General features: G+C 74.5%; 99 protein-coding genes and 1 riboswitch (1 of these 100 only partly in view). Of the genes, 53 read left to right on the forward strand and 46 right to left on the reverse strand.

Annotated elements, in window-relative coordinates:
* Positions 1-286 precede the first annotated feature (286 nt).
* Complete coding sequence (locus AB0C99_RS08615; RefSeq protein ID WP_362471347.1) at positions 287-1,255, forward strand: LacI family DNA-binding transcriptional regulator; 969 nt, start codon at positions 287-289, stop codon at positions 1,253-1,255.
* A 333-nt stretch (positions 1,256-1,588) separates the two neighbouring features.
* On the opposite strand, the gene AB0C99_RS08620 is transcribed toward AB0C99_RS08615, so the two are convergent.
* Entirely contained in the window at positions 1,589-3,223 is a 1,635-nt protein-coding gene (locus tag AB0C99_RS08620) for an amidohydrolase (RefSeq protein ID WP_362471350.1), read from the reverse strand.
* A gap of 143 nt (positions 3,224-3,366) precedes the next feature.
* Between AB0C99_RS08620 and AB0C99_RS08625 the strand changes: the two genes are divergently transcribed.
* Together AB0C99_RS08625 and AB0C99_RS08630 are read left to right on the forward strand one after the other, a co-directional pair.
* Positions 3,367-4,080: a TetR/AcrR family transcriptional regulator gene (locus tag AB0C99_RS08625; RefSeq protein ID WP_362471353.1), complete on the forward strand. Its 714-nt coding sequence runs from the start codon at positions 3,367-3,369 to the stop codon at positions 4,078-4,080.
* Positions 4,081-4,208: 128 nt separating this feature from the next.
* The gene (locus tag AB0C99_RS08630) at positions 4,209-5,597 is read left to right on the forward strand and encodes an FAD-dependent oxidoreductase (protein ID WP_362471356.1); all 1,389 of its coding nucleotides are present in this window, start codon (positions 4,209-4,211) and stop codon (positions 5,595-5,597) included.
* A gap of 94 nt (positions 5,598-5,691) precedes the next feature.
* Here AB0C99_RS08630 and AB0C99_RS08635 read toward each other — a convergent pair whose 3' ends face one another.
* A complete protein-coding gene (locus AB0C99_RS08635) occupies positions 5,692-6,963 on the reverse strand; it encodes a glycoside hydrolase family 6 protein (protein ID WP_362471359.1) in 1,272 nt (423 codons plus the stop codon).
* 255 nt (positions 6,964-7,218) lie between these two features.
* Positions 7,219-8,088, reverse strand: a complete 870-nt coding sequence (locus AB0C99_RS08640) for a glycosyltransferase family A protein (RefSeq protein WP_362471362.1) — start codon at positions 8,086-8,088, stop codon at positions 7,219-7,221.
* Positions 8,089-8,691: 603 nt separating this feature from the next.
* Here AB0C99_RS08640 and AB0C99_RS08645 point away from each other — a divergent pair.
* The 8 genes from AB0C99_RS08645 (at position 8,692) to AB0C99_RS08680 (ending at position 20,252) form a co-directional block, all read left to right on the forward strand.
* A complete protein-coding gene (locus tag AB0C99_RS08645; protein WP_362471364.1) occupies positions 8,692-10,077 on the forward strand; it encodes a sugar transferase in 1,386 nt (461 codons plus the stop codon).
* A gap of 17 nt (positions 10,078-10,094) precedes the next feature.
* On the forward strand, positions 10,095-11,213 hold the full coding sequence (locus tag AB0C99_RS08650; RefSeq protein WP_362471367.1) for a Gfo/Idh/MocA family oxidoreductase: 1,119 nt from the start codon (positions 10,095-10,097) through the stop codon (positions 11,211-11,213).
* Positions 11,210-13,345 (forward strand): aminotransferase class I/II-fold pyridoxal phosphate-dependent enzyme, encoded by a 2,136-nt coding sequence (locus tag AB0C99_RS08655; protein WP_362471370.1) that lies wholly within the window; start codon positions 11,210-11,212, stop codon positions 13,343-13,345. Before AB0C99_RS08650 ends, AB0C99_RS08655 begins: the two co-directional genes overlap by 4 nt.
* Positions 13,342-14,058 carry an acetyltransferase gene (locus AB0C99_RS08660; protein ID WP_362471373.1) on the forward strand — a complete coding sequence of 239 codons (717 nt, stop codon included), beginning with the start codon at positions 13,342-13,344 and terminating at the stop codon, positions 14,056-14,058. Before AB0C99_RS08655 ends, AB0C99_RS08660 begins: the two co-directional genes overlap by 4 nt.
* Positions 14,055-15,170, forward strand: coding sequence for a DegT/DnrJ/EryC1/StrS family aminotransferase (locus tag AB0C99_RS08665; RefSeq protein WP_362471375.1), 1,116 nt, complete (start codon positions 14,055-14,057; stop codon positions 15,168-15,170). The genes AB0C99_RS08660 and AB0C99_RS08665 overlap by 4 nt, the downstream gene beginning before the upstream one ends.
* 164 nt (positions 15,171-15,334) lie before the next feature.
* Positions 15,335-18,517, forward strand: coding sequence for a DUF4082 domain-containing protein (locus AB0C99_RS08670; protein ID WP_362471377.1), 3,183 nt, complete (start codon positions 15,335-15,337; stop codon positions 18,515-18,517).
* 29 nt (positions 18,518-18,546) lie between these two features.
* Complete coding sequence (locus AB0C99_RS08675) at positions 18,547-19,593, forward strand: glycosyltransferase (RefSeq protein WP_362471380.1); 1,047 nt, start codon at positions 18,547-18,549, stop codon at positions 19,591-19,593.
* Positions 19,594-19,643: 50 nt separating this feature from the next.
* Entirely contained in the window at positions 19,644-20,252 is a 609-nt protein-coding gene (locus AB0C99_RS08680; RefSeq protein WP_362471383.1) for an acyltransferase, read from the forward strand.
* Here the strand turns inward: AB0C99_RS08680 and AB0C99_RS08685 are convergent.
* Positions 20,227-20,874 (reverse strand): hypothetical protein, encoded by a 648-nt coding sequence (locus AB0C99_RS08685; protein WP_362471386.1) that lies wholly within the window; start codon positions 20,872-20,874, stop codon positions 20,227-20,229. The two genes, AB0C99_RS08680 and AB0C99_RS08685, sit on opposite strands and share 26 nt — an antisense overlap.
* 56 nt (positions 20,875-20,930) lie before the next feature.
* Between AB0C99_RS08685 and AB0C99_RS08690 the strand changes: the two genes are divergently transcribed.
* On the forward strand, positions 20,931-22,955 hold the full coding sequence (locus AB0C99_RS08690) for an O-antigen ligase family protein (protein WP_362471388.1): 2,025 nt from the start codon (positions 20,931-20,933) through the stop codon (positions 22,953-22,955).
* Complete coding sequence (locus AB0C99_RS08695) at positions 22,955-23,905, forward strand: glycosyltransferase family 2 protein (protein ID WP_362471390.1); 951 nt, start codon at positions 22,955-22,957, stop codon at positions 23,903-23,905. The genes AB0C99_RS08690 and AB0C99_RS08695 overlap by 1 nt, the downstream gene beginning before the upstream one ends.
* Before the next feature lie 25 nt (positions 23,906-23,930).
* Here AB0C99_RS08695 and AB0C99_RS08700 read toward each other — a convergent pair whose 3' ends face one another.
* From AB0C99_RS08700 to AB0C99_RS08740, 9 genes are all read right to left on the reverse strand, one after another.
* Complete coding sequence (locus AB0C99_RS08700; protein WP_362471393.1) at positions 23,931-24,716, reverse strand: glycosyltransferase family 2 protein; 786 nt, start codon at positions 24,714-24,716, stop codon at positions 23,931-23,933.
* Positions 24,716-25,378 carry a class I SAM-dependent methyltransferase gene (locus AB0C99_RS08705; protein ID WP_362471395.1) on the reverse strand — a complete coding sequence of 221 codons (663 nt, stop codon included), beginning with the start codon at positions 25,376-25,378 and terminating at the stop codon, positions 24,716-24,718. The genes AB0C99_RS08700 and AB0C99_RS08705 overlap by 1 nt, the downstream gene beginning before the upstream one ends.
* Before the next feature lie 96 nt (positions 25,379-25,474).
* Positions 25,475-26,653, reverse strand: coding sequence for a hypothetical protein (locus tag AB0C99_RS08710; RefSeq protein ID WP_362471398.1), 1,179 nt, complete (start codon positions 26,651-26,653; stop codon positions 25,475-25,477).
* Positions 26,643-28,208 carry a lipopolysaccharide biosynthesis protein gene (locus tag AB0C99_RS08715; RefSeq protein WP_362471401.1) on the reverse strand — a complete coding sequence of 522 codons (1,566 nt, stop codon included), beginning with the start codon at positions 28,206-28,208 and terminating at the stop codon, positions 26,643-26,645. The genes AB0C99_RS08710 and AB0C99_RS08715 overlap by 11 nt, the downstream gene beginning before the upstream one ends.
* 16 nt (positions 28,209-28,224) lie before the next feature.
* On the reverse strand, positions 28,225-29,070 hold the full coding sequence (locus AB0C99_RS08720; RefSeq protein WP_362471404.1) for a chain length determinant protein: 846 nt from the start codon (positions 29,068-29,070) through the stop codon (positions 28,225-28,227).
* 111 nt (positions 29,071-29,181) lie between these two features.
* Positions 29,182-30,312 carry a UDP-N-acetylglucosamine 2-epimerase (non-hydrolyzing) gene (gene wecB, locus AB0C99_RS08725; protein WP_362471407.1) on the reverse strand — a complete coding sequence of 377 codons (1,131 nt, stop codon included), beginning with the start codon at positions 30,310-30,312 and terminating at the stop codon, positions 29,182-29,184.
* A 59-nt stretch (positions 30,313-30,371) separates the two neighbouring features.
* Positions 30,372-31,631, reverse strand: coding sequence for a nucleotide sugar dehydrogenase (locus AB0C99_RS08730; protein WP_362471792.1), 1,260 nt, complete (start codon positions 31,629-31,631; stop codon positions 30,372-30,374).
* Positions 31,631-32,428 (reverse strand): WecB/TagA/CpsF family glycosyltransferase, encoded by a 798-nt coding sequence (locus tag AB0C99_RS08735; protein WP_362471410.1) that lies wholly within the window; start codon positions 32,426-32,428, stop codon positions 31,631-31,633. The genes AB0C99_RS08730 and AB0C99_RS08735 overlap by 1 nt, the downstream gene beginning before the upstream one ends.
* Positions 32,425-33,573, reverse strand: a complete 1,149-nt coding sequence (locus AB0C99_RS08740) for a hypothetical protein (RefSeq protein ID WP_362471413.1) — start codon at positions 33,571-33,573, stop codon at positions 32,425-32,427. Before AB0C99_RS08740 ends, AB0C99_RS08735 begins: the two co-directional genes overlap by 4 nt.
* A gap of 548 nt (positions 33,574-34,121) precedes the next feature.
* Here AB0C99_RS08740 and AB0C99_RS08745 point away from each other — a divergent pair.
* Together AB0C99_RS08745 and AB0C99_RS08750 are read left to right on the forward strand one after the other, a co-directional pair.
* The gene (locus AB0C99_RS08745; protein ID WP_362471416.1) at positions 34,122-35,402 is read left to right on the forward strand and encodes an MFS transporter; all 1,281 of its coding nucleotides are present in this window, start codon (positions 34,122-34,124) and stop codon (positions 35,400-35,402) included.
* A complete protein-coding gene (locus AB0C99_RS08750) occupies positions 35,399-36,445 on the forward strand; it encodes a TolB-like translocation protein (RefSeq protein ID WP_362471419.1) in 1,047 nt (348 codons plus the stop codon). Before AB0C99_RS08745 ends, AB0C99_RS08750 begins: the two co-directional genes overlap by 4 nt.
* A 20-nt stretch (positions 36,446-36,465) precedes the next feature.
* Here AB0C99_RS08750 and AB0C99_RS08755 read toward each other — a convergent pair whose 3' ends face one another.
* Positions 36,466-36,927: an Rrf2 family transcriptional regulator gene (locus AB0C99_RS08755; protein ID WP_362471422.1), complete on the reverse strand. Its 462-nt coding sequence runs from the start codon at positions 36,925-36,927 to the stop codon at positions 36,466-36,468.
* Positions 36,928-37,086: 159 nt separating this feature from the next.
* Here AB0C99_RS08755 and AB0C99_RS08760 point away from each other — a divergent pair, with 159 nt between their 5' ends.
* The 4 genes from AB0C99_RS08760 (at position 37,087) to AB0C99_RS08775 (ending at position 42,957) form a co-directional block, all read left to right on the forward strand.
* A complete protein-coding gene (locus tag AB0C99_RS08760) occupies positions 37,087-39,825 on the forward strand; it encodes an FAD/NAD(P)-binding protein (RefSeq protein WP_362471795.1) in 2,739 nt (912 codons plus the stop codon).
* Between the two features lie 133 nt (positions 39,826-39,958).
* Entirely contained in the window at positions 39,959-40,783 is an 825-nt protein-coding gene (locus tag AB0C99_RS08765) for an SDR family oxidoreductase (RefSeq protein WP_362471424.1), read from the forward strand.
* A gap of 79 nt (positions 40,784-40,862) precedes the next feature.
* Entirely contained in the window at positions 40,863-41,903 is a 1,041-nt protein-coding gene (locus AB0C99_RS08770; RefSeq protein WP_362471798.1) for a bile acid:sodium symporter, read from the forward strand.
* A 61-nt stretch (positions 41,904-41,964) separates the two neighbouring features.
* Positions 41,965-42,957, forward strand: coding sequence for a MerR family transcriptional regulator (locus AB0C99_RS08775; RefSeq protein ID WP_362471427.1), 993 nt, complete (start codon positions 41,965-41,967; stop codon positions 42,955-42,957).
* Here AB0C99_RS08775 and AB0C99_RS08780 read toward each other — a convergent pair.
* The 6 genes from AB0C99_RS08780 to AB0C99_RS08805 form a co-directional block, all read right to left on the reverse strand.
* Entirely contained in the window at positions 42,954-43,772 is an 819-nt protein-coding gene (locus tag AB0C99_RS08780) for a DUF1295 domain-containing protein (protein ID WP_362471430.1), read from the reverse strand. The two genes, AB0C99_RS08775 and AB0C99_RS08780, sit on opposite strands and share 4 nt — an antisense overlap.
* Positions 43,769-45,097: a cyclopropane-fatty-acyl-phospholipid synthase family protein gene (locus tag AB0C99_RS08785; protein ID WP_362471433.1), complete on the reverse strand. Its 1,329-nt coding sequence runs from the start codon at positions 45,095-45,097 to the stop codon at positions 43,769-43,771. Before AB0C99_RS08785 ends, AB0C99_RS08780 begins: the two co-directional genes overlap by 4 nt.
* Entirely contained in the window at positions 45,094-45,891 is a 798-nt protein-coding gene (locus tag AB0C99_RS08790) for a DUF1365 domain-containing protein (RefSeq protein ID WP_362471801.1), read from the reverse strand. Before AB0C99_RS08790 ends, AB0C99_RS08785 begins: the two co-directional genes overlap by 4 nt.
* 110 nt (positions 45,892-46,001) lie before the next feature.
* Positions 46,002-47,273, reverse strand: a complete 1,272-nt coding sequence (locus AB0C99_RS08795; RefSeq protein WP_362471436.1) for an FAD-dependent oxidoreductase — start codon at positions 47,271-47,273, stop codon at positions 46,002-46,004.
* The gene (locus AB0C99_RS08800) at positions 47,270-47,965 is read right to left on the reverse strand and encodes a sigma-70 family RNA polymerase sigma factor (RefSeq protein ID WP_362471439.1); all 696 of its coding nucleotides are present in this window, start codon (positions 47,963-47,965) and stop codon (positions 47,270-47,272) included. Before AB0C99_RS08800 ends, AB0C99_RS08795 begins: the two co-directional genes overlap by 4 nt.
* A 147-nt stretch (positions 47,966-48,112) precedes the next feature.
* Positions 48,113-49,486, reverse strand: coding sequence for a deoxyribodipyrimidine photo-lyase (locus tag AB0C99_RS08805; protein WP_362471442.1), 1,374 nt, complete (start codon positions 49,484-49,486; stop codon positions 48,113-48,115).
* Positions 49,487-49,759: 273 nt separating this feature from the next.
* Between AB0C99_RS08805 and AB0C99_RS08810 the strand changes: the two genes are divergently transcribed.
* The gene (locus AB0C99_RS08810) at positions 49,760-51,760 is read left to right on the forward strand and encodes an AAA family ATPase (protein ID WP_362471445.1); all 2,001 of its coding nucleotides are present in this window, start codon (positions 49,760-49,762) and stop codon (positions 51,758-51,760) included.
* 29 nt (positions 51,761-51,789) lie between these two features.
* Here AB0C99_RS08810 and AB0C99_RS08815 read toward each other — a convergent pair whose 3' ends face one another.
* The 3 genes from AB0C99_RS08815 to AB0C99_RS08825 all read right to left on the reverse strand — a co-directional run bounded on the left by AB0C99_RS08815 (position 51,790) and on the right by AB0C99_RS08825 (position 54,632).
* A complete protein-coding gene (locus AB0C99_RS08815; protein WP_362471448.1) occupies positions 51,790-53,466 on the reverse strand; it encodes an SDR family oxidoreductase in 1,677 nt (558 codons plus the stop codon).
* A 137-nt stretch (positions 53,467-53,603) separates the two neighbouring features.
* The gene (locus AB0C99_RS08820; RefSeq protein ID WP_362471451.1) at positions 53,604-54,122 is read right to left on the reverse strand and encodes a HEAT repeat domain-containing protein; all 519 of its coding nucleotides are present in this window, start codon (positions 54,120-54,122) and stop codon (positions 53,604-53,606) included.
* 93 nt (positions 54,123-54,215) lie between these two features.
* Positions 54,216-54,632, reverse strand: coding sequence for a YjbQ family protein (locus AB0C99_RS08825; RefSeq protein WP_362471454.1), 417 nt, complete (start codon positions 54,630-54,632; stop codon positions 54,216-54,218).
* A 342-nt stretch (positions 54,633-54,974) separates the two neighbouring features.
* Between AB0C99_RS08825 and AB0C99_RS08830 the strand changes: the two genes are divergently transcribed.
* The 3 genes from AB0C99_RS08830 to AB0C99_RS08840 all read left to right on the forward strand — a co-directional run bounded on the left by AB0C99_RS08830 (position 54,975) and on the right by AB0C99_RS08840 (position 58,121).
* A complete protein-coding gene (locus tag AB0C99_RS08830; RefSeq protein WP_362471457.1) occupies positions 54,975-55,640 on the forward strand; it encodes an ATP-binding cassette domain-containing protein in 666 nt (221 codons plus the stop codon).
* A gap of 114 nt (positions 55,641-55,754) precedes the next feature.
* Entirely contained in the window at positions 55,755-56,969 is a 1,215-nt protein-coding gene (locus tag AB0C99_RS08835) for an LLM class flavin-dependent oxidoreductase (protein ID WP_362471460.1), read from the forward strand.
* Positions 56,970-57,029: 60 nt separating this feature from the next.
* Positions 57,030-58,121 (forward strand): NAD(P)-binding domain-containing protein, encoded by a 1,092-nt coding sequence (locus AB0C99_RS08840; RefSeq protein WP_362471463.1) that lies wholly within the window; start codon positions 57,030-57,032, stop codon positions 58,119-58,121.
* On the opposite strand, the gene mltG is transcribed toward AB0C99_RS08840, so the two are convergent.
* Both mltG and AB0C99_RS08850 read right to left on the reverse strand, forming a co-directional pair.
* On the reverse strand, positions 58,087-58,947 hold the full coding sequence (gene mltG, locus AB0C99_RS08845; RefSeq protein ID WP_362471466.1) for an endolytic transglycosylase MltG: 861 nt from the start codon (positions 58,945-58,947) through the stop codon (positions 58,087-58,089). The two genes, AB0C99_RS08840 and mltG, sit on opposite strands and share 35 nt — an antisense overlap.
* Before the next feature lie 297 nt (positions 58,948-59,244).
* A complete protein-coding gene (locus AB0C99_RS08850) occupies positions 59,245-61,080 on the reverse strand; it encodes an ABC transporter ATP-binding protein (protein WP_362471469.1) in 1,836 nt (611 codons plus the stop codon).
* A 155-nt stretch (positions 61,081-61,235) separates the two neighbouring features.
* Here AB0C99_RS08850 and AB0C99_RS08855 point away from each other — a divergent pair, with 155 nt between their 5' ends.
* Both AB0C99_RS08855 and AB0C99_RS08860 read left to right on the forward strand, forming a co-directional pair.
* Positions 61,236-61,715 (forward strand): MarR family transcriptional regulator, encoded by a 480-nt coding sequence (locus AB0C99_RS08855; protein ID WP_362471471.1) that lies wholly within the window; start codon positions 61,236-61,238, stop codon positions 61,713-61,715.
* Between the two features lie 37 nt (positions 61,716-61,752).
* Positions 61,753-64,677, forward strand: coding sequence for an FAD-binding and (Fe-S)-binding domain-containing protein (locus AB0C99_RS08860; RefSeq protein WP_362471474.1), 2,925 nt, complete (start codon positions 61,753-61,755; stop codon positions 64,675-64,677).
* A 69-nt stretch (positions 64,678-64,746) separates the two neighbouring features.
* Here the strand turns inward: AB0C99_RS08860 and AB0C99_RS08865 are convergent, their stop codons facing one another.
* Both AB0C99_RS08865 and AB0C99_RS08870 read right to left on the reverse strand, forming a co-directional pair.
* Positions 64,747-64,941: an antitoxin gene (locus AB0C99_RS08865; RefSeq protein WP_362471477.1), complete on the reverse strand. Its 195-nt coding sequence runs from the start codon at positions 64,939-64,941 to the stop codon at positions 64,747-64,749.
* Positions 64,942-65,006: 65 nt separating this feature from the next.
* Positions 65,007-66,608: a peptide-N4-asparagine amidase gene (locus AB0C99_RS08870; protein WP_362471480.1), complete on the reverse strand. Its 1,602-nt coding sequence runs from the start codon at positions 66,606-66,608 to the stop codon at positions 65,007-65,009.
* 180 nt (positions 66,609-66,788) lie between these two features.
* Between AB0C99_RS08870 and AB0C99_RS08875 the strand changes: the two genes are divergently transcribed.
* A complete protein-coding gene (locus tag AB0C99_RS08875; RefSeq protein WP_362471483.1) occupies positions 66,789-68,693 on the forward strand; it encodes an ABC transporter ATP-binding protein in 1,905 nt (634 codons plus the stop codon).
* On the forward strand, positions 68,690-70,471 hold the full coding sequence (locus tag AB0C99_RS08880) for an ABC transporter ATP-binding protein (protein WP_362471486.1): 1,782 nt from the start codon (positions 68,690-68,692) through the stop codon (positions 70,469-70,471). The genes AB0C99_RS08875 and AB0C99_RS08880 overlap by 4 nt, the downstream gene beginning before the upstream one ends.
* Before the next feature lie 107 nt (positions 70,472-70,578).
* On the opposite strand, the gene AB0C99_RS08885 is transcribed toward AB0C99_RS08880, so the two are convergent.
* Positions 70,579-71,370 (reverse strand): metal-dependent hydrolase, encoded by a 792-nt coding sequence (locus tag AB0C99_RS08885; RefSeq protein WP_362471489.1) that lies wholly within the window; start codon positions 71,368-71,370, stop codon positions 70,579-70,581.
* A 97-nt stretch (positions 71,371-71,467) separates the two neighbouring features.
* On the opposite strand from AB0C99_RS08885, the gene AB0C99_RS08890 reads away from it, so the two are divergent.
* Entirely contained in the window at positions 71,468-74,041 is a 2,574-nt protein-coding gene (locus AB0C99_RS08890) for a DUF3516 domain-containing protein (protein WP_362471492.1), read from the forward strand.
* A 79-nt stretch (positions 74,042-74,120) separates the two neighbouring features.
* Positions 74,121-74,984 carry an acyl-CoA thioesterase II gene (locus tag AB0C99_RS08895; protein WP_362471495.1) on the forward strand — a complete coding sequence of 288 codons (864 nt, stop codon included), beginning with the start codon at positions 74,121-74,123 and terminating at the stop codon, positions 74,982-74,984.
* A gap of 5 nt (positions 74,985-74,989) precedes the next feature.
* Here the strand turns inward: AB0C99_RS08895 and AB0C99_RS08900 are convergent, their stop codons facing one another.
* Positions 74,990-75,205 (reverse strand): DUF6011 domain-containing protein, encoded by a 216-nt coding sequence (locus AB0C99_RS08900; RefSeq protein ID WP_362471498.1) that lies wholly within the window; start codon positions 75,203-75,205, stop codon positions 74,990-74,992.
* Positions 75,206-75,273: 68 nt separating this feature from the next.
* On the opposite strand from AB0C99_RS08900, the gene AB0C99_RS08905 reads away from it, so the two are divergent.
* The gene (locus tag AB0C99_RS08905) at positions 75,274-75,756 is read left to right on the forward strand and encodes a glutathione peroxidase (protein WP_362471501.1); all 483 of its coding nucleotides are present in this window, start codon (positions 75,274-75,276) and stop codon (positions 75,754-75,756) included.
* Positions 75,749-76,525: a putative protein N(5)-glutamine methyltransferase gene (locus AB0C99_RS08910; protein WP_362471504.1), complete on the forward strand. Its 777-nt coding sequence runs from the start codon at positions 75,749-75,751 to the stop codon at positions 76,523-76,525. Before AB0C99_RS08905 ends, AB0C99_RS08910 begins: the two co-directional genes overlap by 8 nt.
* Here the strand turns inward: AB0C99_RS08910 and AB0C99_RS08915 are convergent.
* On the reverse strand, positions 76,522-77,952 hold the full coding sequence (locus AB0C99_RS08915; RefSeq protein ID WP_362471506.1) for a cytochrome P450: 1,431 nt from the start codon (positions 77,950-77,952) through the stop codon (positions 76,522-76,524). The genes AB0C99_RS08910 and AB0C99_RS08915 overlap by 4 nt on opposite strands.
* 139 nt (positions 77,953-78,091) lie before the next feature.
* On the opposite strand from AB0C99_RS08915, the gene AB0C99_RS08920 reads away from it, so the two are divergent.
* Positions 78,092-78,559 carry a VOC family protein gene (locus AB0C99_RS08920; protein WP_362471509.1) on the forward strand — a complete coding sequence of 156 codons (468 nt, stop codon included), beginning with the start codon at positions 78,092-78,094 and terminating at the stop codon, positions 78,557-78,559.
* A gap of 25 nt (positions 78,560-78,584) precedes the next feature.
* Here the strand turns inward: AB0C99_RS08920 and AB0C99_RS08925 are convergent, their stop codons facing one another.
* Entirely contained in the window at positions 78,585-79,814 is a 1,230-nt protein-coding gene (locus tag AB0C99_RS08925; RefSeq protein WP_362471511.1) for an acyl-CoA dehydrogenase family protein, read from the reverse strand.
* A gap of 163 nt (positions 79,815-79,977) precedes the next feature.
* Here AB0C99_RS08925 and AB0C99_RS08930 point away from each other — a divergent pair, with 163 nt between their 5' ends.
* The gene (locus tag AB0C99_RS08930; RefSeq protein WP_362471514.1) at positions 79,978-80,628 is read left to right on the forward strand and encodes a TetR family transcriptional regulator; all 651 of its coding nucleotides are present in this window, start codon (positions 79,978-79,980) and stop codon (positions 80,626-80,628) included.
* 29 nt (positions 80,629-80,657) lie between these two features.
* Here AB0C99_RS08930 and def read toward each other — a convergent pair whose 3' ends face one another.
* The gene (def, locus tag AB0C99_RS08935) at positions 80,658-81,212 is read right to left on the reverse strand and encodes a peptide deformylase (RefSeq protein WP_362471517.1); all 555 of its coding nucleotides are present in this window, start codon (positions 81,210-81,212) and stop codon (positions 80,658-80,660) included.
* A gap of 114 nt (positions 81,213-81,326) precedes the next feature.
* On the opposite strand from def, the gene AB0C99_RS08940 reads away from it, so the two are divergent.
* The 7 genes from AB0C99_RS08940 (at position 81,327) to AB0C99_RS08970 (ending at position 87,767) form a co-directional block, all read left to right on the forward strand.
* Entirely contained in the window at positions 81,327-82,568 is a 1,242-nt protein-coding gene (locus AB0C99_RS08940; RefSeq protein ID WP_362471520.1) for a MurT ligase domain-containing protein, read from the forward strand.
* A gap of 31 nt (positions 82,569-82,599) precedes the next feature.
* On the forward strand, positions 82,600-83,328 hold the full coding sequence (locus AB0C99_RS08945; RefSeq protein WP_362471522.1) for a glutamine amidotransferase: 729 nt from the start codon (positions 82,600-82,602) through the stop codon (positions 83,326-83,328).
* A gap of 161 nt (positions 83,329-83,489) precedes the next feature.
* Positions 83,490-84,515 (forward strand): 6-phosphofructokinase, encoded by a 1,026-nt coding sequence (locus AB0C99_RS08950; RefSeq protein ID WP_362471525.1) that lies wholly within the window; start codon positions 83,490-83,492, stop codon positions 84,513-84,515.
* A gap of 125 nt (positions 84,516-84,640) precedes the next feature.
* Entirely contained in the window at positions 84,641-85,594 is a 954-nt protein-coding gene (locus tag AB0C99_RS08955; RefSeq protein WP_362471527.1) for a cytochrome c oxidase assembly protein, read from the forward strand.
* Positions 85,595-85,684: 90 nt separating this feature from the next.
* Positions 85,685-85,891, forward strand: coding sequence for a hypothetical protein (locus AB0C99_RS08960; protein ID WP_362471831.1), 207 nt, complete (start codon positions 85,685-85,687; stop codon positions 85,889-85,891).
* A 45-nt stretch (positions 85,892-85,936) separates the two neighbouring features.
* Entirely contained in the window at positions 85,937-86,656 is a 720-nt protein-coding gene (locus tag AB0C99_RS08965; protein WP_362471529.1) for a lysophospholipid acyltransferase family protein, read from the forward strand.
* A gap of 70 nt (positions 86,657-86,726) precedes the next feature.
* Positions 86,727-87,767 (forward strand): NAD-dependent epimerase/dehydratase family protein, encoded by a 1,041-nt coding sequence (locus tag AB0C99_RS08970; protein WP_362471532.1) that lies wholly within the window; start codon positions 86,727-86,729, stop codon positions 87,765-87,767.
* A 62-nt stretch (positions 87,768-87,829) separates the two neighbouring features.
* On the opposite strand, the gene AB0C99_RS08975 is transcribed toward AB0C99_RS08970, so the two are convergent.
* From AB0C99_RS08975 to AB0C99_RS09020, 10 genes are all read right to left on the reverse strand, one after another.
* Entirely contained in the window at positions 87,830-89,368 is a 1,539-nt protein-coding gene (locus AB0C99_RS08975) for an alpha/beta hydrolase (RefSeq protein ID WP_362471804.1), read from the reverse strand.
* 204 nt (positions 89,369-89,572) lie between these two features.
* Positions 89,573-90,346: an urease accessory protein UreD gene (locus AB0C99_RS08980; RefSeq protein WP_362471807.1), complete on the reverse strand. Its 774-nt coding sequence runs from the start codon at positions 90,344-90,346 to the stop codon at positions 89,573-89,575.
* Entirely contained in the window at positions 90,343-91,020 is a 678-nt protein-coding gene (ureG, locus tag AB0C99_RS08985; RefSeq protein WP_362471535.1) for an urease accessory protein UreG, read from the reverse strand. The genes AB0C99_RS08980 and ureG overlap by 4 nt, the downstream gene beginning before the upstream one ends.
* Positions 91,021-91,161: 141 nt before the next feature.
* A complete protein-coding gene (locus AB0C99_RS08990) occupies positions 91,162-91,824 on the reverse strand; it encodes an urease accessory UreF family protein (RefSeq protein ID WP_362471537.1) in 663 nt (220 codons plus the stop codon).
* A 16-nt stretch (positions 91,825-91,840) separates the two neighbouring features.
* Positions 91,841-93,562 (reverse strand): urease subunit alpha, encoded by a 1,722-nt coding sequence (locus AB0C99_RS08995; RefSeq protein WP_362471540.1) that lies wholly within the window; start codon positions 93,560-93,562, stop codon positions 91,841-91,843.
* Positions 93,555-93,929, reverse strand: coding sequence for an urease subunit beta (locus AB0C99_RS09000; protein ID WP_362471543.1), 375 nt, complete (start codon positions 93,927-93,929; stop codon positions 93,555-93,557). Before AB0C99_RS09000 ends, AB0C99_RS08995 begins: the two co-directional genes overlap by 8 nt.
* Positions 93,930-93,941: 12 nt before the next feature.
* Positions 93,942-94,244 carry an urease subunit gamma gene (locus tag AB0C99_RS09005; protein ID WP_362471546.1) on the reverse strand — a complete coding sequence of 101 codons (303 nt, stop codon included), beginning with the start codon at positions 94,242-94,244 and terminating at the stop codon, positions 93,942-93,944.
* Between the two features lie 164 nt (positions 94,245-94,408).
* Positions 94,409-95,557, reverse strand: coding sequence for an NAD(P)/FAD-dependent oxidoreductase (locus tag AB0C99_RS09010; RefSeq protein ID WP_362471549.1), 1,149 nt, complete (start codon positions 95,555-95,557; stop codon positions 94,409-94,411).
* Positions 95,558-95,627: 70 nt separating this feature from the next.
* Positions 95,628-96,308 carry a helix-turn-helix domain-containing protein gene (locus tag AB0C99_RS09015; RefSeq protein ID WP_362471552.1) on the reverse strand — a complete coding sequence of 227 codons (681 nt, stop codon included), beginning with the start codon at positions 96,306-96,308 and terminating at the stop codon, positions 95,628-95,630.
* A gap of 150 nt (positions 96,309-96,458) precedes the next feature.
* Complete coding sequence (locus AB0C99_RS09020; RefSeq protein WP_362471556.1) at positions 96,459-96,749, reverse strand: type II toxin-antitoxin system Phd/YefM family antitoxin; 291 nt, start codon at positions 96,747-96,749, stop codon at positions 96,459-96,461.
* Positions 96,750-96,807: 58 nt separating this feature from the next.
* Here AB0C99_RS09020 and AB0C99_RS09025 point away from each other — a divergent pair, with 58 nt between their 5' ends.
* The 3 genes from AB0C99_RS09025 to AB0C99_RS09035 all read left to right on the forward strand — a co-directional run bounded on the left by AB0C99_RS09025 (position 96,808) and on the right by AB0C99_RS09035 (position 98,739).
* Entirely contained in the window at positions 96,808-97,434 is a 627-nt protein-coding gene (locus AB0C99_RS09025) for an ATP-dependent Clp protease proteolytic subunit (protein WP_362471559.1), read from the forward strand.
* 7 nt (positions 97,435-97,441) lie between these two features.
* Positions 97,442-97,744, forward strand: coding sequence for a hypothetical protein (locus AB0C99_RS09030; protein ID WP_362471562.1), 303 nt, complete (start codon positions 97,442-97,444; stop codon positions 97,742-97,744).
* Between the two features lie 315 nt (positions 97,745-98,059).
* Positions 98,060-98,259, forward strand: a riboswitch (cyclic di-AMP (ydaO/yuaA leader).
* Between the two features lie 3 nt (positions 98,260-98,262).
* Complete coding sequence (locus AB0C99_RS09035) at positions 98,263-98,739, forward strand: C40 family peptidase (protein WP_362471565.1); 477 nt, start codon at positions 98,263-98,265, stop codon at positions 98,737-98,739.
* A gap of 134 nt (positions 98,740-98,873) precedes the next feature.
* Here AB0C99_RS09035 and AB0C99_RS09040 read toward each other — a convergent pair whose 3' ends face one another.
* Both AB0C99_RS09040 and AB0C99_RS09045 read right to left on the reverse strand, forming a co-directional pair.
* On the reverse strand, positions 98,874-99,305 hold the full coding sequence (locus AB0C99_RS09040; protein ID WP_362471568.1) for an ATP-binding protein: 432 nt from the start codon (positions 99,303-99,305) through the stop codon (positions 98,874-98,876).
* 167 nt (positions 99,306-99,472) lie between these two features.
* Positions 99,473-100,693 carry an 8-amino-7-oxononanoate synthase gene (locus AB0C99_RS09045; protein WP_362471571.1) on the reverse strand — a complete coding sequence of 407 codons (1,221 nt, stop codon included), beginning with the start codon at positions 100,691-100,693 and terminating at the stop codon, positions 99,473-99,475.
* A gap of 142 nt (positions 100,694-100,835) precedes the next feature.
* On the opposite strand from AB0C99_RS09045, the gene bioB reads away from it, so the two are divergent.
* From bioB to AB0C99_RS09065, 4 genes are all read left to right on the forward strand, one after another.
* The gene (gene bioB / locus AB0C99_RS09050) at positions 100,836-102,065 is read left to right on the forward strand and encodes a biotin synthase BioB (RefSeq protein WP_362471574.1); all 1,230 of its coding nucleotides are present in this window, start codon (positions 100,836-100,838) and stop codon (positions 102,063-102,065) included.
* Positions 102,058-103,338, forward strand: a complete 1,281-nt coding sequence (locus AB0C99_RS09055; protein ID WP_362471577.1) for an adenosylmethionine--8-amino-7-oxononanoate transaminase — start codon at positions 102,058-102,060, stop codon at positions 103,336-103,338. Before bioB ends, AB0C99_RS09055 begins: the two co-directional genes overlap by 8 nt.
* A 121-nt stretch (positions 103,339-103,459) precedes the next feature.
* The gene (gene bioD, locus AB0C99_RS09060; protein WP_362471580.1) at positions 103,460-104,236 is read left to right on the forward strand and encodes a dethiobiotin synthase; all 777 of its coding nucleotides are present in this window, start codon (positions 103,460-103,462) and stop codon (positions 104,234-104,236) included.
* 81 nt (positions 104,237-104,317) lie between these two features.
* Entirely contained in the window at positions 104,318-104,662 is a 345-nt protein-coding gene (locus AB0C99_RS09065) for a VOC family protein (protein ID WP_362471583.1), read from the forward strand.
* A gap of 13 nt (positions 104,663-104,675) precedes the next feature.
* Here the strand turns inward: AB0C99_RS09065 and AB0C99_RS09070 are convergent, their stop codons facing one another.
* On the reverse strand, positions 104,676-105,686 hold the full coding sequence (locus AB0C99_RS09070) for a helix-turn-helix domain-containing protein (RefSeq protein WP_362471585.1): 1,011 nt from the start codon (positions 105,684-105,686) through the stop codon (positions 104,676-104,678).
* A gap of 71 nt (positions 105,687-105,757) precedes the next feature.
* Here AB0C99_RS09070 and AB0C99_RS09075 point away from each other — a divergent pair, with 71 nt between their 5' ends.
* The 4 genes from AB0C99_RS09075 to AB0C99_RS09090 all read left to right on the forward strand — a co-directional run bounded on the left by AB0C99_RS09075 (position 105,758) and on the right by AB0C99_RS09090 (position 110,157).
* Positions 105,758-107,032, forward strand: a complete 1,275-nt coding sequence (locus tag AB0C99_RS09075) for an MFS transporter (protein ID WP_362471588.1) — start codon at positions 105,758-105,760, stop codon at positions 107,030-107,032.
* A 91-nt stretch (positions 107,033-107,123) separates the two neighbouring features.
* The gene (locus AB0C99_RS09080) at positions 107,124-107,561 is read left to right on the forward strand and encodes a GNAT family N-acetyltransferase (protein ID WP_362471591.1); all 438 of its coding nucleotides are present in this window, start codon (positions 107,124-107,126) and stop codon (positions 107,559-107,561) included.
* A gap of 236 nt (positions 107,562-107,797) precedes the next feature.
* A complete protein-coding gene (locus tag AB0C99_RS09085; protein ID WP_362471594.1) occupies positions 107,798-109,141 on the forward strand; it encodes a hemolysin family protein in 1,344 nt (447 codons plus the stop codon).
* Positions 109,138-110,157: a hemolysin family protein gene (locus AB0C99_RS09090; RefSeq protein ID WP_362471596.1), complete on the forward strand. Its 1,020-nt coding sequence runs from the start codon at positions 109,138-109,140 to the stop codon at positions 110,155-110,157. The genes AB0C99_RS09085 and AB0C99_RS09090 overlap by 4 nt, the downstream gene beginning before the upstream one ends.
* A gap of 119 nt (positions 110,158-110,276) precedes the next feature.
* On the opposite strand, the gene AB0C99_RS09095 is transcribed toward AB0C99_RS09090, so the two are convergent.
* Positions 110,277-111,269 carry a maleylpyruvate isomerase family mycothiol-dependent enzyme gene (locus AB0C99_RS09095; RefSeq protein WP_362471599.1) on the reverse strand — a complete coding sequence of 331 codons (993 nt, stop codon included), beginning with the start codon at positions 111,267-111,269 and terminating at the stop codon, positions 110,277-110,279.
* A gap of 64 nt (positions 111,270-111,333) precedes the next feature.
* On the opposite strand from AB0C99_RS09095, the gene AB0C99_RS09100 reads away from it, so the two are divergent.
* Both AB0C99_RS09100 and purB read left to right on the forward strand, forming a co-directional pair.
* Complete coding sequence (locus AB0C99_RS09100) at positions 111,334-112,122, forward strand: SGNH/GDSL hydrolase family protein (RefSeq protein WP_362471602.1); 789 nt, start codon at positions 111,334-111,336, stop codon at positions 112,120-112,122.
* A gap of 73 nt (positions 112,123-112,195) precedes the next feature.
* Positions 112,196-112,897: the 5' portion of an adenylosuccinate lyase gene (gene purB, locus AB0C99_RS09105; protein WP_362471604.1), read on the forward strand. 741 nt of this gene lie beyond the right edge of the window; 702 of the gene's 1,443 nt are visible here — the first part of the coding sequence; it begins with the start codon at positions 112,196-112,198; its stop codon lies beyond the right edge, outside the window.

A 112,897-nucleotide genomic window follows, 5' to 3' on the forward strand; every position in this document is an offset into this window, starting at 1 on the left:
GGGGGAGCTGGGGGAGCTGGGGGAGCTGGGGGAGCTGGGGGAGCTGGGGGAGCTGGGGGAGCTGGGGGAGCTGGGGGAGCTGGGGGAGCTGGGGGGATGCAGCGAGTATTGATGCGGGAACGTTCCCGCACAAGACTTTGCGGGAACGGTTTTGCAGAGGTCAGGAAGGTGGCAGCATCGAATCGTGACCACTTCTGAACAGCCCGGAGGGCATGACGGGGACAGGCCCGGCGGACCCGTCCGGAGGCCGTCGGGACCGCCGGGACCCCGGGTCCGGCTCGTCGACGTGGCCCGTGAGGCCGGGCTCTCGAAGACGACCGTCTCCGCCGCGCTCAACGGCACCGGACGCCTCTCCCCCGCGGTGCGGGAGCGGGCCCGCGAGACCGCCCGGCGGATGGGCTACCGGCCCAACGCCACCGCCCGGCAGCTGCGCGCCGGGCGGGCCCGGCTGATCGGCTACGTCGTCGGGGAGTTCGCCGGCGCGCCCTGGACGTACCTGGACTCGCCGTACTTCGCCCAGCTGACGAGCGCCACCGCCGCGGCGGCCCTGCGGCACGGCTACGCGCTGGTGATGCTGCCCGCGGGGACGCTCCAGCGGGAGTGGGCCGACCTGCCCCTGGAGGCGGTGATCGTCGCCGACCCGGTCGAGGACGACCCCCTGGTGGAGGACTTCCTCGCCGCCCGGATCCCCGTCTTCAGCGACGCGTCGGTGGCGGACCGCCCCGGCGCGTACTGGGTCGACGTGGACACGGAGGCAGCGGTACGGGACTCCCTGGACCACCTGCGCGAGCGCGGGTCGCGGCGGACCGCGCTCGTCCTGCCCGACAGCACGACCCGCTTCCACCGCGAGGTCCACGCCGCCTACCGCGCCTGGTGCGCGCGGCACGGCGCCGAGGAACTGGTCACCCTGGTCCCGCTGCCCGGCAACGGACCGGTGGTCCGCGCCGTCGAGGAGGCCCTGGGCGCCGAGCCCCGGCCCGACGGGCTGTTCGTGGTGGCGGAGGCCAGCCCGCCGCTGGTCCTGGACGCCGCGCGGCGGCTCGGCCTCGCGGTGCCCGGGGAGCTGCGGGTGGTGTGCGTGAGCGAGGACGGCTCGGCCGCCCACGCGGACCCGCCGGTCACCACGCTGAGCCTGCGCCCGGCCGAGGTGGCGGAGGCCGGTGTCGGACTGCTCGTGTCGGCCCTGGAGGGCGGAGGCAGCACCCCCCCGGGCGTGCTGCTCTCCGCCCGGCTCAGGGTGCGGGCCTCGACCTGACGGCCGGGGTGGGGCGGGCGGGGCGGGCGGGGCGGGGCGCGGCGAGGCGGCCGACGTGACCGGGCGGGTGCTGCCGACGACGTCGGTCACGCCGGTCCCGCCAGTCGCACAGGCCGCACCAGCCACTCCGGCCGCTTCGGCCGCTTCGGCCACTCTGGTCGCACCGGCCACCCCGGTCGCACCGACCACGCCTGGCCGCGGGCGCACTCCCGCGTGCGGGCCCGCGCACGCGGTGCGCGGGGCGTCGGGAGCGGGCCTGGGCGGGTGCCCGGGTTCCGCTCGGCGTCCGTCCGGCGTGGTCGGCATTCCGTCCCCTCTCCCCTAGCGTCTCCCCTAGCCCGCGAAGACGCGGGTGCCGCCGACGAAGGTCTGTTCCACGCGCGCCTCGGCGATCTCCGCGGCCGGGGCCGTGAAGATGTCGCGGTCGAGGACGACGAGGTCGGCGAGGTGCCCGGCGCGCAGGCTGCCGGCCTCGTCGTGGCCGCCGACGTGGGCGGAGCCCGCCGTGTACGCGGCCAGCGCGGTCGCCAGGTCCAGGCGCTGCTCGGGCAGGAAGACCCGCCCGTCGGCGGCGCCCGGCTCGGCACGGTTGACGGCCACGTGCAGCCCGGCCAGCGGGTCGGGGCTGCTCACCGGCCAGTCGCTGCCCGCGACCAGGGTGGCGCCGGCCCGGACCAGGTCGCCGAACGGGTACTGCCAGGCGGCCCGTTCGGGGCCGAGGAACGGGATGGTCAGCTCGTCCATCTGCGGCTCGTGCGCGGCCCACAGCGGCTGGATGTTGGCGAGCGCGCCGAGCCGCGCGAAGCGGGCGATGTCGTCGGGGTGCACGACCTGGAGGTGGGCCAGGTGGTGCCGGTTGCCGCGCCGCCCGTTGGCCTCGACCGCCGCCTCGACCGCGTCCAGCGCCTCGCGGACGGCGCGGTCGCCGAGCGCGTGGAAGTGCACCTGGAAGTCGAGGGCGTCGAGCGCGGTCACATGGCCGCGCAGCGCCTCGGGGTCGACGAAGCTCAGCCCGCTGTTGGCCGTGGCGCAGCCGCACGCGTCGAGATAGGGGCTGGTCATGGCGGCGGTGAAGTTCTCGGCGACGCCGTCCTGCATGATCTTCACCGAGCCGGCCCGGAAGCGCCCGTGGTGCGAGACCGCCCGGCGCTCGACGAGTTCGGGGATCTGCTCGGCGCCGCGGGCCCGGTCCCACCACAGCGCGCCGCTGACCCGCGCGGTGAGGGTGCCGTCCTGAGCGGCCGTCAGATAGGCGTCGGCGGGGTCGGCCATCCCGTTGAAGGAGCCGAGCAGGGCGTCCTGCCAGCCGGTGATGCCGAGCGAGTGCAGCAGGTCCTGGGCGCGCAGCAGCCCGGCCAGCCGGTCGGCGGCGGTGGTCGGCGGCAGCAGCCGCTGGACCAGCGAGACCGCGCCCTCCTGGAGGACGCCGCTCGGGGTGCCGTCGGCCTCGCGCTCGATGCGCCCGTCGGCCGGGTCGGGGGTGCCGACGGTGATCCCGGCGAGCTCCAGGGCGCGGGAGTTGGCCCAGGCGCCGTGGTGGTCGCGGTTGACGAGGAGCACGGGCCGGTCGGCGACCACGCCGTCGAGCAGCCGCCGGGAGGGCAGTCCGCCCTCGAAGCTCTCCATGGACCAGCCGCCGCCGGTGATCCACGGGCGGTCGGGGTGCTCGGCGGCGTACGTGCCGATGATGCGCAGGTAGTCGTCGACGCCGGTGGTGCCGCTCAGGTCGCACTCGGCCATCTCCACGCCGCCGGAGACGGCGTGGATGTGGGCGTCCTGGAAGCCCGGGATCAGCAGCCGGCCCGCCAGGTCGACGACCTCGGTCCGCGGACCGATCAGGGCGCGGACCTCGTCGTGGCCGACGGCGATGATCCGCTCGCCGACGACGGCGAGGGAGGAGGCCCGGGTCCGGGCGGGATCGCCCGTGAAGACGGGGCCACCGGTGAAGACCAGGTCGGCCGTGCTCATGTACGTACTCCTGGAGGGTGAGGGGCCGGGGGCACTGCCGCCCGGGGCCCGCCGGACCGGTCCCGAGGGGGCCGGTGCGAGGGGCGTCATGCAACCGTCGCGGTGGTTTACACGTCAAGGGTGTTGTCATAAGGTCCGGCGGCATGGCCGAACGAGTGGTGCCGGAGAACCGGCGACAGCGCAGGCGCCCCACCAAGCAGGGCACCGTCCTTTCCGAGCGGGTCATCGTCGAGACGGCGCTGCGGCTGGTGGCCCAGCACGGCGCGGAGGCGCTCTCGGTGCGGCGGCTCGGGGCCGCGCTCGGCTCCGATCCCAGCGCGATCTACCGCTACTTCCGCAACACCGACGACCTGTTGCTGGCCCTCGCCGACGAGCTGATCGGGGTGGCCCAGCGGACCTGGCGGGCCACCGGGGACTGGCGGGCCGACCTGCGGGACATCGCGCTGCGCATCCACGCGGCCTATCTGGCGAACCCGCAGGCGGCGGCGCTGGCCGCGCACCGCACGACGGGCCGCGAGAACGAGACCCGGGCGGTGGAGGCGATCCTCTCGGTGCTGCGCGGGGCGGGCTTCCCGGACGCGGAGGCGGTGCGGATCTACCACGCGTTCGTGGACCAGGCGCTCGCCTTCGCGGCGCTGGACGCGGCGACGTTCGCGCTGCCGGAGCCGGCCCGGGCGGCCGACGAGCAGGTCTGGCACGAGGCGTACGGGAAGCTCTCGGCGACCACCCACCCGCATGTGGCGGCGACCTTCCCGCTGCTCGCGGCGGACATGCGGGACAGCGGGCACCCGTTCGCGCTGGAGCTGATGCTGGACGCGGTGGGGGCGCGCCTGGAGGCGCACCGGCGGCGCGGGTGACGGCGCCGGGGCGTCCGTCTCCCCGGTCGCCGCCTTACGACAACACCCTTGACGCAAAATCGCCTGGCCGGTTCTCATGGCGGCACTTCGGAGGCCCGTACCTCCGCGATCCGAAGGAGCCCCGCCCCATGGACCCCGTGCACGCGCTGCGCGACGCCTCGCCCACCCCCTTCTGGCTGGACACCCCGGACCGCCCGGAGGTCTCCCCCGCCCTCGTCGGCCCCACCGACTGCGATCTGCTGGTGGTCGGCGGCGGCTACACCGGGCTGTGGACGGCGCTCATCGCCAAGGAACGCGACCCCTCCGCCGACGTGGTCGTGATCGAGGCGGACCAGGCGGGCGGCGCCGCCTCCGGCCGCAACGGCGGCTTCTGCGAATCGAGCCTCACCCACGGCCTGGGCAACGGTCTGGCGCGCTGGCCGCACGAGATCGGGCGGCTGGAGCGGCTCGGCCGGGAGAACCTCCGGGCCATGGAGGACGCCCTCACCCGCTACGGCATCGACTGCGCCTGGGAGCGCACCGGTTCGCTCGTCGTGGCCACCGAGCCGTACCAGCTCGCCGGGCTCGCCGAGGAGGCCGAGACGGCCGCGCGGTACGGGGCGGAGGTCAGGCTGCTCGACGAGGCCGGGGTCCGCGCGGAGATCGACTCCCCCGCCTTCCTCGGCGGGCTCTGGAACACCTCCGACACCGCCATGGTCGACCCGGCCCGGCTGGCCTGGGGCCTGAAGCGGGCCTGCCAGGAGCTAGACGTCCGCGTCTACGAGCACACCCCCGGCACCGGGCTCGCCGAGGACGGCGCCCGGGTCGCCGTCACCACCCCGTACGGCCGGGTGCGCGCCCGGCGGGTCGCGCTCGCCACCAACGCCTATCCCTCGCTGCTGCGCCGGCACCGCCCTTACACCGTCCCGGTCTACGACTACGCCCTGATGACCGAGCCGCTGACGGAGGCCCAACTGGCCTCCGTGGGCTGGCGGAACCGGCAGGGCTGGGCCGACTGCGCCAACAGCTTCCACTATGTGCGGCTCTCCGCCGACAACCGGATCCTGTGGGGTGGTTACGACGCCGTGCACCGCCGGGCCGTGCGCGCCGAGCACGACCGGCGGCCCGCCTCCTTCGCCACCCTGGCCCGGCACTTCGCCGCGACGTTCCCGCAGCTCGCCGGGGTGCGCTTCAGCCACGCCTGGGGCGGCGCCATCGACACCAGCACGCGCTTCTGCGTCTTCTTCGACACCAGCCACCGCGGCAAGGTCGCCTACGCGGCGGGCTATACGGGGCTGGGGGTCGGCGCCACCCGCTTCGGCGCCGAGGTGATGCTGGACCTGCTGGCGGGCGAGCGCACCGAGCGCACCGCCCTGGACCTGGTGCGGCGCAAGCCGCTGCCGTTCCCGCCGGAGCCGGCGCGCTCGCTGGGCATCGGGATCACCCAGTGGTCGATGGCCCGCGCCGACGCGCACGAGGGCCGCCGCAACCTGTGGCTGCGGGCCCTGGACCGGGCAGGACTCGGCTTCGGCTCCTGACCGGCGCGCGGCTGAGGGGGCCAGGAGCCCAGGAGCCCAGGAGCTCATCGGGGCAGGGGGTCAGGAGGGCAGCGGGCTCAGGGAGTCAGCGAGCTCAGGGAGTCAGAGGCGGTACGGCCTCGCGGGCCAGCCCGTGGGCCAGTTCGGCCCACCAGGCGCCGGCGGGCGGGTCGACGGTCCCGTACACGGGGTCGGCCGGGCCGCCGGTGCCCCGGGTGCAGCTCCCGTCGGACTCGCCGACCGTCTTCACGTACAGGTACGCGTCGGCGAGCGGGACCCCGGTGTCGGCCGTGGGGCGGGGGCCGAGGCCCCGGCCGGGCGGGTTGCACCAGGTCTCCGGGTCGGGGTAGGCCCCGGCGGGCGGGGTCCAGGGGCCGCGGCCGTTGCGGCTGGTGTCCACGACGAAGTGGAGCAGCTCGGCGGCGGGCGCGCCGCCGGTGGTCTGGGCGTACCAGGTGTCGGTCCAGTGCCAGGTGGCCGGGTCGGCGGCCGAGACCGCGTTGCCGGGGGTGCCGTCGTTGGGGGCGGCGGGCGAGTAGTACTGGCTCGCGCACCAGTCGGTGTGGCCGCGCGCCCAGTCGGGGCCGCGGGTGGCGAACCAGACGCAGCGGGAGATCCAGCCGCCGTAGCGGGTGAGCTGGTCGGTGGGCTGGAAGTTGGAGACGTTCAGCGAGAAGCCGTCGGCCTTGGCCACGCCCGCGCTCACCAGTCGTCCCGCGATGTCGCCGACGGACTTCCACTGGCTGTTGCCCGCGTCCAGGTAAACGGCGGTGGCGGTGCTCCGCTTGAGGACGGTGACGGCGAAGTCCAGGTCGGCGAGGCGGGCGGCGGACAGCGCGCCGGTCGGGTCGGTGTTCCCCGCGCAGTCGCTGGGCAGCGCGGCCAGCCCGTCGGGCTCCAGGACCACGAGCGCGGGACCGGCGCCGATGCCCTCGGCGAGGGCGCCGATCCAGGCGCGGTAGGCGGCCGAGTCGGCGGCGCCGCCGCCGGAGTAGTGGCCGCAGTCGCGGCCGGGGACGTTGTACGCGACGAGGACCGGGAGCTGGTGCGCGGCGCGCGCCCGCGCGATCAGGGCGCTCGCTCCGGCGCGCGTGCTCTCCGGGGTGCCGCCGGTGAACCAGGCGGCCTGGGGCAGCGCGGCGAGCCGGCGCATGCGGTCCGCGTCCGCCGCGTTCCCGGCCGCCGCGTCGGCGACGGCCTGGCGGGCGGCGCCGCTGTCGGGGTCGACGTAGAAACGGGTGGCGGCGGTGAGCGGCCCGCCGGGCGCCTCGGCCGACGCCGCGGGGGCGAGGCCGGTCCAGGCGGCGCAGACGGCGAGCACCGCCGCGAGGACGGCGGTGCGCCGCCCGGACTTCCGGAACATCATGCGGACCCTTCCGTGGTGCGGTCACCGGCAGCCTAGGGCCTGTCGTCACACTCCCGTCTGCCTCGCGACGCCATGCACGCGCTCTCGGCGCACCGGGCACAAGCCCGAGTACTCCAAGTACGAGGGCGTGCGCCCGGCACGCCGAGAGCACGCGCCTGACGCCGCGGGGCCGCCCTCCGGGCGACGACGGGAGTGTGACGACAGGCCCTAGGCGGCCGATGATCACCGAGGGGCCCGAACGCTCCGATCGGGCGGTCAGCCGTCCTGGCGGCTGCTCTCGTCCCGGAGCCAGGTGTCGAAGTCGCGCGCCTTGACGGCCTTGCGCGCGCCCCTGCGCGCCGCGAGCGCGGCGGAGAGGAAGACGAGGACGGCGGGCAGCAGGGCGGGCTCGGCCCGGAGCATGGCCCGCAGGTCGGAGACGCCGGTACGGGCCGAGGGCGGCGCGGCGCGCTCGGCCTCCGCCGACGTCCGCTGGTGCTCCTCCAGTTGGGCGGTGGAGGTGGCGGCCCTGACCCGGCGGCGGATCAGGTCCCGCCAGGTGCGCGGCGGCCGGACGACCACGCGGGCGGTCCGGACCACCCCGCGCTCGGCGGGCCCGAAGGCGAGCGAGGCGGCGAGGTCGTCGGCCATCAGCGGCGGCAGCGCGGCGATCCGGGCGTGCCCCTCGCCGGACATGGCGATGACGCCGCGCCCGAACAGCCCCTCGCGGACGGCGGGCAGCCGCTGCCAGACCCGGTAGTACGCGCGCACCCGCCAGGAACAGCCGGCCATCGGCAACTCCCGCTCGGGCGCCGTCGCGAGCACGCCGCCGGGCCCGTCGAGCGCGGCGGCCAGGGCCCGCACGTCCCCGGCGCCGAGCACCACGTCGGCGTCCACGTAGATCCGGGGGAAGCCGCGGGCGTACTCGTCGCCGAGGCGCAGGGCCTCGTGCTTGGACGGCACGGGCGTCTCGACGACCCGGACCCCCGGACCGTGGCCCGCGGCGACGCGGGCGGTGTCGTCCGTACAGCCGTTGCACACCACGACGATGTCGAACTCGTCACTCCGGGCACCGTCCAGGAGGGCGTCCAGGAGCCGGCCGAGGGTGCGTTCCTCGTTGTGGGCGGGGATCACGATGCTGGGCACGGGGACAGTATGACCAAGACGGCCCGCCCGCACGGTTCCTTCACACATTTTCCCGGCACGGCCATGACCTGGGCCGATGGGCCGGCCCCGTCCCGGTCGCCGGGTCCGCCGCGGCACCGCCGCACCGGAGGCCGCCCCTCCGCGCCCACCGGGACGCGTACGGACCTGAACCGATGCGTCCCACTCTTACAGTTCCTTCAACTATCGGTAGGAGTTTCACACAACTCCTGGATGGCCTGCCCCAGTTGGTCTAGATTGAGCGCTGCCGGATCCGCTGGGGCACGAACACGACTCGTCCCGGGCGGATTCTGCGTCCTGTGCGGGCTCGGTGGTGGCTGGGGAGGCTCACCGTCGGTTCGCAGCGTTCAGTCAGGCGGAAGAGCCGCGCATCCTCGTCGCACCACCGCTGCCTTTCCCCTGCCCGCGAGCCGCTCTCGCAGGCGTCCCCGGGGGAAACGGCGCGCGTGGATCGGCGGGTTGCGCGGGAAGCGCCCTTGGGGGGAATGGATGACCGTCCTGCCGGTCACGCATGAGCGGCATCGAGTCGAATCCACACACTTCGATGTCCACCGCCTGTGGTGGCGGAGGAGACACCAGACCATATTGCTGGCCACGGACGCCGCCGCGGCCGTCGTCGCCGCGCTCAGCGTCCTCGGCGCGGTGGGCCACTGGACCGTGGTCCTCGGCCTGCCGCCGGCCTGGGCCGCCCTGATGTACGCCCACCGGGCCTACGAGCGCGCCGTGTTCGGCTCCGGCGGAGAGGTCTACCGCCGGGTGCTGCGCGGTGCCCTGGTGCTGCCGGCGCTCGCCGCGGTGGTCGGCTGGGGCGTGGTGGGCGACCTCGACCTGTTGCACGAGATGATCCTGGCGGCCCCGACCGTGGCCGCCCTCAGCCTGGCGGCCCGCTTCCTGCTCCGGCGCTGGCTGCGCCGGAACTGGGCGCAGGGCCGCAACCGCACCACGGCGATCCTCGTCGGCCCCTCGGCCGGCGTCGCCGAGCTGCTCTCGGCGCTGTGGAACGGCGGCCCGGAGCGCTCGCCGTCCCGGGTCGGCCTCCAGGGCATGGACATCGCCGGCGTCTGCCTCACCGACCCCGGCAACGCCCGGGGCCGCGCCCCGCTCGACAAGCTGGGCGTGCCGGTGCTCGGCGGCGTCGACGAAGTCCCCGGCGCGATACGCGGGTTCGGCGGCTCGACCACCGTCGTCGTGCTGCCGTCGCCGGAGATCGACGCGACCCTGCTGCGCGCTCTGTCCTGGAGCACCGCCGCCGCCGGCGGCGACTTCCTGCTGGCGCCCGCCTTCGGCGACGTGGCCGCCTCCCGCCTGGCCGTACGGCCGGTCGGCGGGGTCCCGCTGATCCACCTGCGGGCCCCGAAGCTGTCCCGCTGGGCCCGGCTCCCCAAGGAGCTCGCCGAGCGGCTGGTCGCCGCGGCGCTGCTGCTGGTGCTCGCCCCGCTGATGTGCGTGGTGGCCCTGGCCGTCCGCCTCGGCAGCCGCGGCCCGGCGCTGTTCCGGCAGGTCCGGGTGGGCCTGCACGGCAAGCAGTTCACCATGTTCAAGTTCCGCACGATGCGGCCGGACGCGGAGGCCGTCAGGGACGAGCTGGCGCACGCCAACCACAACAGCGACGGCCTGCTCTTCAAGGTCCGCGACGACCCCCGGGTCACCCGGGTCGGGGCCACCCTGCGGCGCTACTCGATCGACGAGCTGCCCCAGCTCCTGAACGTGCTGAACGGGCGCATGTCGCTGATCGGGCCGCGTCCGCCGCTGCCCGAGGAAGTCGCCGGCTACAGCCACGAGGTCCGGCGCCGGCTGCTCGTGAAACCGGGCCTCACCGGCCTGTGGCAGGTCAGCGGTCGCTCCGACCTGCCCTGGGACGAAGCCGTACGCCTCGACCTGGCGTACGTGGACAACTGGTCGCTCGGCCTGGACGCGCTGATCCTGCTGCGCACCGGCCCGGCCGTCCTGCGCGGGACGGGGGCCTACTGACGATGAAGGGAACACACGTGAGCGACGCGAACGACTCCGGGCGGCCGGACGAGCGCCTGGGGGTCGCCGTCATAGGCGCCGGCTACTGGGGTCCGAACCTGGTGCGCAACTTCCAGGCCAGCGACCGGTTCCGGCTGCGCTGGCTCTGCGACCTCGACGTCACGCGCGCCCAGCGGGTGCTCGGCGGGTACTCCACCGTCCAGGCCACCGACGACTACGCGGCGGTGCTCGCCGACCCGGAGGTGCGCGCGGTCGCCGTCGCCACCCCGGCCGGCACCCACCTGGACGTGGCGCTCGCGGCGCTGCGCGCGGGCAAGCACGTCCTGGTCGAGAAGCCGCTGGCCACCACCTACGCCGACGGGGCGCGGCTGGTCGCGGAGGCCGAGGAGCGCGGCCTGACCCTGATGTGCGACCACACCTACTGCTACACCCCGGCCGTGGCGAAGATCCGCGAGCTGGTGCGCGAGGGCGCGCTGGGCGAGATCCACTACGTGGACTCGGTGCGGATCAACCTGGGCCTGGTCCAGAAGGACATCGACGTGCTGTGGGACCTGGCCCCGCACGACCTGTCGATCCTGGACTTCATCCTGCCCGAGCACGTGGCGCCGGTCGCGGTCGCCGCGCACGGCGCCGACCCGATCGGGGCGGGCCAGGACTGCATCACGTATCTGACGCTCCAGCTGAACACGGGCGCCATCGCGCACGTGCACGTGAACTGGCTGTCCCCGACCAAGGTGCGCACCACCATGGTCGGCGGCTCCAAGCGCACCCTGGTCTGGGACGACCTCAACCCGGCCCAGCGGGTGGCCCTGTTCGACCGTGGTGTCGACCTGGCCACGCCCCAGGAGCTGGGCGCGGACGAGCGTCGCGAGGCCCTCATCTCGTACCGCAGCGGCGACATGGTCGCCCCGGCGATCGGCGAGAAGGAGGCGCTGCGCAGCATGGTCGACGAGTTCGCGGCGGCGATCGCCGAGGGGCGGCCGGCGCTGACCGACGGGCGGGCCGGGCTGCGGGTGCTGGACATCCTGGAGGCGGCCTCGCGGAGCCTGCAGTTCCGCGGCGCGGTGGTCGGGCTGCGGACCGGGTCCGAGCGGGCCCTCAAGAACGGTGACGAAGTGCGGGGAGAACGGCGTTGAGCGATATCGCGGGCAAGCGGGTCCTGGTCACCGGCGGTGCCGGCACCATCGGCTCCCATGTGACGGACCTCCTCGTGGAGGGGGGTGCGAGCCAGGTCGTCGTGCTCGACAACTTCGTGCGCGGCCGGCGGGCCAACCTCGCCAAGGCCCTGGCGAGCGGCCGGGTCGAGCTCGTCGAGGGCGACATCCGGGACGCGGCGACCGTGCACCGGGTGACCGAGGGCGCCGATCTCGTCTACCACCTGGCGGCGATCCGCATCACGCAGTGCGCGGAGGAGCCCCGGCTGGCCAACGAGGTCATGGTGAACGGCACGTTCAACGTGCTGGAGGCCGCCGCGGCGGCCGGGGTGGGCAAGGTCATCGCCTCCTCCTCGGCCTCGGTCTACGGCCTGGCCGAGTCCTTCCCGACCACCGAGCGCCACCACCCGTACAACAACGACACCTTCTACGGCGCCGCCAAGGCGTTCAACGAGGGGATGCTGCGCAGCTTCCACGCCATGTACGGCCTGGACTACGTGGCGCTGCGCTACTTCAACGTGTACGGGCCCCGGATGGACATCCACGGCCTGTACACGGAGGTCCTGATCCGCTGGATGGAGCGGATCGAGGCGGGCGAGCCGCCGCTGATCCTCGGCGACGGCACCCAGACGATGGACTTCGTCGACGTCCGGGACATCGCCCGCGCCAACATCCTGGCGGCCCGCGACGGGCTGACCGACGAGGTGTTCAACGTGGCGAGCGCCACCGAGACCTCGCTGCGGGAGCTGGCCGACGGGCTCCTTGAGGTGATGGGTTCGGACCTGGAGCCGGTGCACGGCCCGGCCCGCGCGGTCAACGGGGTGACCCGGCGGCTCGCGGACACCACGCGCGCCGAGGAGCGGCTCGGCTTCAAGGCCGAGATCGACCTGCGGACCGGCCTGAAGGACCTGGTCGACTGGTGGCGGGCCGAGAAGGGCGCCACCGGGACGGACGCCGACGTCGCCGCCGCGGAGGCTCCCGTGCGGATCCCCGTCATGGTGCCGTGGCTCGGCGAGGAGGAGGCCAAGGCGGCCTCCGACACCGTGCTGTCCGGCTGGGTCGCGCAGGGCCCGAAGGTCGCCGCGTTCGAGCGGGCCTTCGCGGAGCGGGTCGGCGCCGCGCACGGCGTCGCCGTCAGTTCCTGCACCACCGCCCTGCACCTGGCGCTGGTCGCGCTGGACCTCGGCCCCGGCGACGAGGTCGTGGTCCCCTCGCTGTCCTTCATCGCCACCGCCAACGCCGTACGGTACGTGGGCGCCGAACCGGTCTTCGCGGACGTGGACCTCGCCACCGGCAACCTGACCGCCGCCACCGTGGACGCCGTCCGCACCCCCCGTACCAAGGCCGTCCTCCTGGTCCACCAGGGCGGCGTGCCCGCCGACGTGTCCGCGCTGCGGGCGGCCTGCGAGGGCTGGGGGCTGCCGCTGGTCGAGGACGCGGCCTGCGCGATCGGCTCCACCGTCGACGGCGGCTCCGTCGGGCGCGGCGCGCTGCTCGCCGCCTGGTCCTTCCACCCGCGCAAGCTGCTCACCACCGGCGAGGGCGGCATGGTCACCACCGACGACGCCGACTGGGCGGCGCGGCTGCGGCGGCTGCGCGAGCACGGCATGAACGTGTCGGCGGCCGAGCGGCACGCGAGCGGCAAGCCCGTCCTGGAGAGCTATCTGGAGACCGGGTTCAACTACCGGATGACCGACATCCAGGCGGCGGTCGGCCTGGTCCAGCTCGGCAGGCTGGACGCGCTGGTGGCCCGCCGCCGGGAGCTCGCCGCCCGCTACGGGGCGCTGCTGCGCGAGGTGCCCGGCCTGACGCCGGTGACCGACCCGGCGCACGGCGCGTCCAACTTCCAGTCGTACTGGGTGCTGCTCGCCGAGGACTTCCCGGTCGGCCGGGACGCGCTGCTGGCCCGGCTCGCCGAGGCCGGGGTGTCCGCCCGCCGCGGCATCATGGCCAGCCACCTGGAGCCGGCCTACGCGGGGCACCCCGCCGGGCCGCTGCCGGCCACCGAGCGGATCGCCCGCGACTCGCTGATCCTGCCGCTGTTCCACACCCTGACCGAGGAGCAGCAGGACCACGTGGTCGCCGTGCTCGCGGAAGCGGCGGCGCGTCCGTGACCCGGCTCGTCCTCATCGGCGCCGGCGGCTTCGCGCGGGAGACCGCGCAGGCCGCCCGGGCCGCGGGCCTGCCGCTGGCGGGGCACCTCGACGACGATCCGGCGCTGCACGGCGTCGAGGTCGACGGGGTGCCCGTGCTCGGCGGCAGCGCCCTCGTCCACGAGCTGCCGGACGCGTCCTTCGTGGTCTGCGTCGGCAGCCCGCGCGACTACGCCTCCCGCGCCCGGGTGGTGGAGCGCCTCGGCCTGCCCGAGGAGCGCTACGCCACCGTGGTGCACCCGGCCGCGGTGGTCTCGGCGACCTCGGTCCTCGGCCCCGGCACCGTCCTCCTCGCCCACACGGTCCTGACGGCCGCGGTGCGGGTGGGGCGGCACGTGGCGGTGATGCCGCACACCGTGCTCACCCACGACGACGAGGTGGCCGACTTCGCCACCCTCGCCTCCGGGGTGCGCCTGGGCGGCACCGTCCGGGTCGGCCGGGGCGCCTACCTCGGCGCGGGCGCGCTGGTCCGCGAGGGCACCGCGATCGGCGCCTGGTCGCTGGTCGGCATGGGCAGCACGGTCCTGGCCGACGTCCCGGCGGGCGAGGTGTGGGCCGGTTCGCCGGCCCGGCGGCTGCGCGCCGCCGCGCCCCCGGCCCTGGCACAGCTCACGGCGGACGGCTCCGGCCCCGCCGCCGAACCCGTCCCCGCACGAGGAGAGAACGGCACATGAACCAGATCCCCCTGGTCGACCTGAAGGCGGCGCACGCCGAGGTCGCCGAGGAGATACGCGCCGGCTTCGACCGGGTCCTGGCCGGCACCGCCTTCATCGGCGGCGAGGAGGTCCGGGAGTTCGAGCGGGAGTACGCCGCGTTCGGCGGTGTCGGGCACGTCGTCGGCGTCGCCAACGGCACCGACGCCCTGGAGCTGGCGCTGCGCGCGAGCGGCGTCGGGGCCGGGGACGAGGTGGTCCTGCCCGCGAACACGTTCATCGCCACGGCGGGCGCGGTCGCGCGCGCCGGGGCCCGGCCGGTCCTGGTGGACTGCGAGCCGGAGACGCTGCTGATCGACCCCGAGGCGGCCGTGGCCGCCGTCGGTCCCGGCACCCGGGCCGTGGTGCCGGTGCATCTCTACGGGCAGAGCGCGGACGTGGCGGCGCTGGCCGCCGCGCTGCCCGAGCGCGTGCGGATCGTCGAGGACGCCGCCCAGAGCCAGGGCGCCAGCCGGGACGGGCGCACGCCGGGCAGCGGGGGCATCGCCGCCACCAGCTTCTACCCGGGCAAGAACCTCGGCGCGTACGGCGACGCGGGCGCGGTGCTGACCGACGACCCGGAGGCGGCGGCCCTGGTCCGGGCGATCGCCAACCACGGCGGCGTCGAGAAGTACCGGCACGACGTGCCCGGCTTCAACAGCCGGCTCGACGGCCTCCAGGCCGTGGTGCTCCGGGCCAAGCTGCGCCGCCTCGCGGCGGGCAACGCGGCCCGGCGGGCGGCGGCGGCCCGCTACGACGAGCTGCTGGCCCCGCTCGCCGGGGCCGGGCGGCTGCTGCTCCCGGCCACCGCCGAGGGCAACGAGCACGTCTGGCACCTGTACGTGGTGCGGGTGCCGGGCGCCGACCGGGACGCCGTGGTGGGCAAGCTGAACGCGAGCGGCATCGGCGCCGGGGTGCACTACCCGGACCCGGTGCACCTGACACCCGCCTACGCGCACCTCGGTTACGACCGCGGGGACTTCCCGCACGCCGAGCGGGCCGCCGGAGAGATCCTCTCCCTCCCGCTCTTCCCGCAGATCTCCGCCGACCAGCAGCAGCAGGTGGCGGACGCACTGGTGAACGCCCTCGACTAGGCCCGGTCCGACGGGATCCGTCGGACCGGCCCCAGGGCCCGCTCCCCCTCCCCGGCCGGAAGGCCAGGACTGTACTGCCCGTGAAAGGTACAGCGATGCAAAACCGATACCGCCGGGCCAGAGGCGCTCTGTTCGCCCTGGCCGCGGCGCTGACAGCGATATTCTTGCCGCCGGTCGGAGAGGCGAGCGCGCTCGCCGATCCATGCGGAACGGGCAGCAATCCCATCACCTGCGAGAACGCCAAGCCGGGCACGCCGATGTCCGACTGGTTCGCGGGCAGTTCCTGGGGCGACATCGCGGGATTCCCGACCAAGATGAGCCTCCAGGCCGGGGAGACCCTCCAGTTCAAGGTCCAGTCCCCGTCCTCGTACCGGGTCAAGATCTACCGGCTGGGCTGGTACGGGGGTGACGGCGCGCGCCAGATCTCCACCCAGGCGCAGGCCGACCAGCTCTACCCGGCCACCTATCTGACCCAGCGCCCGGCGTGCCTGAAGGACGCGCCGACGGGCCTGATGGACTGCGGCAACTGGCCCGCCACGGCGAGCTGGACGGTGCCCGCCGACGCGGTGTCCGGGCTGTACGTGGCCAACTTCGACCAGGCCGACGGCAACGGGCTGATGCCCTACCCGTTCGTGGTCCGCAACGACGCCAGCCGCTCCGAGATCCTCGTGCAGACCTCGGACCAGACCTGGCAGGCGTACAACGACTGGGGCGGCACCAACCTCTACGACGGGCAGGGCCCGGCGCCCGACGGGCGGGCGTACAAAGTCAGTTACAACCGTCCGATGGACATCGGCGGCGAGAACGGCATCTACGGCTCCGAGTTCGAGATGATCTCGTGGCTGGAGCGCAACGGCTACGACCTCAGCTACGTCTCGGGCCTGGACACGGCCACCCGGGGCGCCGCGCTCCTCGCGAACCACAAGATGTTCATGTCGCAGGGCCACGACGAGTACTGGACGCAGGAGCAGTTCACCAACGTCCTCAACGCGCGCAAGGCGGGCCAGCACCAGACGTACTTCTCGGGCAACGAGATCTTCTGGAAGACCCGCCTGGAGCCGAGCATCGACGGCAGCTCCACCGCCAACCGCACCCTGGTCTGCTACAAGGAGACCAAGCTCAAGTTCCCGACACCCAACGGCGTCCCGGACCCGAGCAACGTGTGGACGGGCACCTGGATGGACCCGGACAGCACCAAGGAGGGCGAGCCCTACCGGCCGCAGAACATCCTCACCGGCTCGCTGTTCCAGGTGAACGGCCCCCGCAACGACGCCATCACGGTCCCCGCCGCGTACGCGAAGATGCGGCTGTGGCGCAACACCTCGATCGCGGGCCTGACCGGCAACCAGGTCGCCACCTTCCCGCAGGGCACCCTCGGCTACGAGTGGGACTCCGACGTCGAGAACGCCTCCCGGCCGGCCGGCCAGATCCGGATGTCCTCCACCACGGTGGACGTCAACGACGGCAACTACCTGCTGGACTGGGGCAACTACTACGGGAACGGGACCGCCACCCACAGCCTGGTGGCCTTCCGCGACCAGACCTCCAACGCCCTGGTGTTCGGCACCGGGACCGTCCAGTGGTCCTGGGGCCTGACCAACGTGCCGACGGCCGACCCGAACGGCGGCGTGGTCACGGTGGACAAGCGGATGCAGCAGGCCACCGTGAACATCCTGGCCGACATGGGCATCCAGCCCAGGACCCGCCAGGACGACCTGGTCGCCGCCGAGGCGTCGAAGGACGTCACCGGCCCCACGGTCACCGTGTCCAGCCCGGCCGTCAACGCCTCCGTCCCGGCGCTGCGCCAGGTCACCGTCTCCGGCACCGCCGCCGACTCCGGCGGCGTGGTCGCCCGGGTGGAGGTGTCCACCGACGGCGGCACCACCTGGAAGGCGGCCGACGGCACCGGCACCTGGAGCTACAAGTGGACCCCCCTCACCGAGGGCCCGGTCCAGCTCAAGGTCCGCGCCGTCGACGACAGCGTCAACCTCGGCAACGTCACCACCGTCCCGCTGACCGTCACCCAGCAGCAGTGCCCGTGCACGGTCTGGCCGGCCACGGCCGCGCCGACCAAGGCGAACAGCGGCGACGGCAGCTCCGTCGAGCTCGGCGTGAAGGTCCGCAGCTCGGTCCCCGGCACCATCACCGGCGTCCGCTTCTACAAGTCGGCCGCCAACGTCGGCACCCACAAGGGCAGCCTGTGGTCCGCCTCCGGCCAGCTCCTGGCCACCGGCACCTTCACCAACGAGACCGCGTCCGGCTGGCAGGAGCTCAAGTTCGCCAACCCGGTCCCGGCCAAGGCCAACACCACGTACATCGCCTCGTACTTCGCCCCCAGCGGCGGCTACTCCTACGACGCGCACTACTTCACCGACAAGGGCTCCGGGCTCGCCCCGCTGACCGCGCTCCAGTCCGGCACCGACGGCGGCAACGGCGTCTACCGGTACGGGGCCGCCGGCGGCTTCCCGAACCAGCAGTCCGCGGGCAGCAACTACTGGGTGGACGCCATCCTGGAGACCGGCTCGGCCAGCACCGTGCCGCCCGTCGTCACCGCCCGCACCCCGGCCCCCGGGGCGACCGGCGTGTCCATCACGTCGCCGCTGACGGCCACCTTCAACCAGAGCGTCGACAGCGGCACCCTGGTGTTCAGCGTGCAGGGCCCCGGCGGCGCCGCCGTCCCGGGCCGGGCCACGCTGGACGGGGACGCCAAGACGGCCGCGTTCACGCTCAACAGCCAGCTCGCCCTGGGCACCACGTACACGGTCTCGGTCCAGGCCGCCGACCTGTGGGGCAACGCGATGACGGACCCGGTCACCTGGTCCTTCACCACCTCCTCGACCCCGCCGCCGGCCGCCTGCCCCTGCACCCTGTGGAGCGCGCAGACGGTCCCGTCGAAGACCGCGGAGACCAGCGACGCCAACTCCCTTGAGCTGGGCACCCGTTTCCAGTCCGCGCTGGGCGGCAAGGTCACCGGCATCACCTTCTACAAGGGGGCGACCAACACCGGCAGCCACACCGGCAGCCTGTGGGCCGCCGACGGCACCCTCCTCGCCACCGGCACCTTCACCGGCGAGACGGCCTCCGGCTGGCAGACGCTGACCTTCGCCACCCCGGTCGCCATCACGGCGAACACCGCCTACGTCGCCTCGTACCACGCGCCGAACGGCAACTACGCCTCCGACGCGGGCTTCTTCGGCGGCGCCCACCTCAACTACCCGCTGTCGGCACCCGCCGACGCGAGCGGAGCCGCCAACGGCCTCTACAAGTACGGGGCCACGACCGCCTTCCCGACCAACTCCTACAACTCGACCAACTACTGGGTCGGCCCGGTCTTCACGACCGGCTGAGCCACCGAAAAACCGGGGAACGCACCAACATGAGCTCAGTCAGCGTCGTCATCCCCTGCTACAAGTACGGCCACTTCCTGGCCGACTGCGTACGCAGCGTGCTCGACGAACAGCCCGGCCTCGACGTGCGGGTGCTCATCATCGACGACGCGTCCCCCGACGACTCGGCGGAGGCGGCCAGGAAGCTGGCCGCCTCCGACCCGAGGATCGAGGTGCGGGTCCACGCGACCAACAAGGGCCACATCGCCACCTACAACGAGGGCCTGCTGGAGTGGGCGGACGGCGACTACGTCGTGCTGCTCTCCGCCGACGACCGGCTCGTCCCCGGGGCGCTCGTGCGGGCCGTGGCCCTGCTCGACACCCACCCGGAGGCCGGCTTCGCCTACGGCAGGCCACTGCGCTTCCAGCACGGCGGGCCGCTCCCCGCGGCCCGCACCGCCACCACCGGATCCGTGGTCTACCCCGGCCACTGGTGGCTGGAGCGGCGCTTCCGCGAGGGCACCGGCTGCATCACCTCGCCCGAGGTGGTCGTCCGCACCAGCCTCCAGCGGAAGGTCGGCGGCTACGACCCCGAACTGCCGCACGCCGGGGACATCGAGATGTGGATGCGGCTCGCCGCCCACGCCGACGTGGGCTACGTCGCCGGCGCCGACCAGGCGTACTACCGGGTCCACGGCAACAACATGTCCACCACCGACTTCGGCGGCCAGCTCGACGACCTCCGGCAGCGCCGGGCCGCCTTCACCGCCGTCCTCGACAAGTGCGCCGACCGGCTGCCGCAGGCCGAACGGCTGGCCGGCCTCGTCGACACCCGGCTGGCCCGCCAGGCGCTGCGCCGGGCCTACCGGGCCTACGACCGGGGCCGCACCGACGTCGTCCCGGTCGAGGAGCTGGTCCGGCTCGCCAAGGAGTGGCGCCCGGACGCCGAGTCGCTGCCCGAGTACCGGGCGCTGCGGCTGCGCCGCCGGATCGGGGCGCGGGTCATGCCGTACCTCCAGCCGCTGGTGCTGTCGGCGGTCGTCGACCGGGGCCGCGAATGGCTCTGGTGGCGCTCCTGGAAGCGCCGGGGCATCTAGCCGCCCTCCCTCTCCTGTCGTCTCATCTCCACGGAACGAAAGGCACATCCGTGAACTACCGCGTCCAGCCCACCGCCCAGGTCGACGAGAAGGCCGTCGTCGGCGCGGGCAGCAGCGTGTGGGAGCTCGCGCAGATCCGCGAGGACGCCCGGCTCGGCGAGAACTGCGTGGTGGGGCGCGGCGCGTACGTCGGCCCCGGGGTGACCATGGGCGACAACTGCAAGCTGCAGAACTACGCCCTCGTCTACGAGCCGGCCGTGCTCGGCGACGGCGTCTTCATCGGCCCCTCGGTGGTCCTCACCAACGACCACAACCCGCGGGCCGTGGACCCGGACGGGCGGCTCAAGCGCGGCGGCGACTGGGAGCCCGTGGCGGTCGTGATCGGCGACGGCGCGGCCGTCGGCGCCCGCTCGGTGTGCGTGGCGCCGGTGACCATCGGGCGCTGGGCGCTGGTCGCGGCCGGTTCGGTGGTCACCGCCGACGTGCCCGACTTCGCGCTGGTGATGGGCGTCCCGGCGCGCCGGGCGGGCTGGGTCGGCAAGGCCGGCGTCCGGCTGGCCGAGGAGCCCGGCGCGCCGGGCCTGTGGCGCTGCCCGGAGACCGGGGAGCGCTACGAGGAGCGGGACGGGCGGCTCACGGAGTACGGTGCCGCTCACTGAGCCGCCGGCCCCGCCGCGCCGCCGCGAGCCGTTCCGTCCACAGCGCCGTCATCACCCCGGCGAGGGTGCCGAGCGCGCCCGCGCCGGCCACCGCGCGGGTGCGGTTGGGGGGCAGCGCGACGGTGCCGGGGCGGTTCAGCAGGTCGACGGTGAGCAGGGTCCCGGGCGCCACGTGCTGCCCGGCCTGGAGGGCGTTCAGGCGCCGGTCGTACACGCCGATGATCAACTGGACCTGCCGGTCGGCCTCTTCGGGCCGGGTCTGCTCGGACTCCACCTGGAGGGTGGGGATCGAGTAGTACGGGGTGGCGCTGGTGCCGCTGTTGCGGGGGGTGAGCCGGTAGGTGCCGTGCACCCCGGCCGCCTTCAGCTCGGCCTGCCCGTCGGGCGACTGGAGCTGCTGCACGACGGCGTAGGAGACCAGGGCCAGCGAGGGCCGCAGGTTGGTCAGCTGGTTGGGCTGGTTGCCGGTCCGCGGCGGCTTCACCACGAGCACCGCGGAGCTCTGGTAGCGCGGCGCGGGCCGCAGGGCCGGGTAGCAGGCGACGCCGGTGACGAGCACGGCGAGGACCAGGACGTACCAGCGGCGCAGCAGCACGCGGGCGAGTCCTTCGGGAGTCAGCACGTCTCTTTCCATCAGCACCGATACTGGCACCACGAAGAGGAACCGGGGGAGGGTTCGTGAGCATCGCCGAGATCTTCCGCGTCCTGGCCGGGCGTTGGTACGTCATGGTGCCGCTGACCCTGCTCAGTCTGCTGGCGGGCGGCTACCTGTACACGACCGTGCCGGTGACGTACGAGTCGCAGAGCCAGCTGGCGCTGCTGAACTCCCGCAAGGTGGCCAAGCCGGCGCCTAGTTACGGCAATCCGCTGGCGTACGCGAGCGGTTCGCTGATCGGCACGGCCGATGTGCTGATCCGGGCGCTCCAGTCGCCCGAGACGGCCCGTTTACTCCAAGGCCGTGGGATCACCGACGAGTACGGGGTGGACTTCGCCGCGCAGGCGGAGGGGCCGCTGCTGACGCTGACGGTGAAGGGCGAGGACAAGGACAGGGTCCTCGAAGAGACCCGGATGATCACCGACTACGCCTCCGAGCAGCTCCAACTGCTCCAGGAGCAGGCCCGGGTGCCGGAGGGCTACTACGTGGGGTCGGCGCGGATCGTGCCGCCGCAGAAGCCGGTCTCGCAGCCCAAGTCGCGCTACCAGAAGGTGGCGGCGGTGGTGGTCTTCGGCGTCACGGCCGCCTTCCTGCTGTCGTTCGTGATCGAGACGTGGGCGGCGGTCCGCCGCCGCACCCGCGGGCTGCCGGAGCCGCCCGCTCCGCCGCTGCCGGGGCCCGGCGCGGGGCGGCTGCGCAGGCTGCTGACCCGGCCGCTGGACGCCACCGCCGTCCTCACCGGCTATCTGGCGCTGGCCCTGTTCCTGCCGTCGAACCTGGCGCTGCCGGCGCTCGGCGGCGCGGGCACCCCGGCCAACGTCTTCGCGCTGCTGGGCCTCTTCTGGTACCTGGCGACCTGGTGCCGGGGGCGGATCGCGCCCGCGCCGGGGACCCGCACGATGCGGACGGTGATCCTGCTCCTCGCGGTCACGGTCCTCCTCTCGTACGTGGCCAACCAGGACCGGATCAGCTCGCAGAAGGAGATACTGGCCGCGGACCGGGGCCTGATCGTGCTCCTCGTGTGGGTGTCCCTGGTGGTGCTGACCTCGGCCGGGATCCAGGACCGGGCGCGGCTGGACGTGCTGATGCGGCGGCTCGTGGTGATGGGGTCGATCGTCGCGCTGCTGGGCCTGTACGACTTCTTCACCGGCACCAACATCGCCGACTCGCTGCGTATCCCGGGGCTCAACTCCAGCGTGGCGAACGTGGCCGTGCTCGACCGGGGCTCCTTCACCCGGCCGCGCTCGCTGACCGCCCACCCGCTGGAGTTCAGCGGGATGCTGGCGATCCTGCTGCCGTTCGCGATCGCCCAGGCGTTCGACCCGGCGCGGGCCCACCTGAAGAAGTGGCGGCTGTGGGCGCCGGTGGTGCTGCTCGGCGGCGGGCTGCCGCTGACGGTCTCCCGGACCTCGATCATCGGCCTGCTGGTCGTGGTGCTGATCATGGTGCCGCGCTGGAAGCCGGTGCGGCGCTGGACCGCGATCGGGATCCTGTTCGGCGCGGTCGCGGTGTTCAAGGTGCTGGTGCCGGGGCTCATCGGCACGATCACGACGCTGTTCTCCGGCAGCCTCAACAACGCGGACAGCAGCACCCAGGCCCGTACCATCAAGTACCCGAAGATCGCCGAGTACTTCATGCAGGACCCGGTGTTCGGCCGCGGCTTCGGCACCTTCACGCCGGAGCGCTACTTCTTCACCGACAACCAGTACCTGCTGACCCTGGCGGAGCTGGGCGCGCTCGGCGCCCTCATGCTGCTCGTGCTCGGCCTGACCGGCGTGCACAACGGCGGGGCGATCCGGCGGCTGGCCCGGCACGAGGCGGACCGGGAGCTCGGGCAGGCGTTCTTCGCCTCCGCGCTGGTCGCCCTGGTCATCAGCGCCACCTTCGACACCCTGAGCTTCCCCATGTTCGCCGGCGTCTTCTTCCTGCTCCTCGGCGCGGGAGGCTCCTGCCTCGGCTTCGTACGGCGCGAGGCCGAGGCCGCCCGCACCGCCGACCGGGTGCCGCCGCAGCGGACGCCCGACTCAACGCACCTCGTGGAGATCTGATGCCCGTACAGCAGCCGCGCCCCGGCCCGGTCGCCGTCCTCGTCGTCACCTGGAACAGCGCCGGGGTGCTGCCCGGCTTCCTGGAGTCGCTGCCGGCCGGGATGGCGGGCCTGGACTGGCGACTGGTCGTCGCGGACAACGACTCGTCCGACGACACGGTCGCCGTGGTCCGCAAGCACGCCCCGGACGCCGTCGTCGTGGAGACCGGACGCAACGGCGGCTACTCCTTCGGGATCAACGCGGGCCTGCGCGCCGCGGGTTCCTGGGCGGAGGGCTTCGGCGCGGTGCTGATCTGCAACCCCGACGTCCGGATGGCCGAGGGCTGCGCCGCGACCCTGGTGGAGGCGCTGGACACGCCGCTGCCGGACGGCGGCCGGGTCGGGATCAGCGTGCCGCTGCTGCACGAGGAGGACGGCCGGCTGATCCACTCGCTGCGCCGCGAGTCCAGCGTGACCCGAGCGCTCGGCGAGGCCGTGCTGGGCAACCGGAGGGCGGGCCGCTTCCCGCGCTGGAGCGAGCTGGTCACCGCCCCGTCCGCGTACGCCGGGCGGACGGCGGCCGACTGGGCGACGGGGGCGCTGCTGGCGCTGTCCCCGGAGTGCGTGGCGGCCTGCGGGGAGTGGGACGAGTCGTTCTTCCTCTACTCGGAGGAGACGGAGTACTGCCTGCGCGCCCGGGACCTCGGGCTGGTCACGCGGCTGGAGCCGGCGGCGCGCGCAACGCACCTGGGCGGGGACTCCCGGGTGTCCCCCGCGCTGTGGTCGCTGCTGGTGGTGAACCGGGTGCGGCTGTTCCGGCGCCGCCACGGGCTGCCGGCGACGGTGGCGTTCCGCGCGGCGGTGCTGCTGCGGGAGCTGTCCCGGGCGGCGCTCGGCCGGGAGCCGGCCCGGGCGGCCGTGCGCGCGCTGCTCGGCGGGCCCGGGGCGGCGCGCCCGGGGCACCGCGCGTAGCGGGTCCGGGGCGCCGCCCGGGGGCTCACCAGGAGGTGTAGAAGCTGCCCGGGTTGACGAGGTAGCGGACGGTGGGCCGGGCGAGGTGCGCGACCCGCCGGCCCCGGCTGTAGCGGCGGATCAGCTCCCAGTCCTCCCGGGGCAGCACCTCGGGGGTGCGGCGCAGCCGGCTGAAGCGCAGCGCCGGGGCCCGCCGGGCCACAAAGGCGTTTGTGTCCAGGAACGCCTGGTGCGCGGACCTGCGCCGGTCGAAGGGCACCGACAGGACGTCCATGTCGGTGCCGTCCGGCCGTACCCTGCGCAGCGCCGTGTAGACGCCGTCGGGCCCGCCGGGGGCGCTCAGGACGGCCAGCGCCTCCTGGAGGTGCTCGGGCTCCCACAGGTTGTCGTCGTCGAGGAAGGCCACGTACCGCGAGTGGGTGAGCCGGATCCCGACGTTGCGCACCACCCCGGCCACGCCGGTGTTCCGGCTCAGCGAGACGGCGAAGAGGCGCGGGTCGGCGGGGAGTTCGGGGAGTCCGGCGCCGTCGTCGACGACGATGACGACGTGCTCCTGGACGGTCTGCTCCAGGGCCGAGCGGACGGCCCGGAGCAGCGCCTCGGGCCGCTTGTGGGTGGCGATGACGGTGGCGACCCTGGCGGTGGGCCGCCGCCCGAGGACGCGGGTGAGACGGGCGGTCTCGGCGTCCTCGAAGCGGCGCAGGCGTACGGCGGTGGGGGCGAGCAGGACCTTGTTGCGGAGCTCGTACAGGACCAGCCAGCCGAAGGTCCGTTTCAGCAGCTCCCACGGCCCCCTGAGGACCCCGCCCATCAGACCCGGGTGCGGACGGCGGTCAGGGACTTGGTGAGCCCGGCCACCCGCTCGCTGAGGATCACGGAGCGGGGGAAGAGGTAGCTCATCTCGGCGCGGGTCAGCAGCTCGATGTTGATGACCGCGTCCATGCCCTCCTCGGGCGTGCCGGGGCGGCTGTGGGTGAGCGGCCAGTGCCGGACCAGCTTGGCCTGGGCGGCCAGCGGGAGGAACTGGAAGCCGGGGGCGAGGAAGTGCGGCTCCACCGGGAAGTAGCGGTAGGGCGTCTGCACCCAGTGCAGCGGGGCCAGTTGCTCGATGGCGGCGACGAAGCGGCGGCGCTGGCTGGGCCCGCCGACGTGCTCGATCGTCGAGTTGGAGACGACCAGGTCGAAGTCGCCGAGCTTGGCCGGGATCGCGGGGTCGGTGACGTCCGCGATCTCGGCGGTGATCCAGTCGGGCAGCTCGGCCGGGTGGGCCTCCAGGTTCACCAGGTGGACGTGGAGGGGCCGCAGCGGGGAGCGGGTCCAGTTGCTCGCGGTGCCGCCGAGGTCGACGACGCGCAGGTCCTCGATGTTCGGGAAGCAGTTGCGGAACCGCTCCCAACGGGCCGCGCGGAACCGTTCGCCGAGGGAGTCGGGCGCGTCGACGAAACGATTGCGGAGGGCTCGGAGGCCGGACATCGCATCAACCACCTGATGTTCGAGGTCGGGGTGGGGTCGGGTCCAACCCTATGCGGACAGTGGGTATTTATCTGCTGATCTGTTGATCTCGTCCGCTCACTGCGGGGTGGGTACGACGGGGGTGCCGTCGGCCATCCGGTTGCCGCGCCAGACGTTGCCCTGACCGGCGGCGTTCCAGTACGCGACGGGCCCGTACCGGCCGCCCGAGGGGTAGATCTCGGGCGAGAAGACGTTGTCGGTGACCTCGATGTGGGTGGAGCCCTCGCCGCCCGCGTACAGCGTGTAGGCGCCGCCGGCCAGCCAGTTGTCGTCGACGACGGTGTGGGCCACGGGGGCGGAGTCCGCGAACAGGCCGACGGCCGCCGAGGCGCCCTGGTCGACCGGGGTCGCGTTGATCAGGGTGTTGTGCCGGATGGTCAGCTTGCCCTTGCCGCCGCCGTTGCTGATGACGGCGTTGGTGTGCTGCCACTCGCCGTCGAGGTTCTTGAACGGCACGATGCCGTGCACGTAGTTGTCGTGCAGGTTGCCCTGGCCCATGGAGAGGGCGTCGCCGAAGCCGGAGATGTCGCAGTGCCCGACCTCGACGGAGCTGGTGCTCATGTTGGAGACGGCGTAGTCGGAGCCGCCGTTGTTGGGGCCCTTGCCGGGGACGGCGTTGATCTCGGTGTACAGGATCCGCAGCCCCGAGAAGCCCGGACGCAGGTTGACCCCCCACCAGTTGGTGGAGGTGATGCGGCTGTCGATGACGGTCACGTTGTTGGCGTACACGTCGAGCGAGCCGGTGATGTCCCAGCCGCGGATCACGGTGCCGTCGGTGCGGATGCTCGCGTTCCCGGTGCTCTGCGGGGTGAGCGTGGCGATCCGCGGCCCGGTGCTGCCCGCGTCGGGGTAGCCGCAGGCCCGGGGGTTGGCGCAGCCCTTCACGGCGGGCGGCTTGGCGTCCCGCCGCGGGTCCGGCGACCGGGACAGGCTCGCGGACGGCGCGGGGCCGCCGCTGCGGGTGGGGCTCGGGGCCGGGGCGGGGCTCGCGGAGGACGAGGGGCCGGGCGGCGGGGCCGGCGCGCCGGTGCCCGCGCCGGGGGCGGTGATCGCCCGGGGGTCGCAGAGCGCCGCGCCGCCCAGGCAGACCGAGCTGCCGCCGAGCCCGGTGAAGGTCAGCAGGGAGAAGAGCGTGACGGCGGCGAGCACCGCCGCGCCGAGGAGCTTGCGGCGGCCGGTGCGGGCCGGGTGCTTGTGACGGCCGGTGCGGGCCAGGGGACTCACCTCATCGTTCACGTGCCGGAGTGGCCGGCTGCTTCTGCGCCGGTACGGCGGGGGCGGCGCCCTCGCCCTCGCCCTGGGCCGCCGGGCGGCGCCCGGACCGCGCCCGCGCGACGCGCACCAGTGTGCGGCCGGGCAGCACGCACAGCGCGTACGCCACGAGCCCGGTGACACCCGTGGCGGACAGCGCGAGCGGGCCCTCCCCCAGCTCCCGGCGCAGCAGCAGGAGGACGGCGGCCATCAGCGCCCCGCCGAGGACCGGCCGGACGCAGACGCGGGCGACGGCCCGGGTGGCGATCCCGCCGCGCCGCAGGGCCAGCAGGAAGGCGGGGAGCACCACGACACCGGCGACCAGGACGTGGCCGGCGGCGACGGTCTCGATGCCCCCGGCGCGGGCGGCCAGGATCAGCACGGGCACGAGGGTGACCAGCCAGAGCCCCTGGATCAGCAGCAGCGAGCGGCGCCGCCCGATGGCCACCAGGCAGTCGTAGGTGAGCTCGGCGGCGATCCGGGCCAGGCCGAGCGCCATCAGCCAGGGCAGCGCCTGGGCGGCGGGGAGCCACTTGGCGCCGTAGACGAGCTCCACGGCCGGTCCGGCGAGCGCGGCGAGCAGGACGCAGGCGGGCACGGTGGCGGTCATCAGCAGCCGCAGGGCGCTGCCGAAGCCCTGGGAGAGGGCCTTGGGGTCGTCGGCCAGGCGGGAGAAGCCGGCGAAGGAGACCCGGCGGGCGGTCTCGGAGATGACCCGGACCGGCCAGCCCGCCATGTTGAAGGCGAGCATGTAGAAGCCGAGCGAGACGTTGCCGAGGACGGCGCCGACGATCATGGCGTCGGCGTTGACCACGGCGAGCGCGAGCATGCTGGCGCCCGCGAGCGGCAGCCCGAACCGCAGCAGCGCGCGGGCCTGGACCGGGTCCCAGCCGAAGCGGAGCATCCCGGGGGCGGCGAGGGCGCAGCCGGCGAGGGCGACGACGTTGCCCGCGACGGCGCCGCAGGCGAAGCTCATGGCGCCCCAGCCGTGCAGGGCGAGGGCGAGGGTGACGGAGGTGCTGACGACGAAGTTGAGCGCGTCGATGATCATCCGGCGGCCCTGGGCGAACTCCCGGGTGAGGACCCCGGCGGGGACCTGGGAGAGCCCGTCGAGCACCAGGCAGATACACATGACCCGCAGGACGGCGGTGGCCTCGTCGGAGCCGAGGAGTCCGGCGACGGCGGGCGCGGCGGCGAACAGCGACAGGTAGAGCAGCCCGCTGGAGACGGCGCTGAGGGTGAGGACGGTCGGCGCGAACCGCCGTACGTCCCCCTCCCAGCGCACGATGGCCAGCGAGACGCCGAGCTCGTTGGCGGAGAGCAGGACCATGAGGACGGTCTGGGCGACGCCGTAGACGCCCCAGGCGACCGGGTCGAGGACGTACCGGACGAGCACGATGCCGGTGGCGAAGTTGCCGAGCCTCATCACCATGGTGTTGACGAGGCTCCACCGGGTCGCCGAGCGGACCTTGGTCCCCAGGGACGCCTGGTCCCCGGGGGCGGCGGGCGCGGCGGCGGACCCGGCGGGGGCTGTTTCCATCGGAGAGGGCTCCTCGTCACTTCACCCAGGACGGTGGGCGCTTGGCCGAGCGGCGCTCGGCGGCGGGCAGCACGGGCAGCTGGACGGTGGGCTGGTCGAGGGGCTGGCCGCCGGGCTGGGCGGACGGCCCGGCCGACACCTCGGGATCCACGAGCGGGGCGCCCTGGCCGGGCTGGGCGGGGGCGGGCTGCACGGGACCGGGCCGGGCGGCCTGGCCGGGCTGGCCCGGACCCGCGGGCTCGGTATGGCGGTGCTTCGCCGGGGCGCTGTGCCGCCGTCGGGCCTCGACGAAGAAGGTGGCCACGAGGCTGAGCACGAAGCCGAGTCCGGCGGCCATGATCAGGTACTGGACCTTGGACTTCAGCTGGGCCTGGGGGTCCTGCGGCGGCACGATGGTGGTCAGCCGGATCATGGAGTCCGGCTGGACCTTCTGGTCCGCCTGCAGGTCCTTCAGGCGCTGCGCGGTGTAGGCCATGAGCGTCTTGTTGCCCTGGAGCACCGCGTCCGGGTCGTCACCGGTCACGGTGAGCCAGAGCAGCGGCCCCTGGGCGTTGTCCGCGATCTTCGCCTCGTACTTCCCGGTGAGGCCCTTCGCCTTGAGCTCGGCGACCGAGGCGTCGGAGTTCACGTTGCGGGCGAGGCTGTCGGCCATGCCCGTCAGCGAGGGCTCCATGCTCAGGAACGGGTTGCCGTCGGCCGCCGCCCCCTTGCGGGAGTTGAGCAGCGCGACGGTGCTCTGCGAGTCGTACGAGGTGGGGACGAGGATCCACGCCCCCACGGTGAGCCCGGCCGTGAGCAGCAGCCCGGGCACGAGGACGTACCACCGCCTGCACATGACCCGGAAGATCTCTGCGAGGTCCATGGCGTTCCCCCCTGCGCCCCCGATGTGGCGACTGCTCAACTGCCGTACCGCTGATGAGGATAGGTGGGATCGCGACAGGTTGTGAGCCCTTCGCGATCACCACGTGTGCGGTCAACGGAGGTCGGTGGGCCGCGGACGGGTGTCCGCGGTCCCGCCTTCCAGCAGGACCCGGGCGATCCGGTCCCCCGCGTGCCCGTCCCACAGGGCGGGGCGGCGGGGTGGCGGGGGTGTCTCCAGGAGACGCAGGGCGGTGGCCAGAATTCGCTGTGGATCGCGGCCGGCGAGGACGTTGGTGCCCTCCTCGACGGTGATGGGGCGCTCGGTGTTGTCCCGCAGGGTCACACAGGGCACGCCGAGCGCGGTGGTCTCCTCCTGGACCCCGCCGGAATCGGTCAGGACGATCCGGGCGCCGGCCTGGAGGGCGATGAAGTCGAGGTATCCGGCGGGCGGGACGAGCCGGATGCCGCCGGGCACGCCGAGGGCGGTCAGCCGGTCGGCCGCCCTGGGGTGGACGGGCAGCACCAGCGGGAGGTGCGCGGCGACCTCGCCGAGGCCCTTGAGGAGCCCGGCGAGCACCTCGGGGTCGTCGACGTTGGCCGGCCGGTGCAGGGTGACCAGGCCGTACGAGCCGGGGGTGACGCCGTGCCGGTCGAGGGCGTCGGAGGCGAGCGCCCGGTCGCGGTTGGCGAAGAGGGTGTCGATCATGACGTTGCCGACGACGTGGATCTGGTCCTCGTGGTAGCCCTCGGACCGCAGGTTTCCGGCCGCGTCGTGCGAGGGGGCGAGGAGGTAGTCGCTGAGCCGGTCGGTGGCGAGCCGGTTGACCTCCTCGGGCATCGACCAGTCGCGGCTGCGCAGCCCGGCCTCCACGTGGGCGAGCAGCGGGCCCGCCTTGGCGGTGACCAGGGAGCAGGCGAGGGTGGAGTTGACGTCGCCGACCACCACGACGACGTCCGGGGCGAGTTCGGCCACGAGCGGTTCGAAGGCGGCCATGACCTTGCCGGTCTGGACGGCGTGGCTGCCGGAGCCGACGCCGAGGAAGCGGTCGGGCGGGCGCAGGCCGAGGTCCCGGAAGAACACGTCGTTCATGGCCGGGTCGTAGTGCTGTCCGGTGTGGACGAGGAAGACCTCGGCGCCGCGGGCCTCCAGGGCGTCCATCACCGGCTTGATCTTCATGTAGTTGGGGCGCGCGCCGGCGACGCAGACGACCCTTCTGACGTGGCTGACGTGCGTGTCGTGCATTCCGCGCTTTCCCTGTGTTCCGTCCGTGCGGTCCGTGGCATCCCTGTCGGCCATGCGGTTCAGAGCACCTCGATCCTGGTCGAGCCGCTCAGCCGGCGCCGGCAGTCGAGGACGTAGTCGGCGTGGCTCTCGACGAGGCCGTAGTCGAAGGCGTCGTGGTCGGTGAGGAGGACGACGGCGTCGGCGGCCTCCAGCTCCTCCTTGGTGAGCTCGACCCGGACGAGCCGGTTGTCGACCCGGTGGCCCTCGACCACGTGCGGGTCGGCGGCCCGGACCTCGGCGCCCATGTCGAGCAGGAGCTGGGAGATGCGCAGGGCGGGCGATTCGCGGGCGTCGCCGGTGTTCTTCTTGTAGGCGAGGCCGAGCAGCAGGATCCGGGAGCCGTTGACGGCCCGCTTGCGCGCGTTGAAGGCGTTGACCAGGCGCCGGGTCACGTAGTCCGGCATGTGGTTGTTGATGTCGTTGGCGAGCTCCACGAAGCGGAAGCTCTGGCCGAGTTCGCGCTGCACGTGCCAGGAGAGGTACGAGGGGTCGATGGGCAGGCAGTGGCCGCCGACGCCGGGTCCCGGGGTGAAGCGCATGAAGCCGAAGGGCTTGCTGGAGGCGGCGTCGATGGCCTGCCACACGTCGATGTCGAGGTGGCGGGCGAACATCGCTATCTCGTTGACCAGCGCGATGTTGACGTGCCGGAAGGTGTTCTCCAGGAGCTTGGCGAGCTCGGCCTCCTTGGGCGAGCTCACCGGCACCGTGGTCTCGACGAGTCCGTCGTAGAACTTCCGGACGGCCTTGAGGGACGCCTTGTCGACGCCGGAGACCACCTTGGGGGTCTGCTCGAAGCCCCAGACCGGGTTGCCCGGGTCGATGCGCTCCGGGCTGTAGCCGAGGTGGAAGTCGGCCCCGGCGACGAGCCCGGAGCCCTCCTCCAGGAGCGGGCCGAACAGTTCCTGGGTGGTGCCGGGGTACGTGGTGGACTCCAGGATGACGGTGGCGCCCGGCCGCAGGTAGCGGGCGAGGTCGCGGGCCGACTCCTCGATGTAGCGCAGGTCGGGGGTGCCCTCGTGCAGCGGGGTCGGCACGGTGACGACGGCGACATCGAAGCCGCCGCAGTCCCGCACCGCGTCGCTGGCCCGGTAGCTGCCCGCCTCCAGGGCGGCGCGCAGCCGCTCGGAGGAGACGTCCTCCACGTACGACTCGCCCGCGGCGAGGCTCTTCACCCGCTCGGTGTCCACGTCGTAGCCGATCACCTCGTGACCGGTCTCGGCGGCCCGGATGGCGAGCGGCAGGCCGACATAGCCCTGTCCAACCACGACGACGCGCATCATGACTCCCTGCTGGCGGTGCTGACCTGGGGGACCTGGGTGGGGCGGAGCATCTCGCGGCCCGTCATCAGGGCGAAGGAGACGTTGGTGGTGAGGTAGCGGCGGCCGAGCCTGCGCGGCTCCTGGAGCGCGCGGTAGAGCCATTCGAGGCCGAGCCGCTGCCAGCGCACGGGGGCGCGGCGGGTGACACCCGCGAGGACGTCGAAGGAGCCGCCGACCCCGTGCACGAGCGCCACCTTGCTGCGCTCGCCGTAACCGGCGGTGAAGATCTCCTTCTTGGGGGAGGTCATGCCGAGGAACAGCATGTGCGCGCCGCTCTCGGCGATCGCGTCGGCGATGGCGGGCTGGTCGGCGTCGTCGAAGTAGCCGTGCCGGCTGCCGGCCACCCGCAGGCCGGGGTGGCGGACGGCGATCCGGCGGAGCATCTCGTCGAGGACGTGCTGCTTGGCGCCGAGGAGGTAGACGGAGTGCCCGGCGGCCTCGGCCTCGGCGAGCAGCCGGGTGAACAGGTCGATCCCGGCGACGCGTTCGGGCAGCGGGCGGCGCAGCAGGCGGCTGGCCCAGACGACGGCCTGGCCGTCGGCCACGATCAGGTCGCAGCCGGTGACGGCCCGCGCGAGGGCCGCGTCGCGGCGCATGTTGACGAGCTTGGCGGCGTTCACGACGCCTATCTCCAGGCGTTCGCCGGCGCGGACGGCGGCGAGGCAGCGGGCGACGGTCTCGTCCATGGTGAGCGCGTCGAGCGGGACCCCGAAGAGGGTCCGCCGCCCGGCGGGCGGGGTCGGAGGCGGCGTCATCGGGGCATCCCTCCCAGCCAGGCGTGCAGCATCCAGCCGAATTCGTACGGGCGGCACTCGCGGTCCACGGCGGTCGGCCGGAACACCCCGTCGAGCGCGCCGAGCCGGAGCCCGGGGGCGACGCGGGTGGTGAGGCCGCGGGCGGCGCGGACGGCCTTCTTGGGGTCGCCGCGGTAGACCTTGCGCCAGGTGACGCCGAGTTCGTCGAGGATCATCGGCTCGGCGGCCCCGGCGGCGGCGAGTTCGGGCACCTCGGTCATCCAGCGCAGGCCCTTGCGGATGGGCTCGCCGAAGTCGGTGCCGCCGGCCTCGGTGAGGTCGAGGAGGGCTGTGGGGGCCATGGCGTGCTGGTGGACGCTGTAGACCGGGTAGCCCTCGACGACGGTGCCGCGGCGGGCGTCGTAGTGCCACCACCACTGGCCGCCGTCGCCCTGGAGGGCGCAGATGCGGGTGGCGCAGGCGTCGGCGGCGGCGAGCGCCTCGGGGTCGTCGCCGCTCGCGTGGGCGCGGGCCAGCGCCTGGAGCGGGTAGGTCTGGTCGGCGAAGCAGCCGATGTGCGCGCGGTACCAGGGGTTGAGGCCGGGTCCGGTGGCGTGCGGGAAGAGCGGGCCGGCGCCGATCCTGGCATTCAGCAGCCGGTCGCGGGCGGCCTTGAGCCGGTCCTCCACGTCGAGGGTGCCGCGGGCGGCGGCGTACGCGGAGAGCACCCAGGCGGCCTCGACGGTGTACTGGGGGCGGCCGGGCTCGTCCAGGGCGGTGACCCGGTCGAGGGCGTCGGACAGCTTGGGGTGGCCGGTGTCGGCGGCGGCCCAGGCGATGAGGGCGGCGTCGCCGAGGTTGCGCACCCCGGGGAGCCGCTCGATCAGTTCGCCGGCGAACTCCTCGGCGGTGTGCCCGCCGAGGACCGCGCGCTGCCGGTCGAGGGGCAGGAAGCGGGCGCCGAGCACGGTGATCGCGGCGTAGCGGACGCTGGTGCCGCGCTGTTCCAGGCGGACGGTGCCGTCGTCGGCGCGGTGGCCGGCGCGGGTGAAGACGAAGCCGGTCCCCTCCGGCAGGAGCATGGCGGGCAGTCCCCGCTCGGCCACATCGAGCAGGCGGACGGCGAGGTCGTGGAGCGGCCGGTCCGCTCCGGCGAGCTCCGCCATCCGGGAACTGCGTGGACTGTCGGGTGTGTTGGCAGGACGATCGGACACACCCACCCCCCTCGGGTCGGTTCGGATCAGGGCGCTGATCCGGATCGGCTGACTGTTCGGTACCTTCTGCGACCTTGTGCACCCGCGTGCGCGCGTGCGGAGTCGGCGGCGGCGTGGATGCGGGCGTTCCGGCGCTCGCGCACGACGGATGCGCGGCATCCTGGTGGGATGCCGCGGCGCGTCGGCGCGTGAGACCTCTTATTCGGCGGCTCCCCAGCCGCGGCGAACATGACGATGAGGACAGGCGGCGGCGAAGCGACGGCGCTTCGGCCTCCTGCCGGTGGAACCCCCCACGACACCCCCCGGCGCACAGCGCGAACGTTGTGCTCAACTCGCAGCGTACAACGGGAAGATAGGCCCACAACACGGTGACCATGAGAGCTTTCGTGGAATTGGTGGCAAGCAGTCGCTAAGCCGCACCGATCCCGCCTAACTCCCGGGCGGGCAGCGGTTACAGTGGGCGCGCGATCACCCGCTCCCGGCAGTTGGGGTCCTTCACCGTGTATCTGGCCGACCGTTCCGCGCCCCAGGGGGCGAGCTCCGCGCAGGACCGTCTGCGCGGCACGGCCCGGGCGGTGTCCCCGACGGTGCTGGCGCTCGGCACGGTCAGCCTGATCACGGACGTCTCCACGGAAATGGTGACGGCGGTGCTGCCGTTGTACCTGGTCATGGGGCTGGGGCTGAGCCCGCTGGGCTTCGGGATGCTCGACGGGGTGCAGAACGGGGTGAGCGCCCTGGTCCAGCTGACCGGCGGGCACCTCGCCGACCGGGTGCGGAACCACAAGCTGATCGCGGGCATCGGGTACGGCCTGTCGGCGCTGGCGAAGCCGCTGCTGCTGGTGGGGAGCCTGGGCACGCTGGGGGTCGCGCTGGCGCTGGACCGCACCGGCAAGGGGCTGCGCACGGCGCCCCGGGACGCGCTGATCTCGCTGTCGGTGCCGCCGGAGCGCCAGGGCCGGGCCTTCGGGCTGCACCGGGCGATGGACACCACGGGGGCGCTGCTCGGCCCGATCCTCGCCTTCCTGATCCTGAGCGTGGCGGTGGGCGGCTACGACGCGGTGTTCGCGGTGAGCGGCTGCGTGGCGGCGCTGGGGGTGCTGGTGCTGCTTCTTTTCGTTCCGAGCGGAAAAAAGGCCGCCGCCGCGGCCACCACCCCCGCAGCCCCTGCCCCCGTCCCCGCCCCCGAACGGCCCGACCTGCGGGCCGCGTTCGGGCTGCTGCGCGGGCGGCGGCTGCGGGCTCTCTTCGGGTGCGCGGTGCTGCTGGGGCTGACGACGGTGAGCGACGCGTTCCTCTATCTGCTGCTGCAACGCCGTACGGGGGTGCCGGAGCAGTTGTTCCCGCTGCTGCCGCTCGGCACGGCGGCCGTCTTCCTGCTGCTCGCGCTGCCCGCCGGGCGCCTCGCGGACCGGATCGGGCGGCGCACGGTGTTCCTCGCCGGGCACGCGTGCCTGCTGCTCGGCTACGGGCTGCTGCTGTGGGCGCCGGACCTGCCGGCCCTGCCGTATCTGGTGCTCGCCCTGCACGGGGTGTTCTACGCCGCCACCGACGGCGTGCTGCCCGCCGCCGTCGCCGCCGTGGTGCCCGAGCGGCTGCGGGCCAGCGGCATCGCGCTGGTCGGCACCGGCCAGGCGCTGGCCCGCTTCTGCTGCTCCCTGCTCTTCGGCGCGGTCTGGGCCGCCTGGGGCGACGGCCCCGCGCTGGCCTCGGCCGCCGTCGGCCTCGCCTGCTGCGCGGCCGTCGCCGGAGCCGTACTGCGCCCGACAGGAGATCCACGATGACCCTCACCCCGCTGCGCCGTCTGCTGGTCCTCGCCGCCGGGGTGCTGGTCCTCGCCGGGGTCGGCGCCTGGTCGGTGCTGGCGGCGGCCGACCGGGCCGCCGAGGAGAACACGCCCCGGGCGGGCGGGCCGGCGTTCGCGGCCGGGAAGGTGAGCCTGACCCAGCCGGACCGGCTGGTCTTCCGCAACATGGCGGCGGGCCCGCAGCGCGACCGGCTCGTCTCGGTCCCGGCGTCCGGGGCGCCCGCCGGGGCGACCCGGACCGCCTCGGACGTCTCCTGCCTGCGCTTCCACTCCGCCGCCGGAACGGGCGTCTGCCTTCAGGCCACCACCGTCCTGGGCCGCCCCGCCTACCGGGCGCAGGTCCTCGACGCGGGCCTGAACACCCTGCGCAGCTACCCGCTGGCGGGCATCCCGAGCCGGGCCCGGGTCTCCCCCAGCGGCCGGCTGGCCGCCTGGACGGTGTTCGTGAAGGGCGAGTCGTACGGCAGCGCGTTCTTCTCCACCCGGACCTCGATCCTGGACACGCGTGGCTGGAAACTGGCCACGAATCTGGAGGAGTTCGCGATCACCCTCGACGGGAGCCCCTACCGGGCCGCGGACGTGAACTTCTGGGGCGTGACCTTCGCGACCGACGACGACACCTTCTACGCCACCCTCAGCACCCGCGACAAGACGTACCTCGTACGCGGTTCGGTCGCCGGGCGCAGCGTCACGACCCTGGCGGAGAACGTCGAGTGCCCCTCGCTCTCCCCGGACGGCACCCGGATCGCGTACAAGAAGCGGGTGCTGGGCACGGCGGCGCTCTGGCGCGAGCACGTGATGGACCTGAAGACCCTGAAGCCGACCGCGCTGGCCGAGCGGCGCAGCGTGGACGACCAGGCCGTCTGGCTCGACGACCGGACCCTCGCGTACGCGCTGCCCGCCACCGAGGGGCGCACGGGTGTCGAGGACGTCTGGACGGTGCCCGCCGACGGGTCGGGCGCCCCGAAGGTGCTCCTGACGGAGGCGCAGGCCCCGCCGCGCGCGACGCCGGGGCGTTAGGTCCCGCCGGGACGGCGGCCCTACGGGTAGGTGCGCACGTCGTCCGTGTACTCGCGGGCCCGTTCCCGTACGAGTTCGGGCAGGGTCCCGGCGGCCAGGTCGGCGAGGGTGGTGCCCTCCAGGACCTGGCGCAGGCTGGCCCGTACGGCCCGCCACACGTCCGGCATGGGCGCGGCGGCGCCCTGGTACTCCAGGCCCGTCAGCTTGAGGTCGCGGACGCTGACGAGCGGGCCGTCCATGGCCCGGATGACGTCCGCGACGGTGATCTCCTCGGGCGGTCTGGTCAGCGCGTAGCCGCCGTCGGGGCCCCGCACGCTGGAGACCAGCCGGGCCTGCCGCAGGTCGCTGAGGACGACGAAGAGGAACCGGACGGGGATGTCCTGGCGCCCCGCGATGTCCTCGGCCTTCAGCGGGCGGTCCCGACCGCCGGCCAGTTCCGCCATGGCACGGATGGCGTAGTCCGTTCGCGCTGAGATCCTCACCCCCTCAATGTCTCACGCCCGCCTCGCCCGCCCGTCTCGCACGCCCGGCGGTGTGGCCGGTTGTCCGGAAGCCGCATTGCCACTCCACTTTGTTCATCGACATAGTGAACTTCATCGCGCGGTGTCGCGCCCGACCCGGAGGTGTCCGAAGTGACCGTGGTGTCCGCTCCCTCGCCCGAGCCCCCCGCGCCCGCCGCCCCCGGGCGGGCGCGCCCCACCGTCGCGGTCGTCGGCGCGGGCGCGGCCGGCGCGCTCGTCGCCGTCCAGCTGTGCGAGGCGGCGGCCCGCCGGCGCACCCCGCTCGACCTGGTGCTGATCGACCCGGCGGCGGAGGCGGGACGCGGCGTCGCCTACTCCACGGAGGCCGCCGAGCACCGGCTGAACGTGCCCGTCGGCGGCATGAGCTGCTACCCGGACGACCCCGGCCACTTCCGCCGCTGGCTCTGCCGCCACGGCGAACCCACCGTCACCGCCGCGGACTTCGCCTCCCGCCACCGCTACGGCTCCTACCTCGCCGACACCCTCGGCCGCGCCATCATCACCGCGCACGGCACCGTCTCCGTACGGCGGCTGCGCACCCGGGCCACCGGCTGCGCCGAGGCCGCCGGGGGGCGGCTCGAACTGGGCCTGGCGGACGGCGGCACGGTCACGGCGGACAGCGTGGTGCTCGCCACCGGCCCGGCGCCCGGCCGTTCGGAGTGGGCCCCGGCGGAGCTGCGCGCCTCCGAACGCTTCGTCGCGCGCCCCTGGGCGCCCGGCGCGCTGGACCCGATCGGCGCCGCCGACGACGTCGTCCTCGTCGGCACCGGGCTCACCGCCGTGGACCTCGCGCTCGTCCTCGACCGGCCCGGCCGCACCGTGCACGCCGTCTCCCGCACCGGCCTGCTGCCGCAGCCGCACGCCCTCGCCCCGCTCCAGGCCGTGCTGCCGCCCCGCGACCTGGCCGTCCTCCCCTTCGCCCGGCTCCGCCGCGAGGTGCTGCGGTACGTCGCCGAGACCCGCCGCACGCACGGCGACTGGCGGCCCGCCTTCGACGGACTCCGGCCCTGGATCGGGCAGTTGTGGCAGGGGCTCACCGACGACGAGCGGGCGGAGTTCCTCGGCCGCGACGCCACCCCCTGGAACGTGCACCGGCACCGGATGGCCCCCTCCACCGCCGAGACGATCGCCCGCGCCCGCGCCGCCCGCCGGCTGCGGATCCACTCCGGCCGGATCGCCTCCGCCGCCGCCCGGGAGGACGGCGGGCTCACCGTCACCCTCGCCGACGGCCGGGCGCTGCGCGCCGCGTGGGTCGTGGACTGCACGGGCCCCGGGCTGCGCGCCGACGCCGGGGGCGACCCGCTGTGGGCCGGGCTGCTCGCCGACGGGCTCGCCGTGCCCGGACCGCTCGGCATCGGCGTCGCCACCGACGGCGGACGGCTCCTCGGCCCGGCGGGGCGCGCGGAGCGCCCGCTGTTCACGCTGGGCGCGCCCCGGCGCGGCGAGCTGTGGGAGACGACCGCGATCCCCGAGATCCGCACCCAGGCGAAGGAGATCGCCGAGGCCGTCCTCGCCCCGTTCGGCAGCGCCCCTCGGCGGCCGGTCCGGCGCAGGCCCGTCGACCAGTTCGGGCTCCCGCTGTCGACGCACGCCGCCGCCGCGGCCTCGTTCCGGGGCGGGCTCGGCCGGGTGATCACCGTACGGGCGAAGGCGGCGGACGCCTTCGCGCGCGCCACCGAGCTCGACCCGGGCTTCGCCCTCGGGCACGCGGCGCTCGCGCTGCTGGGCCACGAGTGCGGGGCCGACGTCGACGTGGCGCGGGAGCTCGCGGACGCGCAGCGGAGCGTGCGGGAGCGCGGGGACGAGCGGGAGCGCTCGTTCGTGGAGATGGTGACGCGCCGGATCGAGGCGCCCGCGCCGGGAGCCGCCGGAGCGGACGCGGGGGACGCGGCGCTCGTCGCGCACCTGGAGCGCTTCCCCGGCGACGCGTTCGCGCTGGCGGTCGCGGTGCCGACGATCGCCTTCTCCGGCGTAGGGGACCTGGACGGCTCGCTGGCCCGGCGCCTGGTGGAGGGCACCGCCGACACGTACGGGGGCCACTGGTTCCACACCTCGCTGCTGTCCTTCGTCCGGCAGGAGCAGGGCCGCGTCGAGGAGGCGGGCGAGCTGGCGCGCGCGGCGCTCGCCGCCGAACCCGCCTCCGGGCACGCCGTGCACGCCCTCGCCCACGTCCACTACGAGTCGGGCGACCACCGGGCCGGGCGCGACTGGCTCGACGGCTGGATCGGCGCGCAGGGGCGCGGGGCGGTGCACCGGGCGCACTTCTCCTGGCACGTGGCGCTGCACGAACTCGCCCTGGACGACGCCGCGGCGGTGCGCCGCCGCTGGTACGCGCAGCTCGCCCCGGGCCAGGTCGGCGGGGTGCGGGCGCTCGTCGACTCCGGCTCGCTGCTGTGGCGGGCCCGGATGGCGCGGACCTGGCCCGGGCGGGTGCCGGCCGACGGCGTGCTCGACGCGGTCGCCCGGGAGCTGGTCGAGCGCCCCGCGACCGCGTTCACCGCCCTGCACGGCGCGGTGGCCCTGACGGCGGCGGGCGACCTGCCCGCGCTGCGCCGGCTGCGGGCGCACGCGGCGGGCGCGGACCCGGTGCAGCGGGAGGTGGTCGCCCCGCTGTGCGGCGCCCTGGAGGCGGTCCTGGAGGAGGAGTGGCACACGGCGGTGCGCGGCCTGCGCGAGGTGCTGCCCTCGCTGCGCCGGGTGGGCGGCAGCGCGGCGCAGCGCGAGGTGATCGAGGAGACGCTGCTGTACGCCCTGGTGGAGAGCGGCGACCGGGACGACGCCCGCGACCTGCTGGAACGGCGCCTGGACCGCCGCGCCTCCCCGCTGGACCGGCGGCGACTGACGGGGCTGGGGGCGTAAGGGGCCAGGGACGGCCGGGGCCCTGGGCGCCGCCCGGCCGCCTGACGTCCCCTCAAGCCCGCCCCGTCCTCGTAGGATCGGCCCCGCCGCCGGGGCGACGGGTCCGGCGGGGACGGCTACGGAGGGCCACGGCATGGCTGACCAGCGGGTGTATCTGGTGACCGGCGGCGGGACGGGGATCGGCGCGGCCACCGCGCGGCTGCTGCGCGAGGCGGGGCACCACGTGGTGGTCTCCGGCCGCCGCCCCGAGCCCCTGCGGCTCGTGGCGGCGGAGTCGGGGGCGCTGCCCGTGGCGTCCGACATCACCGACCCGGCGGCCGTGGCGGCCCTGGTCGAGACGGCCGTGGATGCCTACGGGCGGCTGGACGGCCTGGTCCTCAACGCGGGCATCGGGCGCGGCGGGAGCGTCGGCACGGTGACGCTGGAGGACTGGGAGTCCGTCATGTCGACCAATCTCACCGGCCCGTTCCACCTGCTGCGCGCCGCCCTGCCGCACCTCTTGGAGGCGCGCGGCGCGGTCGTCGCGGTCGCCTCCGTGTCGGCGCTCCGGGCCGGTGCCGGGAGCGCCGCCTACGCGACCTCGAAGGCGGCGCTGCTCCAGCTCTGCCGCTCGCTGGCGATCGACTACGCGGGCCGGGGCCTGCGCGCCAACACGGTCTGCCCGAGCTGGGTGCGCACCGACATGGCGGACCGGCGGATGAGCCGCTTCGCGGAGGAGGCCGGGCTCGGGGCGGGCGCGGCCGGGACGGGCGGAGTCGAGGCGGCGTACGACGAGGTCACCCGGCCGCTGCCGGCGGGGCGTCCGGCCGAGCCGCGCGAGGTCGCCGAGGCGGTGGCCTGGCTGCTGTCCCCCGCCGCCTCCTTCGTGAACGGCGCGACCCTGACCGTCGACGGCGGCACGACGGCGCTGGACCCGGGCACGCTGGGCTTCGGCTTCCGCGTCGAACCGCGCGGCTGAGCCCCGCGCCCCGACCCGCCCGGCCCGACCTCGGGGCGGTCCGTCGTCACACTCCGCGTCGACTACGCTCCACCGTGTGATGTTCGCGCGGGTGCTCGCGGCTGCGCAGCGCAGGCTGCTGGCACTGATGCTGGGCTGCTACGGGCTGGCGGCCGTCCTCCCCGGACCCGGCGAGGCGCTGCGCCGGCTGGGGACCCCGCTGCCGGGCGGCGCGGGGCGGCTGACGCTCCCGATGGCGCTGCTGGCCCTGATGGTGTTCAACGCCGGGCTCGGCGTGCGGCTCGGCGAGCTGCGCGAGGTGGCCCGGCGCCCGCTGCGGGCGGGCCTCGGGGTCGCGGCGAACGCCCTGCTGCCGCTCGCGGTGCTGCCGCTCGCCGCGGCGGTGCTGTCGCTGTGGCCGGACGCGGCGGAGGCGGAGGGGCTGCTCGTCGGGCTGCTGCTGGTCCTGGCCATGCCGATCGCGGGCGGCGCCGCGTCCTGGGCGCAGAACGCGGGCGGCGACATGCCGCTGGCCGTCGCGACCGTCGTCGGCTCCACGCTGCTCAGCCCGCTCACCGTCCCGGCCACGATCTACCTGGCCGGGCGGGTCGTCGGCCCGGCGGGGCTCGGGACGCTGGACGACACGACGACCATCGACGGGATCGCCCGGACCGGCGCGGGCGTCTTCGCGGTCGTCGCCGTGGTGCTGCCGTGCCTGGCCGGGATGGGCGCGCGGGCCCTGCTCGGCGAGCGGGCCGTCCGCCGGACGCTGCCCGCCGTCAAGGCCGTGAACCTCCTGAACGTCCTGCTGCTCTGCTACGTCAACGCGACCGGCGCCCTGGGCCGGGCGCTGGCCCATCCCGACCCGGACCTCCTCGTCGTGGCGCCCCTCGCCGCCGCGGCGGTCTGCTTCCTCGGCTTCCGCTGCGGCCGGTGGACCTCCGCCTGGACCCGCTGCGACGGCCCGGCGGCGGTGTCGCTGTCGCTGGCCACCGGCATGAACAACAGCAGCGCGGCGGCGGCCCTCGCCGCCACCTGCTTCGCCCAGCGGCCCCAGGTGCTGCTGCCGATCCTGGCGTACAGCCTGGTCCAGAAGATCGCGGCCCAGACGGCGACCCGGGCCCCCCGACACCGCCGCTGAACGCCGTCGGGCCCCTCGGTGTCGGCTTGTCGCGTCGATCGTGCGTCGTATCGTGGAGGGCATGGCGACTCGACGGTCCGACGCGGCGCACGGGATCACGACGGGCGCCCTCGCGCGGCGCCTCGGTGTCTCCCCCACCACGGTGCGCTCCTGGGACCAGCGGTACGGGATCGGCCCCGCCGTCCGGGCCGACGGGCGGCACCGCCGGTGGAGCCCCGGGGACGTGGCGATGCTGGAGGAGATGTGCCGGCTGACGGCCTCCGGGGTCCCGCCCGCCGAGGCGGCGCGGGCCGTCCGGCGGGACCGGTCCGCGCCGGTGGCGCCCGGCCCCGAGGACCCGGCCCCGGCCCGGCGCGCGGGGCCCGGGGGCGGGCTGCCGCTGGGCGACGTACGGCAGGAGTGCCGGGGGCTCGCGCGGGCGGCCGTGCGGCTGGACGGTCCGGCGATGGACGCGCTGCTGCGGCAGGTGCTGGCGGAGTACGGCCTGGTGACCGCCTGGGAGGAGGTCATGGTCCCGACACTGCACGCGGTGGGCCGCAAGTGGGAGTCCTCGGAGGACCGTTACGTCGAGGTGGAGCACCTGCTCTCCTGGCACGTCTCCACCGCCCTGCGGCGCGCCGCCGCCGGTCCGGCCGGCGCGTCCCCGGCCGCCCCGGTGCTGCTGGCCTGCGTGCCCGGCGAGCAGCACAGCCTGCCGCTGGAGGCGCTGGCCGCCGGGCTCGCCGAACGCGGCCTGCCGATCCGGATGTTCGGCGCCGCCGTGCCCGCCGAGGCCCTGGACGCGGCCGTCCGCCGCTCGGGCCCCGCCGCCGTCGTCCTGTGGTCCCAGTCCCGCTCGACCGCGCACCACGCCCTGGCCCGGCACGTCGCCGCCACGGCGTTCGGGGTGCGCGGGGCCCGCACGGCACCGCTGGTGCTGCTCGCGGGCCCCGGCTGGCTGGGCCGGACCCCCGGCCCCGGCACGGTCCGCCCGACCGGGCTGCGGGAGGCGATCGGGGTGATCTCCCGGCTGTACGGGGAGGGGGACGGCCGCAGGGACGGGGACGCGTTCTAGGAGCCGGACACCGGGTCGCGGCGCGGCGGCCGGGGCAGGAAGCCGCTGGTGCGGGCCCGGTAGGCCGCGTACCCCGGCCGGTCGGCCATGTGGGCCTCCAGGAGGCGCTTGCCGCTCCCCCAGATCAGCAGGGCGCTCATGACCAGCGGCGACACCAGGGTCGCGAGGGCGGTGCGCCAGTCGGCGCAGGCCGTCAGATAGAGGCCCCACCAGACGAGGAAGTCGCCGAAGTAGTTGGGGTGGCGGGTCCAGGACCACAGCCCCCGGTCCATGATCCGGCCCCGGTGCGCCGGGTCGGCCTTGAAGCGGGCGAGCTGCCGGTCGCCGACCGCCTCGAAGCCGAGCCCCACCGCCCACACCGCGAGCCCCGCCGCGCCCGTGACGCCCAGCGGGCCGGGCAGCAGGACCGCGACCTGCACGGGCAGCGAGACCAGCCAGACGAGGGCGCCCTGGAGCACGTACACCTTCCGCAGCGCGTACAGGGTGGGGTTGCCGCGCGCGCGGGACAGCATCCGCGCGTAGCGGGGGTCCTCGCCGTGGCCGCGCCCGCGCCGGGCGATGTGGACGGCGAGCCGCAGCCCCCACAGGCAGGTGGCGAGGGCGACGGCGGTGCGGCGCACGTCGTCGCCGTGCCCGGCCGCGAGGCACCAGGCGACGACGGCAACGGCCGCGAAGGCGATCCCCCAGGCCACGTCGACGATCCGGTGCAGGCCCCGGGCGGTGCCGACGGCGAAGGCGACGAGCATCACGGCGAGCGCGGTGGCCGCCGAGGCGGCGAGGACGAGCGCGAGGGCGCCGCCGTCGATGCCGCTCATGGCGCCCCCGGGCCGTCGCCGTCGGCGGCGGTGAGCCGGAGCTGCCGCACGTCGAGGTAGCCGGAGCGGAACCCGGCCTCGGAGTAGGCGAGGTAGAACTCCCACATGCGCCGGAAGACCGGGTCGAAGCCGAGGGCGTCGACCGCCTCCCGCGCGCCGAGGAAGCGGCCGCGCCACTGGTGGAGCGTCTCGGCGTAGTGGGCCCCGTAGCCCGTGTCGTCGGTGACGCGCAGGCCCGCCCGCGCGCTCTCGCGGGCGATGGCCTCCGGGGAGGGGATCAGCCCGCCGGGGAACACGTACTTGCTGATCCAGGTGTGGGTGCGGGCGGTCGCCAGCATCCGCTCGTGCGGCATGGTGATCGCCTGGAGGGCGACCCGCCCGCCGGGGGCGAGCAGGCGGCGGAGCGAGGCGAAGTAGTCGGGCCAGAACTCGGCGCCGACCGCCTCGATCATCTCGACGCTCACGACGGCGTCGTACCGCCCCTCCACCTGCCGGTAGTCGAGGAGTTCGACGCTGACGCGGTCGGCGTACCCGGCGTCGGCGACCCGGCGCCGGGCGAGGGCGAGCTGTTCGGCGGAGAGGGTGACGGTGCGGACGCGGGCGCCTCGGGCGGCGGCGCGGACGGCGAGTTCGCCCCAGCCGGTGCCGATCTCCAGGAGCCGGGTGCCGGGGCCGGTCCCCGCGAGGTCGAGCAGCCGGTCGATCTTGCGGTGCTGGGCGGCGGTGAAGTCGGTGTCGGGGAGGAGCTCGGGACCGGTGGGCAGCGGGTCGAACAGCGCGCCGGAGTAGCTGAGTCCGGGGTCGAGGAAGAGGGCGAACAGCTCGTTGGAGAGGTCGTAGTGGCGGTGGATGTTCGCGCGGGCGCCGTCGGGGGTGTTGCGGTCGGCGGCGGGCCTGCGCCGGACCCAGGCGCCCCGGAGGCGGCGCAGCGGGGCGGGGACCAGGTCGTCGACGTGGCGCGCGAGGACGGTGAGGACGCCCACGAGGTCGTCGGCGTCCCACTCGCCGGCCAGGTACGACTCGCCGAAGCCGATCAGGCCGTCGGCGCCGATCCTGCGGTGGAAGGCGTCCGGGTCGTGGAGGGTGAGCGTCGGTACGGGGACGGGGTCGCCGGACCGGCGCTGCGCGGGCGCCGCGGGGAGAGGGCCGGTCCGTATCCGCAGCGGCAGCCGGTCGAGGGCGCGCCCGACGAGGCGGCGGGCGACGGCCGTCCGGGCGGCGGAGGCGCGCGGGAGGCGGGCGACGTCCGGCCAGCGGCCGGGGTCCACCGCGAGGCGCCCGGCGGGGACGGCGGGCGGCGCCGTCGGGAGGGGCGAAGGGGTCACGGGGTGCCTTCCTGCGGGGTGGGTGGGGCGGGAGGAGTGGCTGGGGTAGGTGGAGCGGGCGCGACGGCGGAGTCGGTACGGGGGCGGGGGCGGAGGCCCTTGAGGTAGAGCCGGACGCCGTGGCGGCGGATGCCGAGGGAGACGGCGGCGGTCGACCAGGGGTGCCGCAGCGCGGCGGCCAGGAGGGTGCCGGGGCGGGCGGGGCGGCGGGTGCCGCGCACGGTGGCGGTCAGCGGGCGCGAGCCGTCGCCGTAGCGGAGCTGCACGGTCAGGTCGAGCCGGGGCCCGGGGAGCGGCAGCCGCATCCGGTAGGCGCCCGCCAGGTCGAGGAACGGCGAGACGTAGAAGGTCTTGGGCGTCTCGGCGCGGTCCCCCGCGTCGGGGTGCAGCAGATACGCGTGGCGCCCGCCGTAGGTGTTGTGGACCTCGGCGACGACCCGCACGGGACGGCCGGCGGGGTCGTGGCACCAGTAGAGGGTGAGCGGGTTGAAGACGTGGCCGAGGACCCGGGCGTGGGCGAGCATCAGGACCCGTCCGCCCGCGTCCGGCACGCCCCGCTCGGCCAGCCAGGCGTCGAGACCGGCGCGCAGGGTGGGGGCGGTGCCGTCGAAGTGGTCGCGCGGGTCGAAGCGGGCGAGCGGGCGCAGCGGGCGGGGCAGCACGGGGAGCGCGTCGAGGTCCACGAGCCACAGGTAGGTGCGGTGACGGAGCGCGTACCGGAAGGGCGTGACGCGCGTGTGCGCGACCTCCGCCTCGTAGAGGGCGGGGGCGAGGGTGGGGGTGGGAGCGGGCACGGGGCCGGGCGCCTCGGCGGGGGCCGGGGCGGTCACGCGCGCCTCGGCGGGGGCGGGCACGGGGCTGGTTGCGGGGGCGGGTTTCGGCCGTTTCCGGGGTCCTGGGGCGGTCATCGCGGGTCCGCCCCCAGGTGCCGGGCGGCCTCGACGCCGGAGCGGCAGCCGTCCTCGTGGAAGCCCCAGCCGTGGTAGGCCCCCGCGTAGGCGGTGACGGGGGTGCGCAGGGTGGGCAGCAGGGCCTGCGCGGCCACCGACTCCGGGGTGTAGACGGGGTGTTCGTACGTCATGCGGGCGAGGACGGTGCTCTCGTCGACGCGGTCGCCGGGGTTGAGGGTGACGAGGTGCGGCGCGCTGGTGGGGAGCCGCTGGAGCCGGTTCAGGTCGTAGCTGACCTGGACTGCGTCGGGGCGGGCGGTGCAGGAGGGCAGCAGGTAGTTCCAGGAGGCGCGGGCGTGCGGGGAGCGCGGCAGCAGGGAGGTGTCGCGGTGCAGGACGGTGGGGTTGCGGGAGTAGGTGAAGGCGCCGAGGACGCGCCGCTCCGCCGCCGTGGGGTCGGCGAGCAGCCGCAGGGCCTGGTCGGGGTGGACGGCGATGACGACGGCCGCGTGCTCGGCGGCGGCGCCGTCGGCGGTGACGACGGTCGCCCGGTCGGCGCCGCGGACCACGGCGGACACCGGGGTCGAGGTGCGCACGGCGGCGAGGCCCTTGGCGATCCGCTCGACGTAGGAGGCGGAGCCGCCGGTGACGGTCTTCCACTGCGGGGACCCGGTGACGGAGAGCAGGCCGTGGTGGTCGAGGAAGCGGAACAGGTAGACGGCCGGGTAGCGCAGCGCCGTGTCGGGGGCGCAGGACCAGACGGCGGAGACGAGGGGGATCGCGAAGTGGCCGACGAAGTGGGCGGAGAAGCGGTGGGCGGCGAGGAAGTCGCCGAGGGTGGGCGCGGGGTCGCCGGACCGCAGCAGCCGGCGCGCGGCGCGGTGGAAGCGGGGCACCTCGGCGAGCGTCCGCAGGTGCCGGCCCCGGCGGAGGTTGCCGCCGCCGAGGAGGCCGCGGAGGCCGCGCGCCCCGGCGTACTCCAGGCCGCAGCCGTCGCAGCGGACCGACATGCTCATCTCGGAGTCCTGGGTGGCGACGCCGAGTTCGCGGAAGAGGCGGAGGAGGTGGGGGTAGGTGCGCTCGTTGTGGACGATGAATCCGGTGTCCACGCGCAGGATCCCGCCCTCGGGGGCGGGCAGTTCGTGGGTGTGCGCGTGGCCGCCGAGGCGGTCCGCCGCCTCGTACAGCACGACGTCGTGGGTACGGGACAGCAGGTGGGCGGCGGTGAGGCCGGCCACCCCGGCGCCCACCACGGCGACGGTCGGCGGGTGCGCCGGTGCGTTCACGGCCGCCCTCCCTCGTACGACGGGCGCCGGCCGCGGGAGGCGGCGGGGGCCGGGGCGTGGGCGGGAGCCGGGCCGTGGGCGGGGGCGAGGCCGCCGCGCATCCGCACCAGGCCGCGCCGGACGTGGCTCTTGACGGTGCCGAGGGGCAGGCCGGTGCGGTCGGCGATCTGCGCCTGGGTGAGGTCGGCGAAGTAGGCGAGGGCCAGCACGTCGCGCTGGGCCCGGGGCAGCCGGGCCAGCTGCTCGGTGACGACGATCCGGTCGAGCAGCCGTTCGGGGGCGCGGTCGGCGGGGTCCTCGTGCTCCAGGGCGGCGCCGAGGGCCGCGGCGAGCTCGGTGCGGCGGGTGCGGGCGGCGAGCGCGTCGGCGGTCTTGCGGCGGGTGATCCCGGTGAGCCAGGCGGGCAGCGTGCCCCGCTCGGGCCGGAACCCGGCCCGGCCGCGCCAGGCGGCGACGAACACCTGCTGGGTGACGTCCTCGGCCTCCCGGGGGTCGCCCAGGGCCCGCGCGGCGAGCGCGTGCACGGCCCGGCCCCAGCGCTGGTAGGCGGCGGTGAGGGCGGCCTCGTCGCCCTGGACGAGGCCGAGGGCGATGCGGGCGTCGATGATCGGGGAGTCCACGGTCCGGGACGCGGGGGTCCCGGCGGGCCGGGCGGCGGGGGGTCCGGTGGTGGTGGTCCGGGTGGTGGCCATGGCGGTTCCTTCGGCGGGGGCGGCGCCGGGACCTCGGGGGGTCCCTGCGCTCCTCACGTTCCGGCCGCAGGGACCTCCGGCACAACTCGCATCGTTTGCGCATCGATACATCGCGCATCGAGGAATCCGCCGAGACGCGCGGCCCGCTCAGGCCCCGCCCCGGTCCTCCAGGAAGCGCTCCCGGGCCTCCGTGAGGTCCACCAGCGGGTCCGGGTAGTCCAGCGACGCCCGGTCGAGCCCGACGAGCCGCCAGGGCTCGTGGACGGCCGGGCCGTCGAGCCCGGCGAGCTCGGGCACCCAGCGCCGCACGTACGCGCCGTCCGGGTCGTAACGCCGCGCCTGGCGCACGGGGTTGAGGACCCGGTTGGGCCGGGTGTCCGTGCCGGTGCCCGCCGCCCACTGCCAGTTGAGCTGGTTGTTGGCCACGTCGCCGTCCACCAGCAGGCCCAGGAAGTGCCGGGCGCCCTCCCGCCAGTCGATCCGGAGCGTCTTCGTCAGGAAGGAGGCGGTGATCAGCCGGCCCCGGTTGTGCATCCACCCCTCGTGCGCGAGCTGCCGCATGGCGGCGTCCACGATCGGGTAGCCGGTCCGCCCCTCCCGCCACGCGGCGAAGTCCGCGTCCGCCTCCGCGCCCCGCCGCCAGTGGTCCCGCCGCGGCCGGTAGTCCGCGCCCGCCGCCCCGGGCCGCGCGGCCAGCACCTGGTGGTGGAAGTCCCGCCAGCACAGCTGCCGCACGAACGCGGCGGCACCCGCGCCGCCCCGCCGTCCGGCCCGGTGGACCGCCTCCGTCGCGGAGAGGGCGCCGAAGTGGAGGTACGGCGAGAGGCGGGAGGTCACGTCGCCCGCGAGGTCGTCGTGCCGGTCCTCGTACGCGTCGAGGTGCTCCCCCAGCCAGGAGGCCAGCCGCGCCCGGCCCGCGCTCTCGCCCCCGACGGCGAGCGCGGGCGACACCCCCGCGACCGCCGCACGGCTCGGCAGCGGCGCGGACCGCACGCCGGACGGCACCCGCAGGGCCTTCGGGGCGGGCAGCGGGGTCCGGACGGGCTCGGCGGACCAGCGCCGGTGGTAGGGCGTGAACACCGCGAAGTGGTCGGAGCCCTGCGGCAGGACGTCGCCGGGCGGTACGACGGTGACGACGCCGTCGTGCACGTACAGCCGCCGTCCGTCGCCCTCCAGCGCCTTGCGCAGCCGGGCCTCCCGGTCCCCGGCGAAGGCCGTGACACCAGCCGCCATGTGCACCTCGTCGGCCTCGGTCCGCCGCACCAGGGCGAGCACCTCCTCGACGGTGTCGCCCTCGCGCAGCACGAGCCGGCCGCCGCGCCGGGCGAGCTCCCGGTCCAGGTCGGCGAGGCAGTCGGCGAGGAAGGCGAGCCGGTTGGGCGCGGCGAACCCGGCCCGGTCGACGGCCGGGTCGCGGACGAACACCGGCACCACCTCCTCGGCCCCTTGGAGGGCGGCCTTGAGCGGCGGATGGTCGTGGACCCTGAGGTCGGAGGTGTACAGAACGACGGAGACGGTCATCGCGCCCTCCCTGATGCGGGCTGTGCGGGGTACGGAGTAACGGAGTACGGGTTCGAGGTACGGAGTCCGGACGAACGGGGTGCGGAGGTACGGAGTCCGGAGACACGAGGCTCGCCGGTGGGCGTGCGTGCGGGTCACCGGCAGGGGTACCGCTCGCGGCCCCCCGTGTCCGTCTTCGCCCCGGCGTGGCGTCCCGGATGCACCCGGCCGGAACCTGACGGTTCTTCGCCCTTCATGGTCGATAGGGCCCCTCTCCTGCCCCAGAATGCGGGCATGGAGAGTTGGACGCCGCCGGAGAGCGGGCCGTTCGTCGGCCGGGAACGGGCCATCGGGGAACTCGCCGCCCTGCTGCGCACCCGCCGGCTGGTGACGCTGGTGGGCATGGGCGGCATCGGCAAGTCCCGCCTGGCCGCCCGGGTCGCGGCGGAGGAACGGGAACGGGCCTGGGTGCACTGGGTGCCGCTCTGGTCGCTGAGCGGCCCCGCGCTCGTGACCTCCCTGGTCGCCGACGCCTGCGGGCTTTCGGACCACTCCCCCGGCGATCCGGCGGACACGCTGGCCGACTGGATCGGCGACCGCCGGGTCCTGCTGGTGCTGGACTCCTGCGAGCACGTGCTGGCGGCCTGCCGGGCGCTGGTGCGGGTGCTCCTGGACCGCTGCCGCGCCCTCGTCGTGCTCGTGACCAGCCGCGAACCGCTGGGCACGGACGGCGAGGCGGTCGTGCCCGTCGGCCCGCTGGCGCCCGACTCCGAGGCGATGGACCTGTTCACCCTGCGCGCCGAGGCGGCCGGCGTCCGGTGGACCCGGCCCGAGGACCTGGTCGCGGCGGCCGAGGTGTGCCGCTGGCTGGAGGGCGTGCCGCTGGCCCTGGAGCTCGCCGCCGCGCGGCTGCGGGACCGGCCGGTGCCGGCGATGGCCCGGCTGCTGCGCGGCAGGCTCGCGCTCGCCGAGAGCCCCGACAGCACGGTGCGGCCCACCCGGCACCAGGCGCTGCGCACGACGATCGGCTGGAGCCACGAGCTGTGCGCGCCGCCCGAACGCCTGCTGTGGGCGCGGCTGTCGGTGTTCCGCTCGGGCGCCACCGTGGACGACGTGACCCGGGTCTGCGGTGGCGGGCCGCTGGCCGGGCCCGCGCTGGCGCGGGCGCTCGACGGGCTGGCCCGCAAGAGCGTGATCACGCTCGCGGACGGCCGGGTGCACGTGTACGACACGGTCCGCGAGTACGGCGCCCTGTGGCTGGCGGAGCTCGGCGAGACGCGGACGACGGCCGACCGGCACGCCCGGCACTTCCACGAGCGGGCCCTGGCCGCCGAGCGCGCGTGGTGGGGTCCCGGCCAGACGGCCGCCGCGGCGCGGCTGACCTCGGACTACGGCGACCTGAGCGCCGCGCTGGAGCACCTGCTGGCGACCGACCCGCACCGGGCCGCCGAACTGGCCGGGGCCGTCGGCTTCTTCTGGGCCTGCTCGGGGCATCTGCACGAGGCGTCGCACTACTTGGAGGAGTGCCTTCAACTGGTCGCCGGGCCGCCCGCCGTGATGGCGAGGCTGTGCTGGGCGCTGGGCGTGGTGCGCTGCCTGCGCGGGGAGTACGACACGGCGGCGCGGCTGGCCGGGAGGGCGGACGAGGAGGCCGTACGGGCGGGGAACGCGACCCTGCTCGCCGACGCGGCCTACCTCCGGGGCCTGGTGATGCTGCTGCGCGGCCGGCCGCACAACGCGCTGGCCGTCGCCGACGAGGCGCTGGCCGGGCCGCGCGGCGACGAGGCGGCGGTGGCGCGCTGCCGGCTGGTGCGGGTGTTCGCCCTGACCGCCTCCGGCTCCCTCGGCACGGCCCGCGCCGAGGCGGAGGCGCTGCGGGACGACTCCCGCGCGGCGGGCGAGCACTGGACGCGCTCGTACACCGAGTACCAGCTCGCGGTGATCGCGCTCATGGAGGAGCGGGCCGCCGACGCGGCCGCGCACTCCCGGGCGATGCTGCGCGGCAAGCGCCTGATCGGCGACGCGTTCGGTCTCGGCCTGGGCCTCGACCTGCTGGCGGTGGCGCTGGCGGCGCTGGAGCGGGGCGAGGACGCGGCGGTGGCGTACGGGGCGGGCATGGTGTTCTGGGAGATGGTCGGGCACCCGCAGCGGGGCACCCCGGAGCTGCTGCCGCTGCGGCAGTGGGCCGAGGACGCGGCGCGGCGGCAGATAGGCGACGAGGCGTACGAGAGCGCGTACGGGCTGGCGCAGCTGTCGGACCCGTTCGTGACGCTGGAGTCGATGCTGGCGGGGTGACGGGGTGAGCGGGCGCGGGGCCGCCACCTTCAGGTCCGGGCGCTCCCGGTCCGGTCCCCGCCACCACGAGTGTCAGCCTCGGTCTCGGTCTCGGCCACGGGCTCGGCCTCGGCGGTGCGGGCGATGTTGCGGGCCATGCCGCCGAAGACGACGGCGTGGAAGGGGGCGACGCTCCACCAGTACGCGTGCCCGGCGAGGCCGCGGGGGTGGAAGAGGGCGCGCTGGCGGTAGGTGGTGCGGCCCTCCTCGTCGCGTTCGACGCCCATTTCCAGCCAGGCCAGCCCCGGGAGGCGCATCTCCGCCCGGAGCCGCAGCAGCCGGCCCCGGTCGACCTCCTCGACCCGCCAGAAGTCCAGCGCGTCGCCGACCCGCAGGCGCGCCGCGTCCCGGCGCCCCCGGCGCAGCCCGACGCCCCCGGCGAGCCGGTCTGCCCAGCCGCGCACGGCCCAGGCCAGCGGGAACGAGTACCAGCCGTGCTCGCCGCCGACGCCCTCGACGACCCGCCACAGCGCCTCGGGGCTCGCGTGGACGGTCCGCTCGCGGGCGTCGCTGTACAGGCTGCCGCCGGCCCAGTCGGGGTCGGTGGGCAGCGGGTCGCTGGGCGCGCCGGGTGTCGAGGCGGAGGACCAGCGGGTGGTGACCCGGGCGTCCCGGACCCGGCGCAGGGCGAGCCGGAGGGACTCGTCGAAGGGGATGGGCTCGCCGGGGCCGTCCGGCACGTACCGCGCGATGTCGTTCTCGGCGCACACGACCTCGTGCCGCAGCGATTCGGCGAGGGGCCGGGCGAGGGCGGCGGGGACGGGGGTGACGAGCCCGATCCAGTGGCTGGACAGCCGGGGTGTGAGCATGGGGACGGGCACGATGAGGCGGTGCCGGAGCCTGGCGACCGCCGCGTACCGCTCCATCATCTCGCGGTACGTGAGGACGTCGGGCCCGCCGATGTCGAAGGCGCGGCTGACGTCCGGGGGCATGGTGGCGGCGCCGACCAGGTAGCGCAGGACGTCGCGGACGGCGATGGGCTGGACCCGGCTGCCGACCCAGCTCGGGGTGACCATGACCGGGAGGCGTTCGGTGAGGTAGCGCAGCATCTCGAAGGAGGCCGAGCCGGAGCCGATGACGACGGCGGCGCGCAGGACGGTGGTGGGCACGCCGGAGCCGAGGAGGATGCGGCCCACCTCGGTGCGGGACCGCATGTGCGGGGAGAGCCCGGCGTCCGGCACGTCGCGCGGGGCGAGCCCGCCGAGGTAGACGACGCGCCGCACTCGTGCCGCCGCCGCCTCGGCGGCGAAGGTGCGGGCGGCGAGGCGGTCGGTGTCCTCGAAGCGGTCGGTCGAGGCCATGGAGTGGACGAGGTAGTAGGCGATGTCGACGTCGCCGGAACCGCCGCCCTCGCGCCGGTCCGCGCCGGTGTCGCTTCCGGAGCCGGAACCGACACCGCCCTCCCCGCCTTCGGCTCCGGCCCGTCCGAAGGCCGCCCGGAGGCTCTCGGCGTCGGTGACGTCCCCCCGGACGATCTCGACCCGCCCGGCCCAGGGGAAGTCGCGGAGCCGGTCCGGGTGGCGGGCCAGGCAGCGGACGCGGTACCCGGCGGCGAGCAGCTCCGGCACGAGCCGCCCGCCGATGTAGCCGCTGGCGCCGGTGACCAGGCAGCGGGGTCCCTCGGACGCGGGCACGACTGCGGCGGCGGTGGCGGGTGTGTCGTCCATGCGCTGATCCGTTCCGGCGGTTCCCGTGGCGCGGCGCACGCGCCCTCTCCCTGGTCTTCGGCACCACCGTGCCCCATGGATGCGCTCGCGCGGCGGCGGCACCCGGCCGGAGTCCCGCCGGTACGGCCGTCCGGCGGTCAGCGTGCGGCGCGGCGGGCGAGCTGGTGGAGGGCGTTCTCGCGGATGATCTCGTTCTCGGCGTCGCGCAGGTCTTCGAGGGCCTGCTGGGCCTCGGGGCCGGGGATGGCGCCGAGGGCCCAGATCGCCTTCACCGCGAGCGCGCGGTTCTCGTCCCAGGACAGCCCCTCGGGGACCCAGCGGATCGCCAGGACCATCGTCGGGACCAGCTCGGGCGAGCGGAGGCGGCCGAGCGCGGTCACGATCTCCTCGTGCTCGCGGTGCCATTCGGCGGGGAACAGCTCGACGTACAGGTCCTTGACGTCCTCGATCGGGGCGCCGGTGACGTAGCGGAGGAGGAACGCCATCTCAAGGTCGTCGGCGTCCTGGCGCGCGATGGCGTCGTTCAGGAGCCGGAGGGCCAGCACCGCGCCGTCCGGCTCGCCGAAGTGGTCGAGCACGTCGGAGACCGGGCGCTTCGGACCGTCGCCCAGCCCGACCGCCAGGTCCATGATCAGTCGCTGCTCCTCAGGCGTCATCGCCCGCCCCGCCTCCCCTTGCCCGCACTGTCCCGTGGATCCCTCTGACCCTAACAAGGCTCTTCCCGGCGGACCCGACCCCGCCCGCCCCGGTCAGCTCAGGAAGCTCAGCCGTACCTGGCGGACCGGGTTGTCGCGGTTCGTGTCGACCAGGCAGACCGACTGCCAGGTGCCCAGCTCCAGTCGGCCCCCGACGACCGGGAGGGTCGCGTGCGGCGGGACCAGGGCGGGGAGGACGTGGTCGCGGCCGTGGCCCGGGGAGCCGTGGCGGTGCTGCCAGCGGTCGTCGGCGGGCAGCAGGTGGTGGAGGGCGGCGAGGAGGTCGTCGTCGCTGCCCGCGCCGGTCTCCAGGACGGCGAGGCCCGCGGTGGCGTGCGGCACGAAGAGGTTGAGGAGGCCGTCGGCACCCTGCGCGGTGCGGGCGAGGAAGTCCTCGCAGCGGCTGGTCAGGTCGGTGACGGTCTCCTCGGAGCCGGTGGTGATGCTGAGGACCGTGGTCGTGAAGGGCATGGCCCCATCCTGCCGTTCACGGGCCGGGACCGCCCGTCCACGCTCCGAGACACCGTTGACCCGGTACGGGCGGGCTCGCTACGTTCGCGCCATGTTGCGTACAGCCCTGCTCACCACGCGCGGTCACATCGACCTGCTGCGGGTGGCCTCCGCCGCGTGTCGCCGCGGCTGCTGACGCTCCTTCTCCCGCTCCTCTCCCCCGCACCGCTCTCGCGGGCCCCTTCGGCGCCGTGGGCGTCCTCGGCGTCCCGTCGGACCGGGTCCGCGGGTTCCGACGCGCACCCCCGGGCCGCCCGGGCGGCGTCGGCCCCAGCCGCCCGCACTCCCGAAAGGCTCCCCGCCATGGCGAGCGATCTGCGCCGGTCCGTCACCGTCCGCGGTCTGACCCGTTCCTTCGACGGCCGGGCCGTCGTCGACGGGCTCGATCTGAGCCTGGCCGCCGGGCAGTTCACCGTCCTGCTCGGGCCGCCCGGCGCCGGCAAGTCGACGCTGCTGCGCGTGCTCGCCGGGCTCGACCGGGAGGTCAGCGGCACCGTGCTGGTCCCCCGGCGCCGGACCCTCGCGCCCCAGCAACCGCCCTCGGCGGCCTGGCGGCGGGTGTGGCGCGGGCCGGCCCGACACGCCTCGCTGGTACGGGTGTTGGACCGGGAGTCCGATCTGCTGCTGCTCGACGAGCCCTTCGCCGCCCTCGACCCGGCGGCCCGGACCCGGGCGCTGCGGCTGGTCGGCGAGGCGTGGCGGCGGCGCGGCTGCACCGTGCTGCTGGCCTGCCGGGACGTCGACACGGCGCTGCTCCTCGCGGACCGGGTGCTCGTGCTGCGGGACGGGGCCATCGCGTACGACACGGCGGTCGGCCCGCACCGGGCCCGTACCTCCACCGATCCCGCCTTCGCCGCCCTGCGCGCCCGGCTGCTCGCCGAGGTCGCCGGGAACGCCGGGAACGGCGGGGAGGGCGGGCACAGCGGGGACGGCGAGGACGGCGGGCACGGTGCCCTCCGGGCCGCCTGAGCCGCGACCGGTCACACTCCCCCAGCCCCGACCCCCAACCTCCCCTCCCCTCCCCTCCCCGACACGCGCCCGCCCCGCCCGCCCCGGCGGCCGGCCGCGGAAAGGCAGCCCCCGATGACCGTCCACCTCCACTGGTTCCTGCCGACCGGCGGCGACGGCCGCACCCTCGTCGACCGGCATGTGTACGGCGACGGCGGCATCGGCCGCACCCGCGCCGCGAGCGGAGTGCGGGCCCCGGACATCGATTACCTGGCGCAGATCGCGAAGGCGGCCGAGCGGCTCGGCTTCGAGGCGGTGCTCACGCCCACCGGCACCTGGTGCGAGGACGCGTGGCTGACCACCGTCGCGCTCGCCCAGCACACCGAGCGGCTGAAGTTCCTGGTCGCGTTCCGGCCCGGGGTGGTCTCCCCGGTGCTGGCCGCGCAGATGGCGGCCACGTACCAGCGGATCACCCGCGGGCGGCTGCTGCTCAACGTGGTGACCGGCGGCGACTCGGCCGAGCAGCGGCGGTACGGCGACTTCCTCGGGCACGACCGGCGCTATGAGCGGACGGCCGAGTTCCTGCGGGTGGTGCGCGGGGTGTGGGGCGGGGAGCCGTACGACTTCGACGGCGCGCACTACCAGGTGGCGGGCGGGCTGACCGCGCTGCCGCCGGACCCGCTGCCGGAGATCTTCTTCGGCGGTTCCTCGGCGGCGGCCGGTCCGGTGGCCGCCGAGCACGCGGACGTCTATCTGACCTGGGGCGAGCCGCCCTGGCAGGTCAAGGAGAAGATCGACTGGATCCGGCGGCTCGCGGCGGAGCGCGGCCGGGAGGTCCGGTTCGGCATCCGGCTGCACAGCATCTCCCGCGACTCCGCGCGCGAGGCGTGGGCGACGGCGGAGCGCCTGCTGGCCGATCTCGACCCGGAGGCGGTGGCCACGGCGCAGGCGGCGCTCGGGCGCAGCGAGTCGGTGGGGCAGCAGCGGATGCTGGCTCTGCACGGCGGCGGCACGCTCGACCGGGACCGGCTGGAGATCGCGCCGAACCTGTGGGCGGGGGTGGGGCTGGTGCGCGGCGGGGCGGGGACGGCGCTCGTCGGCAGCCACGCGGACGTGGCCGACCGGATCGAGGAGTACCACGACCTGGGGATCGAGCACTTCGTGCTGTCGGGCTATCCGCATCTGGAGGAGGCGTACTGGTTCGGGGAGGGCGTGACGCCGGAGCTCGCGGCGCGCGGGCTGCTGGCGGCCCCGCCCGCCTCGCCGCTGCTCGGGGTGCCCGCGGCGAACGGGCGGCCCGCCTCCGCGCCGGGCGGCGCTCCGCTGCTGCTGCCCGGAGGCGGGCGGTAGGCCCCGGTGCTGCCGGGCGCGGGCGGGAAGAAGGGGCCGCCGCGCGCGGTTGGTGGAATCGTGAACGATTTCGGGGTACACGAGGTGGACGTGGTCGTCGTCGGTGCCGGGCAGGCGGGCCTGTCCGCCGCCTATCACCTGCGGCGCGCCGGGTACGAGCCCGACCGGGACTTCGTGGTCCTCGACCACGCCCCGCGCCCGGGCGGCGCCTGGCAGTTCCGCTGGCCCTCGCTCACGTACGGCAAGGTGCACGGGATGCACGCGCTGCCCGGCAAGGAGCTGACCGGGGCCGATCCGGCGCGCCCCTCCTCGGAGGTGATCGGTGGCTACTTCGCCGACTACGAGGAGACCTTCGGCCTGCGGGTGCACCGTCCGGTGGCGGTGTCGGCCGTCCGGGAGGGGGAGGGCGGGCGGCTGCGGGTCGAGACCTCCGAGGGCGTCTACGCGGCGCGCGCGCTGATCAACGCGACCGGCACCTGGGACCGTCCGTTCTGGCCGCGCTACCCGGGGCAGGAGACCTTCCGGGGGCGTCAGCTGCACACCGCGCAGTACCCGGGACCGGACGGCTTCGCCGGGCAGCGGGTGATCGTGGTCGGCGGCGGCGCCTCCGGCACCCAGCACCTGATGGAGATCGCCGACGTCGCCGCGGAGACCACCTGGGTCACCCGGCGCGAACCGGTCTTCCGCGAGGGCCCGTTCGGCGAGGCGGAGGGGCGGGCGGCGGTCGCGCTGGTGGAGGAGCGGGTGCGGCGCGGGCTGCCCCCGCAGAGCGTCGTCTCCGTGACCGGGCTGCCGCTGAACGAGGCCGTCCGCTCGGCCCGCGAGCGCGGGATCCTGGACCGGCTGCCGATGTTCGACCGGATCACCCCGACCGGTGTGGCCTGGGCGGACGGACGGACGGTCGACGCGGACGTGATCCTGTGGGCGACCGGCTTCCGCGCCGCCATCGACCACCTGGCCCCGCTGCGGCTGCGCGAGCCGGGCGGCGGCATCCGGGTGGAGGGCACCAGGGCGGTCCGCGACGAGCGCGTCCACCTGGTCGGCTACGGCCCCTCCGCCTCCACCATCGGCGCCAACCGGGCCGGGCGGGCCGCGGTCGCCGAGATCCGGCGGCTGCTCACGCGCGCCCCGCTGCCCGCCGCTGCGCGTTGAACTCGGCCACGTTCGCCTGGTGGTCGGGGTAGCTCGCGGTGAAGCGGGTGTCGCCGTGCCGCACGGTCACGAAGTAGAGCCAGTCGCCGTCGGCCGGGTCGAGCGCCGCCGCCATGGCCGCGTCCCCCGGGTTCCCGATGGGTGACGGGGGCAGGCCCCGGCGCTCGTACGTGTTGTACGGGCTGTCGATGCGGGTGTCCTGGTGGGTGGTGTCCACGGTGTCGCGGCCCAGGGCGTAGTTGATGGTGGAGTCCATCTGGAGCGCCATGCCCCGGCCGAGCCGGTTGTAGACGACCCGCGCCACCTTCGCCATGTCCTCGGCGCTGTCGGCCTCGGCCTGCACGATGCTCGCGACGATCACGGTCTGGTGGACGCTCATCCCGTGCCGCCGGGCGCCCTCGGTGACGCGGTCGCCGCCGAAGCGCCGGCCCGCCGTGTCGACCATGTAGCGCAGCAGGCCCTGCGGGGTCGTGGCCTTCACCACCGGGTACGTCGCCGGGAACAGATAGCCCTCGGGGTTGCCCCCGGCCGCGGGCGGCAGCGCCAGGCCGGTGGCCTTCGCGCGCGCGGCGGTCCGGGTGGTGCCCGCGGGCAGCCCGAGCGAGCGGTCGACGGCCGCGTACACCTCGCCGGCCCGCCAGCCCTCCGGGATGAGCAGGGTGCGCTGCTTCTCGGGCGCGGGCCGCTCCTGGCCGCCGAGGAGCAGGGGCACGGTGACGGCGGCGGCGACGGCGAGGACGGCGCCCAGGAGGAGCGCGAGTCGGCCGCGCCGGGTGAGGCGGGTGCGGCGGCGACGGCGCTCGGGCTGCCAGGACCGGTACGTCATGGGCGCACGCTAACCCGGTGCGCGGGCGAATCCGGGGAACGCCGGACACGCGGCGGCGCCGCCGGCCCCCTGGGACGGGGAACCGACGGCGCCGCTTTCCTGCCGGGCGTACCGGTCAGATGAGCCAGCCCAGGAAGTGGAGGACGCCGGCGAGCAGGTTGGTGATGACGTTCATGGTGGTGCTTCTCCTCGTACAGAGCTTTCTGTGGGACTGCGCGGTCGCGGTCTGCAGCCCGTCGTTCGCGCTCCGTCATCATGTGCCGCCGTTCGGGTGGCGGACAAGGAAAACCGGCACGATCACACGTTCTGGGGAACATCCGATCCCACGTTCGCGTGTTCGTCGCGGCGCACCAGGGCCGCGTACCGCCCGTCCCGGGCGAGGAGCTCGTCGTGGGTGCCGCGCTCGGCGATCCGCCCGGCCTCCAGGACGACGATCTGGTCGGCGTCGCGGACGGTGGACAGCCGGTGGGCGATGGTGATGGTGGTGCGGCCGGCGGAGAGCGCGTCGATGGCCTGCTGGACGGCGTGCTCGGTACGGGTGTCGAGGGCGCTGGTCGCCTCGTCGAGGATCAGCACGGGCGGGTCGCGCAGGATGGTGCGGGCGATGGCGAGCCGCTGCTTCTCGCCGCCGGAGAAGCGGTAGCCGCGCTCGCCGACGAGGGTGTCGTAGCCCTGGGGCAGCGAGGCGATGTGGTCGTGGATCTGGGCGGCGCGGGCGGCGGCCTCGATCTCCTCGTCGGTGGCGTCGGGCTTGGCGAAGCGCAGGTTGTCCGCGACGGAGGCGTGGAAGAGGTAGGTCTCCTGGGAGACCACGCCGACAGCCTCCGCGAGGCTGTCGAAGCCGAGGTCGCGCACGTCGGTGCCGTCCAGGGTGACGCGGCCCTCGGTGACGTCGTAGAGCCGGGGCACCAGATAGCTGAGGGTGGACTTGCCGGAGCCGGTGGGGCCGACGACGGCGAGGCTGCCGCCGGCGGGGACGGTGAGGTCGATGCCGTCGAGGGTGGGGCGGCCCTCGCCCTCGGGGTCGTAGCGGAAGCCGACCTTCTCGAAGACGACCTCTCCGGCGGTCTTCGCCGGGCGGACCGGCTCGGCGGGCTCGGTGATCTCCACGGGCAGGTCGAGGTATTCGAAGATGCGCTGGAAGAGGGCGAGCGAGGTCTGGATCTGCACCCCGGTCGACAGCAGGCTCACGGCGGGCCGGAACAGGCCCTGCTGGAGGGAGACGAAGGCGACGAGGGTGCCGAGGGAGACGTCGGGGCCGCCGGCCTGGAGGGCGAGCCCGGCCGCCCAGTAGATGAGCGCGGGCATGGCGGCCATCACGATGCCGATGGTGGCCATCCGCCAGCGTCCGGCCATGGAGGAGCGCACTTCGAGGTCGACGAGGCGCTCGGACTCCTCGGCGAAGGACCGGGTGAGCGAGTCGGCGCGGCCCATGGTGCGGCCGAGCAGGATGCCGCTGACGGAGAGGGACTCGGTGACGGTCGCGGCCATGGCGGCCATCTGCTTCTGCCGCTGGGTGGTGATGCGCTTGCGCTCGCGCCCGACCCGGCGGCTGATCCAGACGAAGAGCGGCAGCAGGAGCAGCGAGACCAGGGTGAGCCGCCAGTCGAGCGCGAGCATGGCGACGACGGTGGCGACGACGGCGGTGAGGTTGGAGACGAGGGAGGTGGCGGTCGAGGTGACCGTCGCCTGCATGCCGCCGATGTCGTTGGCGATCCGCGACTGGACCTCGCCGGTGCGGGTGCGCGTGAAGAAGGCCAGCGGCATCCGCTGGAGCTGGGCGTAGACGCCGGTGCGCAGGTCGTGCATGACGCGCTGGCCGACGGTGGTGGAGATCAGGGTCTGGAGCACGCCGAAGACGCCGGAGGTGACGGCGGTGACGATCATGCCGAGCGCGAGCAGGCTGAGCAGCCCGGTGCGGCCCTGCGGGATCGCGGTGTCCAGGATCTCCTTCAGGAGGAAGGGCGAGGCGACGGATACGAGGGACGACGCGCCGACCAGCAGGCCGACGACGGCGAGGCGGCCCCGGTAGGGGCGGAAGAGGCGCAGGATGCGGCGCATCTGCGCGGGCTCCTGCGGGCGGCCCGGTTCTCGGGCGGGAGGTGTCCAGGTGGACTCGTCGTGCGTACGCATGGGCTCCTACGAGGGTTCGATGACAGAGGGCCGGCAGCAAGCCGGCCGAGGACCGGCCGAGAGCCGACAGGGGGATCGCGACGGGGCGAGCCTATCGGAGCATAGCTCATTGTTACCTATACTCACAATGAACTTCGTCTTGCTAGCATTCCCGTATGAGCACCCCCGATCGCGCCCCCGGCCCCACGCCCGATCGCGCGCCCGACCCCGACGGCCTCCTCGCGGAGCAGCTCCTCCGGCTCACCCGCCGGCTCCAGCGCGCCCACAAGGGGTACATGGAGCCGGTCGGCATCACCCCTGCCCAGTTCCGCCTGCTGCGGACGGTCGCGCACTGCGAGGAGCCGCCCCGGATGGCGGACCTGGCGGCCCGGCTCGAAGTGGTCCCCAGGGCCGTGACCAGCCTCGTCGACGGCCTGGAGGCGGCCGGGCGGGTGCGCAGGGTGCCCGATCCGAGCAATCGCCGGGTGATCCGGATCGAGCTCACCGAGACCGGCCGCGACACGCTGAGGGAGCTGCGCAGCGCGCGCCGCGCCGCCGCAGAGGACATGCTGGCCCCACTGACCGTCGAACAGCGCGAGGTGCTCGGAGGTCTGCTGTCCGCCCTGGTCGACCGAGCTCCGGGGCGCGCCTGCTGAGACCGGGGCACGGCCTCGCCGGAGGGGAGCCCTGGCCATGCCCGTACTGGAGCCGAACCCGCAGGCCCTGCGAGCCGGTACGCCGCGACGGGCGGCGCCCGACCGGGTGCCGGACCTCCAGGCCCGCGGCACGCCGAAGCACCTGCGGGACGAGCTGGCGGCGCTGCTCGGCCCCGGCAAGGTGCTGTCCACGGTGTCGGACCTGGTGCGGTACGCCTCGGACGCGAGCCCGTACCGTTTCGTGCCGCAGGTCGTGGTGGTCGCCGAGGACATCGACGACGTCTCCGCCGTCCTGTCGTACGCGCACGGCAAGGGCCGCGAGGTCGTCTTCCGGGCCGCCGGGACCAGCCTCAACGGGCAGGCGCAGGGCGAGGACATCCTGGTGGACGTGCGCCGCCACTGGGCCGGCGTGGAGGTGCTGGACGGCGGCGCCCGGGCCCGGATCCGGCCCGGCACGACGGTCGTGCGGGCCAACGCGGCGCTGGCCCCCTACGGGCGGGTGCTCGGGCCCGACCCGGCGAGCGCGATCGCCTGCACGATCGGCGGCGTGGTCGCCAACAACGCCTCCGGCATGACGGCGGGGACGACCAGGAACTCGTACCGCACGGTCGCCTCCCTCACCTTCGTGCTGCCGGGCGGCACCGTAGTGGACACCGCCGACCCGGCCGCCGACGAGGAGCTGGCGCGCGCCGAACCCCGGCTGTGCGCCGGGCTGCTGGGCCTGAAGGCGGACATCGAGGCGGACCCGGAGCTCACCGCGCGGATCCGGGCCAAGTACGCCATCAAGAACACCAACGGCTACCGGCTGGACGCCTTCCTGGACGCGGACACCCCGGTCGGGATCCTGCGCGGGCTGATGGTGGGCTCCGAGGGCACCTTCGGCTTCATCTCGGAGGTCGTCTTCGACACGCTGCCGCTGGACCGGAAGGTCAGCACGGCGCTGCTCTTCTTCCCCTCGCTGCCCGCCGCGGCGGCGGCCGTGCCGCTCTTCAACGACGCGGGGGCGCTGGCCGTCGAGCTGATGGACGGCAACACCCTGCGCGCCTCGGTTCAGGTGCCCGGGGTGCCCGCCGACTGGGCGGAGCTGCCCAGGGAGACGGCGGCGCTGCTGGTCGAGTTCCGGGCGCCCGACGAGGCCGGGCAGCGGGCGTACGAGGAGGCGGCGGCGCGGGTGCTGGCCGGGCTGGAGCTGGTCGCCCCGGTCGGCTCGGTCACCAACGCGTTCACCCGGGACCCGGGGACGATCTCCGGCTACTGGAAGGCCCGCAAGGCGTTCGTGACGGCGGTCGGCGGCACCCGCCCCTCGGGCACGACGCTGATCACCGAGGACTTCGCGGTGCCGCCGGACCGGCTGGCCGACGCCTGCGCCGAGCTGCTCGCGCTCCAGGCGCGGCACGGCTTCGACGCCGCCGTCGCCGGCCACGCCGCCCACGGCAACCTGCACTTCCTGCTCGCCTTCGACGCCGCCGACCCCGCCGACGTGGAGCGGTACGCGGCCTTCATGGACGACTTCTGCAAGCTGACGGTGGAGCGCTTCGACGGCTCGCTGAAGGCCGAACACGCCACCGGTCGCAACATCGCGCCGTTCCTGGAGCTGGAGTGGGGGCCGAAGGCGACGGAGCTGATGTGGCGGACCAAGGAGGTCATCGACCCCGACGGGGTGCTCGCGCCCCGGATCGTCCTCGACCGCGACCCGCGGGCCCATCTGCGCGGCCTCAAGACGATCCCGGCGGTCGAGCCGATCGCCGACCCGTGCATCGAGTGCGGCTTCTGCGAACCGACCTGCCCCAGCCACGACCTGACGACCACGCCGCGCCAGCGGATCGTGCTGCGCCGGGAGATGATGCGCCAGGCCGACGGCTCCCCGGTCGAGACGAGCCTGCTGGAGTCGTACGGGTACGACGCCGTGGACACCTGCGCGGGCGACTCCACCTGCAAGCTGGCCTGCCCGGTCGGCATCGACACGGGCGCGCTGATGAAGGAGTTCCGGCACGAGCGGCACTCCGCGCGGGAGGAGCGGATCGCGGCGCTCGCCGCCACCGACTTCCGTGCCGTGGAGGCCGCCGCCCGCCTCGCGGTGGGGGCCGCCGCGCGGATCGGGGACAAGGTGCTGGAATCCGTGACGGGGCTCGCCCGCAAGGCGGTGCGCCCCGATCTCGTACCCGAGTGGCTGCCCGAGATCCCGGGCGCGGCGCCCCGGCGGCTGCCGCGCACCCACCGGCCCTCCGCGCACGCCGTGTACTACCCGGCGTGCGTCAACCGGATCTTCGGCAACCCGGACGGGCACCGGGGGCCCTCGCTGCCGGAGGCGGTGGTGGCGCTGTCCGCGCGGGCCGGGCGCCCCGTGTGGATCCCGGACGACGTCGCGGGCACCTGCTGCGCCACGATCTGGCACTCCAAGGGCTACGCGCGGGGCAACGAGGTGATGGCCAACCGGATCGTGGCGGCGGCCTGGGGCTGGACGGCGGGCGGCAGGCTGCCGCTGGTGGTGGACGCCTCCTCGTGCACGCTGGGCATCGCCCACGAGGTGGTGCCGTACCTGACCGACGACAACCGGGAGCTGCACGCCGAACTGACCGTGCTCGACTCGCTGGTGTGGGCGGCGGACGAGCTGCTGCCGCGCCTCGACGTGCGCCGCCGGGTGGGCTCCGCGGTGGTCCACCCGACCTGCTCGATGCGTCACCTGGGCGACGAGGACCGGCTGGTGGCGCTCGCCGGGGCGTGCGCGGAGGAGGTGGTCGTGCCGCTGGACGCCGGCTGCTGCGCGTTCGCGGGCGACCGGGGGATGCTGCACCCGGAGCTGACGGAGTCGGCGACGGCGAGGGAGGCGGCCGAGGTGACCGCCCGGCCGTTCGACGCGCACCTGTCGGCGAACCGGATGTGCGAGATCGGCATGGACCGGGCCACCGGCCGGAGCTACTACTCGGCCCTCCTGGAGCTGGAGCGCGCGACCCGGCCGTGAGCGCGGCGGCGCGCGTCGCGGGGGCGGGCGGTCCCGTCCCCGCGGCGCGCGGGCGCCGTGCCGGTGCCGCTACTGCGGCGGGGTGTCCTGCGGCGGCCGGTCCCCGCCCAGTTGCTCCTTCAGCTTGTCCTGGGCCGTGTCGACCTGGGAGCTGTACTTGCCCTGGGTCTTCTCGTCGACGAAGTCACCGGCCTTGTCGATGCCCTGGCCAGCCTTGTCCTCGTGGCCCTTCAGCATCTGCTTGAGCTTGTCCATCACGCTCATCCGAGCCTCCTTGGCGGGCTGTGCTCCCGTCCAGGATCTCCGCTCGGGCGCCGGACCGCATCCGCTCAGCAGCGCCGCAGGTCCTCCACGAGGGTGCCCTGGACGGTCTTCAGGGAGCGGTCGTGGCAGCCGGCGGAGCCGTACAGGCGGTAGCGCTCGGCGCTGGTGCCGACGGCGCGCCGCTGCTCGCGCGGGACGCCGAGGGTGAAGGCGGCGTCGCCGGTGTACGTGTCGTCCAGCCGGGACCAGGACAGCCGGCGGCCGTCCCGCACGACGTCGACGGCGGCCCGGTCGCCGACGGTGAGGACGGTCCGCAGCCGGTCGTCCGCGCCCACGGTGATCTCGCCGTCCATGGTGTACGCGCGGTGGGTGCGGGTCGCGGTCCGCCCGACGCTGACGGTCTCGTCGTCGGTCCAGTACGCGGTGAGGGCGTCCGGGTTCTCGTCGGCGCCCCAGCGGTGGGTGGAGCGGTGGTCGACGGTGCGGGTGACGGTGGTGACGACCCGGCCGTGCGAGGTGTTCAGGTGGCCCGAGACGGTGAGGGTGTGTCCGCCGGAGGTCTCCAGCACGTCGGGTGAACCGGGCGTGTGGACGGTGGAGTTGCGCGGGGTGCCGGGCTCGTGCCGGTCGAGGGCGCCGGTGACGACGGCGCGGCCCTCGTCCTGCCAGAGCAGCACGTTGGCCGGGACGCTCCAGCCGGACTGCCCGGCCGGGACACCGGCCACGGACACCTCGACGCGGTGCGGGCGCCCGTCGTTGAGGACGGCGGCGAACGGGGTGAGGTCGTAGACGACGGGCTGCACGTCGAAGGCGCGCGGGGCGGGGGTCACGTACCAGAGGAAGGGGTTGGACCAGCCGCCGGTCCAGACGTGCGGGTAGGGGGCGGCGATGCCCGCGAGGCGCCCGTCGACCGCGATCCGGACCTCGCGGTACGGCCCGTCGGCGGCCTTGCAGGAGTAGGGCGCGGCGTCGGGGACGGTCAGGTACCAGAACTCCTCGCAGCCGCCGCCGGAGCCGGTGGCGTAGACCTCGGCCAGGATCCGCTCGGTGTTGCGCGGGGTGGTGAGGGTGGCGCCGGTGAGCGGGAGGACCCGGTCGGGGGTGCCCTCGGCGGGCTTCACGGCGCCCCGCGCGGTGTGGAAGGTGAGCGTGACCTTCACGTCGATGACGCCGGTGTACGTCTCGTTCACGACGTTGCCGATGAGCATCTCGACGGGCTGGGGGCGGGCGAGGGTGTCGCGGTAGCGGGTGACGTCCTTCTCGACCGCCCAGGTGATGCCGTCGGGCGAGGGCTCGGGGGTGGAGGTGCGCAGGATCTCGACCCCGCCGAGGGAGAGGTGTCCGAGGCGGTCGTACTGGCGGCCCTTGACCTTGCCTTCGAGGCGCAGGACGGCCTTGTTCCAGCGGGTGCCGCAGCCCTTGGGCGGGCTGTACGAGCCCTGGTACGGGGTGAAGTCGCGGAACTGCGCCTCGGCGAGCGTCACTTCGCAGGTGCGGGTGCCGGGGGTCGGCACGGGCGGCGCGGCGGTGAGCGGGTCGTGCCAGTCGGTGGTGAACTCGGCCGGCGGGGTCGGGGCCCCGTCCGCGTGCGCCGCGGGGGCGGCGAGCAGCAGCCCGGCGGCCAGGGCGAGGCCGCCGATCACGCTCATGATCCTCTGTGATGTCATGGGCCGTGAGTGAAGCGCGGCCCTCCGGACGGGGTCCAGAGGGCCTGGGCCCGGCTTGGCCGGTTCTGTGCCCGAGCGCCGGAAAATCGATTGCCGATCACCGTCCGGTGGGGCGAGCCTGGATCGGTTCGAGACACGACCGGACCGGTCCGCGCGACCGGTCGAAAGCCCTGGGACATCATGCAGATTCGCGATCTACCGTACGCCGACCCAGGAGTCCCGGACGTCCGCTCGGGCGGCAGATTCCTCCTGTGGCTCGGCCGCAGACAGCTCGGCGCGCAGGTGAAGTGCCTGCTCTGGGGGCTGATGTTCCAGCTCGGCATCGCCGGCCTGCCGATCGGCGTCGGACTCGCCGTGCAGGCGGTCGTGGACCGCGACGGCGGCCGGCTCGCCCTCGGCGTGGGCCTCCTCGCCCTCCTCGGCGTCGCGATCGCGCTCGGCGACACGATGGCGCACCGGGTGGCCGTGACCAACTGGATCACCGCCGCCGCCCGGGTGCAGCAGCTGCTCTCCCGCAAGACCGCCGAGCTCGGCTCCCTGCTCACCCGGCGGGTCGCCGCCGGCGAGGTGGTCGCCGTGTCCACCGGCGACGTCGAGAAGATCGGCTGGTTCGTGGAGGCGGCCTCCCGCTTCGCCGCCGCCGCCGTCTCCCTGGTCGTGGTCTGCGTCGGGCTGGTGCTCTACCAGCCGGACCTCGGCGTGGTCGTCGCGCTCGGCGTGCCGGTCCTCGCGCTCGCCGCGCTGCCCCTGCTCCCCCGCGCCACCCGCCGGGCGGACGCGCAGCGCGAGAAGGCGGGCCGGGCCACCGAACTGGCCTCCGACACCGTGGCCGGGCTGCGGGTGCTGCGCGGCATCGGCGGCGAGGACCTGTTCCTCCGCCGCTACCGGGCCGCCTCCCAGGAGGTCCGCGAGGCCGCCGTGCACAGCGCCCGGATGTGGGCGCTGATCGCCGGTGTCCAGGTGCTGCTGCCCGGACTGCTGCTGCTGACGGTCGTCGTGTACGGCGCGCGCCTCGCGCTCGACGGGCAGATCTCGGTGGGCGAACTGGTCACGGTCTACGGCGCGGTGGCGCTCACCCACCACCCGCTGCGCAACTTCGAGGAGATCGCCATGGCGTACTCCTTCTCGCGGCCCTCCGCGAAGCGCGCCGCCCGGGTGCTCGCCCTGAGCCGTACGACGGCGCCCGAGGGCACCGGGACCACGGCGGCCGGGGCGGCTCCCGCCGGGGACCTGTACGACCCGGTCACCGGGGTGCTCGCCCCGGCGGGCCGCTTCACCGCGGTGGTCTGCGGCGACCCGGACGTCGCCGGGCGGCTCGCGGACCGGCTCGGCGGGCATCCGCCGGAGCCGGGCGCGGACCACGCCTCGGTGCTGCTCGGCGGTGTCGCCCTCGACGAGCTGCCGCTCGCCGCCGCCCGCACGGCGGTCCTCGTCCAGGACAAGGACCCGGTGCTGCTCTCGGGCACCCTCGGCGAGCTCCTGGACGTGCCCTCGTCCGGGGCGGTCGCGGCCCGCCCGGCCCTGGACGCGGCCCAGTGCGGCGACGTGCTGGACGCCCTGGCGCAGGCGTCCGTGGACACCGGCGGCGACCCGATGCGCACCCGGATCACCGAGCGCGGCCGGTCCCTCTCCGGCGGCCAGCGGCAGCGCCTGGCGCTCGCCCGCTCGCTGGTCACCGACCCGGAGGTGCTGGTCCTCGACGAGCCGACCTCGGCGGTCGACTCGCACACCGAGTCCCGGGTGGCGGCCGGGATCAAGGAGCTGCGCGCGGGCCGCACCACCGTGGTGCTGGCCTCCTCGCCGCTGCTGCTCGACCTCGCCGACCGGGTCGTCCTGGTCGACGGGGGCGCGGTGGTGGCGGTGGGCACCCACCGCGAGCTGCTGGCGGGCGAGCCCCGCTACCGGGCCGTCGTGACCCGGGAGACGGAGGCCGAGCTCTCCGCGCCCGCGGACGGCCTGGGCCGGGGCCTGGAGAGCGGCCTGACCGACGGCCTGGCCGAAGACCTGGCAGACGGTCTGGCAGAAGACCTGGACGAGACGCTGGCCCGGAAGCTGGCGGAAGAGCTGGAAGGAGAGTCGGCATGATCGGCCTGGCGCCCCCGGAGTACGACCCGGCGGCACCCCAGTCGGCGACCACGCTGCCGGTCGGCGGCCGGACGACGGTCCGCGCGTACCTGCGGGACCTGCTGCGCCGCCACCGCGGGGCGTTCGCCCTGCTCGTCACCGTCAACGCGGTCGCGGTGATCGCCTCGATGGCCGGGCCGTACCTGCTCGGCTCGGTCGTCGAGCGCCTCACCGACGGCGCCCGCGACCTGCACCTGGAGCGGACGGCGGCCCTCTTCGCCGTGGCGCTGCTGATCCAGACGGTCTTCACCCGCCTGGTGCGGCTGCGCGGGGCGATGCTCGGCGAGGAGATGCTGGCCGACCTGCGCGAGGACTTCCTGGTGCGCTCGGTCGCGCTGCCGCCGGGCGTCCTGGAGCGGGCCGGTACGGGCGACCTGCTGTCCCGGATCACCACCGACATCGACCGGCTGGCCAACGCCATGCGCGAGGCCGTGCCGCAGCTCGTGGTCGGCGTGGTGTGGACGGGGCTGCTCGTCGGCGGCCTCGCGCTGACCGCCCCGCCGCTGGCCCTCGCGCTGCTGTGCGCGGCGCCGCTGCTGATCGTGGGCTGCCGCTGGTACTTCCGCCGGGCCGGCGCGGCGTACCGCTCGGAGGCCGCCGGGTACGCGGCGGTGGCCGCCGCGCTCGCGGAGACGGTGGACGCGGGCCGGACGGTCGAGGCGCACCGCCTCGGCGCGCGCCGGATCGCGCTGTCGGACCAGCGGATCGGCGAGTGGACGCGCTGGGAGCGGTACACCCTGTTCCTGCGCTCGGTGCTCTTCCCGGTCGTGGACCTCACCCACACGATCGTGATCGCCTCGGTGCTCGCGATCGGCGGGGTGTTCGTCCTCCAGGGCTGGATGGACGTGGGCCAGCTGACCACGGGCGCGCTGCTGGCGCAGATGCTGGTGGACCCGATCGGCATCATCCTGCGCTGGTACGACGAGCTCCAGGTCGCCCAGGTCTCGCTGGGCCGCCTCGTGGGCGTGCGGGAGATCGAGCCGGAGCCCGGCGACGGCTCGGTGCGGCCGGAGGGGCGGCAGGTCCGCGCCGACGAGGTCCGCTTCGGCTACCGCGAGGGCGTGGACGTGCTGCACCGGGTGTCGATGGACGTCGCCCCGGGCACCCGGCTGGCCCTGGTCGGCCCCTCGGGCGCCGGGAAGTCCACGCTGGGCCGGCTGCTCGCGGGGATCTACGCCCCGCGCGCGGGCAGCGTCACGCTGGGCTCCGCCGAGCTGGCCCGGATGCCCGCCGAGCGGGTCCGGGAGCACGTGGCCCTGGTCAACCAGGAGCACCACGTCTTCGTCGGCTCGCTCCGCGACAACCTGCTGCTCGCGCGGGAGGGCGCCGCGGACGCCGAGCTGTGGGAGGCGCTGGGCGCGGTGGACGCGGACGGCTGGGCGCGGGCGCTGGAGGAGGGCCTGGACACCGAGGTCGGCTCGGGCGGGCTCGCCCTGACCCCGGCGCAGGCCCAGCAGCTCGCGCTCGCCCGGCTGGTGCTCGCGGACCCGCACACGCTGGTCCTGGACGAGGCGACCTCGCTGCTCGACCCGCGCGCGGCCCGGCACCTGGAGCGCTCGCTGGCGCAGGTGCTGGACGGGCGCACGGTCGTCGCCATCGCGCACCGGCTGCACACGGCGCACGACGCCGATCTGATCGCGGTGGTCGAGGGCGGCCGGATCAGCGAGCTGGGCAGCCACGACGAGCTGGTGGCGGCGGACGGGGCGTACGCGGCCCTGTGGCGCTCCTGGCACGGTTAGGCCCTGTCTGAGGCCGCGCCCGCACGCGCGGAAGGGGCCGCCCCGGTCGAACCGGGGCGGCCCCTTCCGCGTACGGAGAGACGGGCCGGACGGCCCGCAGAGGCCCGCTACAGGAATCCGAGGGCCGAGGCGCCGCCCACGCCGCCCAGGAGCATGAAGACCGGCATGAGGACCTTCAGCTCGACCCAGCTCCCGGCCCGGAAGCGCATCGCCTTCGGCGGGCCGATGGGGTACCAGCGCTTGCGGCCCACCGGGATGGGCCACAGGATCGGGCAGCCGGAGACGGTCAGGGCGTCGCCGATGTCGTGGACGAGGGCGCCGAGCACGACCGGCAGGCCGAGCCACAGGTACTCCTGGCCGGGCCCGGTGAAGAGCCAGCCGGCCCCGTTGCCGGGCTGGTCCAGGACCCCGGCGAGGATCCAGGCGCTGGTGGCGCCGAGCAGCCAGACCAGGACGTCGCTGGACATCCGGGCGGCCCGCCAGAGCAGGCCCTCGACCGCGAGGACCAGGTGCACGAAGAGGATCGCGAGGACCGCCCAGCGCCCGCCGGTGACGGCGGCCACCGAGCAGCCCGCACCGATCAGCACGGCCCACAGCCAGGTGTGGGTGAGGGTGCGGTGGCCGCCGGACCTGCGCGGGTCGGCGGTGGAGCGGGTGGCCTTGTAGACGGCGTACGAGAGCTTGTCGACGACCTCGCACAGGGTCCGGGAGACCGGGCCGAAGGCGCGCGAGATGGTCGCCGACTTGTGGTCGAGGTCGGGGGCGAGGGCGGCGCCCGCGCAGATGAGCGCGCCGACGACCAGAACCGGCCAGGGCATCGGATGGTCGAGTGCCGCCGCGGCCGCCCCGGCACCGAGCCAGGCAGCCGCGCCGGACAGCGAGTGCGCCGGTCCCATCATGGTCGTACCCGCCCCGTTTCCTCGTACCCCGGCGCCCGTCTGACGCACGGTCGGAAGGACCGGTCGCGCGACCGGTCGACGGGCCAGCCTATCCTCCGTGATCTTCGTTCCGGTGGCCGGTTCCCTCATCCGGGCGGAATCCAGGCAAGATGGGGGCGTGACCCTTATCGATCGTCTTCCGCCGACCGCCGACCCCGATGCCCTTTTCGAGGCTTTCTCCTCATGGGCGGAGGACCAGGGCATCACGCTCTACCCGGCTCAGGAGGAGGCGCTGATCGAGGTGGTGTCCGGGGCGAACGTGATCCTGTCCACCCCGACCGGCTCCGGGAAGTCACTGGTCGCCGCGGGCGCGCACTTCACGGCCCTGGCCAACGACCAGGTGACCTTCTACACGGCGCCGATCAAGGCGCTGGTGTCGGAGAAGTTCTTCGACCTGTGCAAGATCTTCGGCACCGAGAACGTCGGGATGCTGACCGGCGACGCCTCGGTGAACGCGGACGCCCCCGTCATCTGCTGCACGGCCGAGGTGCTCGCCTCGATCGCGCTGCGGGACGGCAAGGACGCCGACATCGGCCAGGTCGTGATGGACGAGTTCCACTTCTACGCGGAGCAGGACCGCGGCTGGGCCTGGCAGATCCCGCTGCTGGAGCTGCCGCAGGCGCAGTTCGTCCTGATGTCGGCGACCCTCGGCGACGTGTCGATGTTCGAGAAGGACCTGACCCGGCGGACCGGGCGGCCGACCTCGGTGGTCCGCTCGGCGACCCGGCCGGTGCCGCTGTCGTACGAGTACCGGCTGACGCCGATCACCGACACGATCACGGAGCTGCTGGAGACCCGGCAGGCGCCGGTGTACATCGTGCACTTCACCCAGGCGCAGGCGGTGGAGCGGGCGCAGTCGCTGATGAGCATCAACATGTGCTCGCGCGAGGAGAAGGACAGGATCGCCGAGCTGATCGGCAGCTTCCGCTTCACCACCAAGTTCGGCCAGAACCTCTCCCGCTACGTCCGGCACGGCATCGGCGTGCACCACGCGGGGATGCTGCCCAAGTACCGGCGGCTGGTGGAGAAGCTGGCGCAGGCGGGCCTGCTGAAGGTGATCTGCGGCACGGACACCCTCGGCGTCGGCGTCAACGTGCCCATCCGCACGGTGCTGTTCACGGCGCTCACCAAGTACGACGGCAACCGGGTGCGGACGCTGCGCGCGCGGGAGTTCCACCAGATCGCGGGCCGGGCCGGCCGGGCCGGGTTCGACACGGCGGGCTTCGTGGTCGCGCAGGCGCCCGAGCACGTCATCGAGAACGAGAAGGCGCTGGCCAAGGCGGGCGACGACCCGAAGAAGCGGCGCAAGGTGGTCCGCAAGAAGGCGCCGGAGGGCTTCGTCGCCTGGTCCGACACGACCTTCGAGAAGCTGATCGGCTCCGAGCCGGAGCCGCTGACCTCCCGCTTCAAGGTCACCAACATCATGCTGCTGTCGGTCATCGCCCGGCCGGGCAACGCCTTCGACGCGATGCGCAAGCTGCTGGAGGACAACCACGAGCCGCGCCGCAACCAGCTCCGGCACATCCGCCGGGCCATCGCGATCTACCGCTCGCTGCTCGACGGCGGCGTGGTCGAGCGGCTCGACACCCCGGACGCCGAGGGCCGCACGATCCGGCTCACCGTCGACCTCCAGCAGGACTTCGCGCTGAACCAGCCGCTGTCGACCTTCGCGCTGGCCGCGTTCGACCTGCTGGACCCGGAGTCCCCCTCGTACGCCCTGGACATGGTCTCGGTGGTCGAGTCGACCCTCGACGACCCGCGCCAGATCCTCCACGCGATGCAGAACAAGGCGCGCGGCGAGGCGGTCGGGCAGATGAAGGCGGACGGCGTCGAGTACGAGGAGCGGATGGAGCGGCTCCAGGACATCTCGTACCCGAAGCCGCTGGAGGAGCTGCTCTGGCACGCGTACAACGTCTACCGGAAGTCGCACCCCTGGGTCGGCGACCACCCGGTGTCGCCGAAGTCCGTCATCCGTGACATGTACGAACGGGCGCTGTCCTTCACCGAGTTCACCTCCTGGTACGAGCTGGCGCGGACCGAGGGCATCGTGCTGCGCTACCTGGCGAGCGCGTACAAGGCGCTGGACCACACGATCCCGGACGACCTGAAGACCGAGGACCTCCAGGACCTCATCGAGTGGCTCGGCGAGATGGTGCGCCAGGTCGACTCCTCCCTCCTCGACGAGTGGGAGCAGCTCGCGAACCCGGAGGTCCAGACCGCCGAGGAGGCGCAGGAGAAGGCCGACCAGGTCAAGCCGGTCACGGCGAACGCCCGCGCCTTCCGGGTCCTGGTGCGCAACGCGATGTTCCGCCGGGTGGAGCTGGCGGCGCTGGACAACGTGAACGCGCTCGGCGAGCTGGACGGCGAGTCCGGCTGGGACGCCGACGCGTGGGGCGAGGCGATGGACGGGTACTGGGACGAGTACGAGGACCTGGGCACCGGCCCGGACGCGCGCGGCCCGAAGCTGCTCGCCATCGAGGAGGACGCGGCGCACGGTCTGTGGCGCGTCCGGCAGACCTTCGCCGACCCGAACGGCGACCATGACTGGGGCATCAGCGCGGAGGTGGACCTGGCCGCCTCGGACGAGGAGGGCCGGGCGGTCGTGCGGGTGACGTCGGTCGGACAGCTGTAGCCATTCCCCCCGGGCCACGGGGGTCCCGCGCGGGGGCCCCGCGTGAGACCCCCGGACCGGCATCCCGAAGGAGCATGAGGTGACCAACCCCGCCGAGAGACTCGTGGACCTGCTCGACCTGGAGCAGATCGAGGTGCACATCTTCCGGGGCCGCAGCCCGCAGGAGTCGCTCCAGCGGGTCTTCGGCGGGCAGGTCGCCGGCCAGGCCCTGGTGGCGGCCGGGCGGACCACGGACGGCGAGCGCCCGGTGCACTCGCTGCACGCCTACTTCCTGCGGCCGGGGCGGCCGGGGGTGCCGATCGTCTACCAGGTGGAGCGGGTGCGCGACGGGCGGTCCTTCACCACCCGCCGGGTCACCGCGGTCCAGGAGGGCCGGACGATCTTCAACCTGACGGCCTCGTTCCACCGGCCGGAGGAGTCGGCCTTCGAGCACCAGCTGCCGCCCCGGCACCTGGGCGACCCGGAGAGCCTGCCGAACCTCGCGGACGAGATCCGCGACCACCTGGGGGCGCTGCCGGAGGCGCTGGAGCGGATGGCCCGCCGGCAGCCCTTCGACATCCGTTACGTGGACCGGCTGCGCTGGTCGAAGGAGGAGGTCGAGGGCGCGGACCCGCGCAGCGCGGTGTGGATGCGGGCGGTGGGGCCGCTGGGCGACGACCCGCTGGTGCACACCTGCGCGCTGACCTACGCCTCGGACATGACGCTGCTGGACGCGGTGCGGATCCCGGTGGAGCCGCTGTGGGGGCCGCGGGGCTTCGACATGGCGTCGCTGGACCACGCCATGTGGTTCCACCGCCCGTTCCGGGCCGACGAGTGGTTCCTGTACGACCAGGAGTCGCCCATCGCGCACGGCGGGCGGGGGCTGGCCCGGGGCCGGATCTACGACCGCGAGGGGCGGCTGCTGGTGTCGGTGGTGCAGGAGGGGCTGTTCCGGAAGCTGTAGGGCGCTCAGACGCCGGGCAGGGTGTCCTGCTCGACCTCGTGCCGCCGGGTGCGGATGTCCGGGCCGGGCGGGTGCAGCTTGGCGTCGCAGGCGGGGCCGAGCCCTGTCCGACGGGACGCGGCTCCGGTCAGCGGGCGCCCGCACAGCCGGCACCGCACCGGCCCGCGCGCGGGGCGCTGACCGGTGGAATCGATCGCGATTGCCAGTGGTTCTTCTCCCATGCTGAGATCAAACCCCATCCGCGACGGCACGTCATCGCGCGCACGTCGTCCAGCCCGAGGAGCAGTCCATGAGTCTGTACGAGATCCCGCTGAAGACCCTGGCCGGCGAGCCGTTCTCGCTGGCCGACTTCCGCGACCGCGCGGTCCTGGTCGTGAACGTGGCCTCCAAGTGCGGCCTGACCCCGCAGTACGCCGGTCTGGAGCGGCTGCAGAAGGAGTACGGGGACCGCGGCTTCACGGTCGTCGGCGTGCCCTGCAACCAGTTCGCGGGCCAGGAGCCGGGCACCGCCGAGGAGATCGGCACCTTCTGCTCGGCGACGTACGGGGTGACCTTCCCGCTGCTGGAGAAGACGGACGTGAACGGCGCCGGGCGGCACCCGCTGTACGCGGAGCTGACGAAGGTCGCGGACGCCTCGGGCGAGGCCGGTGACGTGCAGTGGAACTTCGAGAAGTTCCTGATCGGCCGGGACGGCACGGTGACCCGCTTCCGTCCGCGCACCGAGCCGGAGGCGCCGGAGGTCGTGGCGGCGATCGAGGCCCGGCTTGTCTGATACCGCGCCTGGCGGGGTGGTGGCGCGGCTGCGGGCCGCGGGCTGTGTCTTCGCCGAGGAGGAGGCCGCGCTGCTGACCGGGGCGGCGGCCGGTCCGGCCGAGCTCGACGCGATGGTCGGGCGGCGGGCCGCGGGCCTGCCGCTGGAGCACGTGGTGGGCTGGGCGGCCTTCTCGGGGCTGCGGATCGAGGTCGGGCCGGGGGTGTTCGTGCCGCGCCGGCGCACCGAGTTCCTGGTCGAGCGGGCGGTGGCGCTGGCCCGGCCGGGCGCCGTCTGCGTGGACCTGTGCTGCGGCTCGGGCGCGGCGGGCGCGGTGCTGCTCGACACGGTGCCGGGCGCCGAGGTGCACGCCTCGGACATCGACCCCGGGGCGGTGCGCTGGGCCCGGCGGAACGTGGAGCCGCGCGGCGGCCGGGTGTACGAGGGCGACCTCTTCGCGCCGCTGCCCCCGGGGCTGCGCGGCCGGATCGAGGTCCTCGTCGCCAATGTGCCGTACGTGCCGAGCGGCGACGTGGCCCTGCTGCCGACGGAGGCCCGCGAGCACGAGCCGCTGGTGGCGCTGGACGGCGGCGCGGACGGCCTGGCGGTGCTGCGCCGGGTCGCGGCCGGGGCGGCCGGGTGGCTGGCCCCGGGCGGGCACCTGCTGGTCGAGACGAGCGGCCACCAGGCGGACCGGGCCGTGGCGGCGGTCACCGCGCACGGCCTGACGGCCCGGACCCTGACGGACGAGGAGCGCCACGCGACGGCGCTGGTCGCGACGCGGCCCTAAGCCCCCTGGGCGGTACGGGGCTTGAGGCGGCAGCGGGCCGGGCCCGCGGCCTGGAGGGTGATCGCCGAGGCGAGCGGCACGTGGGTGTCGATCGCCTCCAGCTCGTAGCGCTGGAGGATCATCGCGAGCGCGATGACGGACTCCAGCATCGAGAAGTGCTGGCCGATGCAGGCGCGCGGGCCGCCGCCGAAGGGGAACCAGGCGTAGCGGGGGCGGGCCGCCTCCCGTTCCGGGGTGAAGCGGTCGGGGTCGAAGCGCTCCGGGTCGTCCCAGTAGCGCGGGTGGCGGTGGGTGACCCAGGGGGCGACGATCACGTCGGCCCCGGCGGGGACCGGGTAGCCGTCGATCTCGGTGGCGACGACGGCCCGGCGCCCTATGGCCGGGGCGGCCGGGAAGAGCCGCATGGCCTCCTTGAGGACGCGGGTGAGGTAGGGCAGGGCGTCGAGGTCGGCGGCGCCGGGCGTCCGCCCGCCGAGGACCTCGTCGAGCTCCTGGTGGGCCCGCCGCTGGGCCTCGGGGTGGCGGGCCAGCAGGTGCAGGGCGAAGCCCATGGAGGTGGCGGTCGTCTCGTGGCCGGCGAGCAGGAACACCAGGACCTGCTCCCGCAGTTCGGTCGCGTCGAAGCCGCCGGTGCCGTTGGTGCCGTCGCTGCCGCTGGTGCCGTCCGCGCCGTCGCCGCCGGCCGCGACGAGGCGGCTGAGCAGGTCGTCCCCGGTCGCGTGGGCGCCGGACGCGCGGCGCTCGGCGATGATCCGGTCGCAGACCGCGTAGAGCTCCTCGTGGGCGGCGGCGGCCCGCCGGTTGCCCGGCGTGGGCCAGGAGCGCGGGAGCTTGCGGGGCGCGAAGCCGCGCCGCGAGACGTACGCCCCGAGGACGGGGAAGCAGCGCTCGACGATGCCGACGGCGGCCTCGACGTCGGTGCCGAAGAGGATCCGGGCGACCGCGCGCAGGGCGAGCCCGGCCATCTCGTGGACGACGTCGACGGAGTCGTGGCCGGCGGCCCGCCAGCCGTCGGTGAGCCGGGTGACCTCGGCGGCGACGGCGGAGGCGTAGCCGTCGACGCCGCGCGGGGTGAACAGCGGCTGGACGAGCCGGCGCTGGCGCAGGTAGTCGCCGTCCTGGCTGGTGAGCAGGCCGTTGCCGAAGGACTCGCGGATCTCCTGGTAGAAGGCGTTGTCCTTGCGGAAGTCGGCGGCGCGGGTGGCGAGCACCTGCTGGACGCCCTCGGCGGAGAACACGCAGTGGACGGTGGCCCGCGCGCCGGGCGGCCCGGCGGTGACGCGGACGACGTCGCCGTGGTCGCGGCGGGCCTTGAGGAAGGCGGCGAGCGAGTCGTTCTTGAGGTCGAGCAGCGAGCCGATCAGCGGGAGGCCCGCGAGCTCGGGCGTCCGCGGTGCGGTGGTGCTGCCGTGGCCGGTCGTCGTCATCGTGCGGTCCCCCCGGGTGACGTCGTGTCAGGCGGGCCCCACCGCCCGCCGGTTCGTCGATTCTGCCGTACGCGTGCGGAAGGGGGCGGCGGGCGCCGGCCCGGCCCCGTTGTCAGTGGCGTCTGGGACGCTGGCGGGCATGGATGAGACCGAGATGACCCTGCAACTGACCATCGACTGCGCCGACCCCGGCCGGCTCGTCGTCTTCTGGGCGGAGGCGCTGCGCTACGCGCCGGAGCCCCCGCCGGAGGGGCACGGGAGCTGGCAGGAGTACTGGCGCGCGATGGGCGTGCCGGAGGAGGAGCTGGCGGACGGGGCGGGCGAGCTGCCGGAGTCGATCGTGGACCCGAAGGGGGTGGGCCCGCGCATCTGGTTCCAGGCGGTCCCGGAGCCGAAGACCGGGAAGAACCGCCTGCACCTGGACCTGAAGGTCGGCGGGGGCCGCGCGGTCCCGCTGGCCGTCCGCCGCGAGCGGGTGACCGCCGAGGTGGCCCGCCTGACCGCGCTGGGCGCCTCGGTGCTGTACGTGATGGACGAGCCGGACGGCATGGAGTACTACGCGACGGTCCTCCAGGACCCGGAGGGCAACGAGTTCTGCGTGGTGTGACCCGCCCTCCGGGCCCGGCGCCGGGTCAGCGGATCGGCATCCCCGAGAGGGTGCGGGCGATGACCAGGCGCTGGATCTCGCTGGTGCCCTCGAAGATCGTGTAGATGGCGGCGTCCCGGTGCATCCGCTCGACCGGGTACTCGCGGGTGTAGCCGTTGCCGCCCAGGATCTGGATGGCCTGGGCGGTGACCTTCTTGGCCACCTCGCTCGCGTACAGCTTGGACATCGAGCCCTCGGCGGAGGTGAAGGGCCTGCCCGCGGTCGCCATCCAGGAGGCGCGCCAGACGAGCAGCCGGGCGGCGTCGATCTGGGTGCGCATGTCGGCGAGCTGGAAGGCGACGCCCTGGTTGTCGATGATCGGGCGGCCGAACTGCTCGCGGGTCTTGGCGTAGTCGAGGGCGACCTCGTACGCGGCGCGGGCGGTGCCGACGGCCATGGCGCCGACGGCGGGGCGGGACGCCTCGAAGGTGGCCATGGCGGCGTTCTTCACCCGCTCGCCGCCGCCCGCCTTCGCCTTCTCGCGGGCGCGGGCGAGCCGCTCGTCCAGCTTCTCCTTGCCGCCGAGCAGGCAGCCGCCGGGGACCCGCACGTCCTCCAGGACGACCTCGGCGGTGTGCGAGGCGCGGATGCCGTGCTTCTGGAACTTCTGGCCCTGGGAGAGGCCGGGGGTGTTCGGCGGCACGATGAAGGAGGCGTGGCCCTTGGAGCCGAGCTCCGGGTCGACGGCGGCGACGACGACGTGGACGTTGGCGATGCCGCCGTTGGTCGCCCAGGTCTTGGTGCCGTTGAGCACCCACTCGTCCGCGGCCTCGTCGTAGACGGCGCGGGTGCGCATCGAGGCCACGTCGGAGCCGGCGTCGGGCTCGGAGGAGCAGAAGGCGGCGACCTTGACGTCGGAGGCGTCGCCGTACATCTGGGGGATCCAGGTGCCGATCTGCTCCTCGGTGCCGTTGGCGAGCACGCCGACGGCGGCGAGGCCGGTGCCGACGATGGAGAGGGCGATGCCGGCGTCGCCCCAGAAGAGCTCCTCCATGGCCATCGGGATGCCGAGGCCGGTGGGGTCGAAGAACTGCTGGGCGTAGAAGTCGAGGGAGTAGATGCCTATCTTGGCCGCTTCCTGGATGATCGGCCAGGGCGTCTCCTCACGCTCGTCCCATTCGGCGGCCGCCGGGCGCATCACGTCCGCGGCGAAGCCGTGGAGCCAGTCGCGCACCTGCTTCTGGTCGTCGTTGAGTTCGAGCGTGAACTCTGCCATGGTCCCTCCCGGCGGTATGTTACTTGCGGTAACACCAGTCTGTTACCGACGGGTAGAGGCTGTCAACCAGCGGGGGAACCGTTCGGCCCGATCGGCACCGAGTGCCGTCAGGGTGTTACGTTGCGACAGCCTCAGGAATTCGCACGGGCGGGGAGACACGCTTATGGACACCACACACCGGACCACCACCGACCAGCAGAAACCGGCCGACCAACGGCGCCGCGAACTGCTGGAGGCGGCGGACCGCGTGGTGCTCCGGGACGGCCCCAAGGCATCCATGAACGCCATCGCCGCCGAGGCCGGGATCACCAAGCCGATCCTCTACCGCCACTTCGGCGACAAGGGCGGCCTCTACCGGGCGCTCGCCACCCGCCACACCGACGCCCTGCTCGCCGCGCTGCGGGCCGCGCTCGACGCGCCCGCCGACCGGCGCAGCCGCGTCGAGTCCACCCTGGACACCTATCTCGCCTCCATCGAGGCGATGCCCCAGGTCTACCGCTTCCTCATGCACCCGGCCGAGGAGTCCCACCAGTCCGAGCAGGGCTTCGACGTGGGCCGGCACTCCGCCCCGCTGCTGCGCCGCATGGGCGAGGAGCTCGGCCAGGTCATCGCCGAGCGGGTGGACCTCGGCCCGGCCGGCGAGGCCCAGGCCCGCATCTGGGGCCACGGGATCGTCGGCATGATGCACGCCGCCGGGGACTGGTGGCTCGGCGAACGCCCCTGCTCCCGCGAGCAGTTGGTGCGCAGCATGGCGGACCTGCTGTGGGGCCGGCTGGCGGCGGCGGGCGACCGGCCGGACGGGCCCGGCTTCTGAGCCCCCGGCCGGCCGCGCGGGCCCGGCGGCTACAGCGCCGCCGCCCCGCTCCCCCACGGCTCCTTGCGGATCTTCCGGAGCAGCCGGCTCCGCCGCCACCCGGTCACGTGGTCCGCGTAGACGCCGCCGTCCAGGTGGTCGATCTCGTGCTGGAGGCAGCGGGCGAAGAAGCCGGTGCCCTCGATCCGGACCGGGGTGCCGTCCACCCGGACACCCTCGACCACCGCGCGGTCGAAGCGGGGGGTCGGCGCCTCCAGGCCCGGCAGCGACAGACAGCCCTCGGGGCCGACGACGATCTCGCCGTCGGCCTCGACCAGCCGCGGGTTCACCACATGGCCCAGGTGCCGGACGTCCTCGTCGTCGGGGCAGTCGTAGACGAAGACGCGCAGCCCCACCCCCACCTGGTTGGCGGCGAGGCCCACGCCGTTCGCCGCGTACATGGTCGCGAACATGTCCTCGACGAGCCGGGCCGGCTCCGGCCCGAAGTCGGTGACGGGTGCGCAGGACGCGTGCAGCACCGGCTCGCCGAGCAGGGTCATCGCGCGGACATGGCCGGAACTGCCGGGGATCAAGCGGTTTCGCATGGGCGCAAGGGTACGTTCAGGGGGCAGCCACCCGCGCCACGGAGCCGCGGGTTCGGGCTGCTGGCCGGATCTCGATAGGCTGAGGCCGGACCGACGCAAGGAGGAACAAGGACGATGTCAGGCAGCAACTCGGAGCCGCTGTCGCCGCGCGCGAAACTGGCCGTGACGGCGGGCAAGGCCGCCGCCGCGGTGTCGCGGGCGGCGGGACGCGGCAGCGGATCGGTGATCGGCGGCCGGGTCGCGCTCAAGCTGGACCCTGATCTGCTGGGCCGGCTCGCGCAGCACCTGGACGTCGTCCTCGTGTCGGCGACCAATGGCAAGACCACCACGACGCGACTGATCGCCGAGGCGCTGCGCGCCAGCGGCCCGGTCGTCTCCAACGCCCTCGGCGCCAACATGCCGGCGGGCATCACCTCGGCGCTGGCCGGCGGCTCGGACGCCCGGTACGGCGTGATCGAGGTGGACGAGAAGTACCTGGCGGGAGTCGCCCGGGACACCACCCCGAAGGCGATCGCGCTGCTCAACCTCTCCCGCGACCAGCTCGACCGCGCGGCGGAGACCCGGATGCTCGCGGAGAAGTGGCGCGAGGGGCTCAACGGCACCAAGGCGGTCGTGATCGCCAACGCCGACGACCCGCTGATCGTCTGGGCCGCCTCCTCCTCGCCGAACGTGGTGTGGGTGGCCGCGGGCCAGGAGTGGAAGGACGACGCCTGGTCCTGCCCCGCCTGCGGCGGTGTGATGCAGCGCCCCGGCGACGACTGGTTCTGCGGCGAGTGCGGCTTCCGCCGCCCCGCGCCGAGCTGGGCGCTCAGCGGCGACCACGTGCTCGACCCGCACGGTTCGGCCTGGCCGATCCACCTCCAGCTGCCCGGCCGCGCCAACAAGGCCAACGCGACCACCTCCGCCGCGGTCGCCGCGGTCTTCGGGGTGCCGCCGCAGGTCGCCCTGGAGCGGATGTACCAGGTGCAGGCCGTGGCCGGCCGCTACGACGTGGTCTCCTTCCAGGGCCGCGAGCTGCGCCTGCTGCTGGCCAAGAACCCGGCCGGCTGGCTCGAAACGTTTTCCCTGATCGACCAGCCGCCGGCCCCGGTGATCCTGGCCGTCAACGCCCGGGGCGCCGACGGCACGGACACCTCCTGGCTGTGGGACGTGGACTACGGCCGGCTGGCCGGCCACCCGATCATGGTGATCGGCGACCGCAAGCTGGACCTCGCGGTCCGCCTGGAGGTCGCCGGCGTGGACTTCCGGGTGTGCGAGACGATCGACGAGGCCGTGACGGTGGCGCCGCCCGGCCAGATCGAGCTGATCGGCAACTACACCGCGTTCCAGGACGTCCGCCGCCGCGTCGGCAACTGACCCGACACGACCCCGCAGAAGGACTTGCAGCATGACTGACAGCAGCCTGCGTCTGGTCTGGGTCTACCCGGACCTGCTCAGCACCTACGGCGACCAGGGCAACGTCCTCGTCGTCGAGCGCCGCGCCCGGCAGCGCGGACTCAGCGTCGAGCGCGTCGACGTGCGCAGCGACCAGCCCGTCCCGACCTCCGGCGACATCTATCTGATCGGCGGCGGCGAGGACCGGCCGCAGCGGCTCGCGGCCGAGCGGCTGCTCCGCGACGGCGGTCTCAGCCGGGCGGCGTCCAACGGCGCGATCATCTTCTCGGTCTGCGCCGGCTACCAGATCCTCGGCCACGAGTTCGTCAACGACGTCGGCGAGCGCCAGGCGGGCCTCGGCCTGCTCGACGTGACGACGGTCCGCGGCGAGGGCGCCCGGTGCGTCGGCGACGTGCTCGCCGACATCGACCCGAACCTGGGCCTGCCCCAGCTCACCGGGTTCGAGAACCACCAGGGGGTCACGCACCTCGGCCCGACCGCCCGCCCCTTCGCCCGGACCGTCTTCGGCAACGGCAACGGAACGGGCGACGGCACCGAGGGCGCGTACAACGACACCGTCTTCGGCACGTACATGCACGGCCCGGTCATGGCGCGGAACCCGCAGATCGCGGACCTGATGCTGAAGCTGGCGCTGGACGTGAACGCGCTGCCGCCGACGGACGACCGCTGGTACGAGGCGCTGCGCGGCGAGCGCATCGCGGCGGCCACGCAGCCGTCCTGACGGTCCGTGGCGTCCCGGTCCGTACATCTTTCGTACGACCGTACGTTGTCCACTGTGCGGACATCCGGTTCGGCCCCGCCACCCTGCACCGATAGGGTGGCGGGGATCCAGCCGGACGACGTGGTCCGGGAGTCGGCCCACGTTGCAAAGGTTTTTGGGCTATGCGCATTGGTGTGCTCACCTCCGGCGGAGACTGCCCCGGTCTGAACGCCGTCATCCGGTCCGTCGTGCACCGCGCGGTCGTCGACCACGGTGACGAGGTCATCGGCTTCCACGACGGCTGGCGCGGCCTGCTGGAGTGCGACTACCGCAAGCTGGACCTCGACTCGGTGGCGGGCATACTCGCCCGCGGCGGCACCATGCTGGGCTCCTCCCGGGTCCAGCCGGCGCACCTCGTCGACGGCGTGGAGCGCGCCCGGGGCCACGTCGCGGACCTCGGCATCGACGCGATCATCCCGATCGGCGGCGAGGGCACGCTCAAGGCGGCGAACCTGCTCTCCCAGGCGGGGCTGCCGATCGTCGGCGTGCCGAAGACCATCGACAACGACATCGCCTCGACCGACGTCACCTTCGGCTTCGACACCGCCGTCACCGTGGCCACCGAGGCCCTGGACCGGCTGAAGACCACCGCCGAGTCCCACCAGCGGGTGCTCATCGTCGAGGTCATGGGCCGGCACACCGGCTGGATCGCCCTGCACTCCGGCATGGCGGCCGGCGCGCACGCGATCGTCGTGCCCGAGCGGCCCTTCGACATCGACGAGCTGACCGCCCGGGTCGGCGCCCGCTTCGAGGACGGCAAGCGCTTCGCGATCGTGGTGGTCGCCGAGGGCGCCAAGCCGCGCGAGGGCTCGATGGACTTCAAGACCGCCGGCACCGACATCTACGGCCACGAGCGCTTCACCGGCGTGGCCAACCAGCTCTCGGCGGAGCTGGAGCGGCGGCTCGGCAAGGAGGCCCGCCCGGTCATCCTCGGCCACGTCCAGCGCGGCGGCACCCCGACCGCGTACGACCGCGTCCTCGCCACCCGCTTCGGCTGGCACGCGGTGGAGGCGGCGCACCGCGGCGCCTTCGGGATGCTCACCGCGCTGCGCGGCACGGACATCGAGCTGGTGCCGCTCGCGGAGGCCGTGGAGACCCTGAAGACCGTCCCGGCGGACCGCTACGCGGAGGCGGAGACGGTGCTCTGAGGCCCCGGCCCCGCCCTGGCCGCACCCCGGCCACGCCAGGAACCGCCCCCGGTCGCAGTCGCGGCCGGGGGCGGTTCTAGTCTGGTGCGGACAACAAGCGCGAATCGGGCTCCAGGAGTAGAAAAATGGATCACAGCGGGCACGGCATGACCATGGATCTGCCGCCGTTCACGCTGGGGCGGGCCCTGGAGTTCTCTCCCGACCTGTTCTTCCTGATCGGCTGTCTCGCCGGGCTCGGCCTGTACGGCTGGGGCGTGGCTCGGCTGCGGAGGCGCGGGGACGCGTGGCCGGTGAGCCGGACGGTGTTCTTCGCGGTGGGCGTGCTGTCCATCGCCCTGGTGATGTGCACCAAGCTCAACGACTACGGCATGGTCATGTTCAGCGTGCACATGGTGCAGCACATGGTGATCTCGATGCTGTCTCCGATCCTGCTGCTGCTCGGCGCGCCGGTGACGCTGGCGCTGCGGGCGCTGCCGGTGGCGGGGCGGGGCTCCACGGGCCCGCGCGAGCTGTTGCTGAAGCTGCTGCACAGCCGGTACATGCGGATCATCACGCACCCGGCGTTCACGATCTCGATGTTCATCGCGAGCCTGTACGGGCTCTACTTCACGCCGCTGTTCGACACGCTGATGGGCTCCAAGGCGGGCCACGTCGGGATGATGGTCCACTTCCTCATGGTGGGCCTGGTGTTCTTCTGGCCGATCATGGGCGTGGACCCGGGTCCGCACCGGCCGGGGTACGTGATGCGGATGCTGGAGCTGTTCGCGGGGATGCCGTTCCACGCGTTCTTCGGCATCGCGATGATGATGGCGACCGAGCCGCTGGTCGAGGTGTACAGCAACCCGCCGGCCTCGCTCGGGATCGACGCGCTCGCCGACCAGAACGCGGCGGGCGGCATCGCCTGGGCGTTCAGCGAGATCCCGTCGGTGCTGGTGCTGATCGCGCTGGTCTACCAGTGGTACCACTCCGAGCAGCGGCAGGCGGTCCGCAAGGACCGGGCCGCGGACCGGGACGGCGACAAGGAGCTGGAGGCGTACAACGCCTATCTGGCCTCCCTCCAGGGGCGCGGCTCGCGCTAGCGGCGGCCCCGTAGCACGGTTTCGGCCGTCGCGCAGGGCTGGCGCCCGGCCCGTCCCAGGAGTCACGATGGCTTCGAGGAGGGCTGAGCGATGATGTCCGGTCCCACGAAGACGATGGCGGCGGTCACCGCCGTCACGCTGGTGCTCACCACCGCGTACACGGTGGCCCTCGGCAGCAGCGGCTGGCTCTGGTTCTGCTGGGTGCTGCTGGGTGTGACGACGGTCGGGATGGCCGCCGCGGACAGCGGCGAGAGCGCGGTGCGCCGCCCGCGACCACGCCCTCGACCACAGCCCTGAACCACGGCTCGCAGGATTCGTCCGCCGATGTGACGGGGGTTGCCGGTGTTCTACCACGTCCTCAAGTACGTGCTCCTCGGTCCGCTCCTCAAGCTGCTCTTCCGGCCCCGGGTGGAGGGCCTGGAACACGTCCCGGAGGAGGGCGCGGCGATCGTCGCGGGCAATCACCTGTCCTTCTCGGACCACTTCCTGATGCCGGTGGTGCTGGACCGCCGGATCACCTTCCTGGCCAAGCAGGAGTACTTCACGGGCCCGGGGCTGCGGGGCCGGCTGACGGCCGCGTTCTTCCGCGCCGCGGGGCAGATCCCGGTGGACCGCTCCGGCAAGGAGGCGGGGCGGGCGGCGATCCGGGAGGGGCTCGGGGTGCTGGCCCGGGGCGAGCTGCTCGGCATCTATCCGGAGGGCACCCGCTCGCACGACGGGCGGCTGTACAAGGGCAAGGTCGGGGTGGCCGTGATGGCGCTGACCGCCGGGGTGCCGGTGGTGCCCTGCGCGATGGTCGGCACCTTCGAGATCCAGCCGCCGGGGCGGGTGCTGCCGCGGATCCGGCGGGTCACCATCCGGTTCGGCGAGCCGCTGGACTTCTCCCGGCACGCGGGGCTCGAAGGGCGGCGGGAGGTGGTGCGGGCGGTGACCGACGAGATCATGTCCGCGATCCTCGCGCTCTCCGGGCAGGAGTACGTGGACGCGTACGCGGCGGACGTGAAGGCGGCGGGCGGCACGACCGGCACGGACGGGGAGCCCCGGGAGTTCCCGCGCGGCTGACGCCCACAGCGGATCCGCGCACGGCGAAAGCGGCTGGGCGGACCGCCCGGCGGGCCGTAGCGTCCCCGGCATGACGATCAAGGGGAACGCGTTCGTACTGGGAGCGACGGGGCAGATCGGGCGGGCGGCCGTCCGGGCGCTCGTCGCGGACGGCTGGGAGGTGACGGCCGCCTCGCGCCGCGGCGGCCGGGACGAGGGGTGGCCGGCGGAGGTGCGGTCGGTGGCGGTGGACCGTACCGAGGAGGGGGCGCTGGCGGCGGCGCTCGGCGCGGGCACCGACGTGCTGGTGGACGTGGTGGCGTACGACGCCGGGCACGGGCGGCAGCTGACGGGGCTCGCCGGCCGGATCGGCTCGGCGGTGGTGATCTCCAGCGCGGCCGTCTACCAGGACGCCCAGGGCCGCGGCTTCGACACGCAGGACGAGCCGGACGGCTTCCCGGACTATCCGCTGCCGGTCCCGGAGACGCTGGGGACGGTCGCGCCGGGCGACACCACGTACAGCACCCGCAAGGTGGCGCTGGAGCGGGAGCTGCTGGCGGCGGGCGACGCGCTGCCGACCACCCTGCTGCGGGCGGCGGCCGTGCACGGCCCGTACAGCCCGGGGCCGCGCGAGCTGTGGTTCGTGAAGCGGGCCCTGGACGGGCGGCCGGTGCGGATCCTGGCGGAGGGCGGGCGTTCGGTCTTCCATCCGGCGCACGTGGACAACATCGCGGAGCTGGTCCGGCTGGCCGCCGCGCGGCCGGGGAGCCGGGTGCTCAACGCGGCCGACCCCGAGGCGCCGACGGTGGCCGAGATCGGGGCGGCGATCGACGCGGCGATGGGCGTGCGCAGCGAGACGGTGCTGTTCGAGGGGCCGCCCGCCAAGGCGGACATGGTCGGCTACACGCCGTGGACGACGCCCCGCCCGATGGTCTGCGCCATGGCGGCGGCGGAGCGGGAGCTGGGGTACCGGCCGGTGACGGGGTACGCGGCGTCGCTGCCCGGCACGATCGAGTTCCTGGCCGCCGCGGTGGCGGGGCGGGACTGGCGGGAGGTGTTCCCGGGGCTGGCGCGGTACGGGGTGGACTTCTTCGACTACGCGGCGGAGGACGCCTGGCTGGCCGCGCGCTGACACGCGGAGGGGCGGCCACCGTGAGGGTGACCGCCCCTGCGTGTTACGGGGTGGTGCGGGTGTTACGGCTGGGGCGTGGCGTGCGGCTCGCAGGTCACGTCCTGGCTGTCGACCTTGCCCGTGAGCAGGTAGGTCTCCACCTTCGGGTTGATGCAGGAGTTCACCAGGTTGGTGACGCCGTGCGAACCGGCGTTCTTCTCGGTGATCAGACGCGAACCCTTGAAGCGCTTGTGCAGCTCGACCGCGCCGGCGTACGGCGTGGCCGCGTCACGCTCGGACTGGACGATGAGCACCGGCGGCAGGCCCTTGCCGGTCTTGACCTGGGTCGGCTGCTGACGCGGGCCGGACCAGGTGGCGCAGGGCAGGTTCATCCAGGCGTTGGCCCAGGTCATGAACGGGTTCGTCTCGTGGAGCCGGGAGTTGTCCCGGTCCCACTTCTTCCAGCTCGTCGGCCAGGGGGCGTCGGCGCACTCGACGGCCGTGTAGACCGCGTTGCCGTTCTCCGAGGCGATGTTGCCGGCGGTGTCCGTGAGGTCCGCGGCGGCACCGTCGATGAGCGGCTGCGGGTCGCCCTGCGCGTAGGCGCTCCACGCCTCCGCGACCGGGACCCACGAGGAGTCGTAGTACGGGGCGCTCTGGAAGAAGTTGATGAGCTCGGCCGGACCGACCTTGCCGCCGAGCGGGGCCTTCTTGGCGGCGGCGCGCAGGGTCACCCACTGCTGCTGGACCTCGGCGAGGGTCTTGCCGAGGTGGTACGTGTCGTCGTGCTGGGCGACCCAGGTCATCCAGTCCTTGAGACGTCCCTCGAAGGCGATGTCCTGCTCCAGGTTGGCCTGGTACCAGATGTTGCTCTTCGCCGGGTTGACCACGCTGTCGACGACCATGCGGCGGACGTGGTCCGGGTACAGGGTGCCGTAGACCGCGCCGAGGTAGGTGCCGTAGGAGACGCCGACGAAGTTGAGCTTCTTCTCGCCGAGCGCGGCCCGGATGACGTCCAGGTCACGGACCGTGTTGCGGGTGGTCATGTAGGGCAGCATGTCGCCGCTCTTCTCGGCGCAGCCCTTGGCGTAGGCGGCGGCCAGCTTGCGCTGGGCCAGCTTGTCCGCCTCGCTGTCCGGGACCGGGTCGAGCTTGGGGCCCTTGACGAAGTCGGTCGGGTCGACGCAGGAGATCGGCGCCGAGTGGCCGACGCCGCGCGGGTCGAAGCCCACGAAGTCGTACGCCTTGGCGGTGTTCGCCCAGATCTTGTTGTTCGTGGTGACGCGGCGCGGGAAGCGCAGGCCGGAGCCGCCGGGGCCGCCCGGGTTGTAGACCAGGGCGCCCTGTCGCTCGGCCGGGGTGCCGGTGGCGCCGATGCGGTCCACGGCGATCTTGATCTTCTTGCCGTCGGGCCGCGCGTAGTCGACCGGGACGGTGACCCAGCCGCACTTGATGGGCTTCTCCAGCCCCCAGTCGGCCGGACAGTCCTGCCAGTCGATGCCCGCCTTCGCGGCGCGGGCGGCGGCGATGGTCGCGCCGCGCGCCTCGTCGTCGCGGTCGTGACGGCTCTGCGCGCCGGCCGTCGGCGCGGCCAGCGCGCCGACTATGAGCGTCGCGGTCATCAGAGTGCCGGCGGAGCCGAGCACTGCGGTACGTCTCAAGTGGTTCCTCCCCCTCGGTGGGCGCCGCCCCCGTGGCAGCGCCGTGGTGGGCTGTCCGGGGGATCCTTTCGTCCTTGGGGCCTCCGGTAAAAGGGCGTACACGTGTTTCTTTGCCGAACCAATAACCGGAGAGCGGTGTACCGCTGAGCGGAACTCACCCGGAGTTCACCCGGCCGCGCCCCCCGGCGCGAGCAGCGCGAGCCCTTCGTCCAGGGCCCGCCGCAGCGCGAGCGCGTCGGGCGCGACGGCGGTGACCAGGGCCGCGGGTCCGGCGAGCGGCACGAGCACGGCGTGCTCGCCGAGCAGCCGGGCCTCGGGCGCCTTGCCCGTGCCGTCCGCGTCCGTGGCGAAATCCGGGTCGACCACGAGGAGTTGTCCGGTGGCCCGGTGGCCGCCGAGAACGGCGGGGCCGTCCCAGCCGTCGGGGGCGCCCGGCCCGTAGCGGAGCTCCTGGTCGAACAGCGGGCGCCCGGCGAGGCGCACGGTGAGGCGGGTGACCAGGGTGCCGGGGTGCTCGTCGTGCCGCCCCAGGATCTGCTCCTCGCGGAACACCAGCCGTGCCCCGGCGGCGAGTTCGACCGTGGTGCGCATCCGCAGCTCGGAGCCCTCGGCCGAGACGAGCTGCTCGGGCAGCCAGCGCAGCTCGGCGCCCGCGCCGACGGTGAGGGCGACGTCGTACGTGGCGGGGCCGCCGTCGGCGCCGGGCAGGGCGACGGTCGCGGCGGCGGAGTCGACCAGGAGCCGTGCCCCGTCCCGTACCTCCGTCTCCAGCAGGAGCCGGTCACCGCCGAGCGGGGCGCTCATGGCGCCGACGACGGTGACCCGGGTGTACGGGCCGGGGGCGCGGGTGCGGCGCAGCGCGAGCGGCCCGGAGCTCTCCAGGACGGGGAGCGAGCCGTCCGCGGCGGCGCTGATCCGGGCCGTGGCGCGCAGGCTCATGCGGTCCATGCGGCGAGCCGCTCGCGGACCCAGGAGGCGACGGGGGCGACGCCCTCGGCGGAGCGCAGGGACTGGAAGGCCACCGGCAGCTCGCCGCGCTGGGCGGCGGCGTCGCCGGCCATCCGCTCCAGGTCGGAGCCGACGTGCGGGGCGAGGTCGGTCTTGTTGACGACGAGCAGGTCGGCGGTGGTCACGCCGGGGCCGCCCTTGCGCGGGATGTCGTCGCCGCCGGCGACGTCGATGACGAAGATCTGGGCGTCGACGAGGCCGCGGGAGAAGGTGGCGGTGAGGTTGTCGCCGCCGGACTCGACCAGGATGAGGTCGAGCGGGCCGACGGTCTCCTCCAGCTCCTCGACGGCTTCGAGGTTGGCGGAGATGTCGTCGCGGATCGCGGTGTGCGGGCAGGCGCCGGTCTCGACGGCCTGGATCCGCTCGGGCGGCAGCACGGCCTCGCGGAGCAGGAACTCTGCGTCCTCGCGGGTGTAGATGTCGTTGGTGACGACGGCGAGGGAGAGGCTGTCGCGCAGTTCGCGGCAGAGCGCGGCGACGGTGGCGGTCTTGCCGGAGCCGACCGGGCCGCCGAGGCCGATGCGCAGGGCGCGTCGGGTGCCGTCCGGGCGGTGGGCGTCGGCGGAGACGGCGTGGATGTGGTCGTTGCCGTGGTCGAGGTGCATGGGCGGGCTCCTGTGGTGTGGGAGGCGAGGGGTGCGGGTGGGAGGCTCGGGCGCTTGGGGGCGCGGGCGCTTGGGGTGCTCGGGTCCTCGGGTGCTCGGTCTGCCGGTGGCGCGTGCGGGGTGCTCGGTGCGGCGGTCCGTTCAGGAGGCGAAGAGCCGGACCGGCCAGCCCGCGTGCTGTTCGGCGGTGAGGTCGAGCAGCGGCGCCGAGGCGGCCGGCAGCGCGTCCACGTCGCCCTGCCGGGCGGCGGCGGAGGCGCGGGCGGCGACCTCGTCCAGGTCGGGCGCGAGCCGGGCGAGGACGGCCGTGGCCTGGAAGGGGTCCAGGCCGAGCAGCCGCACCACGGCGGTGGCGGGGCCGCTGACCGTCTCGTAGCCGACGCAGTGCGCGGCGTCCTCGGGGTCGAGCCCGGCGGCGCGGGCCGCGGTGCCGAGCACGACCGGCTGGTGGGCGCCGCGCGGGAACGCGGCGGCCAGCCGGTCGAGTTCGGGCCCCGGCCAGGCCGCGCGGGCCGCCCGCATCATCTGCCGGCCGAGTCTGCGCGCGGTGGCGCGCAGGGCGGGCGAGGGGGTGCGGGCGTCGGCGGCCGCGTCGAGCTCGTACGGGTCGGCGCCGAGCGTCGCGGCGGCGGCCAGCGCGGCCGTGGTGAGGCCGGTGGTGTGCAGCCGGCCCCGGCAGAAGGTCTCCAGGTCGGCGGCGTCCTTGAGGCGGCCGGCCTTGACGGCCGCCTCGGCGCCGCCCGAGTGGGCGTGCCCGCCGGCGGGGAAACGCCCGTCGGCGAGCACGAGAAGTGCGGATCTCATGGGGGTGGTGGGCCCGTCAGAAGAGGAAGTAACGCTGGGCCATGGGCAGTTCGGCGGCGGGGGCCGGTTCGACCGGATCGCCGTCGATGGTCACCGAGAAGGTGTCGGCGTCGACCTCGACGCGGGGCAGGGCGTCGTTCTCCCGCATGTCGGCCTTGGTCACCCGGCGGGTGGAGCCGATCGCGGTGAACTCCTTGTTCAGGCCCAGGCGTTGCGGCAGGTCGTCCTCGATCGCCGCCTCGGCGACGAAGTTGACCGAACCGGCCGCGGCGGCCCGGCCCAGGGAGCCGAACATCGGCCGCGGCAGCACCGGCTGGGGCGTCGGGATGGAGGCGTTGGCGTCGCCCATCTGCGCGTACGCGATCTGCCCGCCCTTGATCACGACGAGCGGCTTGACGCCGAAGAAGGCGGGCTCCCACAGCACCAGGTCGGCCAGCTTGCCCGGCTCGACGGAGCCGATGAGGTGGCCCATGCCCTGCGCGACGGCCGGGTTGATCGTGTACTTGGCGACATAGCGCCGGGCCCGGTGGTTGTCGGCGTCCCCGTCGCCGGGGAGCGCGCCGCGCCGCTTCTTCATCACGTGGGCGGTCTGCCAGGTCCGCATGATCACCTCGCCGATCCGGCCCATGGCCTGGGAGTCGGAGGAGATGATCGAGATGGCGCCGAGGTCGTGCAGGACGTCCTCGGCGGCGATCGTCGAGGGCCGGATCCGGGACTCGGCGAAGGCGAGGTCCTCGGGGACGGCCGGGTTGAGGTGGTGGCAGACCATCAGCATGTCGAGGTGTTCCTCGATGGTGTTGACGGTGTGCGGCCGGGTCGGGTTGGTCGAGCTGGGCAGCACGTGCGGCTCGGAGACCACGGTGATGATGTCCGGCGCGTGCCCGCCGCCCGCGCCCTCGGTGTGGTACGCGTGGATGGTGCGCCCGCCGATCGCGGCGAGGGTGTCGCCGACGAATCCGGCCTCGTTGAGGGTGTCGGTGTGGATGGCCAGCTGCGCGCCGGTCTCCTCGCAGACGCTCAGGCAGGCGTCGATGACGGCGGGGGTGGCCCCCCAGTCCTCGTGGATCTTGAACCCGAGGGCGCCGCCGCGCAGTTGGGAGTGCATGGCGTCCCGGGACATCGTGTTGCCCTTGCCGAGCAGGCCGATGTTGACGGGGAAGGTGTCCAGGGCCTCGAACATCCGGGCCATGTGCCAGGGGCCGGGGGTGATCGTGGTGGCCTTGGTGCCCTCGGCCGGTCCGGTGCCGCCGCCGACGAGGGTGGTGACGCCGGTGGCCAGGGCCTGCTCGACGACGGTCGGCGAGATGAAGTGGACGTGGGTGTCCACGGCTCCGGCGGTGAGGATCCGCCCGTTGCCGACGATCACCTCGGTCTCGGGGCCGATGACCAGGTCGGGGTGGACCCCGTCCATGGTGTCGGGGTTGCCGGCCTTGCCGAGGGCGGTGATCCGGCCGTCGCGGATGCCGATGTCGGCCTTGACGATGCCCCAGTGGTCGATGACCACGACACCGGTGATCACCGTGTCGGGGGCGCCTTCGGCGCGGGTGGTCCGGGACTGGCCCATCGACTCGCGGATGACCTTGCCACCGCCGAACACGGCTTCCTCGCCGGCCCGTCCGGGGCCGCCGGAGCGGTCCTCCTCGATCTCGACGAGCAGGTCGGTGTCGGCGAGCCGGATGCGGTCGCCGGTGGTGGGGCCGAACAGGTCGGCGTAGACGGCGCGGTGCAGCTCAGGCACGGTCGCCTCCGTTCGGCTCGATGGGGGCGGCGCCGTCGGTGACGGCGGCGGTGGTGGTGGGGTCGAGCGGGCCGGCGGTCTCGCCGCGCAGCCCGGGGACGATCCGGCGGCCGGCGATCGGCACCAGTTCGACCTCGACGCGGATGCCGGGCTCGAAGCGCACGGCGGTGCCCGCGGCGATGTTCAGCCGCAGCCCGCGGGCGGCCGCGCGGTCGAAGTCCAGACCGGGGTTGGCCTCGGCGAAGTGGTAGTGCGAGCCGACCTGCACGGGCCGGTCGGCCGCGTTGAGGACGGTGAGGCGGCTGGTCGGGCGGCCCTCGTTGAGGACCACGGGCCCGTCCGCGTAAAGGATCTCTCCGGGAATCATCGGTCGCGCCCCTCAGATGATCGGCTCGTGGACGGTCACCAGCTTGGTGCCGTCCGGGAACGTGGCCTCGACCTGGACGTCGTGGATCATCTCGGGGATGCCGTCCATGACCTCCTGCCGGGTGAGCACCTTGCGTCCGGAGGCCATGAGTTCGGCCACGGTGCGCCCGTCGCGGGCGCCCTCCAGGACGTGCGAGGTGATGAGTGCGACGGCTTCGGGATGATTGAGCAGGACGCCACGCGCCCGGCGCTTCTCGGCCACGTCCGCCGCGACATGGATCAGCAGCCGTTCCTGCTCATGGGGGCTGAGTTGCACGCTTCCACCTCACTGTCGACCACCGGGAGGGCTCCCGGACGCAGGGACCCTAGCGATCTTCAACACTCTGTTGACGACGGGGGAAGGGCCTCCGGGCCAGAGATTGCACGTTAGGGCGGAAGTTTTTCCTGCTCGTTAACTAAGCCTTTGCGCCACCATGGAGTTCAGCCCTCGGGAGTACCGGAGCGAAACATCTCGGCCAGCGGCGCGGGGGCCTTCGGGTGGAAGAGGACGTCCCGCGCCTCGGCGGACTCCCGGGCCTTCTCCTCGGCCCGGTCGAACATCTCCCGCTCGTAGGCGGCGACGGCGGTACGGGGGTCCCCGGGGCGCTCCAGCAGATGGCGGGCGAGCTCGGCGGCGTCGAACAGGGCGAGGTTCGCGCCCTCCCCGGCGAAGGGGGACATCAGGTGCGCCGCGTCTCCCAGGAGGGTGACGCCGGGCCGGGTCTCCCAGCGCAGCCCGGCGGGCAGGGCGTGGATGCGGCGCGGGGTGAGCGGGCCGTCCGCGTCGGCGACCAGCCGCCGCAGGGCGGGGTCCCAGTCGGCGAAGTGCGCCAGGACGGACCGCTTGGCGGCCGGGGTGTCGGCGAAGTCGAGGGTGTCCAGCCACCCCTCCCCGGCCCGCAGCGCCACGTACAGGTGGAGGCTGCCGTCGGTCTCGCGGTGCCCGAGGAAGCCCTTGCCGTCGCCGAGCGCGAAGAACATCCCGCCGCCGACGAGGGCCGCCGCCTCGGGGTGGCGGGCGTCGGCGTCGCGCAGGTCGAGCTCGACGAAGGAGATGCCCGTGTAGGCGGGGCTCGCGTCGGTGACCAGCGGCCGGATCCGGGACCAGGCCCCGTCGGCGCCGACGAGCAGGTCGGTGGTGAGGACCCGCCCGTCGGCGAGGGCGACCTCGTGGCGGCCGTCGCCGAGCGGGCGGGCACCGGAGACCTTGGCGCCCCAGCGCACCACGCCCTCCGGGAGCGAGGAGAGCAGCAGCTCGCGCAGGTCGCCCCGGTCGATCTCGGGCCGGCCGCCGGGGGCGCCGCCGTCGCTCTCCTCGTGGACCGGGACGGCGTGCCGGTCCAGCACGCGCAGGGCCTCGCCGCCCGGGTGCACCTTGGCCAGGAACGCCTCGTGCAGCCCGGCGGCGCGCAGGGCCGCCTGGCCGGTGTCGTGGTGGATGTCCAGCATCCCGCCCTGGGTGCGGGCGGCGGCGGAGGCTTCGAGGTCGAGGACGGCGGCGGCGACGCCGTGCGCGGAGAGGATCCGGGCGAGGGTGACGCCGCCGAGGCCGCCGCCGGCGATGACGAGGGGGAGGTGGGTGGTGTCCATGCTCCCAACGTAACGAACATGTTCGTCACGAACAAGTTCGTCACCGCTTCCCTCGCCTCCCCCAGGCCGCTCAGGCGGCGCCCGGGTGGGTCACGAGGATGCCGTTGAGCAGCACCTCCACCCGCCAGCGGCGGCGCTCGGCGGGGGTCCCGGAGAGGAGTTCGGCGGCCTGGGCGCGCACGCGCGGATGCGTGTCGGGCGCGGCCTCCGCGACGGCCCGGCGCAGCCGGTCCCAGTCGCGGGCGGCGTCCGCGTCCTCGCCGCGCGCGGAGTGCTCGGCCGCGGCGGCCGTCGAGCTCTGCAGCAGGATGTCGACGCCCCAGGCGGCCTGGAGCGCGGGGACGCCGCCCTCGCCGAGCAGGGCGAGCAGGGTGTCGAGCAGGCCGAGGTAGTGCGGGCCGGAGGGGCGGGCGACCAGCGCCGACTGGGCGAGCGCCGGGTTGGCGAACAGGATCTCCTCGTACCCGGCGAGCACCGCGTCGAGCCGGGTCCGCCAGGGGACGGCCGCGTCGCCGACGCCCAGGTCGGCGCGGCCGAGCAGCCGGTCCAGGATGGCGGCGTGCAGCTCGCCGGTGTTGGCGACGTACACGTAGAGGGAGGCGGGCCCGGTGTCCAGGGCCTGGGCCAGCCGGCGCATCGTGACGCGGCGCAGCCCCTCCTCCTCCATCAGCGCCACGGCGGTGTCGACGATGCCCTCCCGGGTCAGGGCGGGCTTGGCGGGCCGCTCGCGGCGGCTGCGTGGAGTGGGCATGGGGCCAGTCTAGGGCGCGATCCGAACACGTTCGATACGAACACGTTCGACGCGAAGGACCTGAGGGACTGCCCGCCCCCGTAAGCCTCCGTCTCGGAAGCCTCCCTCTCGGAAGCCCCCCTCTCGGAAGCCTCCGTCCCGGCGCCCCGCTCAGCCCCGGAAGCCCGGAGCCCCCGGCTCGCGGTGGTGTGCGGCGAGGCCGAAGCGGCCCTGTTCACCCGGAGCGGACGCGAAGGGCTCGACGTGGGAGACCGCGCTGACCGCCGGCTCCTCGGCCGGCTGCCGGACCGCCTCCAGAAGCTCCAGGTCAGCGGCGGAGACCAGGGCCACCAGCGGCTTTCCGTGGCGGGTGACGACCACGCGCTCGTCGCCGTAGACGACACGGTTGATCAGATCGGCGAGCTCTGCGCGCGCTTGCGTCACCGGAATCTCGTAGGCCATGCTCCTCATCTTACGGCCTGTACGTCCTGTACATTTTTTACAGACAGAGGAGTACGCCATGCACGAGGCCCGCCACGTCCTTCCCGAGTTCACCGAGCGCACCGGCTACGGCACCCGCACCCTCGACCCCTACTCCAAGCTGCTGGAGGGCCGCATCGTCCTCCTCGGCACCCCGATCGACGAGATCTCCGCCAACGACGTCATCGCCCAGCTGCTCCACCTCGAATACGCGGCCCCCGAGCAGCCGGTCTCCCTCTACCTGAACTCCCCCGGCGGTTCGGTCAGCGCCATGACCGCGGTGTACGACACGATGCGGGCGCTCGCCTGCGAGGTGGAGACCACCTGCCTCGGCCAGGCCGTCGGACCCGCCGCCGTCCTGCTCGCGGCCGGCACCCCCGGGCGCCGGCTGGCCCTGCCGGGCGCCCGGATCGTCCTCCAGGAGCCCGCCCTGGAGGAGCCGTTGCGGGGGCAGCCCAGCGATCTGGACATCCACGCGCGGGAACTGCTGCGCCAGCGCGAGCTGATGGCCGGCCTGCTGGCCGGGCACACCGGCCGGACCCGCGCCGAGGCCGCCGCCGACCTGGACCGGACCACCGTCCTGGACGCCCCGGCCGCCCTCGCGTACGGCCTGGTGGACCACGTGGTGGAGCGCCGGGCGCGGACCGCCGGCACCGGGAGGGGGTGAGCCCGGCATGACCCCGGAGCCGCCGCTGCCCGCGCTCACCCGCGCCGAGGGCGAGTTCGTGGACGCCTACCTCGAAGTCCTGGACCTCCTGGGGCGGATCAATCCATCCAGATCCACGCATACCTATGGGGCGCTGCGCGCGGCCCAGGCCCTGGTCGGGCGCGCGACGGCGCTCCGCGACGCCCTGACGCTCATGCATACGCGGGGCGAGAGCGAGGTCCACGCGGACACATTGGCGCGTGCGCTACGGGTGTTGGACGGAGAGCGACGGTCCGGCCGGGTCATCGTCCCCGGGGAGTCCGCGAGTTGACACTCCCGCGTGTCGTGTCGAGGGCCGGCCGGGGTACGGCGACCGCAGAAAACCTCCCCCGTTCGGCGTAGTGGACACCTCGGCATGGAGCGGACGCGAGTTGCGCAGCGGGAGTACACATCTGGCGGAATCGGGCGTTCCATCGCAGGTGCGGGCCTCATCGCCGAAACGTCGGAAGATCCAGAAACCCGACTGTCCACCCGTACGGCTCAGTCGTGAGGAGCCTCACATATCGCCGTTTCAGCTCGGATTTCGCCCGGTCCGTGGGTCAAGATCCTCGACGACGACAAGCCCCCGCCACCCACGGCGGGGCGGTCCGGGCGGACGCCGAGTCCTGCCGCCGTCCCGGACGCCTGGTCGACAGGAGTGGATCGGCAGGAGTGGAGGACCCGAGCAGTACGGGACGTTCGCGCAGTGTGCGGACGTTCCTTGGGGTGAAGCCGCAGCCGCGGCCGGGCATCTTCGCCTGCCCGAACCCGACAGGTCATCCTTCACAGGCGGCTGACGAAGGGTTGCGCATGACTGCGCAGATTCATGTCCCGTCCCTGCTGTCCCGGGCCGGAGCCGTCTCGGCTCTCACCCTCGCCGCCGTCGGCGGCACGCTGCTCGCCCCAGGAGCGGCGCCGGAGGCCCAGGCCGCGACGAACTACGCCACCAAGGCGTTGGACGTCGCCGCCTCGAAGAAGGGATCGCCTTACCGGTACGGAGCCTCGGGACCGAGCCGTTTCGACTGCTCGGGGCTCACGGTCTACTCGTACAAGAAGGCGGGCAAGACGCTGCCCCGCACCGCGCAGCAGCAGTACAACAAGACCCGGCACATCGCCGCGTCGGGCCGCCAGAAGGGGGACCTGGTCTTCTTCCATTCCGGCGGAAGCGTGTACCACGTCGGAATCTACGCGGGTAACAACAAGATCTGGCACTCGCCGAAGACCGGCTCATGGGTGAAGCTCGACAAGATCTGGAGCTCGAAGATCTCCTACGGACGCGTCCGCTGACGCGCTGAACGCCGGCGCGGGAGGAGCGCCCGGTGGCGCCGCCGTCCCCTCCTCCCGCGCCCGGTCCCGCCCACCGGCCGCCTTCAGTCCTTCAGTCCGGCCGGCTGGCCGCCCGTCTGCCCGTCCGCCCGGCTTCAGGCCGCGTGCGCCGACGGCCAGGGCAGCCGGATCCACACCGTCTTGCCGCCCTCCTCGGTGGGAGTCACCGAGAGCCGCCCGCCCGCCTCCGCCGCGAGCGAGCGGATGATCACCAGGCCGCGCCCGTTGTCCTGCTGCACGGCGGCGGGCAGCCGCTGCGGCCAGCGCGGATGGCTGTCGGTCACCCCGATCCGCAACTGCTCGTCGCGCTCCAGGAGCACGTCCACCGTGAAGGTCGGCGACTGGCCGAAGGTGTGCTGGACCGCGTTGGTCGCCAGCTCCGAGACGATCAGCCGTACCGTGTCGGTGATGCCGTCGGCGTCGTCGAGCCCCCAGGACCCGAGCACCTCGACGACGTACCGCCGGGCGGTCGACACCGAGGCGGGATCGCTCGGCAGCGTCACGCTTGCTTCCTGATGGTCTGCCATGGCGACGCCGCCCCTTTCCCACCGGGCCGGACCCCGGTCTGCGCTGCGCGCCAGCCTGCCACCGATCGCGCGGCCCTGGGTGGCGATCCACCAAGATATGCGGATATCTGTCGCCCGATGCGGTGAACGGTGCGACGGGCGACCGGACAAGCACGTGTGACCGGCGCTCAGTCCCGGTCCCGCACCCCGTCCACGGCGCCCTCCGGCGCGGTCTCCAGGACGATGCCGACGGCCCGCTCGATCTGCGCGTCCGTCAGGTCCGCGCGGGCGGTCAGCCGGAGCCGGGAGATCCCGTCGGGGACCGAGGGCGGCCGGAAGCAGCCGACACCCAGCCCGCGTTCCCGGCAGTCCGCCGCCCAGGCCAGCGCCTGCTGCGGGCCCGGCGCCCGGACCGAGACCACCGCCGCGTCGGGCCGGGCGGCGGTCAGGCCGGCGCCGGTGAACAGCGCGTGCAGCCGGGCCGCCACCTCCCGGGCCCGGGCGGCCAGCTCCGGCTCGGCGGCGATCAGCCGCAGGCTCGCCAGGGCGCCGCCGACGGCCGCCGGGGCGAGACCGGTGTCGAAGATGAAGGTGCGGGCCGCGTTGACCAGGTGCTCGATCACCCGGGCCGGGCCGAGGACCGCGCCGCCCTGGCTGCCCAGCGACTTGGACAGGGTGAGCGTGGCGACGACGTCCGGGGCGCCCGCGAGGCCCGCCGCGTGGAGCGCGCCGCGCCCGCCCTCGCCGAGCACGCCGAAGCCGTGGGCGTCGTCGACGACCAGGCCCGCGCCGTGCGCCCGGCAGACCTCGGCGAGCGCGCCGAGCGGTGCCCGGTCGCCGTCCACGGAGAAGACGGAGTCGCTGACGACCAGCGCCGGGCGGCCCGGGTGGGCGCCCAGCGTCTTGGCGACGGCCTCCGGGTCGGCGTGCGGGACGACGGCCGTCTCGGCGCGCGCCAGGCGGCAGCCGTCCACGAGGGAGGCGTGGTTGGCGGCGTCCGAGACGATGAGGCCGTCCCGGACGGAGAGCGCGGTGAGCGCCGCCAGGTTCGCGGTGTAGCCGGAGGAGAAGACGAGGGCCGCCTCGAAGCCGCCGAACGCGGCGAGTTCGCGCTCCAGGGTCTCGTGCAGCCGGGTGGAGCCGGTGACGAGCCGGGAGCCGGTGGCGCCGGCGCCCCAGCGGCGGGCCGCCCCGGCCGCCGCCTCGGTGATCTCGGGCCGCCGGGTGAGGCCGAGGTAGTCGTTGCCCGCGAGGTCGAGGAGGCCGGACTCGGCGGCGCGGGGGCGCAGCGTGCGGACCAGCCCGGCCCGCGCGCGCTGCCGTGCGGCGGTGTCCGTCCAGTCGAAGGCGGCCTCGCGCGGGTCGCGTCCCCCGCGCGGCGCCGACGGGTGCTCGGGGTACGACGGCATGACGGATCCTTTTGTAGGCAGCGCACAGACCCTAACCCTCCCGGGCCGAGGTCAGGGTGTGGCCATACACACACCTCGATCGGGGTCGTTTGTTCACTTCCTCCTTGGCCGAGAGGTGTGCGGTAGGCCAGGATCAGCCCTTATGGACCTGCTGAACACGCTGGTGGAGAAGGGGCTGCGGCGCGAGTCGCCGACCCGTGAAGAAGCGCTCGCCGTCCTGGCGACCTCCGACGACGAGCTGCTCGATGTGGTGGCCGCCGCCGGGAAGGTGCGCCGGCAGTGGTTCGGGCGCCGGGTGAAGCTCAACTATCTGGTCAACCTGAAGTCCGGCCTGTGCCCCGAGGACTGCTCGTACTGTTCGCAGCGGCTCGGTTCGACGGCGGGCATCCTCAAGTACACGTGGCTGAAGCCCGACGAGGCGTCCGCGGCCGCGGCGGCCGGGGTCGCGGGCGGCGCGAAGCGGGTCTGCCTGGTGGCGAGCGGGCGCGGCCCGACGGACCGGGACGTCGAGCGGGTCGGCAGGACCATCGAGGCCATCAAGCAGGACAACGAGGGCGTGGAGGTCTGCGCCTGCCTGGGCCTGCTCTCCGACGGCCAGGCGGAGCGGCTGCGGGAGGCCGGCGCCGACGCGTACAACCACAACCTGAACACGTCCGAGGCGACGTACGGGGAGATCACCTCCACCCACACCTACGCGGACCGGGTGGACACCGTGCGGAAGGCGCACGGGGCGGGCCTCTCGGCCTGCTCGGGCCTGATCGCGGGCATGGGCGAGCTCGACGAGGACCTGGTCGACGTGGTGTTCGCGCTGCGCGAGCTGGACTCGGACTCGGTGCCGGTCAACTTCCTGATCCCCTTCGAGGGCACCCCGCTGGCCAAGGAGTGGAACCTCACCCCGCAGCGCTGCCTGCGGATCCTCGCGATGGTCCGGTTCGTCTGCCCGGACGTCGAGGTGCGGATCGCGGGCGGGCGCGAGGTGCACCTGCGCTCGATGCAGCCGCTGGCCCTGCACATCGCGAACTCGATCTTCCTGGGCGACTACCTGACCAGCGAGGGGCAGGCGGGCCAGGCCGATCTCGACATGATCGCGGACGCCGGTTTCGAGGTGGAGGGCGCGGGCACGACGACGCTCCCGGCGCACCGCGCGGACGCGGTGGCCGCGATGGCCGCCGCGGCGGGCGGCTGCGGTTCGCACGCGGAGGCCGGTGGCGGCGGCTGCGGTTCGCACGGGGCGGGCGGCGGCTGCGGGCCGTGCGGTGGCGGCGGTGCCGCCGTGGCGCAGGAGCCCGTCGCGGCCCCCAACGAGGCCAGGACCGACCTGGTGGCCGTGCGCCGCCGAGGCGCCGGAACGGACCTCGCGCCGAATGCGTAACGAGGAACTGCTGGCCCTGGACCGGGCCCACGTCTGGCATCCGTACGGCCCCATGCCGGGGCGCGTCGAGCCGCTGGTCGTGGACTCCGCGTCCGGGGTGCGGCTCCGGCTCGCCGAACCGGCCCAGGGGCGGGCCGAGCTGATCGACGGCATGTCCTCCTGGTGGTCGGCGATCCACGGCTACAACCACCCCGTCCTGAACGAGGCGGCGCGCGGCCAGCTCGACCGGATGAGCCACGTCATGTTCGGCGGGCTCACCCACGAGCCGGCCGTCCGGCTCGCCGCCCGGCTCGTCGAGATCACCCCCGAGCCGCTGCGGCACGTCTTCCTCAGCGACTCCGGCTCGGTCTCGGTCGAGGTCGCGGCCAAGATGTGCCTGCAGTACTGGCGTTCCGTCGGGCGCCCCGGCAAGCAGCGGCTGCTGACCTGGCGCGGCGGCTACCACGGCGACACCTGGCAGCCCATGTCGGTGTGCGACCCGCAGGGCGGGATGCACGAGCTGTGGTCCGGGGTGCTCCAGCGCCAGGTGTTCGTCGACGCGCCTCCCGAGGAGTACGAGGAGGGGTACGCGGAGCTGCTCCGCGAGGCGATCGCGCGGCACGCCGACGAGGTGGCCGCGGTGATCGTGGAGCCGGTGGTGCAGGGCGCGGGCGGGATGCGCTTCCACTCCCCCGCGTATCTGAAGGTCCTGCGCGAGGCGTGCGACGCGCACGGCGTGCTGCTCGTCTTCGACGAGATCGCGACCGGATTCGGGCGTACGGGGGAGCTGTTCGCCGCCGACCACGCGGGGGTCTCGCCCGACGTGATGTGCGTCGGCAAGGCGCTGACCGGCGGCTATCTGTCGATGGCCGCGACGCTCTGCACCAGCCGGGTCGCCGAGGGCATCTCGCGCGGCGAGGTGCCCGTGCTCGCGCACGGCCCCACCTTCATGGGCAACCCGCTGGCCTCCGCGGTCGCGCTCGCCTCCATCGACCTGCTGCTGTCCCAGGACTGGCGGGTCGAGGTCAAGCGCGTCGAGGCCGGGCTGCGCGAGGGGCTCGCGGAGGCGTCCGGCGTGCCGGGGGTCCGGGACGTGCGGGTGCTCGGCGCGATCGGCGTCGTCCAGCTCGACCACGAGGTCGACATGGCGGCGGCTACCCGCGCGGCGGTCCGCGCGGGGGTGTGGCTGCGCCCGTTCCGGGACCTGATCTACACGATGCCGCCGTTCGTGACGGGCGACGAGGACCTGTCCGCCATCGCCCGCGCGGTGACCGAGGCGGCCCGCGCGGGATGAACCGCGCGCGGGGCCCGGTCCGTCCGGCGCCCCGCTCCCCAGGCGGCGCGCGCGGGGCCCGCGCCGCCCGGTCCCCCGTCCCTGCGAACGCGCCCCGAGAAGCACGTGTGAGAGGACTCCCATGCCCGTCATCGTCGTCACCGGCACCGGCACCGAGATCGGCAAGACCGTCGTCACCGCCGCCCTCGCCGCCCTCGCCACCGCCGCCGGCCGTTCCGTCGCGGTCCTGAAGCCCGCGCAGACGGGTGTCGCGCCCGGCGAGGCGGGCGACGTCGCGGAGGTGCTGCGCCTGTCGGGCGCGGCGGCCGGGGCCGAACTCGCCCGGTTCCCGGAGCCGTTGGCGCCGGACACGGCGGCGCGCCGGGCGGGCCTCGCGCCGGTCGGCCCTGCCGAGGTCGCCGAGGCGGCCCGGAAGCTGGCGGAGGAGCACGACCTGGTGCTCGTGGAGGGCGCGGGCGGCCTGCTGGTGCGCTTCGACGAGGCGGGCGGGACGCTCGCCGACGCGGCCCGGCTGCTCGGCGCGCCGGTCCTGGTGGTCGTCCCGGCCGGCCTCGGCACCCTCAACTCGACCGCGCTGACGGCGGAGGCGCTGCGGGCGCGCGGGATCGAGCAGCTGGGCGTGGTGGTGGGCAGCTGGCCCGGGGAGCCGGACCTGGCGGCCCGCTGCAATCTGGCGGACCTGCCGGCGGTGGCGGGGGCCCCGCTGCTCGGGGCGGTCCCGGCGGGCGCGGGCGCGCTGGGCGCCGGGGAGTTCCGCGCGGCGGCGGCGGGCTGGCTGGCGCCCGCGCTGGGCGGGGAGTGGGACGCGGCCTCCTTCACGGCGGCGCACGCGGCGGAGCGCCCGGCGGCGCGGGAGACGGCGGCGCGGGAGACGGCGGCGCGGGCCGCGGGAGCCTGAGCCCGGCCCGTACACCAGCGCTCCGCCCCGTACATGAGCCATGAGCCATGAGCCCGTCCATGAGCCCGTACGCTGGCCGGTATGCGTGCGCGTGTGCAGGAGATCGTGTTCGACTGCGCCGATCCGGCCGGGCTCGTCCGGTTCTGGTCGGCGCTGCTCGGCGGGGCGCCCGTCGACCGGGGCCCCGACTGGTCGTACGTGGAGCCGCCGGGCTTCGCGCGGATCGCGTTCCAGCGGGTGCCGGAGGGCAAGGCGGCCAAGAACCGGCTCCATCTGGACGTGGCGGTGGCCGACCCGGTGGCGGCGGCCGAGGAGGTGCGGGTGCTGGGCGCGCGCCGCTCCGGCGGTCCGGTGACGGACGAACAGGGCACCTTCCAGGTGATGTTCGACCCCGAGGGCAACGAGTTCTGCTTCGTGACGGACTGACCCCGGGCCCGGATCAGGCTCCGGCCCGGAAGGTGCGCCGGTAGGCGGCCGGGGTGGTGCGCAGCGCCTCGTGGAAGCGGCGGCGCAGGTTCACCGCCGAGGAGAGGCCGACCCGGTGGGCGATGGTCTCGACCGGCAGGTCCGTCTCCTCCAGCAGCGCCCGGGTGGCCGCGAGCCGCCGGTCGAGCAGCCAGCGGGCGGGGCTGATGCCGAGCTGCTCGGTGAAGCGGCGGGTGAGCGTGCGGCTGGAGACCCGCGCGTAGGCCGCCATCTCCGCGACGCTGGTGGGCTGCGCGAGCCGGCCGCCGAGCCAGTCGAGGAGCGGGGCGAGCGAGTCGGCGAGCGGCCCGGAGGTGGGGAGTTCGGCGTACTGGAGCTGGCAGCCCTCGCGGTGCGGCGGCGTCACCATCCGGCGGGCGATCCGCATCGCGTGGGCGGCGCCGTGGTCGGTGCGCACCAGGTGCAGGCAGAGGTCCACGGCGGCGGCCGAGCCCGCGCTGGTGGCGACGTCGCCGTGGTCCACGTACAGCACGCCGGGGTCCACCCGTACCCGGGGGAAACGCGCGGCGAGTTCGGCGGCCCTGGCCCAGTGGGTGGCGGCGCGCCGCCCGTCGAGGAGTCCGGCGGCGGCGAGGACGAAGGCGCCGGAGCAGAGTCCCACGATCCGGGCGCCGCGCCGGTGCGCCCGGCGCAGCGCCTCGGACACCGGCTCGGGCACCTCGGCGTCGGCGGGCCGCTCCCGGCCGGGCACCAGCACGGTGTCCGCGTGCTCCAGCGCCTCCAGGCCCCGGGTGACCAGCAGGTCGTAGCCGGACTGGGTGCGGACCGGGCCGGGCCGCTCGGCGCAGAGTTCGAAGGCGTAGCGGGCGGGGAGCGCCTGGCCGTGGTCGCCGAAGACCTCGGCGGCGCAGGACAACGGGAAGGCGGAGTGCCCGTCCTGGAGCAGGGCCACCACCCGGTGCGGGGCGCGGGGCGGCGGCGACGGGCGGCCGGGGCGCGGCGACGGGCGGGCGGCGGTGGTCATGGCGCGAAAGTACCCCTTCATGTCGGCCGGGACACTGGGGCGGGCCCAGTGGTCCAGACCATGATCGGCGGGTGAGCATCGCACAGACCGTCTCCCCGTCCCCGCCGCCCGTCCGACTCCCTCTGTGGGACCGGCGGTTCACCCTCTACTTCACCGCCCGCACGGTCTCCCTCTTCGGCGACGCGATGATGCCGGTGGCCACCGCGCTCGCGGTCGGCGCGCTGTACGGGATCTCCGGGGTCGGCGTCGTCCTCGGCACCTGGACCGGGACCTTCGTCGTCCTGGTGCTGTTCGGCGGCGTGCTCGCGGACCGCTTCGGCGCGCGCCGCATGATGGTCGGCGCGGACCTGGCCCGGGTGCTGACCCAGGGCGTGCTGGCCGCCGCCTTCCTCACCGGGCGCCCGCCGTTCTGGCTGCTGGTGGCCATGGCGGCGCTGGCGGGCGCGGCGGTCGCGATGTTCCTGCCCGGGGCGAACGGGATGGTCCCGCTGGTCGCCGCCGAGCCGCAGCGGGCCAACGCGACCCTCAAGGTCGCCGACGCGCTGGCCCATCTGCTCGGCCCGGCGCTCGCGGGGCTGTTGGTCGTGTCGGCGGGCGCGGGCGCGGTGTACGCGATCGACGCGGGGAGCTTCCTGCTGAGCGCCCTGTGCCTGGCGCTGATCCGGTTCGCCCCGGCCGCCCCGGCGCCCGGGGGCGCGCCGCCCGCGCGCTCGCTGCGGCGCGAACTGCGCCAGGGCTGGCGGGAGTTCCGTTCCCGCACCTGGATGTGGGCGGTCATCCTGATCTGGGTCGCGTACGGCGTGCTGCTCTTCGGCCCACTGGTGCCGCTGAGTTCGGCGCTGATCGGCGCCCGGCTCGGCCCCGACGCGTACGGCCTGGCGGTCTCGTTCCTGGGCGGCGGCACGGTCCTCGGCGGGCTGCTGGCGCTGCGGCTGCGCCCGGCCCGGCCGCTGGCCGCCGGGGCGGCGGGTATGGCGCTGTACGCGGTGGTCCCGCTGTGCGTGGCGCTGGACACGGGGCTGCCGGCGCTGCTCGCGGGGCACGCCCTGGGCGGCGCCGGGCTGGCCTTCTGGTCGGTGATGTGGGCGACCAGCGTGCAGACCCACACACCGCCCGAGGTGCTCAACCGGGTCAGCGCGTACGAGCTGGGGGGCTCGGTCTCCGGGATCGCGCTCGGCCAGATCCTGGCGGGCCCGGCCGCCGCGCTGGCCCCGCCGGAGCGCCTGCTGCTGCTCTCGGCGGGCACCTGCCTGGCGGGCGTCGCCGCCCTCCTCGCCGTCCCCGCGATCCGGGGCCTGCGCCGGGCGGGCCCGGCCCCGGCGCAGGCCCCGGCGGACCCGAGCTGACCCGCCCCGCGCCGCCGCCCCCGCCCCGTACCCGTCCTGACCTGTGAAACCCGGTCGACGGGCGGGCCCGGGCGGTGGTGGGATGCGGGCCATGAACGATCTTCGGATACGGGCCGCGCTGGCGGCCGACCTCGACGCCGTGCTCGCCTTCTGGAAGACCGCGGCGGAGGGCACCAGCATCAGCGACGACCGCGCGGGTGTGGCGCGGCTGGTCGAGCGGGACCCCGGGGCGCTGCTCCTGGCCGAGCTGGACGGGGAGCTGGTGGGCACGGTGATCGCCGGTTTCGACGGCTGGCGCTGTCATCTCTACCGGCTCGCCGTGCACCCCGGGCGGCGCCGCCGGGGCATCGGCGGCGCGCTCCTCGCGGCGGCCGAGGAGCGTTTCGTACGGCTCGGCGGGCGGCGCGCGGACGCGATGGTGCTGGACCGCAACGAGCTCGGCCAGGCCGCGTGGCGGGCCGCCGCGTACGGCCCGCAGGAGCAGTGGACGCGCTGGGTGAAGCCGCTGGGAGCGACCGCCGGTCACTGAGCGCTGCCCACTTTTGCCGGTCCTTTACTATGGGTGGTCAGAAATCGATCACCTGATCAGCCACAGCGCCGCATGAGCACCGCCGCGGCGCCGTGGCAGCACCGCCCCCGCACTATCGAAAGGTGTGAGCGTCCGCCCATGGGCGAGCCTCCCAGTAGCCGTTCCCGAAGCCGACATCGCGCGGTCCTCCCTCCCCTGACTGATCATGGGACTCGTCGAGGGACGGAGGTGAACCGATGACCGAGGTACTGCTCCTCTTCGTGGCGCTGCTGCTCGCCCTCGCGTGCGGTGCCTTCGTCGCGGCCGAGTTCTCGCTGACCACCGTCCAGCGGAGCGATCTCGAAGCCGCCGCCGCGCGCGGCGAGCGGGGCGCCGCCGGCGCCCTCAAGGCCGTGAAGTCGCTGACCTTCCAGCTCTCCGGCGCCCAGCTCGGCATCACCGTGACCAACCTGGTCGTCGGCATGCTCTCCGAGCCCTCGATCTCCAAGCTGCTCCAGGGCCCGGTCGAGGCCCTCGGCCTCTCCCCCTCGGTCGCCTCCTCGGTGGCCCTGGTCCTCGGCACCGCGCTGTCGACCGTCGTCCTGATGGTCGTCGGCGAGCTGGTCCCCAAGAACTGGGCGATCTCCTCGCCGCTCGCGGTCGCCAAGGCGGTCGCCACCCCGCAGCGGATCTTCACCGCCGCGTTCAAGCCGCTGATCAGCCACCTCAACAACACCGCCAACCGCATCCTGCGCCGGATGGGCCTGGAGCCCACCGAGGAGCTGGCCTCGGCCCGCTCCCCGCAGGAGCTGGTGGCGCTGGCCCGCCACTCCGCCAAGGAGGGCGCGCTGGAGGCGGACACCGCCGAGCTCTTCGTCCGCACGCTCAACCTGGCCGAGCTCACGGCAGAGAACGTGATGACCCCGCGCGTCCAGGTGACCGCCCTGGAGGTGCAGGCCACCGCCGAGGACGTCGCCAACGCGACCCGCGCGACCGGGCTCAGCCGCTTCCCCGTCTACCGGGGCAGCCTGGACACGGTCGTCGGCATCGCCCACATCAAGGACGTCCTCGCCATACCGGCCGACGAGCGCCCGCGCCGCGGCATCGGCGAGCTGCTGCGCGAGCCGCTGCTGGTCCCCGAGAGCCTGACCGTGGACCGGCTGCTGGACCGCCTGTCCGGGAAGCAGACCATGGCCGTCGTCATCGACGAGTACGGCGGCACGGCCGGGGTCGCGACCCTGGAGGACATCGTCGAGGAGGTCGTCGGCGAGGTACGCGACGAGCACGACCCGCACGAGACCTCGGACCTGGCCCCGGCGGGCGAGGACGCCGACGGCCGCGCGCTGTGGTCGGCGGACGGCGCCGCCCGCACCGACCAGCTGGAGGCCATCGGCCTGCGGCTGCCGGAGGGCCCGTACGAGACGCTGGCCGGCGTGCTGGCCACCGAGCTCGGCCGGATCCCGGCCGTCGGGGACACCGTGGAGCTGGCCGGCTGGCGGCTCGACGTGCTGGACGCCTCCGGCCGGCGCGCCGCCCGCGTGCTGATGCACGCCCCGCTGCCCGGTGAGGACGCGGACACGAGCGAGGAGGCCGCCCGATGATCGCGGTCCAGCTGCTGATCGGCCTCGCGACCCTGGTCGTGAACGCCTTCTTCGTCGGCGCCGAGTTCGCCCTGATCTCCGTGCGCCGCAGTCAGATCGAGCCGCTCGCGGAGGCCGGCAACCGCCGGGCCCGCAGCGTCATCTGGGGCCTGGAGCACGTCTCGGCGCTGCTCGCGGCGGCCCAGCTCGGCATCACCCTGTGCACCCTGGTGCTGGGCATCGTGGCGGAGCCGGCCATCGCCCACCTCCTGGAGCCGGTCTTCGACGCCGTCGGCGTGCCGCACGGCCTGGTGCACCCGATCTCCTTCGTGATCGCGCTGTCGGTCGCCACCTACCTGCACATGCTGCTGGGCGAGATGGTCCCGAAGAACATCGCGCTGGCCGAGCCGGCCCGCTCCGCGCTGGTCCTCGGCCCGCCGCTGGTGACCGTGGCGCGGGCGCTGCGCCCGGTGATCTTCACGATCAACGCCTTCGCCAACACGATCCTGAAGCTGCTGCGGGTCGAGGCGAAGGACGAGGTCGCGGCCACCTTCTCGGACGACGAGCTGGCCCGGCTGGTCACCGACGCCGGGGACGCGGGGCTGCTCGACGACCGCGCCGCCGAGCGCCTGCACGACGCCCTGGAGCTGGGCCGCCGCCCGGTGCGGGACGTGGTGATGCCGGTGGGCGAGGTCGTGTACGCGCAGGCGGGCACGACCCCGGAGGAGCTGGAGGAGCTGTCCGCGCGGACCGGCTACTCCCGCTTCCCGGTGGTGGACCCGGCCCGCCGGATCCTCGGCTACCTGCACGTGAAGGACGCGCTGGACATCACCCCGCGCGACCAGCCGTTCCCGGTGTCGGCGCTGCGCCCGATCGCCCGGGTGCGGGCGGCGACGCCGCTGGACGACGTGCTGACGGCGATGCGGCGCAGCCGCACCCACCTCGCCGCGGTCGTCGACGAGGACGGCAGTCCGGCCGGTCTGGTGACGATGGAGGACGTGCTGCGCGAGCTGGTGGGCCGCCCCGCGGGGGGCTGACGCGCCACCCACCGCGCTCACGGCGGCGGAAGGGCCCGGGACTACTGTCGTCCCGGGCCCTTCCGGCGTCCGGGGCCTTTCCGGCGTCCCGCTGTCCCCGGCTCTTTCAGCGTCCGGGCCTAGAGCGCTGTCGCCGCCGCCCAGGCGGCCAGGAGGGTCCGGTCGCCGGTCGCCGTGAAGCGGGTGGTGTCGTCGGCCGCGTACCGGCCGTGGACGAGGAGCAGCAGGTCGGCGGCGGTGCCCGCGACGGCCGCCGTGGGCTCGCCCTCGGCGCCGCGCCGCCAGGCGAAGCCGCCGCCGCCCAGGGTGACCGTCCAGGCGGCGCCGGTGTCGGTCGCGGTCAGCCGCAGGCGCGCGCCGTCCCGCCCGAGCCGGGCGACCGGCTCGGCGACCCAGGCGTAGTACGGCAGGTTCTCCAGGAACTCCTCGACGCCGTCGGCGGCCGTGTCCGGGTCGGCGGGCGCGGGCACCCGGCCGAGGGCCAGCTCGGCGTCGGCCAGGTGGACGACGGCCTCGAAGAGCAGCCGGCGCGGGTGGAACCGCACGTGCGGATCGGCGCCGTACGACCACATCGGGGCGTCCGGGTCGGCCGCCCCGAGCGTCCGCAGGGCGGCCCCGGCGCCCTCGGCGAACCAGTCCGGGTAGTCCGCCGGGTCCTCGGGAAGCTCCGACGGCACGTCCTCGGGGCGGACCCGGGCGCCCGCGCGGGTCCGCACCAGGTGCTCCGTCCAGCGGTGGCCGGTGCCGTGGTGCCGGACCAGGTCGGCGAGGGTCCAGCCGGGGCAGGACGGCACGGGCGCGGCGAGGTCGGCGCCGCGGACGAGCGTGACGAAGCTCTCGGTGTACGCGGCGAGCAGCGCGCACCGGGCGGCGTGCGCGTCGCCCGGGAGGCCGAGCCGCGCCGGGGCCTTCAGAAGGCGCTCGCGGCGCGGTCCGGGCGACTGCCGCAGGGCTGCGTCGCGCAGCAGCCGGTCAAGGGTCCGGCGGTCGGCCGGGGACAGTCCGTCCAGCGGGCGCGCGGCGCCCGCCAGGCCCGGCCCCGCCCCGGGATCCCGCTCCGCGGCGAGCTCCGCGACGGCCTCGGCCAGCGCGTTCAGCAGCGCCTCGCTCATGGGGTTTCCCCTCCCAGGTCCTCCCGGTCCCCGCGGCCATACCGCGCGGTACGATCGCTGGGCCATGGAGATCAATGCCACGTACACCAGTCTCGTCGCCGTGGGCGACAGCTTCACCGAGGGTATGTCGGACCGGAAGCCCGACGGTTCCTACCGGGGGTGGGCCGACGTGCTGGCGGGCCGGCTGGCCTCCCGCGCCCCCGGTTTCCGCTACGCCAACCTGGCGGTGCGCGGCAAGCTGATCGGCCAGATCGTCGAGGAGCAGGTCGACACCGCGGCCTCGATGAAGGCCGACGTCGTCACCCTCGTCGGCGGGCTCAACGACACCCTGCGCCCGAAGTGCGACATGGGCCGGGTGCGCGGGCTGCTCGGCGAGGCCGTGGAGCGGCTCGCCCCGTCCTGCGGCCGGCTGGTCCTGATGCGCAGCCCCGGCCGCGAGGGTCCGGTGATGCAGCGTTTCCGGCCGCGCATGGAGGAGCTCTTCGCGTACGTGGACGAGCTCGCCGCCCGGCACGGCGCCCTGGTGGTGGACCTGTACGGGGCCCCGGCGCTGGGCGACCCGCGGCTGTGGGACGTGGACCGGCTGCACCTGACGGCCGAGGGGCACCGGCGGGTCGCGGAGGCGGTCTGGCAGACCCTGGGCCTGCCGCCCGAGGACGACTGGCGCGCCCCGCTGCCGCCCGAGGCGCCGCCCGGCTGGGCCGCCCGCCGGACCGCCGACGCCCGCTTCGCCAAGGAGCACCTGGTGCCGTGGATCGGGCGGCGGCTCACCGGCCGCTCCTCCGGGGACGGCCTCCCGCCCAAGCGCCCGGAGCTGCTGCCGTACGAGGGGCCGGCGGGCCGGCCGGAGTGACGCCCGTCTCGTAGCAAGCTCCAGCCGGGACCCTGGCGCCGACCTGCACAAACCGCCAGTAGAATCGGTGCACGTGACTGCTGTGACTGCGAAGCCCCGCATCCCCAACGTCCTGGCCGGCCGCTACGCCTCCGCGGAGCTCGCCGTCCTCTGGTCCCCCGAGCAGAAGGTGAAGCTGGAGCGCCGGCTGTGGCTGGCCGTGCTGCGTGCCCAGAAGGACCTCGGGATCGAGGTTCCGGACGAGGCCCTGGCCGACTACGAGCGCGTGGTCGACCAGGTCGACCTCGGCTCCATCGCCGAGCGCGAGAAGGTCACCCGGCACGACGTGAAGGCCCGCATCGAGGAGTTCAACGCCCTCGCCGGCCACGAGCACGTCCACAAGGGCATGACCTCCCGTGACCTCACGGAGAACGTCGAGCAGCTTCAGATCCGCCTCTCCCTGGAGCTCATGCGCGACCGCACCGTGGCCGTGCTGGCCCGGCTCGGCAAGCTCTCCGCCGAGTACGCGGAGCTGGTCATGGCGGGCCGCTCGCACAACGTCGCCGCCCAGGCCACCACCCTCGGCAAGCGCTTCGCGACCGCCGCCGACGAGCTGCTGGCCGCCTACGCGCGCCTGGAGGACCTGCTCGGCCGCTACCCGCTGCGCGGGATCAAGGGCCCGGTCGGCACCGCCCAGGACATGCTCGACCTGCTCGGCGGCGACGCCTCGAAGCTGGCCGACCTGGAGCGGCGGATCGCCGGGCACCTCGGCTTCGCGCACGCCTTCACCTCGGTC

It is taken from the genome of Streptomyces sp. NPDC048659 (genome assembly GCF_040650575.1).
Taxonomy (GTDB): Bacteria; Actinomycetota; Actinomycetes; order Streptomycetales; family Streptomycetaceae; genus Streptomyces.

Coding starts and splice junctions, on each gene's coding strand:
- AB0C99_RS08620 (WP_362471350.1), bottom strand. CDS start 3,223: ATGAGCACGGCCGACCTGGTCTTCACCGGTGGCCCCGTCTTCACGGGC.
- AB0C99_RS08625 (WP_362471353.1), top strand. CDS start 3,367: ATGGCCGAACGAGTGGTGCCGGAGAACCGGCGACAGCGCAGGCGCCCC.
- AB0C99_RS08630 (WP_362471356.1), top strand. CDS start 4,209: ATGGACCCCGTGCACGCGCTGCGCGACGCCTCGCCCACCCCCTTCTGG.
- AB0C99_RS08635 (WP_362471359.1), bottom strand. CDS start 6,963: ATGATGTTCCGGAAGTCCGGGCGGCGCACCGCCGTCCTCGCGGCGGTG.
- AB0C99_RS08665 (WP_362471375.1), top strand. CDS start 14,055: ATGAACCAGATCCCCCTGGTCGACCTGAAGGCGGCGCACGCCGAGGTC.
- AB0C99_RS08675 (WP_362471380.1), top strand. CDS start 18,547: ATGAGCTCAGTCAGCGTCGTCATCCCCTGCTACAAGTACGGCCACTTC.
- AB0C99_RS08695 (WP_362471390.1), top strand. CDS start 22,955: ATGCCCGTACAGCAGCCGCGCCCCGGCCCGGTCGCCGTCCTCGTCGTC.
- AB0C99_RS08700 (WP_362471393.1), bottom strand. CDS start 24,716: ATGGGCGGGGTCCTCAGGGGGCCGTGGGAGCTGCTGAAACGGACCTTC.
- AB0C99_RS08705 (WP_362471395.1), bottom strand. CDS start 25,378: ATGTCCGGCCTCCGAGCCCTCCGCAATCGTTTCGTCGACGCGCCCGAC.
- AB0C99_RS08715 (WP_362471401.1), bottom strand. CDS start 28,208: ATGGAAACAGCCCCCGCCGGGTCCGCCGCCGCGCCCGCCGCCCCCGGG.
- AB0C99_RS08720 (WP_362471404.1), bottom strand. CDS start 29,070: ATGGACCTCGCAGAGATCTTCCGGGTCATGTGCAGGCGGTGGTACGTC.
- wecB (WP_362471407.1), bottom strand. CDS start 30,312: ATGCACGACACGCACGTCAGCCACGTCAGAAGGGTCGTCTGCGTCGCC.
- AB0C99_RS08730 (WP_362471792.1), bottom strand. CDS start 31,631: ATGCGCGTCGTCGTGGTTGGACAGGGCTATGTCGGCCTGCCGCTCGCC.
- AB0C99_RS08735 (WP_362471410.1), bottom strand. CDS start 32,428: ATGACGCCGCCTCCGACCCCGCCCGCCGGGCGGCGGACCCTCTTCGGG.
- AB0C99_RS08740 (WP_362471413.1), bottom strand. CDS start 33,573: ATGGCGGAGCTCGCCGGAGCGGACCGGCCGCTCCACGACCTCGCCGTC.
- AB0C99_RS08750 (WP_362471419.1), top strand. CDS start 35,399: ATGACCCTCACCCCGCTGCGCCGTCTGCTGGTCCTCGCCGCCGGGGTG.
- AB0C99_RS08765 (WP_362471424.1), top strand. CDS start 39,959: ATGGCTGACCAGCGGGTGTATCTGGTGACCGGCGGCGGGACGGGGATC.
- AB0C99_RS08770 (WP_362471798.1), top strand. CDS start 40,863: ATGTTCGCGCGGGTGCTCGCGGCTGCGCAGCGCAGGCTGCTGGCACTG.
- AB0C99_RS08775 (WP_362471427.1), top strand. CDS start 41,965: ATGGCGACTCGACGGTCCGACGCGGCGCACGGGATCACGACGGGCGCC.
- AB0C99_RS08780 (WP_362471430.1), bottom strand. CDS start 43,772: ATGAGCGGCATCGACGGCGGCGCCCTCGCGCTCGTCCTCGCCGCCTCG.
- AB0C99_RS08800 (WP_362471439.1), bottom strand. CDS start 47,965: ATGGCCACCACCCGGACCACCACCACCGGACCCCCCGCCGCCCGGCCC.
- AB0C99_RS08805 (WP_362471442.1), bottom strand. CDS start 49,486: ATGACCGTCTCCGTCGTTCTGTACACCTCCGACCTCAGGGTCCACGAC.
- AB0C99_RS08810 (WP_362471445.1), top strand. CDS start 49,760: ATGGAGAGTTGGACGCCGCCGGAGAGCGGGCCGTTCGTCGGCCGGGAA.
- AB0C99_RS08815 (WP_362471448.1), bottom strand. CDS start 53,466: ATGGACGACACACCCGCCACCGCCGCCGCAGTCGTGCCCGCGTCCGAG.
- AB0C99_RS08820 (WP_362471451.1), bottom strand. CDS start 54,122: ATGACGCCTGAGGAGCAGCGACTGATCATGGACCTGGCGGTCGGGCTG.
- AB0C99_RS08825 (WP_362471454.1), bottom strand. CDS start 54,632: ATGCCCTTCACGACCACGGTCCTCAGCATCACCACCGGCTCCGAGGAG.
- AB0C99_RS08830 (WP_362471457.1), top strand. CDS start 54,975: ATGGCGAGCGATCTGCGCCGGTCCGTCACCGTCCGCGGTCTGACCCGT.
- AB0C99_RS08835 (WP_362471460.1), top strand. CDS start 55,755: ATGACCGTCCACCTCCACTGGTTCCTGCCGACCGGCGGCGACGGCCGC.
- mltG (WP_362471466.1), bottom strand. CDS start 58,947: ATGACGTACCGGTCCTGGCAGCCCGAGCGCCGTCGCCGCCGCACCCGC.
- AB0C99_RS08850 (WP_362471469.1), bottom strand. CDS start 61,080: ATGCGTACGCACGACGAGTCCACCTGGACACCTCCCGCCCGAGAACCG.
- AB0C99_RS08855 (WP_362471471.1), top strand. CDS start 61,236: ATGAGCACCCCCGATCGCGCCCCCGGCCCCACGCCCGATCGCGCGCCC.
- AB0C99_RS08860 (WP_362471474.1), top strand. CDS start 61,753: ATGCCCGTACTGGAGCCGAACCCGCAGGCCCTGCGAGCCGGTACGCCG.
- AB0C99_RS08865 (WP_362471477.1), bottom strand. CDS start 64,941: ATGAGCGTGATGGACAAGCTCAAGCAGATGCTGAAGGGCCACGAGGAC.
- AB0C99_RS08870 (WP_362471480.1), bottom strand. CDS start 66,608: ATGACATCACAGAGGATCATGAGCGTGATCGGCGGCCTCGCCCTGGCC.
- AB0C99_RS08875 (WP_362471483.1), top strand. CDS start 66,789: ATGCAGATTCGCGATCTACCGTACGCCGACCCAGGAGTCCCGGACGTC.
- AB0C99_RS08880 (WP_362471486.1), top strand. CDS start 68,690: ATGATCGGCCTGGCGCCCCCGGAGTACGACCCGGCGGCACCCCAGTCG.
- AB0C99_RS08885 (WP_362471489.1), bottom strand. CDS start 71,370: ATGATGGGACCGGCGCACTCGCTGTCCGGCGCGGCTGCCTGGCTCGGT.
- AB0C99_RS08900 (WP_362471498.1), bottom strand. CDS start 75,205: ATGGGAGAAGAACCACTGGCAATCGCGATCGATTCCACCGGTCAGCGC.
- AB0C99_RS08905 (WP_362471501.1), top strand. CDS start 75,274: ATGAGTCTGTACGAGATCCCGCTGAAGACCCTGGCCGGCGAGCCGTTC.
- AB0C99_RS08915 (WP_362471506.1), bottom strand. CDS start 77,952: ATGACGACGACCGGCCACGGCAGCACCACCGCACCGCGGACGCCCGAG.
- AB0C99_RS08920 (WP_362471509.1), top strand. CDS start 78,092: ATGGATGAGACCGAGATGACCCTGCAACTGACCATCGACTGCGCCGAC.
- AB0C99_RS08925 (WP_362471511.1), bottom strand. CDS start 79,814: ATGGCAGAGTTCACGCTCGAACTCAACGACGACCAGAAGCAGGTGCGC.
- AB0C99_RS08930 (WP_362471514.1), top strand. CDS start 79,978: ATGGACACCACACACCGGACCACCACCGACCAGCAGAAACCGGCCGAC.
- def (WP_362471517.1), bottom strand. CDS start 81,212: ATGCGAAACCGCTTGATCCCCGGCAGTTCCGGCCATGTCCGCGCGATG.
- AB0C99_RS08940 (WP_362471520.1), top strand. CDS start 81,327: ATGTCAGGCAGCAACTCGGAGCCGCTGTCGCCGCGCGCGAAACTGGCC.
- AB0C99_RS08945 (WP_362471522.1), top strand. CDS start 82,600: ATGACTGACAGCAGCCTGCGTCTGGTCTGGGTCTACCCGGACCTGCTC.
- AB0C99_RS08950 (WP_362471525.1), top strand. CDS start 83,490: ATGCGCATTGGTGTGCTCACCTCCGGCGGAGACTGCCCCGGTCTGAAC.
- AB0C99_RS08955 (WP_362471527.1), top strand. CDS start 84,641: ATGGATCACAGCGGGCACGGCATGACCATGGATCTGCCGCCGTTCACG.
- AB0C99_RS08960 (WP_362471831.1), top strand. CDS start 85,685: ATGATGTCCGGTCCCACGAAGACGATGGCGGCGGTCACCGCCGTCACG.
- AB0C99_RS08970 (WP_362471532.1), top strand. CDS start 86,727: ATGACGATCAAGGGGAACGCGTTCGTACTGGGAGCGACGGGGCAGATC.
- AB0C99_RS08975 (WP_362471804.1), bottom strand. CDS start 89,368: ATGACCGCGACGCTCATAGTCGGCGCGCTGGCCGCGCCGACGGCCGGC.
- AB0C99_RS08980 (WP_362471807.1), bottom strand. CDS start 90,346: ATGAGCCTGCGCGCCACGGCCCGGATCAGCGCCGCCGCGGACGGCTCG.
- ureG (WP_362471535.1), bottom strand. CDS start 91,020: ATGCACCTCGACCACGGCAACGACCACATCCACGCCGTCTCCGCCGAC.
- AB0C99_RS08990 (WP_362471537.1), bottom strand. CDS start 91,824: ATGAGATCCGCACTTCTCGTGCTCGCCGACGGGCGTTTCCCCGCCGGC.
- AB0C99_RS09000 (WP_362471543.1), bottom strand. CDS start 93,929: ATGATTCCCGGAGAGATCCTTTACGCGGACGGGCCCGTGGTCCTCAAC.
- AB0C99_RS09010 (WP_362471549.1), bottom strand. CDS start 95,557: ATGGACACCACCCACCTCCCCCTCGTCATCGCCGGCGGCGGCCTCGGC.
- AB0C99_RS09015 (WP_362471552.1), bottom strand. CDS start 96,308: ATGCCCACTCCACGCAGCCGCCGCGAGCGGCCCGCCAAGCCCGCCCTG.
- AB0C99_RS09020 (WP_362471556.1), bottom strand. CDS start 96,749: ATGGCCTACGAGATTCCGGTGACGCAAGCGCGCGCAGAGCTCGCCGAT.
- AB0C99_RS09025 (WP_362471559.1), top strand. CDS start 96,808: ATGCACGAGGCCCGCCACGTCCTTCCCGAGTTCACCGAGCGCACCGGC.
- AB0C99_RS09030 (WP_362471562.1), top strand. CDS start 97,442: ATGACCCCGGAGCCGCCGCTGCCCGCGCTCACCCGCGCCGAGGGCGAG.
- AB0C99_RS09035 (WP_362471565.1), top strand. CDS start 98,263: ATGACTGCGCAGATTCATGTCCCGTCCCTGCTGTCCCGGGCCGGAGCC.
- AB0C99_RS09040 (WP_362471568.1), bottom strand. CDS start 99,305: ATGGCAGACCATCAGGAAGCAAGCGTGACGCTGCCGAGCGATCCCGCC.
- AB0C99_RS09045 (WP_362471571.1), bottom strand. CDS start 100,693: ATGCCGTCGTACCCCGAGCACCCGTCGGCGCCGCGCGGGGGACGCGAC.
- bioB (WP_362471574.1), top strand. CDS start 100,836: ATGGACCTGCTGAACACGCTGGTGGAGAAGGGGCTGCGGCGCGAGTCG.
- AB0C99_RS09055 (WP_362471577.1), top strand. CDS start 102,058: ATGCGTAACGAGGAACTGCTGGCCCTGGACCGGGCCCACGTCTGGCAT.
- bioD (WP_362471580.1), top strand. CDS start 103,460: ATGCCCGTCATCGTCGTCACCGGCACCGGCACCGAGATCGGCAAGACC.
- AB0C99_RS09065 (WP_362471583.1), top strand. CDS start 104,318: ATGCGTGCGCGTGTGCAGGAGATCGTGTTCGACTGCGCCGATCCGGCC.
- AB0C99_RS09070 (WP_362471585.1), bottom strand. CDS start 105,686: ATGACCACCGCCGCCCGCCCGTCGCCGCGCCCCGGCCGCCCGTCGCCG.
- AB0C99_RS09080 (WP_362471591.1), top strand. CDS start 107,124: ATGAACGATCTTCGGATACGGGCCGCGCTGGCGGCCGACCTCGACGCC.
- AB0C99_RS09085 (WP_362471594.1), top strand. CDS start 107,798: ATGACCGAGGTACTGCTCCTCTTCGTGGCGCTGCTGCTCGCCCTCGCG.
- AB0C99_RS09090 (WP_362471596.1), top strand. CDS start 109,138: ATGATCGCGGTCCAGCTGCTGATCGGCCTCGCGACCCTGGTCGTGAAC.
- AB0C99_RS09095 (WP_362471599.1), bottom strand. CDS start 111,269: ATGAGCGAGGCGCTGCTGAACGCGCTGGCCGAGGCCGTCGCGGAGCTC.
- AB0C99_RS09100 (WP_362471602.1), top strand. CDS start 111,334: ATGGAGATCAATGCCACGTACACCAGTCTCGTCGCCGTGGGCGACAGC.